The following is a 115343-nucleotide window of genomic DNA, read 5'->3' on the forward strand; positions in this document are numbered from 1 at the left end:
TGTTCGTGCTGCCAGTGAATTTGTTTCTGCAGCTGCACTCTCAGGAGGAAATCAACAAAAAGCAATTATTGCTCGTGAAATTGATCGTGATCCTGATCTCCTTATCGTCAGTCAGCCAACTCGTGGTTTGGATGTCGGTGCCATTGAATATATCCACAAGCGCTTGATTGAAGAGCGTGATAATGGGAAGGCTGTCCTTGTTGTCAGCTTTGAACTAGATGAGATTTTAAACGTCTCAGACCGTATTGCCGTTATCCACGATGGGAAGATTCAAGGTATTGTATCACCAGAAACAACCAATAAACAAGAACTTGGTGTCTTGATGGCTGGTGGAAACTTGGGAAAGGAGAAGAGTGATGTCTAAAAAATTACAACAAATTTCGGTTCCCTTGATTTCTGTATTCCTAGGAATTTTACTTGGAGCCATTGTCATGTGGATCTTCGGTTATGATGCTATTTGGGGCTACGAAGAATTGTTCTACACAGCCTTTGGTAGCCTGCGTGGGATTGGAGAAATCTTCCGTGCTATGGGGCCTTTGGTCTTGATTGGTCTTGGTTTTGCCGTTGCCAGTCGTGCAGGTTTCTTTAACGTCGGACTTCCTGGTCAGGCTTTGGCAGGTTGGATTCTCAGTGGTTGGTTTGCCCTGTCGCATCCAGATATGCCACGTCCCTTGATGATTCTGGCAACTATTGTGATTGCCTTGATTGCTGGTGGAATTGTCGGTGCGATTCCAGGTATTCTGAGAGCCTATCTAGGGACATCAGAGGTTATCGTAACCATCATGATGAACTACATTGTCTTGTATGTAGGGAATGCCTTTATCCATGCCTTTCCTAAAGACTTCATGCAAAGTACAGATTCGACTATTCGTGTTGGGGCTAATGCAACCTACCAGACACCTTGGTTGTCTGAGTTGACTGGTAATTCGCGGATGAATATTGGTATTTTCTTTGCCATCATTGCCGTTGCAGTTATTTGGTTCATGCTCAAGAAAACAACCCTTGGTTTTGAAATCCGTGCGGTTGGTCTTAATCCACATGCTTCAGAATATGCTGGTATTTCTGCCAAACGGACTATTATTCTATCAATGATTATTTCAGGTGCCTTGGCAGGTCTTGGTGGAGCTGTTGAAGGGCTTGGAACCTTCCAGAACGTCTATGTTCAAGGGGCGTCATTGGCTGTTGGATTTAACGGGATGGCAGTTAGTCTGCTTGCAGCCAACTCACCAATCGGTATTCTCTTTGCAGCCTTCCTATTTGGTGTTCTCCAAGTTGGAGCCCCTGGTATGAATGCGGCGCAGGTACCGTCTGAGCTTGTCAGCATTGTAACAGCGTCTATTATCTTCTTTGTCAGTGTTCATTATCTTATCGAACGCTTTGTCAAACCGAAAAAACAAGTTAAAGGAGGTAAGTAAAGATGTCTATTACAACCTTGCTCACCCTCTTAGTGTCTTCTATGCTGATTTACTCAGCACCCCTCATCTTTACAAGTATCGGTGGTGTTTTCTCTGAACGTGGTGGTGTGGTAAATGTCGGCCTTGAAGGAATTATGGTTATGGGTGCCTTTTCTGGAGTTGTCTTTAACCTTGAATTTGCAGAACAATTTGGAGCAGCAACTCCATGGCTATCTTTGCTTGTAGCAGGATTGGTTGGTGGCCTCTTCTCTATTATCCACGCAGCAGCGACGGTTCATTTCCGTGCAGACCATGTTGTCAGCGGTACGGTATTGAACTTGATGGCGCCAGCCTTGGCTGTTTTCTTGGTGAAAGTACTTTATAACAAAGGACAAACCGACAACCTAAGTCAGACTTTTGGACGCTTTGATTTCCCAGTCTTGGCAAATATCCCAGTTATCGGTGATATTTTCTTCAAGTCAACTAGTCTACTTGGTTATCTAGCGATTGCCTTCTCGTTCCTTGCTTGGTTTATCCTCTTCAAGACTCGATTTGGTCTTCGTCTTCGCTCTGTCGGTGAACACCCTCAAGCAGCGGATACCTTGGGAATCAATGTCTACAAGATGAGATATTTAGGGGTTATTATTTCCGGTTTCCTAGGTGGAATTGGCGGAGCGATTTATGCGCAATCCATCTCAGTTAACTTCTCAGTGACAACTATTGTTGGTCCTGGATTTATCGCTCTTGCTGCGATGATTTTCGGAAAATGGAATCCAATCGGAGCCATGCTATCTAGTCTCTTCTTTGGGCTTTCACAAAGTTTGGCTGTTATCGGTTCCCAATTGCCATTCCTACAAGGAGTGCCTGCGGTTTACCTTCAAATCGCACCTTATGTTTTGACCATTCTTGTCTTGGCAGCCTTCTTTGGAAAAGCAGTCGCACCAAAAGCAGATGGTATCAACTATATCAAATCAAAATAAGAATACAAAAAACGTCAGTTCATTCAAAACTGGCGTTTATTTTTTAGAATTTTGATGGGTTAAGTTTAATCCCCAAGGAACAAGATTTTCAGTCTTATTCTGGATGCGTGTGATATTGTCCTTATGGCGAATGATAATCAAGCTAGCAAGAGCCAGGATAATAGCGATGAAGAGAGGGTCATAGTGACTCAGGATAAAACCAAAAAGTGGAAAGAGTAGAACCCCGATAACAGCTGCGATAGATGCTGTGACACTGGAAAGTGAAATCATACTACCAAGATAGAGGGTTCCAAAGAAAACAACTGCTAGGTAGAGACAGAAGACAGGCGCAAATCCAAAAATCACACCTGCACTGGTTGCGACAGCCTTGCCACCCTTAAATCCTGCAAAGATTGGAAAGGTATGGCCAATAACAGCCAAAAGTCCAAAGATGAGAGGCGAAACGCCTTGTAGATGAAACATAATTGGAAGAAGTGTTGCTAGGGTTCCTTTGAAAAAGTCAATCACAAAGGTTGCCATACCAGCTTTCTTGCCTAAAATGCGGAAAGTATTGGTTGTTCCAGTATTTCCAGAACCATGTTCGCGCAGATTGATTTGAAAGAATACTTGTCCAATCCAGAGACCAGACGGAATTGAACCCAGCAGATAGGCTAGGATTAATAAAACTATTGTAATCATACTCCTATTATATCATGAAATGGAAAAGAAAGGCAGAGAATCTCTTCTGAAATTGTCACACCGGAGAAAGAAAAATTTTGCAAAATCCTTGGAAAACCTGTAGAATAGTAAAGATGAACGAATAGGAGGTTCCTTGTGTCAAAAAAGGAAATCAATATTAACAATTATAATGATGATGCCATTCAGGTGCTAGAAGGGTTGGATGCGGTTCGTAAACGTCCAGGGATGTATATCGGATCGACCGATGGCGCTGGTCTCCATCATCTAGTTTGGGAAATCGTTGATAATGCAGTCGATGAGGCCTTGTCTGGATTTGGTGACCGTATTGATGTGACAATCAATAAAGATGGGAGTTTAACGGTTCAAGACCATGGTCGTGGGATGCCGACGGGTATGCACGCTATGGGAATTCCAACTGTTGAGGTTATCTTTACCATTCTTCATGCCGGAGGAAAATTCGGTCAAGGAGGCTACAAGACATCAGGTGGTCTCCATGGGGTGGGTTCTTCCGTTGTTAACGCTCTTTCAAGTTGGCTGGAAGTTGAAATTACCCGTGATGGGGCAATCTATAAGCAACGTTTTGAAAATGGTGGAAAACCTGCCACGACTTTGAAGAAAATCGGTACAGCACCCAAGTCTAAGACAGGTACAAAGGTTACGTTTATGCCTGATGCGACGATCTTCTCTACGACAGACTTCAAGTACAATACTATTTCAGAGCGTCTCAATGAGTCAGCTTTTCTCTTGAAAAATGTAACCTTGTCTCTGACAGATAAGCGAACAGATGAAGCGATTGAATTCCACTATGAGAATGGGGTACAAGACTTTGTTTCTTATCTGAACGAAGACAAGGAGACCTTAACGCCAGTTCTTTACTTTGAAGGGGAAGATAATGGTTTCCAAGTGGAAGTAGCTCTTCAGTATAATGACGGATTTTCAGATAATATTTTGTCCTTTGTCAATAACGTTCGTACCAAGGATGGTGGAACGCATGAGACTGGACTTAAGTCTGCCATTACCAAGGTTATGAACGACTACGCGCGTAAGACGGGGCTTCTCAAGGAAAAAGATAAAAACCTTGAAGGGTCAGACTATCGTGAGGGACTAGCGGCCGTTCTTTCTATCTTGGTTCCTGAAGAACACCTCCAGTTTGAAGGACAGACCAAGGATAAATTAGGAAGTCCTCTGGCTCGTCCCGTTGTGGATGGAATTGTGGCGGATAAGTTGACCTTTTTCCTTATGGAAAATGGTGAATTGGCTTCTAACCTCATCCGCAAGGCTATTAAGGCCCGTGATGCTCGTGAAGCAGCACGTAAGGCGCGTGATGAGAGCCGAAATGGTAAGAAAAATAAAAAAGACAAGAGCTTGCTGTCTGGGAAATTGACCCCAGCCCAGTCTAAAAATCCAGCTAAGAATGAACTCTATCTGGTCGAAGGTGATTCTGCCGGTGGTTCGGCTAAACAAGGTCGTGACCGTAAGTTCCAGGCTATCTTGCCCCTTCGTGGTAAGGTTATCAATACAGCCAAGGCTAAGATGGCGGATATTCTCAAAAATGAAGAAATCAATACCATGATATATACTATCGGTGCGGGTGTCGGAGCAGACTTCTCCCTTGAAGATGCCAACTATGACAAGATTATTATCATGACCGATGCGGATACAGATGGTGCCCATATTCAAACACTTCTTTTAACATTCTTTTATCGCTACATGCGTCCGCTAGTTGAGGCAGGTCATGTCTATATTGCCCTTCCACCTCTTTACAAGATGTCCAAAGGAAAAGGCAAGAAAGAAGAAGTGGCCTATGCTTGGACAGACGGAGAGCTAGAAGAACTCCGTAAGCAGTTTGGTAAAGGCGCTACTCTTCAACGCTACAAAGGTCTTGGTGAGATGAATGCGGATCAGCTCTGGGAAACAACCATGAATCCAGAAACCCGTACCCTTATCCGTGTCACTATCGAAGACCTAGCACGCGCAGAACGCCGCGTCAATATACTCATGGGTGACAAGGTCGAACCACGCCGTAAGTGGATTGAGGATAATGTCAAGTTTACATTGGAAGAAGCGACAGTGTTTTAAGTTAGTTTAAAGAGGAAATAAGAGTGAGAGTTATTGAATTATTTGCAGGTGCAGGTGGTTTGGCACTTGGAATAGAAAAAGCTGGATTCGAAGCCATTGGTTTGATTGAGTTTGATAAAGCAGCAGCGGAAACATTGAAGCACAACAGACCTAGTTGGAATGTCATTCATGATGATATTGCAAATATTTCATCTCTTGATTTGGAGGAATATTTTAATATAAAAAAAGGAGAACTAGAATTGTTGAGCGGAGGTGCTCCCTGTCAAGCTTTTTCTTATGCTGGGAAACGTTTAGGTTTAGAGGATGCTCGAGGTACATTATTCTACCACTATGCAATATTTCTAAATAAACTTCAACCGAAAATGTTTGTTTTTGAAAATGTACGTGGCCTAGTTTCTCATGATCATGGAAAAACATTTCGAACTATTATGGATATTTTTTCGGATGAAGGTTACACGGTTAAATGGAAGGTTTTAAATGCCTGGGATTATGGAGTGGCTCAGAAACGTGAACGTATGATTATGGTTGGGGTTAGAAATGACTTAGCTGATATTATTTCGTTTGATTATCCAGAACCACATGAATATAAGCCAGTATTGAGAGATATATTATTAGATAGTCCGCCTAGTGTTGGTGCACAATATTCTGATTACAAGAGAAAAATTTTTGAATTAGTTCCCCCAGGTGGCTATTGGCGTGATATTCCAGAAGATATTGCAAAAGAGTATATGAAGTCAACTTGGAATATGACTGGGGGCAGGACAGGTATTTTGAGAAGAATGAGTTTAGATGAGCCATCTTTAACAGTTTTAACATCTCCTACCCAAAAACAAACAGAACGTTGCCATCCATTGGAGGCTCGTCCTTTTACAGTTCGTGAAAATGCTCGCATTCAAAGTTTTCCAGATGATTGGATATTCCAAGGGAGCATAGGAAATCAATATAAGCAAGTGGGGAATGCTGTTCCAGTTAACTTGGCTTATGAAGTGGGTATAAAAATAAAAGAAAGTTTGGAGCAACTATGACTTGGGATTTAGATTTTATTAGTGAAGAAGATTTTTTAAAACATGTTCAAGATACTATTTCGAAGTATGGTGAAAAATTGAAATCTTTTGATTTGAAACGATTTAATAAGAATATTGTAGATCCTGTAAAACTAATTTTTGATAAGTCGGTTTATCGTAGTTCTTGGGATGAAATTATTAGTAATGAAATTTTTCGCCAAAGAGATAAGTCAAATAATAATGATATTGGCTATTTCCATCAAACTATTTTCAGATATATGAGGAATTGTCGTGTCCCAGATAATGGAAAAGAAGGTGGCTGGGATGTTATATACGAGAATCCAGGAGGAATTTCTTTACCTGATGGTTCGCGTGTAAGTAGAATTTATGTTGAAATGAAAAATAAGCACAATACTATGAATTCTGCATCATCAGGGAAGACTTTTATCAAGATGCAAAATCAGTTATTGAAGGATGACGATTGTGCCTGTTTCTTGGTCGAAGCGATTTCAAAGCAATCTCAAAATATTAAATGGGAACCTAAAGTTGACGGGGAAAAAGTTGGTCACAAATTTATTCGTAGAGTTAGCCTGGATCAATTTTATTTCATGGTAACGGGTGAAAAAGATGCTTTTTATAAGATGTGTATGAATTTACCGTCAGTAGCTGAGAAGGCAGTAGAAAAAATGGGAACAGAGATCGTGCCAAATGATACTGTTTTTGAAGAAATCATTATGAAAGCAGAAGGAAATATTGAAGATGATAGTGAATTGGCAGTTGCAAGAGTGATCTATCTTCTAGGATTTTCAACTTATTTAGGTTTTGATAGAACATGATTTCATAACAAAATGGCGTTAATAAGGGGAAAATAAGGTATTGGATAATAAACTAGGCACTACAAACTCAGCTCAGCTGGCAGATGCAGAAGAAAAACTGACAAAAAAACAAGCCGCCCTGCTTTTCCAGACAGGAGACTTGTTCAAGATGGAAGTTGGGACATTTGCAGGGCTGTCAGCTATTCACCACTATCTATTTTCCGGTATCTATGATTTCGCTGGAAAAATCCGTGATGTTAATATTGCAAAGGATAATTTTCAATTTGCGCCTCGTATTTTTTTAGAGCAATCCTTACAGTATATTGACAAACTTCCTCATGACAATTTTGATCAAGTGGTTGATAAGTATGCGGATATGAATATTGCCCATCCTTTCCGTGAGGGGAATGGACGCACAATGCGGATTTGGCTAGATTGTATGCTTCGTCAGAAGCTGGGTAAGGTGGTAGATTGGAACGCCATTGATAAGGATGAATACCTGAATGCCATGAGGCGTAGTGCAGTATCGACTGGAGAACTCAAGTATTTACTTCTCAATAACTTGACGGATGACCTCAGTCAGACCAGTTTCTTTAAGGGAGTAGATGCTTCATACTACTACGAAGGATACAGTCTTTACCAGACAGGGGAATTATAGTATAAAAACTATCCAGTAAGAAGAGGCAGACACCTAGTAATCTATAAAACGAAAAGGTACTGACATGAGAGCTGAAACAGAAATGCTAAATCGGATTTTACAAATTGCCAAAACTATACAAGTAGAAGCTGTCGCCATGTCTGGTTCACGGACAAACCAAAATGCTCCAAAAGATGAATTTCAAGACTATGACGTGGTCTATGTCGTGGATGATTTAGATAATCTGACGAAAGACCTTTCTTGGTTGGAGCAATTTGGCAAACGCATTATTGAGCAAGAAGTTGGTCTTGGTCAACGTCGTCTCTATCTCATGCTCTTTGAAGATGGGAATCGAATTGATCTAACCCTCTGTCCTAAGGAACACATGAAAGAATGGGTAGATAGCGAGTCGAAATTCATAGTTTTAGAAGATGAGAAGGGCTTGTTTGAGCCTTATTCTCCCAGTCTAAAGCGTTTCTGGATACATCCAGCTACTGAGACAGATTTTAAAAATTCCTGCAATGAATTTTGGTGGGTGTCAGCCTACGTGGTCAAAGGAATCTGTCGTAAGCAAGTCGTCTATTCCACCGACCATCTCTACGGTATTTGCCAACAATAACTCTTGAAGGTAATGGCTTGGCAAGTGGTAAGTGATAGGGGAAAAGTTGACATCGGTAAGAACTACAAGTATCTCTTTAACTATTTACCTCCTGAGAAAGAAAAGGAATTCTCGAATCTGCTTGATTTTTCAAGTGTAGATAAAATCACTCAGTCTTTGTTTGCTACGATGAAATTTTTCCACCAAGAGGCTCAGTCCCTTGCTAAAAAGCTGGGATTTTACTACGATAAAGAAGTAGCTGAGAAGATGATTCAGTATGCTGAGAAGAGACTTCTTAATCGCTAACTAAAGACCTTAATTTAAAAGATTAAACTACAGAAAGGGTCGTTTGGTTATTTGTAGTAACTGAACACGGGACTAATTTTATTCGGAAAAAAGTCAAATCGTCTTGACTTCATCGAGCCTTACATCGATTTTCTATTTTTCTACAGACATTTTTGGCAAGCCAAATTGTCCCTTTATATCTTAACTGAACACCTTTTCTGTAAAAAACTACTCTATATTCTTTGAAAGGAGTTGAACACGCCCTAAATGCTGTGTGAAAAAGATAAATTCTCTTGTAAGTATCGCTAACTGCAAGAATTTTCTATTTTCACTTGATATTTTACGGGCTCTGTATCCTATATGAGTAACATTCAAAACATGTCCCTGGAGGACATCATGGGAGAGCGTTTTGGTCGCTACTCCAAGTACATTATTCAAGACCGGGCTTTGCCAGATATTCGGGATGGCTTGAAGCCGGTTCAGCGTCGTATTCTTTATTCTATGAATAAGGATGGCAATACCTTTGACAAGAGCTACCGCAAGTCGGCCAAGTCTGTCGGTAACATCATGGGGAATTTCCACCCACACGGGGATTATTCTATCTATGATGCCATGGTCCGTATGTCTCAGGACTGGAAAAATCGTGAGATTCTAGTTGAAATGCACGGTAATAACGGTTCTATGGACGGAGATCCGCCTGCGGCTATGCGTTATACTGAGGCACGTCTGTCTGAAATTGCAGGCTACCTTCTTCAGGATATCGAGAAAAAGACTGTTCCCTTTGCTTGGAACTTTGACGATACGGAGAAAGAGCCGACAGTCTTACCAGCAGCCTTTCCAAACCTCTTAGTCAATGGTTCGACTGGTATTTCGGCTGGATATGCCACAGACATTCCACCGCATAATTTGGCTGAGGTCATTGATGCTGCGGTTTACATGATTGACCATCCAACTGCCAAAGTTGACAAACTCATGGAATTTTTACCTGGACCAGACTTCCCGACAGGAGGGATCATCCAAGGTCGTGATGAAATTAAGAAGGCCTACGAAACTGGGAAAGGGCGCGTGGTTGTTCGTTCCAAGACTGAGATTGAAAAGCTAAAAGGTGGTAAGGAACAAATCGTTATTACTGAGATTCCTTATGAAATCAACAAGGCCAATCTGGTCAAGAAAATCGATGATGTTCGTGTCAATAACAAGGTGGCAGGCATTGCTGAGGTTCGTGATGAGTCTGACCGTGATGGTCTTCGTATTGCGATTGAGCTCAAAAAAGACGCTAATACGGAGCTCGTTCTCAACTATCTCTTCAAATACACAGACCTGCAAATCAACTACAACTTCAACATGGTGGCGATTGACAATTTTACACCTCGTCAGGTTGGGATTGTCCCAATCTTATCTAGCTATATCGCCCACCGTCGTGAAGTGATTTTGGCTCGTTCCCGATTTGACAAGGAAAAGGCTGAGAAGCGTCTCCATATCGTCGAAGGTTTGATTCGCGTGATTTCGATTTTGGACGAGGTTATTGCTCTTATCCGTGCATCTGAGAATAAGGCTGACGCCAAGGAAAATCTCAAGGTCAGCTATGATTTTACAGAGGAGCAGGCTGAGGCTATCGTAACCTTGCAACTGTATCGTTTGACCAATACCGATGTGGTTGTCTTGCAGGAAGAAGAAGCAGAACTTCGTGAGAAGATTGCTATGCTTGCTGCGATTATCGGTGATGAACGGACCATGTACAATCTCATGAAGAAAGAACTTCGTGAGGTCAAGAAGAAATTTGCAACTCCGCGTTTAAGTTCTTTAGAAGACACTGCGAAAGCAATCGAGATTGATACAGCTAGTCTTATCGCCGAGGAAGATACCTATGTCAGCGTGACCAAGGCAGGTTACATCAAGCGTACCAGTCCACGTTCCTTTGCGGCTTCCACTCTGGAAGAAATTGGCAAACGTGATGACGATCGTTTGATCTTTGTACAATCTGTCAAGACCACCCAGCATCTTTTGATGTTCACAAGTCTTGGGAATGTCATTTATCGACCAATCCATGAATTGGCAGATATTCGCTGGAAGGATATCGGAGAGCATCTGAGCCAGACCATTACAAACTTCGAAACGAATGAAGAAATCCTTTATGTGGAAGTAGTGGATCAGTTTGACGATGCGACAACCTACTTTGCAGCCACTCGTCTCGGTCAAATCAAACGGGTAGAGCGCAAAGAATTCACTCCATGGCGGACCTACAAGTCTAAGTCTGTCAAGTATGCTAAGCTCAAAGACGAGGCAGACCAGATTGTAGCAGTGGCTCCGATTAAACTGGATGATGTTCTCTTGATTAGCCAAAATGGTTATGCCCTACGTTTCAATATCGAAGAGGTTCCGGTTGTCGGTGCTAAGGCAGCAGGTGTCAAAGCTATGAACTTGAAAGAAGATGATGTCCTCCAAGCAGCCTTTATCTGTAATACCTCGTCCTTTTACCTCTTGACCCAGCGTGGAAGTTTGAAACGTGTTTCTATTGAGGAAATTCCAGCAACCAGTCGTGCCAAACGCGGACTACAAGTCTTGCGTGAGTTGAAAAACAAACCGCACCGTGTCTTCTTGGCAGGAGCAGTTGCAGAGCAAGGCTTCGTTGGTGACCTCTTTAGTACAGATGTGGAAGAGAACGACCAAACTCTGCTTGTTCAATCCAACAAAGGAACAATCTATGAAAGTCGATTGCAAGACTTGAATTTGTCAGAACGCACAAGTAACGGTAGCTTCATCTCTGACACGATTTCAGATGAAGAAGTTTTTGACGCTTACCTTAAAGAAGTATTTACTGAAGCTAAATAAGTGAAATGAAGAATCAGTTCTAAGAGCTGGTTCTTTTTATTGAAGAAATTTTCTGAAAATTACAAAATATACTTGCTATTTTAGAAAAATAGTGTAGAATATAAGAAATAGGTTTTTAGAATAAGGAGTGGAATATGACAGTAACGATTGATTGGGAAAACCTTGGTTTTTCCTATATGAAATTACCTTATCGCTATATTGCTCATTTTAAAAATGGACAATGGAATCAAGGAGAGCTTACAGAGGATGCAACTTTGCATATTTCAGAGTCTTCTCCAAGTCTCCACTATGGACAACAAGCATTTGAAGGTTTGAAAGCTTATCGTACTAAGGATGGCAGTGTTCAACTGTTCCGTCCTGATGAAAATGCTAAACGCCTGCAACGTACATGTGACCGTCTCTTGATGCCACAAGTTCCGACAGACATGTTTGTAGAAGCTTGTAAAGCAGTTGTCCGTGCGAATGAAGAATACGTACCACCATACGGAACAGGTGGAACCCTCTATCTTCGTCCACTTTTGATTGGTGTCGGAGATATTATCGGGGTAAAACCAGCAGAGGAGTATATTTTTACTATCTTTGCTATGCCAGTTGGAAATTACTTTAAGGGTGGTTTGGTCCCTACCAACTTCTTGATTCAGGATGAATACGACCGTGCCGCTCCAAATGGTACAGGTGCGGCTAAGGTTGGTGGGAATTATGCTGCCAGTCTCTTGCCAGGGAAATTGGCCAAGTCACGTCATTTCTCAGATGTTATTTACCTAGATCCATCAACACATACAAAGATTGAAGAAGTTGGATCAGCTAACTTCTTTGGAATTACAGCTGATAATGAATTTGTAACGCCATTGAGTCCATCTATCTTGCCATCTATTACCAAGTATTCCTTACTTTATTTGGCAGAACATCGCTTGGGCTTAACTCCTATTGAAGGAGATGTTCCAATTGATAACCTTGACCGTTTTGTAGAGGCAGGTGCCTGTGGTACAGCAGCGGTTATTTCTCCAATTGGAGGTATTCAACACGGTGATGATTTCCATGTATTTTATAGTGAAACAGAAGTTGGCCCTGTGACTCGTAAACTCTATGATGAATTGACAGGTATTCAGTTTGGTGATATTGAAGCGCCAGAAGGTTGGATTGTAAAAGTAGATTAAAAATATATTAAAGGAGATTTTTATGAAATCAAAAAAGTGGATTTTAACAACAGGACTTATCCTAAGCACAACAGCTCTTTTAGCAGCCTGTGGGAAAGCTGATAAAGAAGCAGATGCTCCGACAACATTTTCTTATGTCTATGCAGTGGATCCAGCATCCTTGGACTACAGCATAGCAACGCGTACATCCACAACAGATATTATCGGGAATGTTGTTGATGGTTTGATGGAAAATGATAAATATGGTAATGTTATTCCTTCTTTGGCTGAGGATTGGTCTGTCTCAAAAGATGGATTGACTTATACCTATAAACTTCGTAAGGGAGTGAAATGGTACACATCAGAAGGCGAAGAATACGCAGAAGTAACAGCCCATGACTTTGTGACAGGATTAAAACACGTGGCTGATGGTAAGTCAGACGGTGTCTCTCTCATCCAAAATTCAATCAAAGGCTTGGACGCCTATATGACTGGTGAAACCAATGATTTCTCTACAGTTGGTGTTAAAGCTTTGGATGACTACACAGTTGAGTATACATTGAATGCGCCAGAAAGTTTCTGGAATTCAAAAGTTACAACAGCGACGATGTTACCTGTAAATGAAGAGTTTTTAAAGGCATCTGGAAAGAATTACGGAGAGGTTAGCCCAGCAGGTATTCTCTACAATGGCCCTTATTTCTTAAAAACATTGACTTCTAAATCTTTGATTGAATATGAAAAAAATCCAAATTACTGGGATAAAGAAAATGTTAAAATTGAGAAGATTAAATTGACCTACTACGATGGTTCAGATCAGGAGTCTTTGATCCGTAGCTTCTCCTCTGGTGCTTATACGACAGCCCGTCTCTTCCCAAGCAGCTCAAACTTTGCTTCAACTTTGGAACAATACGGAGATAAAATCACTTATAGCCCACAGGACTCAAGTAGTTATTACTTCACCTTTAACGTAAATCGTCAGTCATACAATAAAACTGCGAAAACAAGCGAAGAGCAAAAGACTTCTACAAAAGAAGCTATGCTTAATAAGGACTTCCGTCAGGCTATCAACTTTGCCTTCAACCGTCATTCTTATGCTGCCCAGCTAAATGGTGAAGATGGTGCGGACAAGATTATTCGTAATAGTCTAGTTCCAGATAACTTTGTGCAAGCAGGTGGTAAGAACTTTGGTCAAATCGCTCAAGCAGAGTTGGTGAACTATGGTGACCAATGGAAAGGTGTTGAGCTAGTTGACGGTAAGGATTCTATCTACAACCCTGACAAGGCTAAAGCTGCTTTCGAAAAAGCTAAGAAAGACTTGGAATCTAAAGGGGTAACCTTCCCAATTCACTTGGATGTCCCGGTTGAACAAACAGATACTATCGCCGTTCAACAAAGCAACTCTTTCAAACAGTCTATTGAATCAACTCTTGGTGCTGAAAATGTTATCATCGATGTACTTCAAATGACAGATAATGAAAAAGAAACGATTACATCACAAGCGCGTGTTCCTTCTCAAAAAGACTATGATTTGAACAGTACAGGATGGGCTCCAAGCTATCAAGATCCAGCGTCTTACTTGAATATTATGGATCCAAAATCTGGTTCTGCCATGAAACACCTTGGTATTACGAAAGGAAAAGATAAGGATGTTGTCGCTAAACTTGGTTTGGATCAATATAAGAAATTGTTAGAAGATGCTGTTTCTGAGACCACTGACCTAGAGAAGAGATATGAAAAATATGCCAAAGCTCAAGCTTGGTTGACAGATAGTTCATTATTGATGCCAACAGCTTCATCTGGTGGTTCTCCAGTTGTAAGTAACGTAGTGCCATTCTCAAAACCATACTCACAAGTTGGTATTAAGGGGGATCCATATATCTTTAAAGGAATGAAATTGCAAAAAGATATTGTTACAACAAAAGAATATGACGAAGCTCTTAAAAAATGGCAAAAAGAAAAATTGGAATCCAATAGCAAATACCAAAAAGAACTAGAAAAACATATTAAATAAAGCAGAAAACTCTATATCAGACAAGCCTGATATAGAGTTTTTTCTTGCTAGTTTTAGGATTTTCTTGTAAAATAGAAAAAGTGAAGAGAGGTATGAAATGAGTAAGAAAGATAAAAAAATCGAAATTCAAGTATCAGATGCCAAAGTTAATGTAGGAAAAGACAGTTTTGAAGGCTATACCTTGACCATTGGTAAAAAAGTTATCGGAGAAATTGCCGAATTAGACGGACAATTTGCCATCATAAAGAATGGGAATGTCGATAGTTTTTATAAAAAATTGGAAAAAGCTGTGGAAATTTTGATTGAAAATTATAATTTAGCAAAATAAGTCTTGTTTTTTTGAAATTTTCATGATATAATAGTCCATGTTGATTGTAGGAGAGATAGCGAAGAGGCTAAACGCGGCGGACTGTAAATCCGCTCCTTCGGGTTCGGGGGTTCGAATCCCTCTCTCTCCATTTCATCAATGGGGTATAGCCAAGCGGTAAGGCAAGGGACTTTGACTCCCTCATGCGTTGGTTCGAATCCAGCTACCCCAGTTCTTAGGTAATAATCAAGATAAAAAGCAAAATATCTTAGGGTATTTTATTTTTATAATTGAAAGACGTGAATGATATGAACATGTCCTTGCGGGTGCTTAGGAAAAAAATTATAAGTATGTCAAGTTTAAGAAAAACTTGATTGTTGGAGGATTTTTTAGATGAACGAATTTGAAGATTTGCTAAATAGCGTTAGCCAAGTTGAGACTGGTGATGTTGTTAGTGCTGAAGTATTGACAGTTGATGCGACTCAAGCTAACGTTGCAATCTCTGGAACTGGTGTTGAAGGTGTCTTGACTCTTCGCGAATTGACAAACGATCGCGATGCAGATATCAATGACTTTGTTAAAGTAGGAGAAGTATTGGATGTTCTTGTACTTCGTCAAGTAGTTGGTAAAGATACTGATACAGTTACATACCTTGTATCTAAAAAACGCCTTGAAGCTCGCAAAGCATGGGACAAACTTGTTGGTCGCGAAGAAGAAGTTGTTACTGTTAAAGGAACTCGTGCCGTTAAAGGTGGACTTTCAGTAGAATTTGAAGGTGTTCGTGGATTTATCCCAGCTTCAATGTTGGATACTCGTTTCGTACGTAACACTGAGCGTTTTGTAGGTCAAGAATTTGATGCTAAAATCAAAGAAGTTGACGCTAAAGAAAACCGCTTCATCCTTTCACGTCGTGAAGTTGTTGAAGCAGCTACAGCAGCAGCTCGCGCTGAAGTATTCGGTAAATTGGCTGTTGGTGATGTAGTAACTGGTAAAGTTGCACGTATCACAAGCTTCGGTGCTTTCATCGACCTTGGTGGTGTTGACGGATTGGTTCACTTGACTGAATTGTCACATGAACGTAACGTATCACCAAAATCAGTTGTAACTGTTGGTGAAGAAATTGAAGTGAAAATTCTTGATCTTAACGAAGAAGAAGGACGCGTATCACTTTCACTTAAAGCAACAACACCTGGACCATGGGATGGTGTTGAGCAAAAATTGGCTAAAGGTGATGTAGTAGAAGGAACAGTTAAACGTTTGACTGACTTCGGTGCATTTGTTGAAGTATTGCCAGGTATCGATGGACTTGTTCACGTATCACAAATTTCACACAAACGTATTGAAAATCCAAAAGAAGCTCTTAAAGTTGGTCAAGAAGTTCAAGTTAAAGTTCTTGACGTTAACGCAGATGCAGAGCGCGTATCACTTTCTATCAAAGCTCTTGAAGAGCGTCCAGCTCAAGAAGAAGGACAAAAAGAAGAAAAACGTGCTGCTCGTCCACGTCGTCCAAAACGTCAAGAAAAACGTGATTTCGAACTTCCAGAAACACAAACAGGATTCTCAATGGCTGATTTGTTTGGTGATATCGAACTTTAATCAAATTGAAAATTCACAAAATCCTTTGTTTACTAAACAAGGGATTTTTCTTTTGTCTCTGCTCCTTTTTTTGATATAATAGTTCTATGTTAAAATCAGAAAAACAATCACGTTATCAAATGTTGAATGAAGAATTGTCCTTCCTATTGGAAGGCGAAACCAATGTTTTGGCTAATCTTTCCAACGCCAGTGCTCTTCTAAAATCACGCTTTCCTAATACCGTATTTGCAGGTTTTTATTTGTTCGATGGAAAGGAATTGGTTTTAGGTCCCTTCCAAGGAGGTGTTTCCTGCATCCGTATTGCACTAGGAAAGGGTGTTTGTGGTGAGGCGGCTCACTTTCAGGAAACAGTTCTGGTTGGTGATGTAAGGACCTATCCCAACTATATTTCTTGTGATAGTCTAGCTAAAAGTGAAATTGTGGTGCCGATGATGAAGAATGGTCAGTTACTTGGAGTTCTGGATTTGGATTCTTCAGAGATTGAGGATTACGATGCTATGGATCAAGATTATTTGGAACAATTTGTCGCGATTTTGCTTGAAAAGACAGAGTGGGACTTTACAATGTTTGAGGAAAAATCTTAATGTATCAAGCACTTTATCGAAAATATAGAAGTCAAAACTTCTCCCAGTTAGTTGGTCAAGAAGTTGTGGCTAAGACTCTTAAACAAGCAGTGGAGCAAGAGAAAATAAGTCATGCCTATCTTTTTTCTGGTCCACGTGGAACAGGAAAAACCAGTGTAGCTAAGATTTTTGCTAAGGCTATGAACTGTCCCAATCAAGTGGGTGGTGAACCTTGTAATAACTGCTATATTTGTCAGGCAGTGACGGACGGTAGTTTAGAAGATGTCATTGAAATGGATGCTGCCTCTAATAACGGGGTGGATGAAATCCGTGAAATTCGTGATAAATCTACCTATGCGCCTAGCCTTGCTCGTTATAAGGTTTATATCATAGATGAGGTTCACATGCTGTCTACAGGGGCTTTTAATGCCCTCCTAAAGACGCTGGAAGAGCCCACACAGAATGTAGTCTTTATTTTGGCCACTACTGAATTGCACAAGATTCCTGCGACTATTCTATCCCGTGTGCAACGTTTTGAGTTTAAATCAATTAAGACACAGGATATTAAGGAACATATCCACTATATCTTAGAAAAAGAAAATATCAGTTCTGAACCAGAGGCTGTGGAAATCATTGCCAGACGGGCGGAAGGTGGAATGCGAGACGCCTTGTCTATTTTGGATCAAGCCCTGAGTTTGACACAGGGAAACGAGTTGACGACTGCCATCTCTGAAGAAATTACTGGCACCATTAGCCTATCAGCCTTGGATGATTATGTGGCTGCCTTGTCTCAACAGGATGTTCCCAAGGCTTTGTCTTGCTTAAATCTTCTTTTTGACAATGGTAAGAGCATGACTCGTTTTGTGACCGACCTTTTGCACTATTTAAGAGACTTGTTAATTGTTCAAACAGGTGGAGAAAACACTCATCATAGTCCAGTCTTTGTAGAAAATTTGGCACTTCCTCAAGAAAATCTGTTTGAAATGATTCGCTTAGCGACAGTGAGTTTAGCAGATATTAAGTCTAGTTTGCAGCCAAAGATTTATGCTGAGATGATGACCATCCGTTTGGCGGAGATTAAGCCCGAACCAGCTCTTTCTGGAGCGGTTGAACATGAAATTTCTGCACTGAGACAAGAAGTGACACGCCTTAAACAAGAACTCGCAAATGTGGGAACTGTAGCCAAGCCAACAAGTCCAGTACCTACCCGCCCAGCAGCAGGCAAGACAGTCTATCGTGTGGATCGTAATAAAGTTCAATCTATCTTACAAGAGGCCGTTGAAAATCCTGATTTAGCACGTCAAAACCTGATTCGTTTGCAGAATGCCTGGGGAGAGGTAATTGAAAGTCTAGGAGGCCCTGATAAGGCTTTGCTAGTTGGTTCTCAACCGGTTGCGGCCAATGAACATCATGCTATTCTTGCTTTTGAGTCGAACTTCAATGCTGGTCAAACCATGAAACGAGACAATCTCAACACTATGTTTGGCAACATTCTCAGTCAGGCAGCAGGTTTTTCACCTGAGATTTTAGCTATTTCCATGGAGGAATGGAAAGAAGTTCGCGCAGCCTTTTCAGCCAAAGCCAAATCTTCTCAATCTGAAAAAGAATCAGAAGAAAGCCTGATTCCAGAAGGTTTTGAATTTTTGGCTGATAAAGTGAAGGTAGAGGAAGACTAAAGAAAGATTTCATGATACAATAAGTTTATGAATAAACAACAATTTATTATTATGGCGCTGTTTACAGCTGTTGAGACCTATTTTTTCAATGAAGCCTGGATGACTGGCCGCTATATTATGGCAGCCTTTTGGGCAATTTTACTCTTTAGAAATTTTCGTGTCAGTTATGTGATGGGCAAAATCGTTGATGTCATTGATCAGCATTTTAATAGGAAAGACTAGCCCTCAGCTTCCAGACAAAATCAAAGCCTTTTAGGCTTTTTTTTGTTATACTAGAAAAGTATATTTATAGACCTTTTACTCTATTTCTGGGGAAATCAGACGTTTTTCTAGTAAGTACTGTAAAGGTCTTGAAAAAGAAAGGAACTATCATGTCAGTATTAGAGATCAAAGATCTTCACGTCGAGATTGAAGGAAAAGAAATTTTGAAAGGGGTTAATCTGACCCTGAAAACAGGAGAAATCGCTGCTATCATGGGACCAAATGGTACTGGTAAATCAACTCTTTCTGCCGCTATCATGGGAAATCCAAACTATGAAGTTACCAAAGGTGAAGTTTTGTTTGATGGCGTAAACATCCTTGAGTTAGAAGTGGACGAGCGTGCGCGTATGGGACTTTTCCTTGCTATGCAATACCCATCAGAAATTCCTGGAATTACCAATGCTGAGTTTCTTCGTGCAGCTATGAATGCTGGTAAAGAAGACGATGAGAAGATTTCAGTTCGTGAGTTTATCACTAAATTGGATGAGAAGATGGAATTACTCAACATGAAAGAAGAAATGGCTGAGCGTTACCTCAACGAAGGTTTCTCTGGTGGTGAGAAAAAACGTAATGAGATTCTTCAACTTTTGATGTTGGAACCAACTTTTGCCCTTTTGGATGAGATTGACTCTGGTCTTGATATTGATGCCCTTAAAGTTGTTTCTAAAGGTGTTAATGCCATGCGTGGTGAAGGCTTTGGTGCTATGATTATCACTCACTACCAACGTCTTTTGAACTACATCACACCAGACGTGGTACACGTCATGATGGAAGGTCGTGTTGTCCTTTCTGGTGGTCCAGAATTGGCTGCGCGTTTGGAACGTGAAGGATACGCAAAACTAGCTGAAGAACTTGGCTACGACTACAAGGAAGAATTGTAATTCCCTCGTATCTTTTAGGAGAAGTAAATGACTAAAGAAAATATTAAACTTTTTTCAGAAATGCACGCTGAACCAAGCTGGTTGGCTGATCTCCGTCAAAAAGCTTTTGACAAGATTGAGACTTTGGAATTACCAGTTATTGAGCGTGTCAAATTCCACCGTTGGAATCTGGGGGATGGAACGATTACAGAAAGCGAGCCATCAGCAAATGTTCCAGATTTCACAGCTCTAGATAATCACTTGAAATTGGTTCAAGTAGGGACTCAGACTGTTTTTGAGCAAACTCCAGTTGAGTTAGCTGAACAGGGTGTCGTCTTTACAGACTTCCACTCAGCTTTAGAAGAAATTCCAGAGCTGATCGAAGAATTCTTCATGTCATCTGTTAAGTATGACGATGACAAGTTGGCAGCCTACCATACAGCTTATTTCAACAGTGGTGCTGTTCTCTACATTCCTGATAATGTTGAGATTAAAGAACCAATCGAAGGAATTTTCTATCAAGACAGCGATAGTGATGTGCCGTTTAACAAGCATATTATGATTATCGCTGGTAAAAACTCTAAGATTAGTTATCTGGAACGTTTAGAATCACGCGGTGAAGGAAGTGCCAAAGCAACTGCTAATATCACAGTAGAAGTAATTGCATGTTCTGGTGCGCAAGTGAAGTTTGCTGCGATTGACCGTCTAGGTGAAAACGTCACTGCTTACATTAGCCGTCGTGGTAAATTAGGCAACGATGCAAGCATTGACTGGGCAATCGGTGTCATGAACGAAGGGAACGTCGTTGCGGATTTTGATAGCGACTTGATTGGAAATGGTAGCCATGCAGATCTCAAGGTTGTAGCTCTTTCAAGTGGCCGTCAGGTACAAGGGATTGATACTCGAGTGACTAACTATGGTTGCAATTCAATCGGAAATATCCTCCAACATGGGGTTATCCTTGAAAAAGCAACTTTGACTTTCAATGGTATCGGTCACATTATCAAGGGGGCCAAGGGAGCAGATGCGCAACAAGAAAGTCGTGTTCTCATGCTTTCAGACCAAGCACGTTCAGATGCTAACCCAATTCTTTTGATTGATGAGAATGACGTAACTGCAGGACACGCGGCTTCTATCGGTCAGGTAGATCCAGAAGATATGTACTACCTCATGAGCCGTGGCTTGGATAAGGCAACTGCAGAGCGTTTGGTTGTTCGTGGTTTCCTTGGATCTGTTATCGTGGAGATTCCAGTCAAGGAAGTTCGTGATGAAATGATTGCAACCATCGAAGAAAAATTGTCAAAACGCTAAGGGGTAGCCTATGTTAGATGTAGAAGCGATTCGCAAGGATTTTCCAATTTTAGACCAGATTGTTAATGATGAACCATTGGTTTATTTGGACAATGCTGCGACGACACAAAAACCACTAGCAGTTCTGGAAACGATTAACCGCTACTATGAGAACGACAATGCAAATGTTCATCGTGGGGTTCATACCTTGGCGGAGCGGGCTACTGCTTCCTATGAGGCGGCTCGTGAAACCATTCGTAAGTTTATCAATGCAGGGTCTATAAAGGAAGTTCTCTTTACTAGAGGAACGACAACCAGTCTGAACTGGGTAGCTCGCTTTGCAGAGGAAGTTCTGACTGAAGGAGATCAAGTTTTGATTTCTGTCATGGAACACCATTCCAACATCATTCCTTGGCAGGAAGCCTGCCGTAAGACTGGGGCAGAGCTTGTCTATGTCTATCTCAAGAATGGAGCTCTGGATATGGATGATTTGCGAGCTAAATTGACTGATAAAGTTAAGTTTGTCTCCCTAGCTCACGCCTCAAATGTTCTTGGTGTGGTCAATCCAATCAAAGAAATCACTCAATTGGCCCACCAAGTTGGAGCTATCATGGTGGTGGATGGTGCTCAATCTACGCCTCATATGAAGATTGATGTTCAGGACTTGGATGTGGACTTCTTTGCCTTTTCAGGTCACAAGATGTCTGGTCCGACTGGGATAGGTGTCCTTTACGGCAAAGAAAAGTATCTGGAGCAAATGTCACCAGTCGAATTTGGCGGTGAGATGATTGATTTCGTTTATGAACAATCGGCTAGTTGGAAGGAATTGCCTTGGAAATTCGAGGCTGGAACTCCTAACATGGCTGGTGCAATCGGACTTGCTGCTGCAGTTGATTATCTGGAAACGATTGGTATGGATGCCATTGAAGCCCATGAACAGGAATTGATCGCATACGTCTATCCAAAACTGCAGGAGATTGAAGGACTGACTATTTATGGTTCACAGGACTTGGCTCAACGTTCAGGTGTCATTGCTTTTAACCTAGGCGACCTTCATCCTCACGACCTTGCAACGGCTTTGGATTATGAAGGTGTGGCAGTTCGTGCGGGTCACCACTGTGCGCAACCCTTGCTCCAGTATTTGGATGTTCCAGCAACAGCACGTGCAAGTTTTTATATCTACAATACCAAGGCAGATTGCGACAAGCTAGTTGATGCCTTACAAAAGACAAAGGAGTTTTTCAATGGCACTTTCTAAACTAGATAGCCTCTATATGGCAGTGGTAGCGGACCATTCGAAAAATCCACATCACCAAGGGAAGTTAGAAGACGCTGAACAAATCAGTCTCAACAATCCGACCTGTGGCGATGTTATCAATCTCTCTGTCAAGTTTGATGCAGAAGACCACTTGGAAGATATCGCTTTTCTAAACTCAGGTTGTACTATCTCAACTGCCTCTGCAAGTATGATGACAGATGCAGTTTTGGGAAAGACCAAGAAAGAAATCTTAGAACTTGCGACAATTTTTTCTGAAATGGTTCAAGGACAAAAAGATGACCGCCAAGACCAACTAGGTGATGCAGCCTTCTTGTCAGGTGTTGCAAAATTTCCACAACGGATTAAGTGTGCGACCTTGGCTTGGACTGCCCTTAAGAAAACAATTGAAAATCAAGAAAAACAATAAGACAAGTTTCTTTTGTCTTATGAATCAGTAGAAATGAAGAATGAAAGAAAGGATATTATGGCTGAAGAAAGAGTAGAACCAAAACCAATTGATCTTGGTGAATATAAATTTGGTTTCCATGATGATGTAGAGCCTGTCCTATCGACAGGAAAAGGATTGAATGAAGATGTCATTCGTGAACTATCAGCTGCAAAGGGAGAACCTGAGTGGATGTTAGAGTTCCGTTTGAAGTCTTATGAAACCTTTAAAAAAATGCCCATGCAAACTTGGGGAGCAGACTTGTCAGAGATTGATTTTGATGACTTGATCTACTACCAAAAACCATCTGATAAGCCAGCTCGTTCTTGGGATGATGTGCCTGAAAAAATTAAAGAAACCTTTGAACGTATCGGAATTCCAGAAGCTGAGCGTGCCTATCTAGCCGGTGCCTCTGCCCAGTACGAGTCAGAAGTAGTTTACCATAACATGAAGGAAGAATTTGAGAAGTTAGGTATCATCTTTACAGATACGGATTCTGCTCTCAAAGAGTACCCAGACTTGTTTAAACAATACTTTGCTAAGTTGGTACCGCCGACAGATAATAAGTTGGCTGCTCTCAATTCGGCAGTATGGTCAGGTGGAACCTTTATCTACGTACCAAAAGGGGTCAAGGTAGATATTCCTCTTCAAACTTACTTCCGTATCAACAACGAAAATACTGGTCAGTTTGAACGTACCTTGATTATCGTTGATGAGGGAGCAAGTGTCCATTATGTAGAAGGATGTACAGCGCCAACTTATTCAAGTAACAGCTTGCATGCTGCCATCGTAGAAATTTTTGCCTTGGATGGTGCTTATATGCGTTATACAACCATCCAAAACTGGTCTGATAACGTCTATAACTTGGTAACCAAACGTGCTAAAGCCTTGAAAGATGCGACTGTTGAGTGGATTGATGGAAACTTGGGTGCCAAGACAACTATGAAATACCCATCTGTTTACCTTGATGGAGAAGGTGCGCGTGGTACTATGCTTTCTATTGCCTTTGCTAATGCAGGGCAACACCAAGACACGGGTGCTAAGATGATCCACAATGCTCCACATACAAGCTCGTCTATCGTGTCTAAATCTATCGCTAAAGGTGGAGGAAAGGTTGACTACCGTGGTCAAGTAACCTTTAATAAAAACTCTAAGAAATCTGTCTCTCACATCGAGTGTGATACCATTATCATGGATGACTTGTCAGCATCAGATACCATTCCATTTAATGAAATCCACAACTCGCAAGTTGCTTTGGAACACGAAGCAAAGGTTTCTAAGATTTCAGAAGAGCAACTCTATTACCTCATGAGCCGTGGATTGTCAGAATCTGAGGCAACAGAGATGATTGTCATGGGATTTGTGGAGCCCTTCACAAAAGAACTTCCAATGGAGTATGCTGTTGAGCTGAACCGCTTGATTAGCTATGAAATGGAAGGGTCAGTCGGATAAAATTTGATTTTAGATTTACTAAAAATCAAGGACTGTGAAGATGAACTTGTAATAAAAAATCGCGATTTTAAACCGCGATTTTTTTATAATTTCTCATTAACAAATCGGATAAACTGATTCCACCAAACTTTTAAGAAGAAGGCTTTTTCAATTTTCTTGTCTGCAACCATTTCGAAACTAGGGCGCTCTGTGGTGATGTAACCTTGACCGATCAAGTCCTTGTCTTCGTAAGTCAGATGGCCAACTACTGTTCCGGCTTCAAGTGGTGCTGGGATTGCTTTAGAATCAGGTGTGAATTGAATAGATTGGGAAGATTGGTTCCCAACACGTTCAATTAGATAGATATCCTCTGGGGCCACTGCAGTGACCGTATCTTCTTTTCCATCTTGTACAGGGGCTTTGCTATCTTGATAGGCATCGCCTTTCTGAACGATTTTGCGAAGTGTAAATGTAGAAGAAATATAATCCATTAGGGACGATGTAGCTGTAAACCGAGCGTAGGGATTATTGTCTTGATGGTCTGCATTTAAAACAACTGTGATAACCCTCATCCCTTTTTCGACAGTAGTACCAACAAAAGATTCTCCAGCTTTGTCTGTTGTTCCTGTTTTTAGCCCATCAAAACCACCACGGTAAGCAGGCATACCTTCTAACATGTAGTTGGTTGAAGTAATTGTCATTCCAGCAAAAGTAGAAGAAGGTTTTTTGGTGATTTCCAAGACTTGTGGGTATTTTTTGATGAGGTTGCGGGCAACGATGGCAACATCATAAGCACTGAGCTTATTTTCATCATCTTTATTAGAACCTGGGTAAATGTTATCTCCTAGAGTCTCGTTGTTAAGACCAGTTGTATTGACAACCGTGGCATCTTTGATTCCCCATTCCAAGAGTTTTGCCCTCATCCTATCGACGAAATCTTTTTCTGAGCCAGCAATTTTCTCAGCTAGGGCAATAGCGGCGCTGTTGGCACTAGATACCAGAGTTGCTTCAAGTAACTCTTCGACAGTATAATTACGGGCCTCCATAGGAACATTACTGGCTTCAGAATTTGTCGTCAATTGATAAGGATAATCAGAAATATCTACTGGGGTGGATAGTGTGATACTTCCCTTTTCCAGAGCTTCATAGACTAGATAAACAGTAATCAATTTTGTTATGGAAGCAATTTCGACAGGTTGCGTTGCATCCTTCTCATAGAGAATTTTACCAGTATTTGCCTCAACAGCAATGGCATGTTTAGCGGCAACGGTAAAATCTTGAGCAGCAACAGTAGAAGCACCTCCTAAAAGGGAGACAGTTAATAAAGTTAAAAATATTTTTTTCATAGTAGTCTTATTCTATCATAAAGAAAAAAAATATTCTTGCTTTAATAATTCATCCGTTAAGCTTTTTGAAAATATGGTAAAATAGAGTGAGGGAGGTAACTCATGTTTCGTAGAAATAAATTATTTTTTTGGACCACAGAAATTTTACTCTTAACAATCATCTTTTACCTATGGAGACAGATGGGGTCTTTGATTAACCCTTTTGTTAGCGTGCTTAATACAATTATGATTCCATTTTTATTAGGGGGCTTTCTTTATTACTTGACAAACCCTATTGTTACTTTCTTAAATAAAGTCTGTAAACTCAATCGTTTACTTGGTATTTTAATTACCTTGTGTGCTTTGGTCTGGGGAATGGTCATAGGTGTTGTCTATCTCTTACCTATTTTGATTAATCAGTTATCTAGCTTGATTATATCTAGTCAAACTATTTATAGTCGAGTACAAGACTTAATCATAGACTTATCTAATTACCCTGCGCTCCAGAATTTAGATGTAGAAGCTACAATTCAGCAGTTAAACTTATCCTATGTTGATATTCTTCAAAAGATCCTAAATAGCGTATCAAATAGTGTGGGGAGCGTCTTGTCAGCTCTTATCAGTACTGTTTTGATTTTGATTATGACTCCGGTTTTTTTGGTTTATTTCTTATTAGATGGACATAAATTCTTGCCCATGCTTGAAAGAACGATTCTAAAGAGGGATCGCTTGCATATTGCAGGTCTCTTAAAGAATTTAAATGCGACGATTGCTCGCTATATTAGTGGAGTTTCGATTGACGCAATCATTATAGGTTGTTTGGCTTATATTGGCTATAGTATTATTGGTTTAAAATATGCTTTAGTTTTTGCTATTTTTTCTGGTGTAGCCAATTTAATTCCTTATGTGGGGCCAAGTATTGGCTTGATTCCTATGATCATCGCAAATATATTCACTGATCCACATAGAATGCTGATTGCAGTGATTTATATGCTTGTTGTTCAGCAGGTAGATGGCAATATCTTATATCCTCGAATCGTAGGAAGTGTTATGAAGGTTCATCCAATCACGATTTTGGTTTTACTTTTGTTGTCAAGCAATATCTATGGTGTAGTTGGAATGATTGTCGCAGTGCCAACCTATTCTATCTTGAAAGAAATTTCTAAGTTCTTATCCCGTTTGTATGAAAATCATAAAATCATGAAAGAACGAGAAAGAGAATTAGCTAAGTAAAAGTCAGGAGAACCCTGATTTTTCTTTACTGGAAGTGGCCTTTAGATTAGAAGATTGAAGATAAGTTAAAGTCCTAAACTAATTGTCACAGCTAAAAATAGTAGAAGTTAATCTGATAAAAATCGAAAAAACCAGTGGATTTCGTGTCAGGGTAAGTTCCACTACTTTTCATAGTCTATTAAAGTTCGAATGAAACTTATTTATTTTAGCATAACAAGTGAAAAGTAGTCCGAATAATATAAGGATTGATTTTATAGTTTTTAAACTCAAATGAATTGAAATAAAGAGAGTAGGAAAATTCTCATCTGAAAGTATTTTAGAATAATTTTCTTAGTGAATTTCTTCAAAACAGATAGCTTTATCTTAGGTATGTGTTAATTGGATTTCGTAAGTTCTATTCACAATCGTAAAGTTATGCACTGAGAAAGTTGTAGTTAGTCTCCCAGTTTGCTAAATTTCTCGAATAGTATCTTTTTTAGGTACGTGATTTCCTTTTTGCATTTTTGTGTTAGATAAGGTATAATGGTTTTATTGTCTTTTGGGGTCGTTACGGATTCGACAGGCATTATGAGGCATATTTTGCGACTCGTGTGGCGACGTAAACGCTCAGTTAAATATAACTGCAAAAAATAACACTTCTTACGCTCTAGCTGCCTAAAAAACAGCAGGCGTGACCCGATTTGGATTGCTCGTGTTCAATGACAGGTCTTATTATTAGCGAGATACGATCAAGTCTTGTCTAGCGGCTTGATAAGAGATTGATAGACTCGCAGTTTCTAGGCTTGAGTTATGTGTCGAGGAACTGTTAAACTAATACATAACCTATGGTTGTAGACAAATATGTTGGCAGGTGTTTGGACGTGGGTTCGACTCCCACCGGCTCCATTATTCCTTTGCATTCTTTTGCATTCTTTTGCATTCCTTGGTAAAACGTTGTTAAATCAACGTTTTTTATTTTTATCTTTGGTATTCCTTGGTATTCTTTTGCAAAAAAAGATACAACATTTTGTTGTATCCTAAATATTAAATCAAGTCCTGAATTTTCTTAAGTTTTTATCATATTTTCTGTTATAATTAAGGTGCCTTAAGAAAAATAATGAAAAAACTAAATGTTTTTCATATAGTTTTCATTGTTTTAATAGTTTAAAGTCAATCTTATTTTTCTCTAATAGAAAATAATGAAAAAGTAGGTTTAGAAAGAGGTAAGTATCTATGTCTTCTCATAAAAAAGTGTCACTCTCTGAGATTAATCAATCTATCGATACTCCAAATAACAATCATTTCTGGCAAAATTTAAAGGCCTTTTTAGGTCCGGGTGCTCTTGTCGCAGTTGGTTATATGGATCCAGGAAACTGGATTACCAGTGTAGTCGGTGGTGCTTCCTATAAGTATAGTCTCTTGTTTGTTATCTTGATTTCATCTCTCATTGCCATGCAACTTCAGCAGATGGCAGGAAAGCTTGGTATTGTAACCCAGATGGACCTGGCTCAAGCAACGGCTCATCATTCACCTAAATGGCTTCGTTATAGTCTATGGGTGATTTTAGAATTAGCCTTGATGGCGACAGATCTGGCAGAAGTTCTAGGTTCAGCGATTGCTCTCAATCTTCTCTTTAAGATTCCGATTATGATAGCCATCCTCTTGACCGTGTTGGATGTTTTTCTCTTATTGCTTCTGATGAAATTTGGCTTTAAGAAGATTGAAGCTATTGTGACAACACTGATTTTAACCATTCTAGCAATTTTTACCTATCTTGTAGCCTTGTCACATCCAAGCTTCCAAGGAATCGTTGAGGGTTATCTACCGAATGCAACCTTATTTGAAAGTCCTTTGCCAGGGCATGAAAGTCAATTAACCTTGGCACTAGGGATCGTGGGAGCAACTGTTATGCCTCATAACCTCTATTTGCATTCATCCTTGTCACAGACTCGTAAAATCAATCACAAGGACAAAAATGATGTTCGAAAAGCCGTGCGCTTTATGACCTGGGATTCAAATCTCCAATTATCCTTGGCCTTTGTGGTTAACTCCCTTCTATTAATTCTCGGGGCGGCTCTCTTTTTCGGCCATGCATCTGAGATTTCTGCCTTCTCTCAAATGTATAATGCCTTGCAGGATTCTACTATTGCAGGAGCTATAGCTAGCTCGACCTTATCAACCTTGTTTGCCTTGGCTTTATTAGCCAGTGGTCAAAATTCGACAATTACGGGTACCTTGACTGGACAAATCGTTATGGAAGGTTTCTTGCATATGAGATTACCTCAATGGTTCATTCGTTTGGCAACTCGTCTCTTTGCCTTGTTGCCTGTCATGATTGTAGCGGTTCTGTTTGGTCATCAGGAAAAAACATTAGATCAGTTATTGGTTTATTCACAGGTCTTTCTTTCAATCGCTCTTCCATTTTCAATCTTCCCACTGATTTATCTAACTTCTAAGAAATCACTGATGGGAGAATTTACCAATGCCAAATGGAATACCATCCTTGGTTATATTGTTTCCATTATCTTAACAATTCTCAATGTGAAATTGTTATTTGATATTTTCTAAGAAATTCACCCGAGTTATAAAACAAGCATATAAGAAAAAAGATACCCAAGATTTCTTGGGTATCTTTTTTAAAATAAACGGAAGACATGGGATTCGAACCCACGCACGCTGTTACACGCCTACCGCGTTTCCAACACGGCCTCTTAAGCCTCTTGAGTAATCTTCCAATACTTACTCAAATAGTCTACCATAAAGGCTCTTATCTTGCAATAAAAATTCTGAAAATAAGAAAAATGATAGAATTTGAAAGAAAATGATAAAAAATGCTTGACTTTAAAAGAAAGTGTGATAGAATGAATAGTGTAAACGATAACAGGAGGTGATTCGGTGTTAAAAACAGAGCGGAAACAACTGATTTTAGAGGAGTTAAATCAACATCATGTAGTTTCTCTAGAAAAATTAGTTAGTTTGCTAGAGACCTCAGAATCAACGGTTCGAAGAGACTTGGATGAATTGGAAGCTGAAAACAAGCTTCGTCGTGTGCATGGTGGAGCAGAATTGCCCCATTCCTTGCAGGAAGAAGAAACCATTCAAGAAAAATCTGTCAAAAACCTTCAAGAAAAGAAGTTGCTGGCTCAGAAAGCTGCTTCTCTCATCAAGGAACAAGATGTCATCTTTATCGATGCTGGAACAACAACAGCCTTTTTGATTCATGAATTGGTCAATAAGAATATTACTGTTGTGACAAATTCGATTCACCATGCAGCTCAGTTGGTTGAAAAGCAGATTCCGACTGTCATGGTTGGAGGAAGCGTCAAGACGGCGACAGATGCTAGCATCGGGGGCGTTGCTCTTAACCAGATTAACCAATTGCACTTTGACCGTGCCTTTATCGGGATGAATGGTGTGGACGATGGCTATTATACGACTCCTGATATGGAGGAGGGGGCTGTGAAGCGTGCTATTTTAGAGAATGCCAAACAAACGTACGTCTTGGTGGATTCGTCTAAAATTGGACAAACTTGCTTTGCTAAGGTAGCACCACTCAAACGCGCTATTGTTATCACAAGTCAAGGGCATGAGCTCTTGCAGGTTATTAAGGAGAAAACGGAGGTAATAGAAGTATGATTTATACAGTCACACTCAATCCATCCATTGACTATATTGTCCGTCTGGACCAAGTCCAAGTCGGTAGTGTCAATCGTATGGACAGTGATGATAAGTTTGCTGGTGGGAAAGGAATCAATGTAAGTCGTGTCTTGAAGCGCTTAGATATTCCAAATACAGCGACTGGATTTATCGGAGGCTTTACTGGTGAATTTATCACAGATACTCTGGCAGAGGAAGAAATCGAGACGCGTTTTGTCCAAGTGGCAGAAGATACTCGTATCAATGTTAAAATAAAAGCAGACCAAGAGACAGAAATCAACGGAACGGGTCCAAATGTGGAACCAGCCCAGTTAGAAGAGTTGAAAGCTATCTTATCTAGTTTGACTACAGAAGATACAGTTGTCTTTGCTGGTTCAAGTGCTAAAAATCTAGGCAATGTCATCTACAAGGATTTGATTGCCTTGACGCGCAAGACTGGTGCGCAAGTAGTCTGTGACTTTGAAGGACAGACCTTGATTGATAGTTTGGACTATCAGCCACTTTTGGTCAAACCAAACAATCATGAACTGGGAGCTATTTTTGGGGTTAAACTCGAAAGTTTAGATGAAATCGAGAACTATGCTCGTGAGTTACTGGCTAAAGGTGCTCAAAACGTTATTATCTCAATGGCTGGGGACGGTGCACTTCTTGTCACATCTGAAGGAGCTTACTTTGCTAAACCAATCAAGGGAACAGTGAAAAATTCAGTTGGGGCTGGTGATTCTATGGTCGCTGGATTTACAGGTGAATTTGTCAAATCTAAAGATGCAGTAGAAGCCTTCAAATGGGGAGTGGCTTGCGGAACGGCAACCACCTTCTCAGATGACTTGGCAACAGCAGAATTTATTAAAGAAACATATGAAAAAGTTGAGGTAGAAAAACGATGAAAATTCAAGACCTATTGAGAAAAGATGTTATGTTGCTGGATTTGCAGGCAACTGAAAAAACAGCTGTCATCGAAGAGATGATTAAAAGCTTGACAGACCACGGTTATGTGACAGATTTTGAAACTTTTAAAGAAGGAATTTTGGCGCGTGAAGCTCTGACTTCTACAGGTTTGGGTGACGGAATCGCTATGCCTCATAGCAAAAACGCTGCTGTCAAAGAAGCGACAGTTCTCTTTGCCAAGTCAAACAAGGGTGTTGACTACGAGAGCTTGGATGGACAAGCAACCGACCTCTTCTTTATGATTGCAGCTCCAGAAGGTGCCAATGATACTCACTTGGCTGCCTTGGCAGAATTGTCTCAATACTTGATGAAAGACGGCTTTGCTGATAAACTTCGTCAAGTAACATCAGCTGACCAAGTCATTGAACTTTTTGACCAAGCTTCAGAAAAAACTGAAGAGCCTGTTCAAGTACCTGCTAATGAAACTGGTGACTTTATCGTAGCTGTTACAGCTTGTACGACAGGTATTGCCCACACTTACATGGCCCAAGAAGCCCTTCAAAAAGTGGCTGCTGAAATGGGTGTTGGAATTAAGGTCGAAACCAACGGTGCTAGCGGTGTTGGAAATCAACTAACTGCAGAAGATATCCGTAAGGCTAAAGCTGTTATCATCGCAGCAGACAAGGCCGTTGAAATGGATCGTTTCGATGGCAAACCATTGATCAATCGTCCGGTTGCTGACGGTATACGTAAGACAGAAGAGTTGATTAACTTGGCTCTTTCAGGAGATGCTGAAGTCTACCGTGCCGCTAATGGTGCAAAAGCTGCAACAGCCTCTAACGAAAAACAAAGCCTTGGTGGTGCCTTCTACAAACACTTGATGAGTGGTGTCTCTCAAATGTTGCCATTCGTTATCGGTGGTGGTATCATGATTGCCCTTGCCTTCTTGATTGATGGTGCTTTGGGTGTTCCGAATGAAAACCTTGGTAGTCTTGGTTCCTACCATGAACTAGCTTCTATGTTCATGAAAATTGGTGGAGCTGCCTTTGGTTTGATGCTTCCAGTCTTTGCAGGTTATGTTGCCTACTCTATTGCTGAAAAACCAGGTTTGGTAGCAGGTTTCGTGGCTGGTGCTATTGCTAAAGAAGGTTTTGCCTTTGGTAAAATTCCTTATGCTGCAGGTGGTGAAGCAACTTCAACTCTTGCAGGTGTCTCATCTGGTTTCCTAGGTGCCCTTGTTGGTGGATTTATCGCAGGTGCTTTAGTTCTTGCTATCAAGAAATACGTTAAAGTTCCTCGTTCACTTGAAGGTGCTAAATCAATCCTTCTCTTGCCACTTCTTGGAACAATCTTGACTGGATTTGTCATGCTAGCTGTTAACATCCCAATGGCAGCAATCAACACAGCTATGAATGATTTCCTTGGCGGTCTTGGAGGCGGTTCAGCTGTCCTTCTCGGTATCGTTCTTGGAGGAATGATGGCTGTCGATATGGGTGGACCAGTCAATAAAGCAGCTTATGTCTTTGGTACAGGTACGCTTGCAGCAACTGTTTCTTCAGGTGGTTCTGTGGCTATGGCAGCAGTTATGGCTGGAGGAATGGTGCCACCACTTGCAATCTTTGTCGCAACTCTTCTTTTCAAAGATAAATTTACTAAGGAAGAACGCAACTCTGGTTTGACAAATATCATCATGGGCTTGTCATTTATCACTGAGGGAGCGATTCCATTTGGAGCTGCTGACCCAGCTCGTGCGATCCCAAGCTTCATTCTTGGTTCAGCAGTAGCAGGTGGCCTCGTTGGTCTTACTGGTATCAAACTCATGGCGCCACACGGAGGAATCTTCGTTATCGCGCTTACTTCAAATGCTCTTCTTTACCTCGTTTCTGTCTTGGTAGGAGCAATCGTAAGTGGTGTGGTTTATGGTTACCTACGCAAACCACAAGCATAAAAATTAGATAGAAAATAAAAAGATTGGACCGTTTGGTGCAGTCTTTTTTAAAGAATTTGACAAACAAGTTTTTGAATGATATTCTAAAATAAAACTCATAGAAATGAAAAAACATAATGAGAGTATTTTAAATGAATATAATTGAATTTATTCTGGATTTGGATTGGAAGAAGATAGTAGAATCAATTTTATCAGCTCTATTAGCTTCTGGAATAATCGGTGGTTTTGGTTACTTAGTGACGAAAAAAATTACAAGAGATTTTCGTATTGCAGAAGAAATGAAATCGTATGGATTTAAAGGTGTAGTGGCAAAGAAAAAGCATTCGACTAGAGAGATTAAAAAGTTATGTAAAAATACTAAAAGATTGGATTTACTTTTTATATCAGGTATTGATTTTTTTTCGGAAAATAGAACTGTATTAGAGAATGCTATGAATAATGGAATGAAAATTCGTTTTTTGTGTTCTCAGATCTATACCAATTTTTTATCAGATTTAGAGAAACTTGAGGATAAAGAAGGGTTGCGAAAGTCTGACACAAATATTAGTATCGAAATTGAAGATGTGACTAAAAAATATAGTAAATATATAGAAAGTGGACAAATGGAAATTCGCTATTATTCAACACAATATCGTTTGCCGTTTATGTTGGTTTATAAAAAAAAGAAAAATATGAAGATGACAAAGGCTTTTTTAAGAGTTACTCTGCCTCCATATAATTGGGAGACCAATTTTGTGTTGATAGGTGAACGTAAAACTACTAAAAAAGATGACTTTTTTAAAACTAATAATGATGAAATAGATTTCATTTCTATGATGGAAAAACATTTCGATTGTGTTTGGGAAGTTGCGGATAGGGAAATAGATAGAAAACAAGAAATAAAAAATACAAATTTCGAAGTGAAATCTTAAAAATCTAAACTTTGAGACTTTGCTTATTTAAATATAATAACAATTACTTTGAATATAATCATGATAAAGAAGATTGGACCGTTTGGTGCAGTCTTTTTCTCTTTTCGAAATGCCTGTGAAATATGGTATAATAGAAGAATGGCAAACAAGAATACAAGTAAAACAAGACGGAGACCGTCTAAAGCAGAACTCGAAAGAAAAGAAGCGATTCAACGAATGTTGATTTCGCTAGGAATCGCACTTTTATTGATTTTCGCAGCCTTCAAATTAGGGGCTGCAGGTATCACCCTTTACAATTTAATACGCTTGCTGGTGGGTAGCCTAGCTTATCTGGCCATATTCGGCCTATTAATCTACCTCTTCTTTTTCAAGTGGATACGAAAACAGGAAGGACTCTTATCTGGCTTTTTCACCATATTTGCTGGCTTACTCTTGATTTTTGAGGCCTACTTGGTTTGGAAATATGGTTTGGACAAGTCTGTTCTAAAAGGGACCATGGCTCAGGTTGTGACGGATTTGACTGGTTTTCGAACGACCAGTTTTGCTGGAGGGGGCTTGATTGGGGTCGCTCTTTATATTCCAACCGCCTTTCTCTTTTCAAATATCGGCACTTACTTTATTGGTTCTATCTTGATTTTAGTGGGTGCCCTCCTAGTCAGTCCTTGGTCTGTTTATGATATTGCTGAATTTTTCAGCAGAGGATTTGCCAAATGGCGAGAAGGACATGAGCGTCGAAAAGAGGAACGCTTTGTCAAACAAGAAGAAAAAGCTCGCCAAAAGGCTGAGGAGGAGGCTAGATTAGAACAAGAAGAGGCTGAAAAAGCCTTACTCGATTTGCCTCCTGTTGATATGGAAACGGGTGAAATTCTGACTGATGATGTTGTGCTTGACGCTCCACCTTTTCCAGAAGAAGACTGGGTGGAACCAGAAATCATCCTACCTCAAGCTGAACTTGAATTCGCTGAACAGGAAGATGGCTCTGATGACGAAGATGTTCAGGTCGATTTTTCAGCCAAAGAAGCCCTCGAATACAAACTTCCAAGCTTACAACTCTTTGCCCCAGATAAACCCAAGGATCAGTCTAAAGAGAAGAAAATCGTCCGGGAAAATATCAAAATCCTAGAAGAAACCTTTGCTAGCTTTGGTATCAAGGTAACAGTTGAACGGGCTGAAATTGGGCCATCAGTGACCAAGTATGAAGTCAAGCCAGCAGTAGGTGTACGGGTCAATCGCATTTCCAATCTAGCAGATGACCTCGCTCTAGCCTTAGCTGCCAAGGATGTCCGAATCGAAGCACCTATCCCAGGGAAATCCTTAGTTGGAATCGAAGTACCCAACTCTGAGATTGCGACTGTATCCTTCCGCGAACTATGGGAACAATCTCAAACGAAAGCAGAAAATCTCTTGGAAATTCCTTTAGGGAAGGCTGTTAATGGAACCGCAAGAGCTTTTGACCTTTCTAAAATGCCCCACTTGCTAGTTGCAGGTTCAACGGGTTCAGGGAAGTCAGTAGCTGTTAACGGCATTATCGCTAGCATCCTCATGAAGGCGAGACCTGACCAAGTTAAATTTATGATGGTGGACCCCAAGATGGTTGAGTTGTCTGTTTACAATGACATTCCTCATCTCTTGATTCCAGTTGTGACCAATCCACGCAAGGCTAGCAAGGCCCTGCAAAAGGTTGTGGATGAAATGGAAAATCGTTATGAACTCTTTGCCAAGGTGGGAGTTCGGAATATTGCAGGCTTTAATGCCAAGGTAGAAGAGTTCAATGCCCAGTCTGAGTACAAGCAGGTTCCGTTACCGCTCATTGTCGTGATTGTGGATGAGTTGGCTGACCTCATGATGGTGGCCAGCAAGGAAGTGGAAGATGCTATCATCCGTCTTGGACAGAAGGCGCGTGCTGCAGGTATCCACATGATTCTTGCAACTCAGCGTCCATCCGTTGATGTCATTTCTGGTCTGATCAAGGCCAATGTCCCATCTCGAGTGGCTTTTGCGGTATCATCAGGTACAGATTCCCGTACGATTTTGGATGAAAATGGAGCTGAGAAACTACTTGGTCGAGGAGATATGCTCTTTAAACCAATCGATGAAAATCATCCTGTTCGTCTCCAAGGCTCCTTTATCTCGGATGATGATGTTGAACGCATCGTAAACTTTATCAAAGCTCAGGCAGATGCGGACTACGATGAGAGTTTTGATCCAGGTGAGGTTTCTGAAAATGAAGGTGAATTTTCAGATGGTGAATCTGGTGGAGATCCGCTTTTTGAAGAAGCCAAAGCTTTAGTCATTGAGACCCAGAAAGCCAGCGCATCCATGATTCAGCGTCGTTTGTCAGTTGGATTTAACCGTGCGACCCGCCTCATGGAAGAACTTGAGATGGCAGGTGTCATCGGTCCAGCTGAAGGTACCAAACCAAGAAAAGTATTGCAGCAATAAAAAATAGCTTCTTTCCAAATTTGGAAGGAAGCTATTTTACTGGCTATTGATTACTTTTATACTCTTCGAAAATCTCTTCAAACCACGTCAGCTTCGCCTTGCCGTATATATGTGACTGACTTCGTCAGTCTTATCTACAACCTCAAAACAGTGTTTTGAGCAGCCTATGGCTAGCTTCCTAGTTTGCTCTTTGATTTTCATTGAGTTTTGTTTTCTGAAGTTGGAGTAGTGGACTGTTTTTCATTTTCAGTAGCAGGTTTACTTGGAGTAGGAGTAGAAGAATCCTGAGTTGATGCTTTCTGCTCTTCTTTTTTCTCTTCCTTGACGCTGGATTTTGTCGTTTCTTCTTGTTGTGTTTTTTCTTGACTAGTATTATTTTCCTTATTGGGACTAGTATTTTCCTGAGGGGATTCCTTTTGAATTTCTTTGACAATGGTTGTCGTCTGGTTTGTCGTAGGTTCTTTTTTAGTATTTTTGTTATTATCCAAGGCGTTCATGATCGTGATACTTGCGGTAATCAAGCCAAGGATACTAGCGATAGTAGCAACGGTTTTTTGAAAGACAGTAAATCCTTTTTTGATGTGTTCTGTTTTTGGTTTTGAAGTTCTACGATAATTAGACATGCATTCTCTCCTTTGATTAAAATTTATTATACCTCATTTCTTTAAAAAAATCTTAAAAAAAGAGGAATTGCCCTTTCTTGTCGCAAGCTCCGTTTCATGATACAATAGAAGAAGTGATTTTAGAAAGCGTGAGAAAACATGATTTACTTTGATAATTCGGCGACGACCAAGCCCTATCCTGAAGCACTTGAAACCTATATGCAGGTTGCTTCAAAAATTTTAGGAAATCCATCTAGTCTCCATCGTTTGGGAGACCAAGCAACACGAATTTTAGATGCTTCCCGTCAGCAAATTGCAGATTTAATCGGTAAGAAAAGCGATGAAATCTTCTTTACTTCTGGTGGGACAGAAGGAGATAACTGGGTCATCAAGGGTGTGGCCTTTGAAAAAGCTCGGTTTGGCAAGCACATCATTGTATCAGCCGTTGAACATCCAGCAGTTAAGGAATCAGCCCTCTGGCTGAAAAGTCAAGGATTTGAAGTGGATTTGGCTCCAGTAGATGAGAAAGGATTTGTCGATGTTGAGGCGCTAGCAGATTTGATACGACCAGAGACGACCCTCGTTTCCATCATGGCAGTTAACAATGAAATCGGCTCTGTTCAGCCCATTGAGGCTATTTCAGAACTGTTAGCAGACAAGCCGACTATTTCCTTTCATGTCGATGCGGTTCAGGCACTTGCCAAGATTCCTACTGAAAAATATCTGACAGAACGAGTGGATTTCGCGACCTTCTCTAGTCACAAGTTTCACGGAGTTCGAGGTGTTGGATTTGTCTATATCAAGTCTGGCAAGAAGATTAAGCCTCTTTTAACAGGTGGTGGTCAGGAGCGTGATTATCGCTCGACAACTGAAAATGTGGCAGGGATTGCAGCGACAGCCAAGGCTCTCCGTTTGTCTATGGAAAAGCTAGATTTCTTTACTAGTAAGACAGGACAGATGAAGGCAGTGATTCGCCAAGCTCTTTTAGATTATCCAGATATATTTGTCTTTTCAGATGAGGAAGACTTTGCCCCTCATATCCTGACTTTTGGAATCAAGGGTGTTCGTGGTGAAGTCATCGTTCATGCTTTTGAAGACTATGATATTTTCATCTCAACGACCTCAGCTTGTTCGTCCAAGGCTGGGAAACCTGCAGGCACCTTGATTGCAATGGGAGTGGATAAAGATAAGGCCCAGTCAGCTGTGCGTCTTAGTCTAGACCTTGATAATGATATGAGTCAGGTCGAGCAGTTTTTGACCAAGTTAAAATTAATTTACAACCAAACTAGAAAAGTAAGATAGGAGCATTCATGCAGTATTCAGAAATTATGATTCGCTACGGTGAGCTGTCAACCAAGGGTAAAAATCGTATGCGTTTCATCAATAAACTTCGCAATAATATTTCAGACGTTTTGTCTATCTATCCCCAAGTTAAGGTAACGGCAGATCGCGACCGTGCCCATGCTTACCTCAATGGAGCAGATTACACAGCAGTTGCAGAATCACTTAAGCAAGTCTTTGGAATTCAAAACTTTTCCCCTGTTTATAAGGTTGAAAAATCTGTAGAAGTTTTGAAGTCTTCTGTCCAAGAGATTATGCAGGACATCTACAAGGAAGGTATGACCTTTAAGATTTCTAGCAAGCGTAGCGACCACAACTTTGAACTCGACAGTCGTGAACTCAACCAAACTCTTGGAGGAGCTGTTTTTGAAGCTATTCCAAATGTGCAAGCTCAAATGAAAAGTCCTGACATCAATCTTCAGGTGGAGATTCGTGAAGAAGCTGCTTATATTTCTTATGAAACCGTTCGAGGGGCAGGTGGATTACCAGTGGGAACTTCTGGTAAGGGCATGCTCATGTTGTCAGGGGGAATCGATTCCCCTGTAGCTGGCTATCTAGCGCTTAAACGAGGGGTAGATATAGAGGCAGTTCACTTTGCCAGCCCACCTTACACGAGTCCTGGTGCTCTTAAAAAAGCCCAAGATTTGACCCGTAAATTAACCAAGTTTGGGGGAAATATTCAGTTTATCGAGGTGCCTTTCACTGAGATTCAAGAGGAAATCAAGGCTAAGGCGCCAGAAGCCTATCTCATGACCTTGACGCGTCGCTTTATGATGCGGATTACCGACCGTATTCGTGAGGTACGAAATGGTTTGGTTATTATCAATGGGGAAAGTCTTGGTCAAGTCGCTAGCCAAACTCTTGAAAGCATGCAGGCTATTAACGCTGTGACCAACACTCCAATTATTCGTCCAGTTGTGACAATGGATAAGTTGGAAATCATTGACATTGCTCAGGAAATCGATACCTTTGACATTTCAATTCAACCGTTTGAAGACTGTTGTACGATTTTTGCGCCAGATCGTCCTAAGACCAATCCTAAGATTAAGAATGCAGAGCAGTATGAAGCACGTATGGATGTTGAAGGTTTAGTTGAGCGAGCTGTGGCTGGAATCATGATTACTGAGATTACACCGCAGGCTGAAAAAGATGAAGTGGATGACTTGATTGACAATCTTCTCTAATCAGAAAATCCAGAAGAATTTAGAAAAATAGATGAAAAAGTTAGTTTTTAATTCCAAAAGTGGAAGCAAAACTAACTTTTTTTCTATAATTGTGATATAATAAAATAAAATTTTGAATATAGAGAGTTTTCTGACAATGAATCAATCTTACTTTTATTTAAAAATGAAAGAACACAAACTCAAGGTTCCTTATACAGGTAAGGAACGCCGTGTGCGTGTTCTTCTTCCTAAAGATTATGAGAAAGACACGGATCGTTCCTATCCTGTTGTATACTTTCATGACGGGCAAAATGTTTTTTATAGCAAGGAGTCTTTCATTGGTCATTCATGGAAGATTATTCCAGCTATTAAGCGTAATCCTGATATCAGTCGCATGATTGTCGTTGCTATTGATAATGATGGTATGGGGCGGATGAATGAGTATGCGGCTTGGAAGTTCCAAGAATCTCCTATTCCAGGGCAGCAATTTGGCGGCAAGGGTGTGGAGTATGCCGAGTTTGTCATGGAGGTGGTTAAGCCTTTTATCGATGAAACTTATCGTACAAAAGCAGACCACCAGCATACAGCTATGATTGGTTCCTCACTAGGAGGCAATATTACCCAGTTTATCGGTTTGGAATACCAAGACCAAATTGGTTGCTTGGGCGTCTTTTCATCTGCCAACTGGCTCCACCAAGAAGCCTTTAACCGCTATATCGAGCGTCAGCAACTATCGCCTGACCAGCGCATCTTCATCTATGTGGGAACGGAAGAAGCGGATGATACAGACAAGACCTTGATGGCTGGCAATATCAAACAAGCCTATATCGACTCATCGCTTCGCTATTACCATGATTTGATAGCAGGGGGAGTACACTTGGGCAATCTTGTTTTGAAAGTTCAGTCTGGTGCCATCCATAGTGAAATTCCTTGGTCGGAGAATTTACCAGACTGTCTGAGATTTTTTGCAGAAAACTGGTAAAGTAAGAAAGGAGAAAATATGCATATTGAACATCTTAGCCACTGGAGTGGCAATCTTAACCGTGAAATGTACCTTAACCGTTATGGTCATGCTGGGATTCCAGTTGTGGTCTTTGCTTCATCAGGTGGTAGTCACAATGAATACTATGATTTTGGCATGATTGATGCTTGTGCTTCCTTTATCGAGGAAGGCCGTGTTCAGTTCTTTACCCTATCCAGTGTAGACAGTGAGAGCTGGTTGGCCACTTGGAAAAACGGTCACGACCAAGCGGAGATGCATCGTGCCTATGAGCGCTATGTGATTGAGGAGGCCATTCCTTTTATCAAGCACAAGACAGGTTGGTTTGATGGCATGATGACGACAGGTTGCTCAATGGGTGCCTACCATGCACTCAATTTCTTCCTTCAGCATCCAGATGTATTTACCAAAGTGATTGCTCTCAGTGGTGTTTACGACGCACGTTTCTTTGTCGGCGATTACTATAACGACGATGCTATTTACCAAAACTCGCCAGTAGATTATATCTGGAATCAGAACGACGGCTGGTTTATTGATCGTTACCGTCAGGCAGAGATTGTGCTGTGTACGGGTCTTGGAGCCTGGGAACAAGACGGTTTGCCATCCTTCTACAAGCTTAAAGAAGCCTTTGACCAGAAACAAATTCCAGCCTGGTTTGCTGAATGGGGACACGATGTCGCCCACGACTGGGAATGGTGGCGCAAACAAATGCCTTATTTCCTTGGAAATCTCTATTTATAAAAGGAGTTACCTATGAATTACCTTGTTATTTCTCCCTACTATCCGCAAAATTTTCAACAGTTTACAATTGAGCTAGCTAATAAAGGCATCACAGTATTGGGAATTGGTCAAGAACCATACGAGCAATTGGATGAACCTTTACGCAATAGCCTGACCGAGTATTTCCGTGTAGACAATCTTGAGAACATAGACGAAGTCAAACGTGCAGTTGCTTTTCTCTTTTATAAACATGGCCCGATTGACCGTATTGAATCCCACAATGAATACTGGCTTGAGTTGGATGCAACACTCAGAGAACAATTCAATGTTTTTGGTGCCAAACCAGAGGATCTCAAAAAGACGAAATTTAAGTCTGAAATGAAGAAGCTTTTCAAAAAAGCAGGTATCCCTGTGGTCCCTGGAGCTGTTATCAAGACGGAAGCAGATGTTGATCAAGTAGTGAAAGAAATCGGCCTTCCAATGATTGCCAAACCTGACAATGGAGTGGGAGCAGCCGCAACCTTTAAGCTTGAGACAGAAGATGATATCAATCACTTCAAGACTGAGTGGGATCATTCAACTGTTTATTTCTTTGAGAAATTTGTCACCTCTAGCGAAATTTGTACCTTTGATGGTCTTGTGGACAAGGATGGTAAAATTGTCTTCTCAACAACCTTTGACTACGCCTATACACCGCTTGATCTCATGATTTACAAGATGGACAATTCTTATTACGTTCTCAAGGATATGGATCCTAAATTACGTAAATATGGTGAGGCAATTGTCAAAGAATTTGGTATGAGAGAACGGTTCTTCCATATTGAGTTCTTCCGTGACGGGGACGACTACATTGCCATTGAGTACAATAACCGTCCTGCAGGTGGTTTTACAATTGATGTTTATAATTTTGCCCATTCCTTGGACCTCTATCGTGGCTATGCGGCTATTGTCGCGGGAGAAGAGTTCCCAGTGTCAGAGTTTGAACCGCAGTATTGTTTGGCTACTTCTCGCCGTGCAAATGCTCACTATGTCTATTCTGAGGAGGACTTGCTTGCCAAATATAGCCAGCAGTTCAAGGTTAAAAAAATCATGCCAGCGGCCTTCGCAGAACTTCAAGGAGATTACCTTTATATGCTGACAACTCCTAGTCGACAAGAAATGGAGCAGATGATTAAGGACTTTGGTCAGCGTCAGGCTTGAGAGACTAAAGGATTAAGGAAATTCACTCCCTTAATCCTTTTGTTTTGTCTGATAAAAAATAAGAGCATCCTAACAAGGTAGCTATCATAAAACTTGTTCGATAACTATTTGAAGCAGGATTAGGTGGTCAGAAATTGAATTTTAATACTTCAATTGAGTCATAGTATTGTGCTTTCGTATCCGTAAATCAGCTAAAAGGATCCATGACGACACCTATACGATATAGTTTTCAAGATACTAAACAAGTCTATTAAAATATTCAGGTGAGGCCTAGATATAGTTAATTGAAGCTTTGTTTGAAATCTGATAAAATAATGATATTACTAAGTTTTAAAAACTAAAGAAAAGGGAAGATATGATTACAGGCGAATTAAAAAATAAAATCGATCAGCTGTGGGAAATTCTTTGGACAGAAGGAAATGCAAATCCTTTAACAAATATTGAACAGTTGACTTATCTCTTATTTATGAAAGATTTGGATAGTGTCGAACTTGGACGTGAAAGTGATGCTGAATTTTTAGGGATTCCTTATGAGGGAGTTTTTCCAAAAGATAAACCTGAATACCGTTGGTCAACTTTTAAAAATATAGGAGATGCTCAGGAAGTTTATCGTTTAATGACTCAGGAGATTTTTCCGTTTATTAAAAATCTCAAGGGGGATACAGATGATACAGCCTTTTCACGATATATGCGAGAAGCTATTTTTCAAATAAATAAACCTGCTACGCTTCAAAAGGCAATTTCTATCTTAGATGTTTTTCCAACTAGGGGATTAAATATAGATTTTGATAATGACAAACAAAGTATTACTGATATCGGAGATATCTATGAATATCTGTTATCAAAATTGTCGACCGCAGGTAAAAATGGACAGTTCCGTACACCTCGTCACATCATCGATATGATGGTTGAGTTGATGCAACCGACCATTAAAGATATCATCTCAGATCCCGCTATGGGTTCTGCTGGCTTCTTAGTATCTGCTAGCCGTTACTTAAAGCGTAAGAAAGATGAATGGGAAACCAATACAGATAATATCAATCATTTTCATAATCAGATGTTTCATGGAAATGATACGGATACGACTATGTTGAGACTTGGGGCGATGAACATGATGCTACATGGAGTAGAAAATCCACAAATCAGTTACCTTGACTCGCTGTCTCAAGATAATGAAGAAGCCGATAAATATACTTTGGTTTTAGCAAATCCTCCTTTTAAGGGCTCACTTGACTACAATTCAACCTCTAATGACCTTCTTGCAACCGTAAAAACCAAAAAAACAGAATTACTCTTTCTTTCTCTTTTCTTGCGAACTTTAAAACCAGGTGGACGAGCAGCAGTTATCGTACCTGATGGTGTCCTTTTTGGTTCGTCGAAAGCTCATAAAGGAATTCGTCAGGAAATTGTAGAGAATCATAAGCTTGATGCTGTAATCTCAATGCCTAGTGGTGTTTTCAAGCCTTATGCTGGAGTTTCAACTGCCATTCTCATCTTTACAAAAACTGGCAATGGTGGTACTGACAAGGTCTGGTTTTACGATATGAAAGCGGATGGTTTAAGTTTGGATGATAAGCGACAACCGATTAGCGACAATGATATTCCAGATATTATCGAACGCTTTCATCATCTTGAAAAAGAAGCAGAACGTCAGAGAACGGATCAATCTTTCTTTGTTACAGTTGATGAGATAAAGGAAAATGATTATGATTTGTCTATCAATAAATATAAAGAGATTGAGTATGAAAAAGTTGTGTATGAACCAACAGAGGTCATCTTAAAGAAAATCAATGATTTAGAAAAAGAAATTCAAGCTGGCTTGGCTGAATTAGAAAAATTACTCAAGTAGGGAGGTGGCTGTATGAAAAAAGTGAAGTTGGGGGAAGTCTTATCTCTAAAAAAAGGCAAGAAAGCCACTGTACTTGCTGAACAAACAACTCTAAGCCAACGTTATATTCAAATAGATGATTTAAGAAATAATAATAATTTAAAATTCACTGAAAGTTTAAATATGACTGAAGCACTCCCAGATGATATTCTGATAGCATGGGATGGAGCTAATGCAGGAACAGTTGGTTATGGATTATCGGGAGCTGTTGGTAGTACAATTACGGTCTTAAAAAAGAATGAGCGATACAAAGAAAAAATTATATCAGATTACTTGGGAGTCTTTTTGGAAAGTAAATCGCAGTATTTACGAGATCATTCAACAGGTGCAACAATTCCTCATTTAAACAAGAATATATTACTTGATTTACAACTAGAATTGCTAGGTATCGAAGAACAAGAGAACATTATCTGTATTCTTAATACGATTAAAAGGCTTACTACTAAAAGAAAATTGCAGTTAGATGAACTAAACTTGTTCGTCAAATCCCGATTTAACGAGATGTTTATGCTAAGAAACTTTCCATTAAAAAGACTTGGAGAATTAGTTGAAGAAGTCCGATATGGGACGAGTTTACCGGCTACTCTTAACGGTAAATACGGATATTTAAGAATGAATAATATAACTGAAGGTGGTCAGTTAAACATACAGAATTTAAAACATATAGATATTCCAGAGGAGGACTTAGAAAAGTATGTTGTAAGAAAAGGGGATGTACTATTTAATCGTACAAATAGTCTGGAATTAGTTGGGAAAACATGTATCTATGAATTAGATTATGATATGGTTATTGCAGGTTATATTATTCGTATCAGAACAAAGAATAATATTTTAAATCCTAGATACCTCTCTGAATTTTTAAATTTTCCTAGTACAAAGAAGTTTCTAAGGAACATCGCGAAAGGTGCTGTTAATCAAGCTAATATAAATGCAAAAGAATTACAAAATATTTCCATCCCCCTCCCCCCTCTAGCCCTCCAAAATGAGTTCGCAGACTTTGTAGCCCTGGTCGACAAATCACAATTTGCTTGTGAGATAGCTATAAAAGTGTGGAGAAATAGCTTGAAATTTAGTATAATATAGCTAAACTATTTGTTTAAAGTGAGAAAAAAATGGGAAATTTTAGCTTTCTTTTAAAAAATGACGAATATGAATCTTTTTCAAAACCTTGCATTGAAGCTGAGAATATGATTGCTACATCAACTGTGGCTACTGCCTTTATGGCGCGTCGTGCTTTAGAGCAGGCTGTCCATTGGATATATAGTCACGATTCATATTTAGAAGCTCCCTATCGTGCTACTCTATCTTCTTTAGTATGGGATGATGATTTTAGGGATATCGTAGATTCTGAACTCCACAAGCAGATAGTTCTGTTGATTCGGTGGGGAAACCATGCTGCTCATGGTGGTGAAATTAAGGAACGAGAAGCGATTTTAGCTTTGCATCATTTGTATCAGTTTGTTAATTTTATCGATTATTGTTACAGCAATGAGTTTGTGGAGCGTTATTTTGATGAGAAGTGCTTACCACTTTCAGCAAACATCAAATACCGAGAAACTCCACAATCTATGATAAAGTTACAAGACAGTTTACCAGAACTGCCTGATTTTCATGAACAGATGGCTGCTCAGTCCGTAGAAGTTCAAGAGACTTATACTGAAAAACGTGAGACTGCAGCGCAACGGCAAGATGTGCCTTTCCATATTGATCAATTATCTGAGGCAGAGACAAGAAAGCTCTTTATTGATATCGATCTCCGTTTAGCAGGATGGATATTTGAAGAAAACTGTCGTGTTGAGATAGCCGTTGATGGTCTCAAGCACGGTTCAGGAATTGGTTATTGTGATATGGTAAAAATGGGAAAATTTTAGCGATTGTGGAGGCTAAAAAAGCCTCTGTCAATCCAGAAGTAGGGGAAGTACAGGTCAAAGAATATGCTGAAGCTCTGGAGAAACATATCGGCTATCAGCCAATTTGTTTTATTACAAATGGGTTGAAGCACTATATACTTGATGGTCCGAACCGCCGCCAGATTGCAGGCTTTTACTCTCAAGAAGAGTTGCAATTAGTGATGGATAGACGTCATCTTCAAAAACCACTTGAGGATATTTCTAGTAAAATTAGGGACGATATTTCCGGGCGTCACTACCAAAAACATGCGATTGCAAGCGTTTGTGAAGCTTTCTCTAATCATCGTAGACAGGCACTTTTGGTTATGGCAACTGGGGCTGGGAAAACTCGTACAGCAGTTTCTCTAGTTGATATCTTATCACGTCATAACTGGGTGAAAAACGTTCTCTTCTTAGCCGATAGAACTTCCTTGGTTAAGCAAGCATATGATTCGTTTAGAAAATTACTCCCGGATCTTTCCGTTTGTAACTTCTTAGAAGATAAAGAAGGAGCTCAATCAAGTCGCATGGTCTTTTCAACTTATCCGACCATGATTGGAGCGATTAGTGGTCAAGAAGAAGTAAATCAACGCCCTTTCACTGTTGGGCATTTTGACCTTATCATAATTGACGAATCTCACCGTTCTATTTATCAGAAATACAAGTCCATTTTTGATTATTTTGATGCAAGGATTGTAGGCTTAACAGCTACTCCGCGTCAAGATTTAGATAAAAACACCTATGGATTCTTTAATTTGGAGAATGGGGTTCCAACATATGCATATGATTTGGAAGAGGCTGTTAAAGACGGATATTTAGTAGCCTATCATTCTATCGAAACCAAACTGAAACTACCTACGGATGGTCTACATTATGATGATTTGTCTGAAGAAGAAAAGGAACATTTTGATAGCAAATTTGAAGACGATAGCTGTGAAAAAGATATTGATGGGAGTGTGTTTAATTCCTTTATTTTCAATAAAAGTACAGTAGAAATTGTTTTAAATGAACTCATGACAAGAGGAATTCAGACAGCCTCGGGTGACGAAATTGGTAAAACTATTATTTTTGCTAAAAATCATGATCATGCGGAATATATCAGAGGTATTTTTTACAACCGCTATCCTGAAAAAGGGAGCGATTATGCTCAGGTAATTGATTATAGTATTAAGCATTATCAGACCGTGATTGATGATTTTAAAATTAAGGAGAAGTATCCTCAAATTGCGATTTCTGTCGATATGTTAGATACAGGTATTGATGTACCAGAGGTTGTTAATTTAGTCTTCTTCAAGAAAGTACGCTCTAAAACTAAGTTTTGGCAGATGATTGGTCGAGGAACCCGTCTATGTAAAGATTTATTTGGACCTGAGCAGGATAAGGAAAACTTCTTGGTATTTGATTATGGGGACAATTTTGATTATTTTCGTGCAGATCCAAGAGATGGAGAGGGTCGTCACATTGTTTCGCTGACTCAGCGTTTATTTAATATCAAAGTGGACTTGATTCGAGAACTTCAGGGACTCCAATACCAAGAAGATCAGTTTGCGAGAGCATACCGTCAGGAGCTTGTTTCAGAACTTCAAGGTCGTATAGAGAGCTTAAATGAGTTGGACTTCAGGGTTCGTATGGTTTTAGATACAGTTTATAGCTATAGGAAATTGGAAAGTTGGCAGAATCTAACTGCTGTTACAAGTGAAACCATTCAAAACAATCTCTCTCCGCTTTTATTTGATGAAGATAAAGAAGATGAGATGGCGAGGAGATTTGATTTGTGCTTACTTCATATTCAGTTGGGGCAACTGACAGCTAAATCTTCCACTGTTCATATTTCCCAAGTGATGAAGACGGCTAGAGCTCTTTCTGCTATTGGTAATATTCCGCAGGTTTTTGAGCAGGCTGAAATTATCAGGAAAGTACAGGAGCCTGAATTTTGGAAAGAAGTTAGCTTGTCTGATTTGGAAAAAATTCGTCTTGCTATTCGAGATTTATTACAGTTTTTGGATAAAACAGACCGTAAACCCTACTATGTTAACTTTGAAGATCGTATACTCTCTACTGTTCACGAGACCACAGCATTTTTGCAGGTCAACGATCTTCGATCTTATAATGAAAAAGTTGAGCATTATTTGAAAACTCATCTGGATGAGGAGTCCATTTCTAAGCTATACCATAATAAAAAGTTGACATCTGATGATATGCTTGCACTTGAAAAATTGCTCTGGGAAAAATTAGGTAGCAAAGCAGACTACCAAAATCATTATGAAAATAAGGCAATTCCGAGATTGGTGCGTGAGATTATTGGCTTAGATAGAGAGTCTGCCAATCGTATTTTTTCTAAATTTTTGTCGGATGAGAACCTTAATGCTAGGCAGATTTCATTTGTAAAATTGATTGTAGACTACATTGTAGAAAATGGTTTTTTAGAGACGAAAGTGTTAACGCAAGAGCCGTTTAAATCTTATGGATCTGTTCAACTACTCTTTCAACACCAACTACCAGTACTTCGTAATATTGTTCAAACCATTGAGCTCATCAATGATCGAGCTGAAGAAGTAGCTTAAATTCTAAAGTGATTGCCATGCTGAGACTCATTTAAAATTAAAAAGAGTAGAAATTTATGCTATATATGAGAAGTTTTATTAGGAAGAATGTCATCGTTTTCCTAGAATACAGTATCAGTTGTTAAGTGGCTGATAAATTTCAAAGTAGATACTTGTACTACGATATTTGTTGATTGAGTTATTATAAAAGAGCTATTTTGATTTTAAAGAAATAGAAAACAAAAAGCCGGGCAAGAATTCAATTGCAGGAGAAAATGAAGGAATACTCAATGAAAATCAAAGATCAAACTAGGAAACTAGCTGCAGGCTGCTCAAAACACTGTTTTGAGGTTGTAGATGAAACTGACGAAGTCAGTAACCATACCTACAGCAAGGCGACGTTGACGCGGATTGAAGAGATTTTCGAAGAGTATAAATCTTCCTAGGATAAAGCAAAACGCATAGTATCAAGGGTTTTCAACACTTGATACTATGCGTTTTCTGATGTTAAAGACTTTCTACCAGTTTTTTTTAAAGCATAATTGTTAGTTGTAGTCATTTATTATTCTTCAAAGAAAAATGGTGGGGCGAATTTTTTCAGTTCTTCAAAGCACTTTTGAGCAGCATCTGCATCTTCACAGATGATAAGGCAAACATCATCACCACAAAGGGTTGCGATAATATATTGGAAATCAAGAGCATCAATAATTGTAGCGAACGATTGTGCTAGACCAGGAAGAGTTTTGAGTAGGACTTGGTGCTGAATAGGTCGCAACATGATGAGGGCATCTTCCATATAGTTTTCCAAACGTTTTTCCCATTTTGAGATGGAACCATTATTAAGAACATAATAAGCGTTATCTTCTTCGCGGACTTTTGATAGGTTCATATTTTTGATGTCGCGTGAGAGAGTTGCCTGGGTAACTTGAATGTCGTTATCAGCAAGAAGGGCTTGCAACTCAGCCTGTGTATGAATCTTGTTTTTTGCAACAAGAGCGCGTATGAGTTGGTGGCGGTGTTCTGATTTATTCATAATAATGTAACTCCTTTTAGCAAGGTATGGTAAGCGTGGACTGAGTGAGGTCGACAGTCAAGTGGTAGTCGGTATTGTCACGTATGGTGATTTCAAAGTCAGTCGTATAGAGGACTAAACGAAGAGTATCTCCTTCTTTTAACTTGTAAATAGTAGGTTGTAGTTCAAATTGCACATCCATCCATTCATCTGCTGTAATATCCTCTACTAACAGTAGATCAGTTCTATTTTGTAAATTAAGGTAGCCTTTTGTCACGACTCGTTGTGCATCTGCTCTAAATGGCAGTTCACAGAGATTTTCCAACATGTGGTAGCGTCCATTATCAATGGTTTTAGCACTTAAAATAGCTGGATAAGATTGTAGGTATTTCTTTTGACCAAGTTCCAGTAGTTGGGCTGATAAGAGCCCCTTGTTTGTACTGGATTTGATACGAAGATTAAGCTGAGCGCGACCGTTCAAGTGAAGATCTTTGGTCACAGGAAGGTCAATAGTAATTTGATTTGTTTTCCCTTGATAGAGTTCTGTATTGAAGGTTTGGTAGGTTTTACCATAGCGCTCAAAATCCTTATCTGGGTACTGGTTTTGAATAGCTTGCTCTTCTTGACCAAGTGAGAAGGTTTCAAAGTTATCTTGCTCACCGAAGGTATCAAGTGATAACCAAGTCTGAGGGGCTGTATTGTCCTGCCAGATAAGAGTAGGAAGTTGGAAATCTGTATCTTGTCCCAGTAATTTCTTTGTCAACAAAGCATTCATGGACTCACGGAAGTCAATGGACTGCCAGTTGTTCATGTAAACATGGGCCCCATTATGGAAAAAGAGATGCTTGTGTATATAAGTAGGAAGAGCATGGAACATCTGGTAAACATGAAGTGGTTTAACATTCCAATCCTGAGAACCATGGGTAAAGACAACCTCTGCCTTTACTTTATGAGCATTGAGCAGATAATTGCGGTCATGCCAAAACTGATTGTAGTCCCCAGTCTTGCGATCCAGTTGTTCTTTTACTTTTTCTAAGTCAGCTTGGTGAGCTTCATTGCCACGGATATAGTCGCCAGCCAAGAGATTACGAGAGTAGGTTAGTTCAGCAAGGGAGTCAAAGTCCTCACCTGGATAACCACCTGGGCTAGTTACCAGACCGTTTTCACGATAGTAATTGTACCATGAAGAAATGCCAGCCTCAGCGATGATAACCTCTAAACCATCGACGCCTGTAGTCGCAAGTCCATTGGACATGGTTCCAAGATAGGAAAGTCCAGTTGTGGCTACTTTTCCATTTGACCAGTCAGCCTTGACTTGACGCTGGCGCGTGTGGTCGGTAAAGGCACGGCAACGACCATTGAGCCAGTCGATGACATTTTTATAAGCTTCGATTTGTTGGTAGTCTCCGTTAGTTATGAAACCAGTAGAGTCTTTGGTACCAACACCTGACACATAGAGATTAGCAAAACCTCGTGGAAGGAAGTAGTCGTTGAGTGTATAGCTAGAGTTGATGTGACTTAGCTTTTCCTCAGCTTCAGCCACAAGATCAGCTTGACCTTGAGGTTGGACGAGATTGAGTTGAGGTTCCTCTAGTTCAATCTTATGAGCAGGTTTAACCTCAAGCTCGCCCTCCATCTTGTAGAGAGCCTTGTCACTAGCCTTGTCATTTGTTCCCTGATGATAAGGACTGGCTGTCATGATGGCAGGGATTTGCCCCTCATAACGTGGACGAATAATGCTAACCTTGACTAAGTCTGGTAGCCCTTTTTGGTCAGTATCGACACGAGACTCAACGTAGACCACTTCTCGAATAACATCATGGCTGGAAAAAGTTGCTAAACTCTTGCCGTTAAAGTAGTGGTAGTCATTATCCTCCGGAATAAGACCATCACTAACAAGTTGGTCGATAAGAGTATTTCCCTTTTTGGTGCGAGTATTGAGTAACTGATAAAGATTTTCAATCAAGTCACCATATATAATGGGAAATCCAGTTTCTTTACGAAACGCTTCACTGTCTTCAAAGTCAATCAAATAAGAAAAGCCTAAAAGTTGAAAGGAGACAGTATAAAAAATATCTGCTGTCAAGTCTTTGTCAGATTTGAAAAAAGTTAATATGTTAGTTTCTTTATCTACAGCCAAGCAGAAGAGTGGATAGTCGGTGTTCTCATAAGTGAAAAATAAGCGACGTAAAAAAGTTTCCAGTAATTCCTTGGGATTGGCTGTGTTTTGTAAATCAAAGCCACATTTTTTTAGTTCAGATAAGATATTTTCTTTTGGAAAAGTGATATAACTATATTGATTAAAACGCATAGAACCTCCATATAGAATGATAGTTAAGGTTATTATATCAAAAAAAAAGCAGAAAGGGAATTGTTAACTGCAAAAGGAAATAATCCAATAAAAATGAATAAAGTACTAAATTCAACATAGAGAACAGTGTAACAATAGACATAATAGATATAATATAAAAATTCTAGGAGATTTATATTATATGTTTTCTATTTTATATATAATATAGTATAAATATAAAAAACGATGACAAAAATACAAATGAATAGAAAGTAAATTACTAAGCTGATGAAATTTTTCTCAAGAGCAGCCTTTTATAGGTGAAAATGGTATAATATAGTGAGAAGGATAGAGGAGAAGTGTAAATTGATCGCACAACTAGATACAAAAACAGTCTATAGTTTTATGGAAAGCGTCATTTCGATTGAAAAGTATGTGAGAGCAGCTAAAGAATACGGCTACACTCATCTGGCTATGATGGATATTGATAATCTTTATGGTGCTTTTGACTTTCTAGAGGTTACAAAAAAATATGGCATTCATCCTTTATTAGGGCTTGAAATGACTGTATTTGTGGATGCTCAGGAAGTGAATTTGCGCTTCTTAGCTCTATCTAGTGTAGGCTATCAGCAGTTGATGAAACTTTCAACAGCCAAGATGCAGGGGGAAAAAACTTGGTCAGTCTTGTCCCAGTACCTGGAGGATATCGCGGTAATTGTGCCTTATTTTGAAGAGCTTGAATCACTAAATCTAGGCTGTGATTACTATATAGGGGTTTATCCAGAAACACTGACAAGCGAATTTCATCATCCTATCTTACCACTTTATCGAGTCAATGCCTTTGAAAGTAGGGATAGAGAAGTTCTGCAAGTGCTAACAGCGATTAAAGAAAACCTACCGCTCAGAGAAGTCCCTTTGCGCTCGCGACAAGATGTCTTTATATCAGCAAGTTCTTTAGAGAAATTATTCCTAGAACGTTTTCCGCAAGCCTTGGACAATTTAGAAAAGCTGATTTCAGGCATTTCTTACGACTTGGATACGAGTCTGAAACTGCCTCGTTTTAACCCAGCTAGACCAGCAGTAGAGGAGTTGAGAGAGCGTGCTGAACTGGGGCTTGTTCAGAAGGGGTTGACTAGTAAAGAATATCAAGATCGACTAGACCAAGAATTGGCTGTTATTCATGATATGGGCTTTGATGATTATTTCTTGGTTGTTTGGGATTTGCTGCGTTTTGGACGTTCGAATGGCTATTATATGGGAATGGGACGGGGTTCTGCTGTTGGTAGCTTGGTTTCCTATGCTTTGAATATCACAGGGATTGACCCAGTAGAGAAAAATCTGATTTTTGAACGTTTCCTCAATCGTGAACGCTATACCATGCCTGATATTGATATTGATATTCCTGATATTTATCGTCCAGATTTTATCAGATATGTTGGCAATAAATATGGCAGTAAACATGCGGCTCAAATCGTTACCTTTTCAACCTTTGGGGCCAAGCAAGCTCTACGTGATGTTTTGAAACGCTTTGGTGTTCCAGAATATGAATTATCCGCAATTACCAAGAAAATCAGTTTCCGTGATAATCTCAAGTCAGCCTATGAGGGCAATCTCCAGTTTCGTCAGCAAATCAATAGTAAGTTAGAATACCAAAAAGCCTTTGAGATTGCTTGCAAGATTGAGGGCTATCCAAGACAAACCTCTGTCCATGCGGCTGGTGTTGTAATCAGTGACCAAGATTTGACCAACTACATTCCTCTAAAGCATGGTGATGAAATTCCACTGACTCAGTATGATGCTCATGGAGTTGAAGCTAGTGGGCTTTTGAAAATGGACTTTCTGGGACTACGAAATTTGACCTTTGTCCAGAAGATGCAAGAGTTGCTTGCTGAATCAGAAGGTATTCATCTGAAAATAGAAGAAATTGATTTGGAAGACAAAGAAACGCTAGCTCTTTTTGCTTCTGGCAATACAAAAGGTATCTTTCAATTTGAGCAACCTGGTGCTATTCGCCTGCTCAAACGTGTGCAACCAGTCTGTTTTGAGGATGTCGTAGCGACTACTTCCCTAAATCGACCAGGTGCTAGTGATTATATCAATAATTTTGTGGCAAGAAAGCATGGGCAGGAAGAAGTGACTGTTCTGGATCCAGTACTGGAGGATATTTTGGCTCCAACTTACGGAATTATGCTCTATCAGGAGCAGGTTATGCAGGTTGCCCAGCGATTTGCCGGATTTAGTTTAGGGAAAGCCGATATTTTGCGCCGAGCTATGGGGAAAAAGGATGCCTCTGCCATGCATGAGATGAGGGCTTCTTTTATTCAAGGTTCATTAGAAGCTGGTCATACTGTGGAAAAAGCAGAGCAGGTCTTTGATGTCATGGAGAAGTTTGCAGGTTATGGTTTTAACCGATCTCATGCCTATGCCTACTCAGCCTTGGCCTTCCAGTTGGCTTATTTCAAAACGCATTATCCAGCCATTTTTTATCAGGTCATGTTGAATTCCGCCAACAGTCATTACCTAACAGATGCCTTAGAAGCAGGCTTTGAAGTGGCGCCTCTGTCCATCAACACCATTCCCTATCACGATAAAATTGCGAACAAGTCCATCTATCTGGGATTGAAATCGATTAAGGGAGTCAGCAAGGATCTGGCTCTATGGATTCTTGAAAACAGACCCTATTCTAACATTGAAGATTTTATAGCTAAATTACCTGAAAATTATTTGAAACTTCCTCTGCTAGAACCTTTGGTAAAAGTTGGTCTTTTCGATTTATTTGAAAAAAATCGTCAAAAAGTATTCAATAATTTAGTTAATCTATTTGAATTTGTGAAAGAGTTAGGAAGTTTGTTTGGAGATACTATTTATAGTTGGCAGGAATCGGAAGATTGGACAGAGCAAGAAAAATTCTATATGGAACAAGAGCTTTTAGGGATAGGTGTTAGCAAACATCCCCTACAAACTATCGCAAGTAAAGCTATTTACCCGATTACCCCAATCGGAAATTTATCAGAAAATAGCTACGCTATTATTTTGGTTGAAGTTCAGAAAATAAAAGTAATTCGTACCAAAAAGGGTGAAAACATGGCTTTCTTACAGGTGGATGATAGTAAGAAAAAATTGGATGTCACTCTCTTTTCAGACTTATATCGTCAAGTTGGGCAGGAAATAAAAGAGGGAGCCTTCTACTATATAAAAGGAAAAATCCAGTCACGTGATGGCCGTCTGCAAATGATTGCACAAGAAATAAGAGAAGCAGTTGCTGAACGCTTTTGGATACAGGTGAAGAATCATGATTCGGATCAAGGAATTTCACGTATTTTAGACCAATATAAAGGCCCAATCCCAGTCATCATCAGGTATGAAGAGGAACAGAAAACAATCGTTTCCCCTCATCATTTTGTAGCTAAATCCAATGAATTAGAAGCGGAATTGAATGAAATGGTTATGAAAACGATTTATCGCTAAAAATACGGAAAATAGAAGAATTTTAAAATCAAATGTGGTATAATCAAGAAGAATGTTAAAAGAAAAAGGAGTATAAACCAATATGAAACGTATTGCTGTTTTGACTAGTGGTGGAGACGCCCCTGGTATGAACGCTGCTATCCGTGCAGTTGTTCGTCAAGCAATTTCAGAAGGAATGGAAGTGTTTGGTATCTATGACGGATATGCTGGTATGGTTGCCGGTGAAATTCATCCCTTAAATGCGGCTTCAGTAGGAAACATCATTTCTCGTGGTGGTACCTTCCTTCACTCAGCTCGTTACCCAGAGTTCGCTCAACTTGAAGGGCAACTTAAAGGGATTGAGCAATTGAAAAAACACGGAATTGAAGGTGTAGTTGTTATCGGTGGTGACGGATCTTACCACGGTGCTATGCGTTTGACTGAGCATGGTTTCCCAGCTATCGGTCTTCCAGGTACAATCGATAACGATATCGTTGGTACTGACTTCACAATCGGTTTTGACACAGCGGTTACGACTGCTATGGACGCTATCGATAAGATTCGTGATACATCATTAAGTCACCGTCGTACTTTTGTCATCGAAGTTATGGGGCGTAACGCTGGTGATATCGCTCTTTGGGCTGGTATCGCAACTGGTGCTGATGAAATTATCATCCCTGAAGAAGACTTCAAAATTGAAGATATCGTAGCAAGTATCAAAGCTGGCTATGAATGTGGTAAAAGACACAATATCATCGTTTTGGCAGAGGGTGTGATGTCAGCAGATGAATTTGCTCAAAAACTAAAAGAAGCTGGAGATACGACCGATCTTCGTGTGACAGAACTTGGACATATTCAACGTGGTGGTTCTCCAACTGCGCGTGACCGTGTATTGGCGTCACGTATGGGTGCCCATGCTGTTAAACTTCTTAAAAAAGGTATCGGTGGTGTTGCGGTAGGTATTCGTAACGAAAAAATGGTTGAAAATCCAATTCTTGGTACTGCAGAAGAAGGAGCATTGTTTAGTTTGGCAGCAGACGGTAAGATTATTGTAAATAATCCACACAAAGCTGATCTTGACCTGTCACAATTGAACAATTGCTTGTCATAATTCATAATTTAGTTAATAAGACCAAAAGGTCATATATATAAAGGAGTCACAAAAAATCATGAACAAACGTGTAAAAATCGTTGCAACTTTGGGTCCTGCGGTAGAAATCCGTGGTGGTAAAAAATTCGGTGATGACGGATACTGGGGTGAAAAACTTGATGTTGAAGCTTCAGCTAAAAACATTGCTAAATTGATTGAAGCTGGTGCTAACACATTCCGTTTCAACTTCTCACACGGTGACCACCAAGAACAAGGTGAGCGTATGGCAACTGTTAAACTTGCTGAAAAACTTGCAGGTAAAAAAGTTGGTTTCCTTCTTGATACAAAAGGACCTGAAATCCGTACAGAATTGTTCGAAGGTGAAGCTAAAGAATATTCATACAAAACTGGTGAAAAAATCCGTGTTGCAACTAAACAAGGAATCAAATCAACTCGTGAAGTGATTGCATTGAACGTTGCTGGTGCTCTTGATATCTATGATGATGTTGAAGTTGGTCGTCAAGTGTTGGTTGACGATGGTAAACTTGGTCTTCGTGTGGTTGCTAAAGATGACGCAACTCGTGAGTTTGAAGTTGAAGTTGAAAATGATGGCGTAATTGCTAAACAAAAAGGTGTGAACATTCCTAACACTAAAATTCCTTTCCCAGCTCTTGCTGAACGCGATAATGACGATATCCGTTTCGGTCTTGAACAAGGTATCAACTTCATCGCGATTTCATTCGTACGTACTGCAAAAGACGTGAACGAAGTTCGTGCAATCTGTGAAGAAACTGGAAACGGACACGTTCAATTGTTCGCTAAAATCGAAAACCAACAAGGTATCGATAACTTGGATGAAATCATCGAAGCTGCTGATGGTATCATGATCGCTCGTGGTGACATGGGTATCGAAGTACCATTCGAAATGGTTCCAGTTTACCAAAAAATGATCATCACTAAAGTCAATGCTGCAGGTAAAGTTGTTATCACTGCAACAAACATGCTTGAAACAATGACTGAAAAACCACGTGCAACTCGTTCAGAAGTATCAGACGTATTTAACGCTGTTATCGACGGAACTGACGCAACAATGCTTTCAGGTGAGTCTGCAAACGGTAAATACCCACTCGAGTCAGTAACTACAATGGCTACAATCGACAAGAACGCTCAAACTCTTCTTAATGAATACGGACGTTTGGATTCAGATTCATTTGAGCGTAACTCTAAGACAGAAGTAATGGCTTCAGCTGTTAAAGATGCTACTAACTCAATGGACATTAAATTGGTTGTAACTCTTACTAAGACAGGTCACACTGCACGTTTGATTTCTAAATATCGTCCAAATGCTGACATCTTGGCATTGACATTTGATGAATTGACAGAACGTGGCTTGATGTTGAACTGGGGTGTTATCCCAATGTTGACAGATGCTCCATCTTCAACTGACGATATGTTTGAAATCGCTGAACGTAAAGCGGTAGAAGCAGGTCTCGTTGAGTCAGGCGATGATATCGTTATCGTTGCTGGTGTACCAGTAGGAGAAGCTGTTCGTACAAATACAATGCGTATCCGCACAGTACGTTAAGAAAAATATAAAAACCTATCATATCCAGCTTTAGAGCTTGTGTGATAGGCTTTTTTTGTATAGAGGGTAAGAAAGAGGCAAAACTTTCATAATGGATTGATACTCTTCGAAAATCTCTTCAAACCACGTCAGCGTCGCCTTGCCGTATATATGTGACTGACTTTGTCAGTCTTATCTACAACCTCAAAACAGTATTTTGAGCAGCCTGCGGCTAGCTTCCTAGTTTGCTCTTTGATTTTCATTGAGTATGAAATAAGATATGCACAAATTGATTAGGAAAGTCAAATGAATTTCTACAAATGTTTTAGCAATCGTAATGTACTTGTCTAGATTCGATCTGATATATTTTTGATTTAATGATATGGTATTTAAAACCTCCAAAGCAGCTTGCTCCATTCTTTTACTTACGTGAGTGCAGATATTATTTATTGTTTTAGCGTCTTTGTGTTCCACTCTAACCACTATAGCTAGTGTACTAAGGAGTGTGTGCCTGAAAATATGGGAACTAAGGGGCTGATTTATCGGTTTCGCTAGTTTAGTATTTGCCTTTTGAAAAGTGATCTTAAATGCCTTTCTCTAAATTGACATATCACTATTGTTTCACAAAATCTAATCTGCTTTAGGTCACTTATTCTTTTTTTGAAATGTAGAATGAACTTTTTCAAAGTTTTTCGAATCCTTTAAAATCTGTTTGTTTTATATCGCCATTCTCCCCCTTTTTTAATTCTCCCTATACAGCCTGGCAATTTTTCCGATGGTACGAATATGGTTGCTTTCGTTTAGGTGGATGTCGGGATTGAGTTTTTTTGAGGTAGCCTTGGCGGAGTTTCTTGACATAGTTAGCGCCGTCTACTTGGAAGATGCCGATGGTATTATAGTCAATCTGTGGGGGATTCTTGATAAATAGGTAGTCGCCGTTTCTTATCTTTGGCTCCATGGCCCTGCTGACGACATAAGCGATTGCGTCTTAGTCGTCTGGGATTTCATCCTCATAGAATGGGAATTCCATATCTAAATCGTCGTCCTGCATCAAGCGGCTACCTGCAGAGATAAACTACCTAAAACGAGAGTAAGTAGTCTGTCTGTAGTCGTCCAGTCTGATGATTTTTACGATACTTCGTTTATCTTCGTTTTTCTGCTCATACAGTTGCCTCTCGGCATAGGTCAGGATTTTACCTTGTCTGGATGGTGTCCGTTGGTCGTAGATAGATTGGATATCGCTAGGAGAATCCTTTTGAACTGGAGGAAAGAGGCATCAATCAAGCTACTGAATACTTTAGCTAAGTCAAATATAGTATTTTTCTTAGTAGTCCTAACCCTTTTTTCATAATTTCCAATGGTGTTTTTACTTATACCTATCTTAGTACCCAATTTTTATTGAGTCCAACCATTTACTAGTCTATATTGTTTTATTTTTAGACTGTAACAATCGCAATCTCTTCTTTATCCACAAATGAAATCGCTTTCTATTTTTATAAGTAAAGCATAACACGAAATCCACGAAAATGAAAACTTTGTTGTGTTTTCGTAAAAAATTTGTTGACAGAGCACGAAACGCCTACTATAATTAAATCAAGCTTAAGGAAATAACAAAAAAACAAATCAGAGGGAAAGACGATGAACACACTAAATGAGAAAGTAATCAATATTTGTAAAGCAGTAGTTAAAGAAACTTTAATCCAAGACATTTAGGAGAAAAGATGAAGAAATCAAGAAAATTAGCCACATTAGGACTCTGTTCAGCCTTGTTTTTAGGCTTGGCAGCTTGTCAACAAGATGCTACAATTTCGAATGGGACGAGTCAAAGGCAAAGTAGTTCAACGAAAGTGCCATGGAAAGCTTCATACACCAACCTAAACACCCAGGTAAGTACAGAAGAGGTCAAATCTGTCTTATCAGCTCACTTGGATCCAAATAGTGTTGATGCCTTTTTTAATCTTGTAAATGATTATAATACCATTGTTGGCTCAACTGGTTTATCAGGAGATTTCACTTCCTTTACTCACACCGAATACGATCTTGAGAAAATTAGCCATCTTTGGAATCAAAAGAAGGGCGATTTCGTTGGGACCAACTGCCGTATCAATAGTTATTGTCTTTTGAAAAATTCAGTCACCATTCCAAAGCTTGAAAAGAATGACCAATTGCTTTCCCTAGATAATGATGCGATTGATAAGGGAAAGGTCTTTGATTCACAAGATAAGGAAGAGTTTGATATTCTATTTTCGAGAGTTCCAACTGAGGCAACTACAGATGTCAAGGTTCACGCTGAAAAGATGGAAACATTCTTCTCCCAATTTCAATTCAACGACAAAGCTCGAATGCTGTCTGTAGTTTTGCACGATAATCTGGATGGCGAGTATCTGTTTATTGGACACGTTGGCGTCTTAGTACCTGCTGATGACGGTTTCTTATTTGTAGAGAAATTGACTTTCGAAGAGCCCTACCAAGCGATTAAATTTGCCAGCAAGGAAGATTGTTACAAGTATTTAGGCACCAAGTATGCGGACTATACAGGCGAGGGACTGGCTAAGCCTTTTATCATGGATAATGATAAGTGGGTTAAACTTTAATGGTGGTATGATATGACAGTAATCCTAGAACTTTTATTTCTATTTTTGATGAGTTGGTGGGTTATTTCAATCGTTAATAGCCAGAAACCACGAAAAAATGAAACATTTATTGGTTATATCCAAAGATACGATATTGATGGGAATGGCTATCAATCAGAAGTATGGGAAGTGACTGAGGAGGAAGATTTATAATTAAAGAACAGAATCTTCTTTACAGTATTTCACCTATTTCCAAACAGTCCATTTGTAGTTTTATCCAGATTGGTATATAATTTAACTTAGAGAAAATAGGAGGACTAATCAGATGGAATTAAAAGATTTTACAGAAAAAGAACAGGAAATGATAAAGAATGGGCTGACGACGTCTAAGATTAGTGACAAGGAAACTGCTGAGAAGATTCTTGCGCTTGTCCCACAAGACTTGATTAAGCGAATCCCGTTTTTCGTCAGAAAACATGCGACGACACGTACTATTAAACGCATTTCAATCGAACACCCTGAGCTTTACGCTACAGCTCAAACAAGTGGTGAAATCCCAGAAAAAGAACGAGAAGAACTACGTCAGATTATCACGACGATCTTTGAACAAAAGATGAATAAGCATAGTATTAAGTAGAGAATGAAAATGTATTTGATTTGTGAATTGTTAACTAGTTATATATCATTTTAAAAATCGCAATTTATATTCTACTATACAATACTCAACAAAAACGAACAGGCTCTTTTCTGTTATTCAGAAGAGAACTTGTTCGTTTTTATCTTATTTTCCTTAAAAAGCTCGATACACATAGGGGTTTTCTGGTTTATCGACTTTGGTAAAGCTTTCGATTTCCAAGGTTGGAAGGTTTTGTTTGAGTTCTTTATGGTAGTGATTGACCAGTTTTCCCTTGGCTGTTATCCAAGTATTATTTTCATATTGACGGGTATTTCCCTTGGTCAGTAAGCCATAGACACCTGAATCCGCGATACAGTGGATAATGCCGAAGCGGAACAGAAATTGGCTATTGGCATGACTGGGGTCGTTATAGACAAAGCCTGTAAACTGGATTGTCTTGCCCTCAAACTCATCTGGATAGTCGTAGATAGCTTCCATGACTTCCATATAGTTTTCGTTAGTAATGTTAATGCTATCTTGGGACAAGTATTTATCCGCCGCCGTTCGCATTTCCTTTTCATAGGCTGATTTTGAAAAATAAGAACTGGTATCTGGTTTCAAATATTGACTTGTCGTCCCTTCGCTTGTCTGAATGGCCAGATCCGTTCCTTCCGATAGGGGGAAATGATAGCCTTTTGCTGAAACGGTCTGAGAATCCAAGCTAACAGTTGGAAAAGTTAAGCCGATGACAAGTGGAATAGCCAGAAGAGAAATACTCGTCATCTTGGCTAATCGGCTATTCAGATGACTGTGGGTTTTGACTTGCTTCATCCAGATATACAATTGAACAATAGCCAAGATAAAGGAAAGGACCATGGAAATATAGGCAAGATAGGAATAGTGCATGTTGATGTACTGGTTTAATTTGCCCGACAGATGGAGATAAATAGTCAGTTCAAAATAGCCAGCTAAAACTAAAAATCGAATCATAGGATGACTCCAATCAAGAGAGAATACACTAAGACGACAAGAGTCACAATCATAATGAAGTGACTGATAAATCGTGCTTTCAAGTAATTTTTCATCATGAGAATATTTTTAATATCCAGCATTGGGCCAATAACGAGAAAGGCTAGAACCGGTGCCAATCCGAAACTCGAGAGAAGAGAAGTCCCGATAAAGGCATCCGCCTCACTACAGAGCGAAAGAAGAAAGGCCAAAAGCATCAAGAGCAGGATGGCAAAAAGAGGAGTCGCACTGATAGAGGTCAGAATTCGAGTCGGAACGTAGACCTGTGTCACAGAAGCAAAGAGACAGCCGAATACCAAATAACGTCCCGTATCAAAAAATTCATCAATTGCTTGCACAAAAACCTGAAAAACTTTTTTTGCAGGACTCAAATGAGAAAAATCGTGCTCATGACAGGCCAAACGATTTTCTTTCTGAATCGGTTCTTGCCAGAAGAATCCTAGAAAAATCCCAAGTATCACAGCCACTACAATGGAACCTAGAGCTCGTAACAGAGCGACATGGAAGGAGTTCCCAAAGGCAGAATAGGTCGCAAAGAGAACAATAGGATTGATGACAGGTGCTGTCACAAGAAAGGGAACGGCCGTGTAACTGGGAACCTTTTTTTCCAGAAAACGATTGATAATGGGGACGATTCCACATTCACAAGAAGGGAAAAGTATCCCAACGAAGGTCCCAAAAAAGATTCTCCCCCAACGATTTCGAGGGAGAAAATGATAAACCTTGTCAGGTGTGATATAGACCTCAATCAGCCCTGAGACAATACTTCCTATCAGAACGAAGGGTAGGGCTTCAATGATTATAGAGAGAAAAATAGCCCCAGTCTGAAGCACACTAGATGGGAGTTGTTGGAAAGCAGTCATCTAGTTTTTCTTTTCTGCTTTGGCTTTTTTCTCTTTGTCATCAGGGAAAGTGACTTGTTTCAAATCTGGGAGTTTAGCAAACTCTTCAAACATCTTGTCCAAGTCGTCTCGTTTTGTAAATTTTACAGCCATAGGTGTACCTCGATTCTAAATTCTACCTCTATTATACTATTATTTTGAGGAAAAGGGAGTTTTTTAATTTGTTTTCGATAGTTGATACTCTTCGAAAATCTCTTCAAACCACGTCAGCTTCGTCTTGCCGTATATATCATAGGTATAGGTAACTGACTTCGTCAGTCTTATCCACAACCTCAAAACCGTGTTTTGAGCTGACTTCGTCAGTCTTATCCACAACCTCAAAACGGTGTTTTGAGCAGCCTGCGGCTAGCTTCCTAGTTTGCTTTTTGATTTTCATTGAGTATGAAAAGGATTGGAGAAAGCCTTCCAGCTTATGGTATAATAGTTTCATGGATAAAAAATATGAAAAAATCTCCCAGGATTTGGGAGTGACGCTAAAGCAAATTGATACTGTTCTAAGTTTGACAGCTGAAGGGGCGACTATTCCCTTTATTGCGCGTTATCGCAAGGACATGACTGGTAGTCTGGATGAGGTGGCGATTAAGGCTATTATCGACATGGATAAAAGTCTGACAAATCTCAACGACCGTAAGGAAGCTGTCTTGGCTAAAATTCAAGAACAAGGCAAGCTGACCAAGGAGTTGGAAGAGGCTATCTTAGCAGCCGAAAAATTAGCAGACGTAGAAGAACTCTATCTTCCATACAAGGAAAAGCGTCGAACCAAGGCAACTATTGCCCGTGAAGCCGGACTCTTCCCACTTGCTCGCCTGATTTTGCAGAATGTAGCTGACTTAGAGAAAGAGGCTGAAAAGTTTGTCTGTGAAGGATTTGCGACTGGTAAGGAAACCTTGGCTGGTGCAGTTGATATCTTGGTCGAAGCCTTATCGGAAGATGTGACCTTGCGTTCCATGACTTATCAGGAGGTTCTGAGACACTCTAAACTCACTTCTCAAGTCAAGGATGAAAGTCTTGATGAAAAGCAGGTTTTTCAGATTTATTATGATTTTTCAGAGACGGTTGGAAATATGCAGGGTTATCGTACCTTGGCCCTCAATCGTGGGGAGAAGCTAGGTGTCTTGAAGGTTGGTTTTGAACATGCGACGGACCGCATTCTTGCCTTCTTTGCTGCTCGTTTCAAGGTAAAAAATGCCTATATAGATGAAGTTGTTCAACAGTCAGTTAAGAAAAAAGTCTTACCTGCTATCGAGCGACGCATTCGGACAGAATTAACTGAGAAAGCAGAAGAAGGAGCTATCCAACTCTTTTCTGACAACCTGCGCAATCTCCTCTTGGTTGCTCCATTGAAAGGGCGCGTGGTTCTAGGATTTGACCCTGCCTTTCGTACAGGTGCCAAGCTAGCTGTCGTGGATGCAACAGGGAAAATGCTGACAACTCAGGTCATTTATCCTGTCAAACCAGCGTCAGCTCGTCAAATCGAAGAAGCCAAGAAAGATCTGGCAGATTTGATTGGTCAATACAGTGTAGAAATTATTGCCATAGGAAATGGGACGGCCAGTCGTGAAAGTGAAGCCTTTGTGGCGGAAGTTCTGAAAGATTTTCCTGAGGTTAGTTATGTCATCGTAAACGAAAGTGGTGCTTCGGTCTACTCTGCCAGCGAACTTGCTCGTCAGGAGTTCCCAGACTTGACCGTTGAAAAACGCTCTGCTATTTCTATCGCCCGTCGTTTGCAGGACCCCCTTGCTGAATTGGTCAAAATCGATCCTAAGTCAATCGGTGTCGGTCAATACCAGCATGATGTCAGTCAGAAGAAACTATCTGAGAGTCTGGACTTTGTTGTCGATACAGTGGTAAACCAAGTCGGTGTCAATGTCAATACGGCCAGTCCAGCTCTTCTTTCACACGTAGCTGGACTCAATAAAACCATTTCTGAAAATATTGTCAAATACCGTGAGGAAGAAGGAAAAATCACTTCACGCGCCCAAATCAAGAAAGTTCCGCGTCTGGGGGCCAAGGCTTTTGAACAGGCAGCTGGTTTCCTTCGTATCCCTGAAAGTAGCAATATCCTTGATAATACAGGAGTTCACCCAGAAAACTATTCTGCTGTTAAGGAACTCTTTAAACGTTTAGATATTAAAGACCTAAACGAGGAAGCCCAAAGCAAACTCAAGTCGCTTTCAGTCAAAGATATGGCGGTAGAGCTAGACCTTGGTCCAGAAACCCTTAAAGATATCATTGCAGATCTTCTCAAACCAGGTCGAGATTTCCGTGATTCCTTTGATGCACCTGTACTTCGCCAAGATGTCCTAGATATCAAAGACTTAGTGGTCGGACAGAAGCTGGAAGGTGTGGTGCGTAACGTCGTTGACTTTGGTGCCTTCGTTGACATTGGGATTCATGAGGACGGCCTGATTCATATTTCACATATGAGTCGTAAATTTATCAAACATCCTAGCCAAGTGGTATCCGTTGGTGATTTGGTGACCGTTTGGGTCAAGAAAATCGATACTGAACGTGAAAAAGTCAATCTGTCGCTCCTCGCTCCAAATGAAACTGACTGATTACGTCAAGCAGGTTTCACTAGAAGACTTCGGCAGACCTTTTATCCATCATGTCCAGTGGAATTCTCGTCTACGTTCGACAGGTGGGCGATTTTTCCCCAAAGATGGGCATTTGGATTTCAACCCAAAGGTTTATCAGGAACTGGGTCTGGATGTTTTTAGGAAAATTGTTCGACATGAACTCTGTCATTATCATCTCTATTTTCAAGGGAAGGGCTATCAACACAAGGATCGGGATTTTAAGGACCTTTTGAAAGCAGTGGATGGATTACGCTTTGTGCCCTCCTTGACAAATAGCCACTCTAAACCACTCAAGCTTTATCGTTGTCAATCCTGCCAACAAAGGTATCAGCGCAAGCGTAGGATTGATACCAAACGCTATCGCTGTGGACTTTGTCGAGGTAAATTGCTACTAATAAATCAGCCTGAGGACTGATGAAAGCCGAGCCTACCCGTGATATACTATGTCTAACCTAGCAGAAAGAGGAAATATCATGAACAGTAAATTTTATAAAATGAGACGAAATCGCATGATTTCAGGAGTTCTGGCAGGTCTGTCAGACAAGTGGAACTTTGATGTTACCCTGGTTCGTTTTCTATTTGCTATTTTTACAGTCGCAAACTTTGGACTTGGCGTGATTATCTATATCATCCTAGCTTCTATCATGCCAACCAAGGAAGAAATCGAAGCAGAAATGTATGGAACAGGTCCACGCAAACGCAAAGAAGCCCAAGCTATTGACGACAATGAAGGCTGGTTTTGGTGAGGTTTAACAAAAGATTTTGAATAAGCAAAAAGCTTTAAATCAATAGTCTAAACTGCTTGATTTAAAGCTTTTTTACTTTTAATAATATTTCGCCAGTCTCATCTGTAAACTAAAAATATTATTTTGAACTTAGATTTCTAATCTGATTTTTCATGCTGAGACAATACATTTTTTGATAAATGATAGATACTGATAACAACTGATAGCCAGCAAATAGCATAAGCAGTAGCTGTAAATTGTGTACCGATAAAGTGTGTCTTTTCAACTAAGAGCTGACCGATGAATGGAGAGAGGAGATAGAGAAGTCCGATGAGTATATGTTCTTTGTGTTTCATTAAAGCGCACCTTCTTTCCTTATAGGTTGAACGACTTGCAAGTGTTAAATTTAATGGTATGTTATCTAGGTAAGCTTACTCAAATGTTAGTTTCCGCTTCCTCCTTTCCAAAGTAAGCCTTTTTACACTTATATTTTACAATTTTAAAAATAGAAAATCAAATTATTTTCTAAGTAATTTTGCTTACATTTCCCCCAATCTTACAAAAATGTAAGATTAAAGTCTCTTTTGTAAGGTTAGGTTATGGCAAGCGGTCTTTTTTTGATGTAAACTAGACTCATAAAGAACAAAGGAGTAACATCATGAAACAAATCTTACAGAAGAAAACAAGAAAACCAAGCCACAAAGATATCGAGCGTGTTCAACTGGGATGCGCTATGATGCAAGCAACATTTCATTTGATGGGATATTAAGAAAGGAGATTCTCATGACACTTTTAGATGTAAAACACGTTCAAAAAATTTATAAAACTCGTTTTCAGGGCAACCAAGTAGAAGCCCTCAAGGATATTCACTTTACCGTAGAAAAGGGAGACTACGTTGCCATCATGGGTGAGTCTGGTTCTGGTAAATCAACTCTTCTCAATATTCTAGCTATGCTGGATAAACCAAGTCGTGGTCAGGTTTACCTGAATGGAATTGACACCGCAACCATTAAAAATTCACAGGCTTCTAGCTTCCGTCGTGAAAAATTGGGCTTTGTCTTCCAAGACTTTAACTTGCTAGATACTCTGTCTGTTAAGGACAATATCTTGCTTCCGCTTGTCTTGTCAAGAAGACCCATTACGGAAATGATGAAGAAATTGGTGGTGACAGCTGAGAATCTAGGTATCAACCAATTGCAAGAGAAGTACCCTTACGAGATTTCTGGTGGTCAGAAACAGCGTGTAGCAGTAGCCCGCGCCATCATCACAGAACCTGAAATTCTCCTTGCGGATGAGCCAACAGGGGCCCTTGACTCCAAATCATCTGCAGCCTTACTTGATGTCTTTGATGAAATCAATGAGCGTGGCCAAACCATTCTTATGGTAACCCACTCAACAGCAGCAGCTAGCAGGGCTAAACGTGTACTCTTTATCAAAGACGGCATTCTTTACAATCAAATCTACCGTGGAGAGAAGACAGAACGTCAGATGTTCCAAGAGATCTCTGATACCTTGACTGTCATGGCAAGCGAGGTGAATTAGTATGTTTCGATTAACCAATAAGTTAGCGGTATCGAACTTGATTAAAAACCGCAAACTCTACTATCCTTTTGCGCTGGCTGTTCTCTTGGCAGTCACTGTCACCTATCTCTTTTACTCTCTAACTTTCAATCCTAAGATTGCGGAAATCCGTGGAGGATCAAGCATTCAAGCTACTCTAGGATTTGGTATGTTTGTCGTCACCCTTGCGTCAGCCATTATCGTCCTCTATGCCAATAGTTTTGTTATGAAAAATCGTTCCAAGGAACTAGGAATTTATGGCATGCTGGGTTTGGAGAAGCGTCATCTAATCAGTATGACCTTTAAGGAGTTAGTGCTATTTGGGATTCTAACTGTTGGAGCGGGTATCGGTATTGGAGCCTTGTTTGACAAGTTAATTTTCGCTTTCTTGCTCAAACTGATGAAATTGAAGGTTGAGCTGGTCGCTACCTTCCAGATGAAAGTTGTCATTACAGTACTTGTTGTCTTTGGTTTGATTTTCCTAGGCCTCATGTTCCTGAATGCCCTTCGAATCGCCCGTATGAATGCCCTCCAGCTCTCGCGTGAGAAAGCAAGCGGAGAGAAAAAAGGTCGTTTCCTACCTCTCCAAACGATTCTTGGTTCGATTAGTTTAGGGATTGGCTATTATCTTGCCCTTACGGTAAAAGATCCTCTTACAGCCTTAACAACCTTCTTCATAGCTGTTTTGCTGGTTATCTTTGGTACTTATCTCTTGTTTAATGCAGGAATTACAGTCTTCCTACAAATCTTAAAGAAAAATAAGAAATACTATTACCAACCTAATAACCTGATCTCAGTGTCTAACTTGATTTTCCGTATGAAGAAAAATGCGGTTGGACTAGCAACTATCGCTATCTTGTCAACAATGGTTTTGGTAACCATGTCAGCAGCGACAAGCATTTTCAATTCCGCAGAAAGCTTTAAAAAAGTTCTAAATCCTCATGATTTTGGAGTTTCAGGGCAAAATGTTGAAAAAGAAGACTTGGACAAACTCTTGAGCCAGTTTGCAAGTGACAAAGGTTATAAGATTAAAGAGAAAGAAGTGATTCGTTATACTTACTTTGGTGTTGCAAACCAAGAAGGAAATAAGTTAACACTTTTTGAAAAAGGACAAAATCGTGTCCAACCCACAACAGTTTTTATGGTATTTGACCAAAAAGATTATGAAAACATGACTGGTCAAAAACTGTCTCTATCAGGAAATGAGGTCGGACTCTTTGCCAAGAATGAGGGAGTTAAAGAACAGAAAACTCTAATTCTGAATGATCATCAATTTTCTGTCAAAGAAGAATTTAATAAAGATTTTATTGTCAACCACGTTCCAAATCAGTTTAATATTTTGACTGCTGATTACAATTATCTTGTTGTACCTGATTTACAAGCCTTTTTGGATCAATTCCCAGATTCGGCTATCTATAATCAGTTTTACGGTGGTATGAATGTAAATGCCAGTGAAGAAGAACAACTCAAGGTCGCTGACGAGTATGATAAATACCTCGATCAATTTAATGCTCAATTAAACACGGAAGGTAGCTATGTTTATGGTAGCAATCTATCAGATGCTAGTTCTCAGATGAGTGCCCTCTTTGGTGGTGTCTTCTTTATCGGTATTTTCCTATCCATTATCTTTATGGTCGGAACTGTTCTGGTCATCTACTACAAACAAATTTCTGAAGGCTACGAAGACCGTGAACGCTTTATTATCTTGCAGAAAGTTGGTTTAGATCAAAAGCAAATCAAGCAAACCATCAACAAACAGGTTTTAACTGTTTTCTTCCTCCCTTTGCTTTTTGCCTTCATACATCTAGCCTTTGCCTACCATATGCTTAGTCTGATTCTAAAAGTGATTGGTGTACTGGATACGACTATGATGTTGATTGTAACCTTGTCTATCTGCGCTATCTTCCTCATCGCCTATGTCTTGATTTTCATGATTACTTCTAGAAGCTATCGCAAGATTGTACAAATGTAAAAAAGATACCTCGACTTGAAAATCGAGGTATTTCTTGTCTTCTAAATGCTGAAAAGTTGTCCGAGCAAGAAGGTAACTCCCATAGTCAAGAGACCAATAGTGAGGTTTCGAATCATAGCTGTTTTGGTTGGGGCTTTTCCAAGTTTGGCACTAGTGTAACCAGTGAGAAGAAGGGCCACACCGACGATAAGGACAGTAGCAGGGATGCGGTATTCACTTGGGAAAATGGTCACTGACAGCATTGGTGGTAAGCTACCAAGGAAAAAGGAAATAAAGCTAGAGATGGCAGCATGCCAAGGATTGGTAAACTCTTCATACTCTATCCCATATTTTTCCTCTACCAAAGCCTTGAGAGGATTATTTAAAAAGGCTTTGTTGGTGAGAAGTTGGGCTGATGTTTCACACTCGCCATTTTGAATATAGGCAGCATAGAGGGACTTTTTGGCTAGTTCCATATCTTGGTCTAGCAAGAGTTGCTCACGCGCAACGGCCGCTTCCTCAGTATCTTTTTGAGTTGAAACGGACACATATTCTCCACCAGCCATTGAAAAGGCACCAGCTAAGATAGCCGCAAAACCTGATAAAAAGATAATCCAGATATTGCTCGTAGCACTAGCAACCCCAATAACCACACCAGCAATGGAAATAATTCCATCGTTGGCACCAAGAACACCTGCACGCAGGATATTTAAACGCCCTGCAAAGTTTGAATCAATTTCGTGATTTGTTTCTGACATACTAATCTCCTTTTTATCCAGTATAAAGGAAAAATATAGGGAAATCAATCTTTTAAAAGTATCTGAAAAAAGTTGCACGATTTTAATGATATAAAAATGTCGACATCTTCTCTGATAGATCAAACACCGAAGGTAAAGAGTATAGAATAGCATAAAAAATTTTAAATTAAATACGATAAACATTTTGTTCACTTTATAATCGTTTGCAAGAGAATAATTAGTATTAAATCAAATAAAATCCAAATATTTTACGAACTTTTTTATATTTTTTTCGTAAAAGGCTTTACAAGTTCTTGGAAACATGATATAGTAATAAAGCTTAGAAAATGAGATGATGTTTTCTAGCAAATATAAACCCGAGTAAAAAATGCCTACGGACAGGCAGGGTTGAATGCCGAAGCGTGGTTGAAAAACCACATTATTGATAGGGTTAAAAGCCTACTTTTATAAGTTGATGTTAGGACACTTGTCCTAATTCATAAATTTTTAGTGTGGTGAAAGCACACGTCATCTTGTGAAACGATCAATAAAGTACGTAATATTTGCTACTAGAGAGTTAGGAAACATCGGGAACAGACATACTCAACAGAAACCAAAATAAACACGTCAGAAGATTGCAGAGCAGGTGAAAACCTGCTCTTTTTTCATGAGTCAACCTTTAGTTCCTTAGTTTTCATAAGGTCCTAAAAATATTTAAAGGAGTATGTCTTGAAAGAGTTAGATCAAAATCAAGCCCCAATTTATGAGGCCTTGGTGAAGTTACGCAAGAAAAGGATTGTTCCCTTTGATGTACCAGGTCACAAACGCGGACGAGGAAATCCAGAACTTGTCGAACTCTTAGGTGAAAAATGTGTTGGCATTGATGTCAATTCGATGAAACCCTTGGATAATTTAGGCCATCCTATTTCGATTATTCGTGATGCAGAGGAGCTAGCTGCAGATGCTTTTGGAGCTAGCCATGCTTTTCTAATGATAGGGGGAACAACCTCATCGGTGCAGACTATGATTTTGTCAACCTGCAAGGCAGGAGATAAGATTATTCTGCCAAGAAATGTCCATAAATCTGCCATCAATGCGCTGGTTCTATGTGGTGCCATTCCCATCTATATAGAGATGAGTGTAGACCCTAAGATTGGTATCGCTTTAGGTCTTGAAAATGACCGAGTAGCCCAGGCCATAAAGGACCATCCAGATGCCAAGGCCATTTTGATTAACAATCCCACTTACTACGGCATCTGTTCAGACCTAAGGGGATTGACAGAAATGGCTCATGAAGCTGGCATGATGGTTTTAGTAGATGAGGCCCACGGAGCGCATTTGCATTTTACATATAAATTACCTCTATCTGCTATGGACGCAGGTGCTGATATGGCAGCAATTTCCATGCATAAGTCTGGTGGGAGTTTGACACAGAGTTCGCTTCTTTTAATCGGAGAGCAGATGAATCCTGAGTACGTTCGTCAGATAATCAATCTGACCCAGTCAACATCTGCCTCTTATTTGCTGATGGCTAGTTTGGATATTTCACGTCGTAATCTAGCCCTTCGTGGTAAAGAGTCTTTTGAGAAGGTCATCGAGCTATCAGAGTATGCTCGTCGTGAAATCAATGCCATTGGTGGCTACTATGCCTATTCAAAAGAGTTAATAGATGGTGTGTCGGTATGTGATTTTGATGTGACCAAGCTGTCAGTTTACACTCAAGGTATTGGTTTAACAGGTATCGAGGTTTACGACCTCTTGCGAGACGAATACGACATTCAGATTGAGTTTGGTGATATTGGCAATATCTTGGCCTATATTTCGATTGGTGACCGCATCCAAGACATCGAGCGCTTAGTCGGTGCTTTGGCTGATATCAAGAGACTCTATTCACGAGATGGGAAGGACTTGATAGCTGGAGAATATATCCAGCCCGAGTTGGTGTTATCTCCTCAGGAAGCCTTCTATTCAGAGAGAAAAAGTTTGACCTTGGATGAATCTGTTAGACAGATCTGTGGAGAATTTGTCATGTGCTATCCTCCAGGAATTCCTATCTTGGCTCCTGGAGAACGCATTACACGAGAAATTGTCGACTATATCCAATTTGCCAAGGAACGTGGTTGCTCCCTCCAAGGGACGGAAGATCCTGAGGTCAATCACATCAACGTCATTAAGAGAAAGGAGATCTAGATGGATTTATGGTTTTCTGAAGTTCATACTCCAGATGTCAAATTGTCCCTGAGAACAGCCAAGCAACTCTACGCTGGTAAAAGTGAATGGCAGGATATCGAAGTCTTGGATACCCCAGCTTTTGGAAAGATTTTGATTTTAAATGGGCATGTTTTGTTCTCAGATGCGGATGATTTTGTCTACAATGAAATGACCGTCCACGTTCCCATGGCTGTGCATCCCAATCCAAAGAAAGTCTTGGTTATTGGGGGTGGCGACGGCGGTGTTGCCCAAGTATTAACTCTCTATCCTGAGCTTGAACAAATCGATATTGTGGAACCAGATGAGATGTTGGTTGAAGTCTGTCGTGAGTATTTCCCAGACTTTGCTGCAGGGCTAGATGATCCTCGTGTTACCATTTACTACCAAAATGGGCTACGCTTTTTGCGAAACTGTGAAGATGACTATGATATTATCATCAACGATGCGACAGATCCATTTGGCCATACGGAAGGGCTCTTTACCAAGGAATTTTACGGTAACAGTTACAGAGCCTTGAAAGAAGACGGTATCATGATTTACCAGCATGGGAGTCCTTTCTTTGACGAAGATGAGTCAGCTTGTCGAAGCATGCACCGCAAGGTCAATCAAGCCTTTCCAATCAGTCGGGTCTATCAGGCCCATATCCCAACTAGCCCTGCTGGCTATTGGTTGTTTGGATTTGCATCTAAAAAATACCACCCTGTCAAAGATTTTGACAAGGAAGGCTGGAAAAAACGCCAGCTTTTCACAGAATACTACACTGCAAACTTACATGTAGGGGCCTTTATGTTGCCCAAGTATGTTGAGGACATTTTAGAAGAAGAGGAAGGAAAAAAATGAGTCGTTTACTAGTTATTGGATGTGGGGGCGTTGCCCAAGTTGCTATTTCAAAGATTTGCCAAGATAGCGAAACCTTTACAGAAATTATGATTGCTAGCCGTACTAAGTCAAAATGTGATGACTTGAAAGCTAAACTGGAAGGCAAAACAAGTACAAAGATTGAGACAGCTGCTCTTGATGCTGACAAGGTAGAAGAAGTGATTGCCCTGATTGAAAGCTACAAACCGGAAGCTGTTTTGAACGTAGCTTTACCATATCAAGATTTAACCATTATGGACGCTTGTTTGGCAACAGGTGTTCACTATATCGATACAGCCAACTACGAAGCAGAAGACACAGAAGACCCTGAATGGCGTGCTATTTATGAGAAACGTTGTAAGGAACTTGGTTTTACTGCCTACTTTGACTACTCATGGCAATGGGCTTATCAGGAGAAATTCAAAGAAGCTGGCTTGACCGCTCTTCTTGGTTCTGGTTTTGACCCAGGTGTGACCAGTGTTTTCTCGGCTTATGCTCTCAAACACTATTTTGATGAAATCCACTATATCGACATTTTAGACTGTAATGGTGGTGACCACGGTTATCCGTTTGCGACCAATTTTAATCCAGAAATCAATCTACGCGAGGTTTCTGCACCGGGTTCTTATTGGGAAGATGGAAAATGGGTCGAAGTTGAAGCCATGTCTATCAAGCGTGAGTACGATTTCCCTCAGGTTGGACAAAAAGACATGTATCTCCTTCACCACGAAGAAATTGAATCATTGGCCAAGAACATTCCAGGTGTCAAACGCATTCGCTTCTTTATGACCTTTGGTCAATCTTACTTGACGCACATGAAATGCTTGGAAAACGTTGGACTCCTTCGTACAGATACCATTAACTTCAATGGACAAGAAATCGTTCCAATCCAATTCTTAAAAGCTTTGCTCCCAGATCCAGCCAGCCTTGGACCACGTACTGTAGGTAAAACCAATATCGGCTGTATCTTTACAGGTGTTAAAGATGGTATTGAAAAGACCATCTACATCTACAATGTTTGCGACCATCAGGAATGTTACGCAGAAGTTGGTTCACAAGCTATTTCTTACACAACTGGCGTTCCAGCCATGATTGGGACGAAATTAGTTATGAACGGAACTTGGAAACAACCTGGAGTTTACAACCTTGAAGAGTTGGATCCAGATCCATTTATGGAAGCTCTGAATGAGTATGGCTTACCTTGGGTTGTGGTTGAAAATCCGCAAATGGTGGACTGATGAAGCTAGAACAAGTACCCACACCAGCCTATGTCATTGACTTGGCCAAGCTAGAAGACAATTGCCGGATTCTTCAACGAGTTCAAGAAGAAGCTGGTTGCAAGGTTTTGCTTGCCCAGAAGGCATATTCCCTTTACAAAACCTATCCCTTGATTAGCCAGTATCTATCTGGTACGACAGCTAGTGGACTCTATGAGGCCAAATTGGCAAGGGAAGAATTTCCTGGTGAAGTCCATGTCTTTGCACCTGCTTTCAAGGATGCAGACTTGGAGGAATTACTTGAGATAACAGACCATATCGTCTTTAACTCAGAAAGACAGTTGCGTAAACATGGTCCGCGTTGTCGAGATGCTGGTGTAAGCGTGGGTTTGCGACTTAACCCTCAGTGTTCAACACAGGGTGACCACGCGCTCTATGACCCTTGCGCCCCTGGCTCCCGTTTTGGAGTAACTTCAGACAAGATACCGAGTGATTTGCTGGAATTGGTAGACGGTCTTCATTTTCACACCCTTTGCGAGCAGGGAGCAGATGATTTAGAGACAACTTTGAAAGCAGTAGAAGAGCAGTTTGGTTCTTATTTGCATCAAGTTAAATGGCTCAATATGGGGGGAGGACACCACATCACGAGGGAAGACTACGATATAACTTTGCTGATTTCAGAAATCAAGCGTATCCGAGAAACTTACAATCTTGAAGTCTATATCGAGCCGGGTGAAGCCATTGCACTCAATGCAGGTTATCTAGCAACTGAAGTATTAGATATTGTAGAAAACGGTATGGAAATCTTGGTTTTAGATGCCTCTGCGACCTGCCATATGCCTGATGTACTTGAGATGCCCTATCGTCCACCTTTGAGAAATGGCTTTGAGGCACAGGAAAAAGCCCATACATATAGACTTTCTTCCAATACTTGTCTGACGGGCGATGTGATTGGTGATTATAGCTTTGAAAATCCAGTCCAAATCGGAGACAGACTTTATTTTGAAGATATGGCCATTTATTCCTTTGTCAAAAACAATACCTTCAACGGTATTGGGTTGCCCAGTCTTTATCTCATGGACGATCAGGGTGACTGCAGCTTAGTTAAAGCTTTCGGATATCAAGACTTTAAAGGGAGATTATCATGATGGACAGTCCAAAAAAATTAGGCTATCGTATGCCAGCAGAGTACGAACCCCATCATGGTACCCTCATGATATGGCCGACTCGACCAGGATCGTGGCCTTTTCAAGGAAAAGCTGCTAAAGCAGCATTTAGCCAGATTATCAAAACTATTGCTCAAGGGGAAAGAGTCTATCTTTTGGTGGAGCAGGATTATCTATCTGAAGCCCAAGACTACCTTGGAGATAGCGTTGTTTATTTAGACATTCCCACCAATGATGCCTGGGCGCGTGATACAGGTCCGACTATTCTTGTCAATGATAAAGGCCAGAAATTAGCCGTGGATTGGTCTTTCAATGCTTGGGGTGGTGCTGTTGATGGTCTTTATCAAGATTATGAAGATGATGACCAAGTAGCTAGTCGTTTTGCTGAGGCCTTGGAAATGCCTGTTTACGATGCCAAACCTTTTGTCCTTGAAGGCGGAGCGATACACAGCGATGGTCAAGGAACCATTCTCGTGACTGAAAGTTGCCTTCTCAGTCTTGGTCGCAATCCTCATCTTAGTAAGGAAGAAATCGAAAATACCTTATTAGAGTGCCTTGGAGCTGAAAAAGTTATCTGGCTTCCTTATGGTATTTATCAGGATGAAACCAATGAACACGTTGACAATGTTGCTGCCTTCGTTGGTCCTGCTGAGCTTGTTTTGGCTTGGACAGACGACGAAAGTGATCCTCAATATGCCATGTCAACAGCTGATTTAGCGCTTTTAGAAAAGGAAACAGATGCAAAAGGTCGTCACTTTACTATTCATAAATTACCTATCCCTGCAGTTCGACAAGTTGTGACAGAAGAAGATCTTCCTGGTTATTCCTACGAAGAAGGTGAAGAAGAACGATACGCAGGTGAAAGGCTTGCTGCTTCCTATGTCAATTTCTATATTGCCAACAAGTCTGTTTTAGTGCCACAGTTTCAGGATAAAAACGACCAAGTGGCCCTAGATATCCTCAGTAAATGTTTCCCAGACCGTAAAGTTGTCGGAACTCCAGCGAGAGATATTCTTTTAGGTGGTGGCAATATCCACTGTATCACCCAACAAATCCCAGAATAGGAGAAAAAGATGAGAAATGTAAGAGTTGCAGCCATTCAGATGCAATGCGCTAAGGATGTGTCAACAAATATCCAAACCGCAGAGCGTTTAGTACGTCAGGCTGCAGAACAAGGCGCACAAATTATTCTTTTACCCGAATTGTTTGAACGTCCCTATTTCTGTCAGGAACGTCAGTATGACTACTACCAGTATGCCCAGTCGGTGACAGACAATACAGCTATTCAGCATTTTAAAACCATTGCCAAGGAGCTAAAGGTCGTTTTACCAATCAGTTTCTATGAAAAAGATGGTAATGTCTTGTATAACTCTATTGCCGTTATTGATGCAGATGGGGAAGTGCTGGGCGTTTATCGGAAAACCCACATACCAGACGACCATTATTATCAAGAAAAATTTTATTTCACACCTGGTAATACAGGTTTCAAGGTCTGGGATACTCGCTATGCCAAGATTGGGATCGGTATCTGTTGGGATCAATGGTTCCCTGAAACAGCGCGCTGTCTTGCATTGAATGGTGCTGAATTGCTCTTTTATCCTACAGCCATCGGTTCAGAGCCGATTTTGGATACAGATAGTTGTGGTCACTGGCAACGTACCATGCAAGGACACGCAGCAGCGAATATTGTTCCAGTTATTGCAGCCAATCGTTATGGTTTGGAAGAAGTCACTCCTAGTGAAGAAAATGGTGGGCAGAGTTCTAGCCTTGACTTCTACGGTTCATCCTTTATGACGGATGAAACAGGAGCTATTATCGAGCGAGCTGAAATACAAGGAGAAGCTGTTCTTTTAGCAACTTATGACCTTGACAAGGGAGCAAGCGAACGCCTAAACTGGGGACTCTTTCGTGATAGAAGACCCGAAATGTATCAACGCATCACAGATTAGTGTGGGAAAAATAGCAAATTCATTCTGCTAGACTAACTTCTTATTTACAACTATAAGATACTATGTTGTCTAGCAAGTGGATTTCATAATTTAACACTACAAGGCTTTCTCGCGCTTTGATGCGAGGAGCTTTTCTGTTTAAGCTTTATCAATAAAACATGCTATAATAGTTGCAGAAAGGTTGGTATTTATGGCTAGGATATTGGTTATTGAAGACAATAGTGACATTCAAGAGATTTTGCGAACACTTCTTACTGAGGAGCATGAAGTGATTCAAGCCTTTTCAGGAACTGAAGGCATCATGCGTTTTGACCAAGGTGGGATTGAACTCGTTTTGCTAGATATCATGCTTCCTGGGAAAAATGGTGATCAGGTTTTAAAAGCTATCAGGGAACAAAGTCAAATTCCAGTCATTATGCTAACGGCTTTGAGCGATAAAAAACTTATCAGCCAATACCTTTTAGACGGTGCCAATGATTACATAGTGAAACCTTTTGATTTGGACGAAGTCTTTGCTAGAGTTACTGTTCAACTACGCCAAAGTGCAGAAAAACAGCCTGTGGAAATTGTAAAAACTGAAAATCTGCCACAAAACTTGAAAAATATCCAGTTTGATGCAGAAAGTTTTGAAATCAAAAATAACCAGGAAACGATTCGCCTTGCCAAGAAAGAATGCTTGATTCTCCAAACTCTCCTCAAACATCCTAAGAAAATTTTCACCAAGGAAGAACTTTATGAATTGGTCTGGGAGGATAGCTACCTACCTGGAGATAATACCCTCAATACGCATTTGAGTAATCTTCGTAAAAAATTAAACCAGCTTGACCCAAATCAAGAATATATTGAAACCATTTGGGGAGTTGGGGTAAGATTAAAAGGAGACAAGCAATGACCTACATGATAATCTTTATCCTACTGGTACTCTTAATTATTTTATCGATTGCATTGATTCGCTACCATCTAGCACTTAAAAACCTGAGTCAACAGATTGAAGACAAGATTCTCACGGGTAGTATGAAAAGAGTCGGAGTCAGCATTTTTTCCAAACATTTTTTACATCTCTACCAGCAGATTGAGAATTTATTTCAGGAAGTAGAACAATCTCGGTTGGTGATGAAAAGGGAAAAGCAGACTCTGGATATGGCCATCAGCAATATCGCCCATGATATTCGGACCCCTCTGACTATCGCGTCAGGCTACACCCAACAATTGATAAAAAATCCTGAAGACAAATCAGAAACCTTACAAAAAATAGCCCAGCATCTTGATTTAGTTTCCAAACGTTTGGAGGCTCTTCTAGAATATCGTCGTTTGATGGAAGGAGCTGTCAAACCGAAACTGGAAGAAGTGGATCTTTCAGCTTTTATCACCAAAAAAACTCTGGCTTATTATGATGTTTTTCAAGTGGCAAATATCACGCTTGATTTTAAGGTCGAAGTTGGTCTGAAAATGAGGACTGATGAAGAGTTGCTGGATCGAATTTTACAAAATCTGCTTGGAAATGTCCTCAAGCATGGCAAGGAAGAAGCGCGTCTATCTTTGAAAAAGGAAAAGGAACAACTTGTCTTAGAGATTGCAAATCTTGTCAAACAGCCCATTAAAAAAATAGAAAATCTCAGCAACCGTTTTTATTCTGAAAATCTATCAGACACTGAAGAATCCTCTGGTTTAGGACTTTATATCACTGAGGAATTATGCCATCTTCTCGGTGCAGAGATGAAACTAGGCACAGATGGGCAATGGTTGTCGGTTTTCATTTACTTTTAACGAATAAACCTCCTCTGTAGCTAGAGGAGGTCATTTTTTTATAGACTTTTCTTTTTGAAAACTGTCAGTCCACTTAGATTAAAGATTACAATAACAGCTAAGGTAACTATAAGTGTATAGAAAATGGATTCACTATTAGCAGTCATAGCATAGAAAAACTGCAATGATAAATATGGCAAAATTTTGATACTTGGGAAGATGAGCACTGGCATAGAAAGTAAGATAGAGCTGACCAAATATCCAATAAATACTGCAAGATAAGAATGACTAACATAGAGGATGAAGGAAACAATGGAAAGCCAAGCAAGGAGGCAAAGGAATTGAAGGGAAATGGTTATCAGTAGATTGCCAATAAAGCCATCAGGCATAGTTCCAAATCCATTTAAGATAGTTGCTGGAATAAAGGCAATCACGAGACCGATGATGAGTTGCAAAAGTGCAATACAAGTCAATACAAAGGCTTTGGCAAGGAAAAACTCGGCGCGAGAAACACCCACTGTTAAATTATTTTTATAGAGTTTGCCGATTAAATCAACTCCAAGAACGAGGCAGGCTAGGACGATACAGAGAAAAACGAGGTTTGAACCTTGACTAGATGCGTTAATAAGTGCCTGTACACCGTCCCAACCATGGGTTGGAATTTCTGGTTCTTCTGTATTGATTGCCATCAGATGACCAGTAGCTCCAAAAATAGCCCCCATTAACATGAGTACAAAGAGAATGACCTCTGTAATCCAAAAACCTTTGGATCGGAAAAGACGGTAAAAGTCTGCTTGAATGGTATGTATCATGATTTTCCTCCTATTGGACCAATTGAGTAAAGTATTCTTCTAGGTTTTGACGGGCATAGTAAATCTCGTCAATGGCAACATCTGCCAAGGTTAATTGCTTAAGAATCTGTTTGACATCTTGTTCCTGACCAAAGATGTGAATTTCGTTTTCAGAATTAACAACCTTAAACTGGAGCTGGATTTGTTCTTTCAATACTTGACAAGCTTTCTCTTGATCAGCTGTCTTAAGGACAATATAATCCTCACTTAGTGTTTCAAATTCAGCTTTACTGATTTCACGGATAATCTTGCCTTGATCTAAAATACCAAAACGATTGGCTAGGAGATAGAGTTCTGACAAGATATGGCTAGAGATGAGAATGGTGATCCCTTTTTCTTGATTGAGCCGTTGAATCATCAGACGAAACTCTTTGATACCGATTGGGTCGAGACCATTGATAGGTTCATCTAAGATTAGGAAGTCTGGTTTGGATAGAAGGGCAATGGCGATACCAAGTCTTTGTTTCATTCCTAGCGAGAAATCACGAAAGACTTTCTTACCTGTATCTGACAAACCTACATAGTCCAGCGTTTCTCGAATGACTTGATCAGCATTTGGAATATGACGAATCATACAGTAATATTTCAGATTTTGATAGGCTGTTAAGTGATTATGAGCTACAGGTGATTCGATAACAGAACCTACTCGAGATAGGGCCTTGGTCCACTCATTTTCCGTTTGGCTAGAGAAGAGGGAAACAGTCCCTTTATCCGCAAACAGTAGTTGCGTAATGATTTTTATCAAGGTGGTTTTCCCAGCTCCGTTCTTTCCGATAAGTCCATAAATATCTCCTTCTCTTATCGTTAGATGAAGATCCTGAAGAATAGCTTGTTTGTCAAAGTTTTTGGACAATCCATGAATGTCAAGTACTGTTTTCATGATTCTCTCCTTTTGATTTATTTTGATAATTTTAGTATAAAGCATAGAAATCAAAGAAAGCTCAAGCATTTCTAAAGAGTTTCTAAAGTTTTAGGAATTCTTAAATATCAAAACCCAGTTGACACGAACTGGGCTTCTTAATTATAAAATATATTTCTCAATGGCACGCGCAACACCGTCTTCTTCATTGCTGGCTGTAACGGCATCCGCAAGAGATTTGACATAATCGCTGGCATTTCCCATAGCAATACCAAGGCCTGCAAACTGGAGCATTTCGATATCGTTATTAGCATCGCCCATGGCCATAATTTCTGACGGCTCAATCTTCAAAATATCTGCTAGTCGAGAAAGAGCAGTAGCCTTTGTCGTACCAAGTGGCATAGCTTCATAAATGACAGGCTGCGAACGAACTCCACTAAATCGTTGACAGAGTTCTGTAGCAAAACGCTCTTCAAAATCGTCTGTTTGACTCTCTGTACCCAAAAACATCCCTTGGAACATCCGGTACTTACCACTAGTCGCTTCCTCAAGAGAAATTTCAGTCAGGTCTGAAAAGACTAGTTTAGCATCATTTTGAATGATTTCATTAGGCTTACCACCGAGGACAAAATAATGCTCCTCATCAAAAAGAGTCAACTGAACATCACTTTTTTCAGCTAGGTCATAGAGGTATTCGATGTCTGCTGGACTAAGTTCTTGCCAGTCAACTAATCCCCAGTCACTTGTCTGGTGAGTTGAACAACCGTTGTTAACAATCACATACTCATTCTGAAGGTCAAGATCCAGTTTTTGATAGTAGGGAAGGACACCAAAAAGCGGGCGACCCGTACAGAGAACCAGTTTGACACCTTTTTCAATAGCTTGGTGAATAGCAGTGATGTGAGCTTGTGGAATTTCCTTGGCTTCATTGAGGAGGGTTCCGTCCATATCCAAGGCTAGTAGTTTAATCATAAGACTTCCTTCTTTATCTTTTGGTATTATTATAGCATATTTTGGAGAAGAAATTGATAGAAAGCTTGGGACTAATTGATTTTACAGTTTAGGATGTTTTGATAACAATTCATGATTTGGAGAGGATATTTTGCAAAGATATGCTATACTAAACTTGTTATACAGTTAAGCAAACCATTATATTCAATAGTCTAGTCAAGGAAAACAGAGGATTTAATATGAAAAAACGGATTATTCAGATTTTACTAGCATTGTCCTTAATTTTTTACAACTCAACTTGGTTTTGGAGGCTTTTCAATCATCTCGCAAAGCCTTATCTACCAGCAAGTCGTGAGTTTTTTCAGATTCTACTTTTGCTGGAAAGTGGTGTTCTTTTGTCAGCAGTCATCTATCTACTAGTTTTTGCAGGAAAGAAGACTTTTCATTTCAAGTGGCAGCTGAGGTACTTTATCTACCTTTTACTGGCCTACATCATGTCGTATATGTCGGACTTCTTCTTGTCTTATTTCATACCCTCGACTTCAAATCAAATCTCTTTGAATGAAACGATAGAAATGATGGGGAGACAGGAATTACCCTATTTCTTGCTCATAGCTTGCTTCATCGGCCCTATTGCTGAGGAATTGATTTATCGCGGTGTGCTTATGACAACCTTTTTCAAAAACTCACCTTGGTACGGAGATGTCTTGCTTTCTGCTATTATTTTCGGTTATATTCATATCAATTTCGCTTTAACTCCTCTTGCTTTTTTCATTTATGCTAGCGGAGGGCTTATTTTGGCTCTATTGTATCGCATGACAAAAAATCTCTACTATCCAATACTAGTTCATATTCTCATAAATATCACTGCTTTCTGGAATGTGTGGTTACTCCTATTTTCAGGAAGTTAGCTTACTAAAACAATGTCGGAACTTTCCGGCATTTTCTTTTTTCACAAATAATCAACGTTTTTCTTTTCGATATTGGAGTAGTGTGTATCCAGTTATTTTTTGAATTGATTTTGAAAATAAGATTAGCTTGAGAAAGGCAGATAGTGAAGATAGTTAAGAAGAATAGGATGTTCTTTTTTCCTTTTTGGAAAACTTCTAAAATATGGTATAATGAAAAGATAAAGAAGTTGGGGGTAGAAGATGAATATTCAACAATTACGCTATGTTGTTGCCATCGCGAATAGCGGTACTTTCCGTGAAGCTGCTGAAAAGATGTATGTCAGCCAGCCGAGTCTGTCTATTTCTGTTCGTGATTTGGAAAAAGAGTTGGGCTTTAAGATTTTCCGTCGGACCAGTTCAGGGACTTTCTTGACCCGTCGTGGTATGGAATTCTATGAAAAAGCGCAAGAATTAGTTAAAGGATTTGATATTTTTCAAAATCAGTATGCCAATCCTGAGGAAGAAAAGGATGAATTTTCCATTGCCAGTCAGCACTATGACTTCTTGCCACCAACTATTACAGCCTTTTCAGAGCGCTATCCTGATTATAAGAACTTCCGTATTTTTGAATCAACTACTGTTCAAATCTTAGATGAAGTAGCTCAAGGGCATAGTGAGATTGGGATTATCTACCTCAACAATCAAAATAAAAAGGGGATTATGCAGCGGGTTGAAAAGCTAGGTCTTGAGGTCATTGAATTGATTCCCTTTTATACCCATATTTATCTCCGTGAGGGGCATCCTTTGGCTCAGAAAGAAGAATTGGTCATGGAGGATTTAGCAGATCTACCAACGGTTCGTTTCACTCAAGAGAAAGACGAGTACCTTTATTATTCAGAGAACTTTGTTGATACCAGTGCGAGCTCACAGATGTTTAATGTGACAGACCGTGCTACCTTGAATGGTATTTTGGAGCGGACGGACGCTTATGCAACAGGTTCTGGTTTTTTAGATAGTGACAGTGTGAATGGCATCACAGTTATTCGTCTCAAGGATAACCTAGATAATCGCATGGTCTATGTTAAACGTGAAGAAGTGGAGCTTAGTCAAGCTGGAACTCTTTTCGTAGAAGTCATGCAAGAATATTTTAATCAGAAGAGGAAATCATGAAAAAAAGAGGAATAGTGGCAGTTATTGTACTGCTTTTGATTGCGCTGGATCAGTTGATTAAATCCTATATCGTCCAGCAGATTCCCCTAGGTGAAGTGCGCTCTTGGATTCCCAATTTCGTTAGCTTGACCTACCTGCAAAATAGAGGTGCTGCCTTTTCTATTCTACAAGATCAGCAGTTCTTATTTGCTATCATTACACTTGTCGTTATGGTAGGTGCCATCTGGTATCTACATAAACACATGGAGGACTCACTCTGGATGGTCTTGGGTTTGACCTTGATTATTGCAGGTGGTCTTGGAAACTTTATTGACAGAATTAGTCAGGGCTTTGTTGTGGATATGTTTCATGTGGACTTTATCAATTTTGCAATTTTCAATGTGGCAGATAGCTATCTGACTGTTGGAGTGATTATTTTATTGATTGCAATGCTAAAAGAGGAAATAAATGGAAATTAAAATTGAAACTAGCGGCCTGCGTTTAGATAAGGCTTTGTCGGATTTGACAGAATTATCACGCAGTCTTGCGAATGAACAAATTAAATCAGGGCAGGTCTTGGTCAATGGCCAAGTCAAGAAAGCTAAATACACAGTCCAAGAGGGCGATGTCGTCACTTACCATGTGCCAGAACCAGAGGTATTAGAGTATGTGGCTGAGGATATTCCGCTAGAAATAGTCTACCAAGATGAGGATGTATCTGTCGTTAACAAACCTCAGGGGATGGTTGTGCATCCGAGTGCTGGTCATACCAGTGGGACCCTAGTAAATGCCCTCATGTATCATATTAAGGACTTGTCGGGTATCAATGGGGTTCTGCGTCCGGGAATCGTTCACCGTATTGATAAGGATACGTCAGGCCTTCTTATGATTGCTAAAAATGATGAGGCGCATCTAGGACTTGCTCAAGAACTCAAGGATAAAAAGTCTCTTCGCAAATATTGGGCGATTGTTCATGGAAATCTGCCTAATGATCGTGGTGTGATTGAAGCTCCGATTGGCCGTAGTGAAAAAGACCGTAAGAAACAGGCTGTGACGGCTAAAGGGAAGCCTGCAGTGACTCGTTTCCACGTTTTGGAACGCTTTGGTGATTACAGCTTGGTGGAGTTGCAGCTGGAGACAGGGCGTACCCATCAAATCCGTGTTCACATGGCTTATATTGGTCATCCAGTCGCTGGTGATGAAGTCTATGGTCCTCGTAAGACTTTAAAAGGACATGGCCAATTTCTCCATGCCAAGACGCTAGGATTTACTCATCCGAGAACAGGTGAGACCATGGAATTTACAGCAGATATCCCAGATATTTTTAAGGAAACATTGGAGAGATTGAGGAAGTAAGAATGAAGTGTAAAAAGAAGTCCGGTATAATTATGGTAACTGCAATCTTAATCATAATATATATATATATATATATAACGGGTTAACGCTAGAAAAATATTTTGGCTTTTCCAGTAATAAAATACATTTTGTTAATGTACTGACTGCAGGAAGTGATGCTATTATTTTGGAAAGTAATGGTCATTTTGCCATGATTGATGTAGGAGAAGATTATGATTTTCCTGATGGTAGTAATCCTAAATATCCTTTGAGACCAGGAATCGGTACTTCTTATAAGCATGTAATGACCGATAGAGTATTCCGTCATTTGAAGGAATTGGGTGCCCGAAAACTTGATTTTATTTTGGTAACCCATACCCACAGTGACCATATTGGAAATATGGATGAAATATTAGATAAATACCCTGTTGATCGTATTTATATGAAAAGATATGATGATAGTCGTATAACTGATAAAAATCGTTTGTGGGATAATCTCTACGGATATGATAATGCGATTAAAGCTGCAAATCGTAATGGGGTGAAATTGATTCAAGATATTTCAAATGAAGAATCCCGTTTTACAATGGGAGACATGGATATTCAGCTCTATAATTATGAAAATGAATATGATGAGAATGGAAATCTTAAACCTGTTTGGGACGATAATTCCAATTCCTTGATTAGTGTAGTCAAAGTCAATGGCAAGAAAATTTACCTTGGGGGCGACTTAGATAATGTTCATGGAGCAGAAGACAAGTATGGTCCTCTTATTGGAAAAGTTGATTTGATGAAGTTTAATCATCATAAGGATACCGAAAAATCAAATACAAAAAACTTTATATTAAATCTATCTCCAGAAATCATAGTGCAGACAAGTGATGCTGTTCCAGGTTTTTATGATAGTCCTATTGTAGACAACCCTGAATATATAGCATGGTTAGATAGTTTAGGGATAAAGCGAATAAATGCAGCTAGTACAGAATATGATGCAACTGTTTTTGATATTAGACAAAATGGCATAGTTGATATAAGTAAACAATATAAAAAAATACCATCGTTTGTTTCGGGATGGCATCAGAAATCTAATGGCGATTGGTGGTACCAAGCACCAGATTCTACAGGAAATTATTCTATCGGTTGGAACGAAATTGATGGAAAAAGATATTATTTTAATCAAAAAGGAATTCTAATAGAGCAATAATGAAAAAGAAATTAACTAGTTTAGCACTTGCAGGCGCTTTTTTAGGTTTGTCATGGTATGGAAATGTTCAAGCTCAAGAAAGTTCAGGAAATAAAATCCACTTTATCAATGTTCAAGAAGGTGGCAGTGATGCAATCATTCTTGAAAGTAATGGACATTTTGCCATGGTGGATACAGGAGAAGATTATGATTTCCCAGATGGAAGTGATTCTCGTTACCCATGGAGAGAAGGAATTGAAACGTCTTATAAGCATGTTCTGACAGACCGTGTCTTTCGTCGTTTGAAGGAATTGGGTGTCCAAAAACTTGATTTTATTTTAGTGACCCATACCCACAGTGATCATATTGGAAATGTTGATGAATTACTGTCTACCTACCCAGTTGACCGAGTCTATCTTAAAAAATATAGTGATAATCGTATTACTAATTCTGAACGTCTATGGGATAATCTGTATGGCTATGATAAGGTTTTACAGACTGCCGCTGAAAAAGGTGTTTCAGTTATTCAAAATATCACACAAGGGGATGCTCATTTTCAGTTTGGAGACATGGATATTCAACTCTATAACTATGAAAATGAAACTGATTCATCAGGTGAATTAAAGAAAATTTGGGATGACAATTCTAATTCCTTGATTAGCGTGGTAAAAGTCAATGGTAAGAAAATTTACCTTGGGGGCGACTTAGATAATGTTCATGGAGCAGAAGACAAGTATGGTCCTCTCATTGGAAAAGTTGATTTGATGAAGTTTAATCATCACCATGATACCAACAAATCAAATACCAAGGAATTCATTAAAAATTTGAGTCCGAGTTTGATTGTTCAAACTTCGGATAGTTTACCTTGGAAAAATAGTGTTGATAGTGAGTATGTTAATTGGCTCAAAGAACGAGGAATTGAGAGAATCAACGCAGCCAGCAAAGACTATGATGCAACAGTTTTTGATATTCGACAAGACGGTTTTGTCAATATTTCAACTTCCTACAAGCCGATTCCAAGTTTTCAAGCTGGCTGGCATAAGAGTGCGTATGGGAATTGGTGGTATCAAGCACCTGATTCTACAGGAGAGTATGCTGTCGGTTGGAATGAAATCGAAGGTGAATGGTATTACTTTAACCAAGCGGGTATCTTGTTACAGAATCAATGGAAAAAATGGAACAATCATTGGTTCTATTTGACAGACTCTGGTGCTTCTTCTAAAAATTGGAAGAAAATTGATGGAATCTGGTATTATTTCAACAAAGAAAATCAGATGGAAATTGGTTGGGTAAATACTGGAGGTCAGTCCTATTATTTATCAAACGATGGCTCTATGAAGACAGGTTGGCTTCAATATAAGGGGCAATGGTATTACTTTGCTCAATCAGGAGAAATGAAAACGGGTTGGGTAAAAGATAAAGAAACCTGGTACTATATGGATTCTACTGGTATCATGAAGACAGGCGAGATAGAAGTTGCTGGTCATCATTACTATCTAGAAGATTCAGGAGCTATGAAGCAAGGTTGGCTTAAAAAGGCAAATGATTGGTATTTCTACAAGGAAGATGGTTCACGAGCTGTGGGTTGGATCAAAGACAAGGATAAATGGTACTTCTTGAAAGAAAATGGTCAATTACTTGTGAATGGTAAGACACCAGAAGGCTATACTGTTGATTCAAGTGGTGCCTGGTTAGTGGATGTTCCGGTAGAGAAATCTGCTACAACTAGAGATACAAGTAACTCAGAAATAAAAGAATCGAAAGAAGTAGTGAAAAAAGATCTTGAAAATAAAGAAACGAGTCAACACGAAAGTATTACAAGTTCTTCAACTAGTCAAGATTTGACTTCTTCAACTTCACAAAGCTCTGAAACGAGTGCAATCAAATCGGAATCAGAACAGTAGTAAAAAAGAAGGTTTTAGGGCCTTCTTTTTTCTATCAACTCTTTTCTATTTCCTGCCATTCATGTTATAATGGATAAATATGAAGAATCGGAGTGAGACTATGAAATACAAACGGATTGTCTTTAAGGTGGGTACTTCTTCTCTGACGAATGAAGATGGAAGTTTATCACGTAGTAAGGTAAAGGCTATTACTCAGCAGTTGGCAATGTTGCACGAGGCTGGTCATGAATTGATTTTGGTGTCGTCGGGTGCCATTGCTGCAGGTTTTGAGGCCTTAGGATTTAAAAAGCGTCCGACTAAGATTGCTGATAAACAGGCTTCAGCAGCGGTAGGGCAAGGCCTTTTGTTGGAAGAATACACGACCAATCTTCTCTTGCGCCAAATTGTTTCTGCACAAATCTTGCTGACCCAGGATGATTTTGTGGATAAGCGCCGTTATAAAAATGCCCATCAGGCTTTGTCAGTTCTACTTAGCCGTGGAGCTATTCCTATCATCAATGAGAATGACAGTGTCGTTATTGATGAGCTCAAGGTTGGGGACAATGATACTCTAAGTGCTCAGGTAGCAGCCATGGTCCAAGCAGACCTTTTGGTTCTCTTGACAGACGTAGACGGTCTTTATACTGGAAATCCTAATTCAGACCCAAGAGCCAAACGCTTGGAGCGAATCGAGACCATCAATCGTGAGATTATTGATATGGCCGGTGGAGCCGGTTCGTCTAATGGGACAGGTGGCATGTTGACCAAAATCAAAGCTGCAACTATCGCGACGGAATCAGGAGTTCCTGTTTATATCTGCTCTTCCTTGAAGTCAGATGCCATGATTGAGGCGGCTGAGGAGACCCAGGATGGTTCCTACTTTGTTGCGCAAGAGAAGGGACTTCGTACCCAGAAACAATGGCTGGCCTTTTATGCTCAGAGTCAAGGTTCTATTTGGGTAGATAAAGGGGCTGCAGAAGCTCTCTCTCAACATGGAAAGAGTCTTCTCTTATCTGGTATCGTTGAAGCAGAAGGCGCCTTTTCTTACGGCGATATTGTGACAGTATTTGACAAGGAAAGTGGAAAATCACTTGGAAAAGGGCGTGTGCAATTTGGTGCATCTGCTTTGGAGGATATGTTGCGTTCTCAAAAAGCCAAGGGTGTCTTGATTCACCGTGATGACTGGATTTCCATTACTCCTGAAATCCAACTACTCTTTACAGAATTTTAGAGGTAAACTATGGTAAGTACACAAGAACAATTTGAACAGGTACAGGCTGTTAAAAAATCAATCAACACGGCTAGTGAAGAGGTAAAAAACCAAGCCTTGCTAGCCATGGCTGACCACTTAGTGGCTGCTACAGAGGAGATTTTAGCGGCTAATGCCCTCGATATGGCAGCGGCTAAGGGGAAAATCTCAGATGTGATGTTGGATCGTCTTTATTTGGATGCAGGACGTATAGAAGCGATGGCAAGAGGAATTCGTGAAGTGGTTGCTTTACCAGATCCAATCGGTGAAGTTTTAGAAACCAATCATCTTGAAAATGGTTTGGTTATCACCAAAAAACGTGTGGCTATGGGTGTCATCGGTATTATCTATGAAAGCCGTCCAAATGTGACGTCTGATGCGGCTGCTTTGGCTCTTAAAAGTGGAAATGCAGTTGTTCTTCGTAGTGGTAAGGACGCCTATCAAACAGCCCATGCCATTGTCACAGCCTTGAAGAAGGGCTTGGAAACGACTACTATTCACCCGGATGTGATTCAACTGGTGGAAGATACCAGCCGAGAAAGCAGCTATGCCATGATGAAGGCCAAGGGCTATCTAGACCTTCTCATTCCTCGTGGAGGGGCTGGCTTGATCAATGCCGTGGTTGAGAATGCTATCGTACCTGTTATTGAGACGGGGACTGGGATTGTCCATGTTTATGTCGATAAGGACGCAGATGACGACAAGGCACTGTCTATCATCAACAATGCCAAAACCAGTCGTCCTTCTGTCTGCAATGCCATGGAGGTTTTACTTGTTCATGAAGATAAGGCAGCAAGCTTCCTTCCTCGCTTGGAGCAAGTGCTGGTTGAGAATCGAAAAGAAGATGGGTTGGAACCAATTCAATTCCGACTTGATAGCAGAGCAAGCCAGTTTGTTTCAGGTCACGCAGCTGAAGCACAAGACTTTGACACCGAGTTTTTAGATTATGTCCTAGCTGTTAAAGTAGTTTCTAGTCTTGAGGAAGCTGTCGAGCATATTGAAGCACACAGTACTCATCATTCGGATGCCATTGTGACGGAAAGTGCTGAAGCTGCAGCATACTTTACAGATCAAGTGGACTCTGCAGCAGTTTATGTCAATGCCTCAACTCGTTTCACAGATGGTGGCCAATTTGGTCTGGGTTGTGAAATGGGAATTTCTACTCAGAAACTGCATGCGCGTGGTCCAATGGGATTAAAAGAGTTGACCAGCTACAAGTATGTTGTTACTGGTGATGGGCAGATAAGGGAGTAAGAGATGAAGATTGGATTTATCGGTTTGGGGAATATGGGGGCTAGCTTGGCCAAGGCTGTCTTGCAGGCTAAGACGGGCGATGACCTTCTTCTTGCCAATCGTAGTCAAGCCAAGGTGGATGCTTTCATCGCCAACTTTGGTGGTCAGGCTTCAAGCAACGAAGAAATATTCGCAGAAGCAGATGTGATTTTTCTAGGAGTGAAGCCTGCTCAGTTTTCTGAACTGCTTTCTCAATACCAGACCATTCTTGAAAAACGAGAGAGCCTTCTTTTGATCTCCATGGCAGCTGGATTGACTTTAGAAAAACTAGCAAGTCTTATCCCAAGTCAACACCGAATTATTCGTATGATGCCAAATACCCCTGCTTCTATCGGACAAGGAGTGATTAGTTATGCCTTGTCTCCTAATTGCAGGGTTGAGGACAGTGAGCTCTCTTGTCAGCTTTTAGCCAAGGCTGGTCTCTTGGTTGAACTTGGGGAAGACTTAATCGATGCAGCGACAGGTCTTGCAGGTTGTGGACCAGCCTTTGTCTATCTCTTTATTGAGGCCTTGGCAGATGCGGGTGTTCAGACGGGATTGCCAAGAGAAACGGCATTGAAAATGGCGGCTCAAACTGTGGTAGGAGCTGGACAATTGGTCCTAGAAACCCAAGAGCATCCTGGGGTCTTGAAAGACCAAGTTTGTAGCCCAGGCGGTTCGACTATCGCTGGTGTAGCAAGCCTAGAAGCGCATGCTTTTCGAGGAACGGTCATGGATGCAGTTGGTCAAGCCTACAAACGAACACAAGAACTAGGTAAATAAGAGGTGGATTTGTCTGCCTCTTTTATGGTGGTTGATACTCTTCGAAAATCTCTTCAAACTGTGTCAGCTTCTATCTGCAACCCCAAAACAGTGTTTTGAGCAACCTGCGACTAGCTTCCTAGTTTGCTCTTTGATTTTCATTGAGTATGAAATGAGAAGACAAAAAGATTGTCACAAACCCCTATTTTTTTGATAGAATAGAAGTAGTAAAAAAGAAATGAGTTAGACATGTCAAAAGGATTTTTAGTCTCTCTTGAGGGACCAGAGGGAGCAGGAAAGACCAGTGTTTTAGAGGCTCTGCTACCAATTTTAGAGGAAAAAGGGGTAGAGGTGCTGACGACCCGTGAACCTGGCGGAGTCTTGATTGGGGAGAAGATTAGGGAAGTGATTTTGGACCCAAGTCATACTCAGATGGATGCTAAGACAGAACTCCTTCTCTATATCGCCAGTCGCAGACAGCACTTGGTGGAAAAAGTTCTTCCAGCACTTGAAGATGGCAAGTTGGTCATTATGGACCGCTTCATCGATAGTTCCGTTGCCTATCAGGGATTTGGTCGTGGCTTGGATATTGACGCCATTGATTGGCTCAATCAGTTTGCGACAGATGGCCTTAAACCCGATTTGACACTCTATTTTGATATTGAGGTGGAAGAAGGACTGGCTCGCATTGCTGCTAATAGCAATCGCGAGGTCAATCGTCTGGACTTGGAAGGGTTGGACTTGCATAAAAAAGTCCGTCACGGTTACCTTTCTCTTCTGGATAAAGAGGGAAATCGCATTGTCAAGATTGATGCTAGTCTCCCTTTGGAGCAGGTTGTGGAAACTACCAAGGCTGTCTTGTTTGACAGAATGGGATTAGCTAAATGAAACAAGATCAACTAAAGGCTTGGCAACCAGCCCAGTTTGACCGCTTTGTCCGTATTTTGGAACAAGACCAGCTCAATCATGCCTACCTCTTTTCAGGTTTCTTTGGAAGCTTGGAAATGGCGCACTTTTTGGCTAAGAGTCTCTTTTGTACGGATAAGGTAGGTGTTTTACCATGTGAGAAATGCCGAAATTGTAAGCTGATTGAACAGGGAGAGTTTCCAGATGTTACCTTGATTAAGCCAGTCAATCAGGTCATCAAGACAGAACGGATTCGAGAATTGGTGGGACAGTTTTCTCAAGCAGGGATTGAAAGTCAGCAACAGGTCTTTATTATCGAGCAAGCTGAGAAAATGCATCCCAACGCAGCTAATTCTCTGCTCAAGGTTATCGAAGAACCCCAGAGTGAGGTTTACATTTTCTTCTTGACCAGCGATGAGGAAAAGATTTTGCCGACAATCCGAAGTCGGACTCAGATTTTCCACTTTAAAAAGCAAGAAGAAAAGCTCATCCATCAATTAGAACAAGCAGGTCTGGTCAAGAAAAAAGCAACTCTTTTAGCCCAGTTTAGTCAATCGCGAGCTGAAGCAGAAAAGTTAGCTAATCAGGCAAGTTTTTGGACATTGGTCGATGAAAGTGAACGCCTGCTGACTTGGTTAGTAGCTAATAAAAAAGAAAGTTATTTGCAAGTTGCCAAACTAGCTAGCTTGGCAGATGATAAGGAAAAACAAGATCAGGTTTTACGGATTCTTGAAGTTCTCTGTGGACAAGATATTCTACAAGCAAGAGTAAGAGTGATTTTACAAGATTTGCTAGAAGCTAGAAAAATGTGGCAAGCTAATGTCAGCTTTCAAAATGCCATAGAATATCTTGTCTTGAAAGAAATATAAACTTAAAAATGATTGATAAAGAAAGGAAAGGGCTGGTTTATGGACAAAAAAGAATTATTTGACGCGCTGGATGATTTTTCCCAACAGTTATTGGTAACCTTGGCCGATGTGGAAGCCATCAAGAAAAATCTCAAGAGCCTGGTAGAGGAAAATACAGCTCTTCGTTTGGAAAATAGTAAATTGCGCGAACGCTTGGGTGAGGTGGAAGCAGACGCTCCTGTCAAGGCTAAGCATGTTCGTGAAAGTGTCCGTCGAATTTATAAAGATGGATTTCACGTATGTAATGATTTTTATGGACAACGTCGAGAGCAGGACGAGGAATGTATGTTCTGTGACGAGTTGTTGTACAGGGAGTAGGCATGCAGATTCAAAAAAGTTTTAAGGGGCAGTCTCCCTATGGCAAGCTGTACCTAGTGGCAACGCCGATTGGCAATCTAGATGATATGACCTTTCGTGCTATTCAGACCTTGAAAGAAGTGGACTGGATTGCTGCTGAGGACACGCGCAATACAGGTCTATTGCTCAAGCATTTTGACATTTCTACCAAGCAGATTAGTTTTCATGAGCACAATGCCAAGGAAAAGATTCCTGATTTGATTGGTTTCCTGAAAGCAGGGAAAAGTATTGCTCAAGTATCCGATGCGGGTCTGCCTAGTATCTCAGACCCTGGTCATGATTTGGTTAAGGCAGCCATTGAGGAAGAAATTGCGGTTGTGACTGTTCCGGGTGCCTCTGCAGGAATTTCTGCTTTGATTGCCAGTGGTTTAGCGCCACAGCCACATATCTTTTACGGCTTTTTACCGAGAAAATCAGGCCAGCAAAAGCAATTTTTCGACTCGAAAAAAGATTATCCTGAAACTCAGATTTTCTATGAATCTCCCCATCGTGTGGCATATACGTTGGAAAATATGCTAGAAGTCTATGGTGACCGCTCGGTCGTATTGGTCAGAGAATTGACCAAAATCTATGAAGAATACCAAAGAGGTACCATTTCGGAATTGCTGAAAAGCATAGCTGAAACGTCACTCAAGGGCGAATGCCTTCTCATCGTTGAAGGTGCCAGTCAGGATGTGGAGGAAAAAGACGAGGAGGACTTGTTCTTAGAAATCCAAGCCCGTATCCAGCAAGGCATGAAGAAAAATCAAGCTATCAAGGAAGTCGCTAAGATTTACCAGTGGAATAAAAGCCAGCTCTACGCTGCCTATCACGATTGGGAAGAAAATCAAGAAAATGACTAAACAGGGAAGTTTGCCTTCTTCCCTTTTTTTGTTATACTAGTAGAAGAAAAAATTAGAAAGATTTGTGGGAGTGAAAAAGTCTGGGGGACTTTTTCAGCCTGAGCCAAGAAATTCGAAAACTCTTAAGTTTGATTGGCTTTTTCAATGTGAACCTTGTCTTCACACTCCCAAAGAGGTATTAGTGTCGTGTCTCAATCTTATATCAATGTTATCGGTGCTGGTTTGGCAGGTTCTGAAGCAGCCTACCAAATCGCAGAACGTGGTATTCCAGTTAAACTTTATGAAATGCGTGGTGTCAAGTCAACACCTCAACACAAAACAAACAATTTTGCTGAGTTGGTTTGTTCCAATTCTCTTCGTGGGGATGCTTTGACAAATGCCGTTGGGCTCCTCAAGGAAGAAATGCGTCGCTTGGGTTCAGTTATCTTGGAATCTGCTGAAGCAACCCGTGTTCCTGCAGGAGGTGCTCTTGCGGTGGACCGTGATGGTTTCTCCCAAATGGTAACCGAAAAAGTTGCCAACCATCCCTTGATTGAAGTGGTTCGTGATGAAATTACAGAATTACCGACTGATGTAATCACAGTTGTCGCTACTGGTCCTTTGACTAGCGATGCCTTGGCTGAAAAGATTCATGCTCTTAATGACGGCGATGGTTTCTATTTCTACGATGCGGCAGCGCCTATTATCGATGTCAATACTATCGATATGAGCAAGGTCTATCTAAAATCTCGTTATGATAAGGGAGAAGCAGCCTACCTCAATGCCCCTATGACCAAGCAAGAATTTATGGATTTCCATGAAGCCTTGGTCAATGCGGAAGAAGCACCGCTTAATTCTTTTGAAAAAGAAAAGTACTTTGAAGGCTGTATGCCTATCGAAGTCATGGCCAAACGTGGCATTAAAACCATGCTTTATGGACCTATGAAGCCAGTGGGGCTTGAGTATCCTGACGACTACACAGGACCTCGTGATGGAGAATTCAAAACACCTTATGCGGTGGTTCAGCTGCGTCAGGACAATGCGGCTGGTAGCCTCTACAATATCGTCGGTTTCCAGACCCACCTCAAATGGGGAGAACAAAAGCGTGTCTTCCAAATGATTCCAGGTCTTGAAAATGCTGAGTTTGTTCGTTATGGTGTTATGCACCGCAATTCTTACATGGATTCACCGAATCTTCTTGAACAGACTTATCGTTCTAAGAAACAACCAAATCTCTTCTTTGCTGGTCAGATGACGGGTGTGGAAGGTTATGTTGAGTCAGCAGCGTCAGGCTTAGTTGCGGGAATTAACGCGGCTCGTCTTTTCAAGGGAGAAAGCGAGGCTATTTTCCCAGAGACGACAGCGATTGGAAGCTTAGCTCATTACATCACCCATGCTGACAGCAAACATTTCCAACCAATGAATGTCAATTTCGGTATTATCAAGGAGTTGGAAGGCGAACGTATCCGTGATAAGAAGGCTCGATATGAAAAAATTGCAGAGCGTGCCCTTAGTGACTTAGAGGAATTTTTAACAGTCTAATTTTTTTGAAAGAATTGCTCATGATACTATAAAAATCTTAGAAATTGTGATAAAATAGGTAGGATAAAAGAAGGAGAGTGAAAATGGCGAATCCCAAGTATAAACGTATTTTAATCAAGTTATCAGGTGAAGCCCTTGCCGGTGAACGAGGCGTAGGGATTGATATCCAAACAGTTCAAACAATCGCAAAAGAGATTCAAGAAGTTCATAGCTTAGGTATCGAAATTGCCCTTGTTATCGGTGGAGGAAATCTTTGGCGTGGAGAACCTGCTGCAGAAGCAGGAATGGACCGCGTTCAGGCAGATTACACAGGAATGCTTGGGACTGTTATGAATGCTCTTGTGATGGCAGATTCATTGCAACAAGTTGGTGTCGATACGCGTGTGCAAACTGCCATTGCTATGCAACAAGTGGCTGAGCCTTATGTACGTGGACGTGCCCTTCGTCACCTTGAAAAAGGCCGTATCGTTATCTTTGGTGCCGGAATTGGTTCACCTTACTTCTCAACAGATACAACAGCGGCCCTTCGTGCAGCTGAAATCGAAGCAGATGCTATCCTTATGGCTAAAAATGGCGTAGATGGTGTTTACAATGCCGATCCTAAGAAGGACAAGACAGCTGTTAAATTTGAAGAATTGACTCACCGTGATGTTATTAACAAAGGTCTTCGTATCATGGACTCAACAGCTTCAACCCTCTCAATGGATAACGACATTGACTTGGTTGTCTTCAACATGAACCAACCAGGCAACATCAAACGTGTCGTATTTGGTGAAAATATCGGAACAACTGTTTCAAATAATATTTAAGAAAAGGAATAAGAAAGATTATGGCTAACGCAATTATTGAAAAAGCTAAAGAGAGAATGACCCAGTCTCACCAATCACTTGCTCGTGAATTTGGTGGTATCCGTGCTGGTCGTGCCAATGCAAGCTTGCTTGACCGTGTACATGTAGAATACTATGGAGTAGAAACTCCTCTTAACCAAATCGCTTCCATTACGATTCCAGAAGCGCGTGTTTTGTTGGTAACACCATTTGACAAGTCTTCATTGAAAGACATCGAACGTGCCTTGAACGCTTCTGATCTTGGTATCACACCAGCTAACGATGGTTCTGTGATTCGCTTGGTTATCCCTGCTCTTACAGAAGAAACTCGTCGTGACCTTGCTAAAGAAGTGAAGAAGGTCGGCGAAAATGCTAAAGTGGCTGTCCGCAATATCCGTCGTGATGCTATGGACGAAGCTAAGAAACAAGAAAAAGCAAAAGAAATCACTGAAGACGAATTGAAGACTCTTGAAAAAGATATTCAAAAAGTAACAGACGATGCTGTCAAGCACATCGACGACATGACTGCCAACAAAGAAAAAGAACTTTTGGAAGTCTAAAAATAAACAGAAAAACTCAGTTGGCATTGCTGGCTGAGTTTTATTCGAAAGAAGGAAATATGAATACAAATCTTGCAAGTTTTATCGTTGGACTCATCATCGATGAAAATGACCGTTTTTACTTTGTGCAAAAGGATGGTCAAACCTATGCTCTTGCTAAGGAAGAAGATCAACATACAGTAGGGGATACGGTTAAAGGTTTTGCCTACACGGATATGAAGCAAAAACTCCGTCTGACAACCATAGAAGTGACTGCCACTCAGGACCAATTTGGTTGGGGAACTGTAACGGAAGTTCGTAAAGACTTGGGTGTCTTTGTGGATACAGGCCTGCCTGACAAGGAAATCGTTGTGTCACTCGATATTCTCCCTGAGCTCAAGGAACTCTGGCCTAAGAAGGGCGACCAACTCTACATCCGTCTTGAAGTGGACAAGAAAGACCGTATCTGGGGACTCTTGGCTTATCAAGAAGACTTCCAACGTCTGGCTCGTCCTGCCTACAACAACATGCAGAACCAAAACTGGCCAGCCATTGTTTACCGTCTCAAGCTGTCAGGAACCTTTGTCTACCTACCAGAAAATAACATGCTTGGCTTTATCCATCCTAGCGAGCGCTATGCAGAACCACGTTTGGGGCAAGTATTAGATGCGCGTGTTATTGGTTTCCGTGAAGTGGACCGTACCTTGAACCTTTCCCTTAAACCACGTTCTTTTGAGATGTTGGAAAATGATGCCCAGATGATTTTGACCTATTTGGAAAGCAATGGCGGTTTTATGACCTTGAATGATAAGTCATCCCCTGAGGATATCAAGGCAACCTTTGGTATTTCTAAAGGTCAGTTCAAGAAAACACTTGGTGGCTTGATGAAGGCTGGCAAAATCAAGCAAGACCAGTTTGGGACAGAGTTGATTTAGGGAGACATATGAGAAAATCATTTTACACTTGGCTTATGACTGAGCGCAATCCTAAAAGTAATAGTCCTAAAGCTATCTTGGCAGACCTAGCTTTTGAAGAGTCTTCCTTCCCAAAACACACCGATGATTTTGATGAGGTGAGTCGCTTTTTGGAAGAACATGCCAGTTTCTCTTTTAACCTAGGAGACTTTGACGCTATCTGGCAAGAATACTTAGAACACTAGCATGATTCACTGGGTTTGGGCTAGTAATTTCTCCATCCCTCTGCTATAATAAAAAGAAATAAAAGGATTAGAGAGGTTCTTTATTTGAAGGAACATTCAATAGACATTCAACTGAGTCATCCAGATGACCTGTTTCATCTTTTTGGTTCCAATGAACGCCATCTTCGTTTGATGGAAGAAGAGCTTGATGTGGTGATTCATGCTCGTACGGAGATTGTCCAGGTTTTGGGAGAAGAGTCTGCTTGCGAGGAAGCTCGTCAGGTTATCCAAGCTTTGATGGTCTTGGTGAACCGTGGGATGACCGTTGGTACGCCAGATGTGGTGACTGCAACTAGCATGGTCAAAAACGATGAAATTGATAAGTTTGTCGCCCTTTACGAAGAAGAAATTATCAAGGACAATACAGGGAAGCCTATCCGTGTCAAAACACTGGGTCAAAAACTTTATGTGGATAGTGTTAAACAGCATGATGTGACCTTTGGAATCGGACCAGCAGGGACAGGGAAGACCTTTCTTGCAGTGACCTTGGCAGTGACAGCCCTTAAACGTGGGCAGGTTAAGCGGATTATCCTAACTCGTCCAGCAGTGGAAGCTGGCGAGAGTCTAGGATTTCTTCCGGGTGATCTTAAGGAGAAAGTAGATCCTTACCTTAGACCTGTTTACGATGCCTTGTATCAGATTTTGGGGAAAGACCAAACAACTCGTCTCATGGAGCGTGAAATTATCGAAATCGCGCCCCTTGCCTACATGCGTGGACGAACCTTGGATGATGCCTTTGTCATTCTCGATGAGGCGCAAAATACAACCATCATGCAGATGAAGATGTTTTTGACGCGTTTAGGTTTTAATTCTAAAATGATTGTCAATGGAGATATCAGTCAGATTGACCTGCCGCGTAATGTCAAGTCTGGTTTGATTGATGCTCAAGAAAAACTCAAGAACATCCATCAGATTGACTTTGTTCATTTTTCAGCTAAGGATGTGGTTCGCCATCCAGTTGTCGCTCAGATTATCCGAGCTTATGAACCAGCACCTGTCAAGAATGAAGAGAGTGAAGAAGTCCAAGAAAAAACAGAATAGCAAAAAAGAGCAGTTCAGGTGGAATTGCTCTTTCTTTTATCTGATAATTAGATTTTTTAGATTAGTTCATCAATTGGAGTATGTTTTTTATCGAGACCTTGGGCTACTGGAAGACTGGTTAAGTAACCTTGATAAGTAGTAACACCTTGGCGCAAGCCCTCATCTTCAGAGATTGCTTGTACAAAACCTTTACCAGCCAAAGTTTCGATATAAGGAAGAGTGACATTGGTTAGGGCAATGGTTGAAGTACGAGCAACCGCACCAGGTATATTGGCAACGGCATAGTGGAGCACACCGTGTTTTTCATAGACAGGCTCATCGTGCGTTGTCACACGGTCAGCTGTCTCGATAACACCACCTTGGTCAACAGCAACGTCAACGATGACTGATCCTGGACGCATTTGCTTGACCATCTCATCTGTGACCAGTTTTGGTGCCTTGGCACCTGGGATGAGAACCGCTCCGATCACCACATCCGCATCTCTCACACTGGCTTCGATGTTGAAAGAATTTGACATAAGAGTTTGAATTTGGTGACCAAAGACCTCCTCTAAAACGGAGAGACGTTTAGCACTGATATCAAGGATGGTCACTTGCGCTCCCAATCCTAAAGCGATGCGGGCAGCATGGGTCCCTACGACACCGCCACCGATGATGGTTACTTTCCCTTTAGGTACACCCGGTACACCACCCAGTAGAACGCCAGAACCTCCTGCTTGCTTAGTTAGGAAATGAGCACCGATTTGGACTGCCATACGGCCTGCAACCTCACTCATAGGAACGAGGAGTGGTAATTGACCTTGGGAATCACGGACAGTTTCATAGGCAATCCCAGTTGTTTTTGATTCCAACATAGCATCTGCTAATTCTGGAGCAGCGGCCATGTGCAAGTAGGTGAAGAGAAGCAGGTCGTCACGTAAGTAACCATATTCAGAATCTAGTGGTTCTTTTACTTTCACGACCAACTCTGCAGCCCAGGCTTCACCAGCAGTAGCGACAATTTCAGCTCCTTGCTTTTGATAGTCAGCATCAGTAAAGCCAGAACCGAGACCAGCATTTGTTTCGATAAGGACGCGATGACCACGACCGACTAAACTGTGGACACCAGCAGGTGTGAGGGCAACACGGTTTTCATTATTCTTAATTTCTTTTGGAATTCCGATTAACATAGAGAAAAACTCACTTTCTATTGACGGGTTGTAAATGATTTATCACAATTATCTATAAAATAAGGTGATGATTTTATTCTATATGAAACCGCTTTAAAAAGCAAGAAAAATTTGTTATCACTTCTTTTTTATGCTAGACTGGTAGAAAATACTTTTGAATGGAGGAAACCTATGGAATCAATCTTTTTAAAACTAGCTCAGTATCCAATAGTAGAGACAGAGCGTTTATTGCTTAGACCTGTAACTTTGGACGATGCGGAAGCAATGTTTGACTATGCCTCGGACAAGGATAATACACGTTACACTTTTCTAACCAATCAAAATTTAGAAGAAACCAAAAATAATATTGCTCAGTTCTACTTGGCTAATCCCTTGGGACGTTGGGGAATAGAACTAAAAAGCAATGGTCAGTTTATCGGAACCATTGACTTGCACAAGATTGATTCTGTTCTTAAGAAGGCAGCTATTGGCTACATTATCAATAAAAAGTATTGGAATCAAGGATTGACGACAGAATCCAATCGTGCCGTAATTGAGCTGGCTTTTGAGAAGATTGGAATGAACAAGTTGACCGCCCTTTACGATAAGGCTAATCCCGCGTCAGGAAAGGTCATGGAGAAATCAGGCATGCGTTTTTCACATGCAGAACCATATGCTTGTATGGACCAGCATGAAGAAGGCCGAATCGTGACAAGAGTTCATTATGTCTTGACCAAGGAAGACTATTTTGCAAATAAATAAGCAGTTGAGAAGAAATTTTCAACTGTTTTTTCTTTCTCTTACGAATAATCTAAGAGAGGAGAAAATATGGAAGCAATTATCGAGAAAATTAAAGAGTATAAAATCATTGTTATCTGTACTGGTCTGGGCTTGCTTGTAGGCGGATTTTTCCTGCTAAAGCCAGCTCCACACACACCTGTCAAAGAAACGAATTTGCAGGCAGAAGTTGCAGCTGTTTCCAAGGATTCATCGACCGAAAAGGAAGTGAAGAAGGAGGAACCGGTTGAACAAGATCTAATCACAGTAGATGTAAAAGGCGCTGTTAAAGCACCTGGAATTTATGATTTGCCGGTAGGTAGTCGGGTCAATGATGCTGTTCAGAAGGCAGGTGGCTTGACAGAGCAAGCAGATAGCAAGTCGCTCAATCTAGCTCAGAAAGTTAGTGATGAGGCTCTGGTTTACGTTCCCACTAAGGGAGAAGAAGCAGCTAGTCAACAGACTGGTTCTGGGATGGCTTCTTCAACAAGCAAGGAAAAGAAGGTCAATATTAACAAGGCCAGTCTGGAAGAACTCAAGCAGGTCAAAGGCTTGGGAGGAAAACGAGCCCAGGATATTATCGATCATCGTGAGACGAATGGCAAATTCAAGTCGGTTGATGAACTTAAGAAGGTCTCTGGCATTGGTGCTAAAACGATAGAAAAGCTAAAAGACTATGTTACAGTGGATTAAGAAACTCCCTATTCCCCTAATTTACCTGAGTTTTCTATTGCTCTGGATTTACTACGCCATTTTCTCATCATCTTATCTCGCACTGCTGGGCTTTGTTTTTCTGCTAGTTTGTCTCTTTATTCAATTTCCTTGGAAATCTGCTAGCAAAGTTCTAGTGCTTTGCGGAATCTTTGCCTTCTGGTTTCTGTTTCAAACTTGGCAACAGAGTCAAGCTGGTCAAAACCTAGCGGATTCTGTTGAAAGAGTACGGATTTTGCCCGACACTATTAAGGTCAATGGTGCTAGTTTATCCTTTCGTGGCAAGTCTGATGGACGCATTTTTCAAGTCTATTATAAATTCCAGTCCGAGGAGGAGAAGGAATCCTTTCAAGCCTTAACAGACCTTCATGAGATAGGACTAGAAGGGAAGCTTTCGGAGCCAGAAGGGCAGAGAAATTTTGGTGGCTTTGATTACCAAGCTTATCTGAAGACTCAGGGAGTTTACCAGATTATCAATATCAAAAGAATACAGTCACTTAAACAAGTTCGCAGTTGGGATATAGGTGAAAACCTGTCCAGTTTACGCCGAAAGGCTGTGGTTTGGATTAAGACACATTTTCCAGACCCTATGCGCAATTACATGACAGGTCTCTTGTTAGGGCATCTGGACACAGATTTTGAGGAGATGAATGAACTTTATTCCAGTCTAGGAATTATCCATCTCTTTGCCTTATCGGGTATGCAGGTAGGCTTTTTCATGGATGGATTTAGGAAGCTACTTTTGCGATTAGGCTTGACCCAAGAAAAGTTGAAATGGCTGACTTATCCCTTTTCCCTTCTCTATGCGGGCCTGACTGGATTTTCAGCCTCGGTCATTCGCAGTCTTTTGCAGAAGCTACTGGCTCAACATGGGGTTAAGGGCTTGGATAATTTTGCCTTGACGGTTCTTGTCCTCTTTATCATCATGCCTGACTTTTTCCTGACAGCAGGAGGAGTCTTGTCTTGTGCCTACGCTTTTATCTTGACCATGACCAGCAAAGAAGAGGAGGGGCTCAAGGCTGTTGCCAGAGAAAGTCTAGTCATCTTCTTGGGAATACTGCCCATTCTGTCCTTCTATTTTGCGGAATTTCAACCTTGGTCCATCCTCTTGACCTTTGTCTTTTCCTTTCTTTTTGACTTGGTCTTCTTACCGCTCTTGTCTATCTTATTTGCCCTTTCCTTTCTCTATCCAGTCATTCAGCTGAATTTTATTTTTGAATGGTTGGAGGGAATGATTCGCTTGGTATCACAGGTGGCAAGTAGACCTCTGGTCTTTGGACAACCGAATGCATGGCTGTTGATACTACTATTAATTTCTTTGGCTTTGGTCTATGATTTGAGGAAAAACATTAAAAGGTTAACGGTATTGAGCTTATTGATTACCGGTCTCTTTTTCTTGACAAAGCATCCACTGGAAAATGAAATTACAATGCTGGATGTTGGGCAAGGTGAAAGTATTTTTCTAAGGGATCTAACTGGGAAGAGCATTCTCATAGATGTAGGTGGTAAGGCAGAATCTGATAAGAAAATTGAAAAATGGCAAGAAAAGACGACGACCAGCAATGCCCAGCGAACCTTGATACCCTATCTTAAAAGTCGTGGAGTGGCCAAGATTGACCAGCTAATTTTGACTAACACGGACAAGGAGCATATTGGAGATTTGTTGGAAGTGGCCAAGGCTTTCCATGTAGGCGAAATTTTAGTGTCAAAAGGCAGTCTAAAACAGAAGGAATTTGTGGCAGAACTACAGGCGACTCAAACTAACGTGCGTAGTGTGACAGTAGGGGAGAACTTATCCATTTTTGGAAGTCAGTTAGAAGTTCTATCTCCAAGGAAAATGGGAGATGGCGATCATGAAGATTCCCTGGTTTTGTATGGAAAACTCTTGGATAAGCACTTTCTCTTCACGGGAAATTTGGAGGAGAAAGGAGAGAGGGACTTGCTGAAGCACTATCCTGACCTAGAGGTGGATGTTTTGAAAGCTAGCCAACATGGCTCTAAAAAATCATCAAGTTCAGTCTTTTTAGAACAGCTCAAACCAGAGATGACTCTCATCTCAGTTGGAAAGAGTAATCGAACCAAACTCCCCCATCAGGAAACCTTGACCCGACTGGAGGGTATCAATAGCAAAGTTTATCGAACTGACCAGCAAGGAGCTATACGTTTTAAGGGGTTGGATAGTTGGAAAATCGAAAGTGTTCGATAGGAAGGACAAATATTATATATTAGTAAAATAAAATTAAAATAAATCAAAAAAACTATTGCATAACAGATAAAAAAATGATATAATTAAAGCGCTTTCGAAAGTAAATAAATTAGTGAGGTGAAAACCATGAAAAAATCAGCAAAAGTTGTTTTATTAGCTAGTTTGTTATCTATTGGTCTTTTTCAGTCTAGTGTATCTGCTGAGAGTGTTCTTAAAAGTTATCGGTATGATTGGAATCTCTTCTATAGGTATAGTATGAATTACCATGGACATAGATATAAGGTCATTCCGGAATGGTCTCATTATTATAGCTATGCTGAGTATAAAGTTGGTTATGGCTGGAATTTCGATCGTTATGAGGTCATAAACAACTATACTGGAGGTTATTAATCCTTAAAGAGTGAGAAAAAGGAGGGCTAGATATGTTGCAGCTTACTCATGTTACCCTAAAAACGAGACAAGTCATCTTACAAGATGTTGATTTTACATTTGAAAAGGGTAGGATTTATGGTATTCTTGCTATCAATGGTTCTGGAAAGACGACCCTGTTCCGCGCCATTAGCAATTTAATTCCTATAAGTAGTGGAAATATCGCAGTCCCTCCTTCTTTATTTTATTATGAGAGTATTGAATGGCTGGATGAAAACTTAAGTGGGATGGACTATCTTTGTCTCATAAAAAATATCTGGAAGTCAGACCTAAACTTGAGGGATGAAATCACCTACTGGGAAATGTCTGACTATATCAGCCTTCCCATCCGCAAGTGTTCCTTAGGCATGAAGCAACGCTTGGTGATTGCCATGTATTTCCTGAGTCAAGCGAAATGCTGGCTCATGGATGAGATTACCAATGGTTTAGACGAGTATTATCGACAGAAGTTTTTTGATAGGTTAGCACAAATCAATAGGCAAGAACAGCTGGTTCTTTTGAGTTCCCACTACAAAGAGGAGTTAGTGGAGATTTGCGATAGCATGGTAACCATTCATCAGGGGCAGATAGAAGAGGTTTAGTTTATGAAAGATGTTAGCCTATTTTTGTTAAAGAAAGTTTTCAAAAGTCGTTTAAACTGGATTATCTTACTTTTATTTGCATCTGTACTCGGTGTTACCTTTTATTTCAATAGTCGGACTGCAAACTCATTCAGCTTGGAGAGCAGGTTGGAAACTCGTATTGCAGCCAACGAGAGAGCTATCAATGAAAATGAAGAGAAGCTCTCCCAAATGTCTGACACCAGCTCGGAGGAATACCAGATTGCTAAAAGTGATTTAGACTTGCAAAAAAATCTTTTGACGCGAAAGACAGAAATTCTGACTTTATTAAAAGAAGGGCGCTGGAAAGAAGCCTACTATTTGCAGTGGCAAGATGAAGAGAAGAATTATGAATTTGTATCAAATGACCCGACTTCTAGCTCTGAATTAAAAATGGGGGTTGACCGTGAACGGAAGATTTACCAAGCCCTGTATCCTTTGAACATAAAAGCACATACTTTGGAGTTTCCTACCCACGGGATTGATCAGATTGTCTGGATTTTAGAGGTAATCATCCCAACCTTGTTTGTGGTTGCTATTATTTTTATGCTAACACAACTGTTCGCAGAAAGATATCAAAATCATCTCGATACAGCTCAGTTATATCCTTTTTCAAAAGTGACATTTGCCATGTCCTCTCTTGGAGTTGGAGTGGGCTATGTAACTGTGCTGTTTATCGGAATCTGTGGATTTTCTTTTCTAGCGGGAAGTCTGATAAGTGGTTTTGGACAGTTAGATTATCCCTATCCAATCTATAGCTTAACGAATCAAGAGGTGACTATTGGAAAAATACAAGATGTGTTATTTCCTAGCTTGCTCTTAGCTTTCTTAGCTTTTATCGTCATTGTGGAAGTCGTCTACTTGATTGCTTACTTTTTCAAGCAAAAAATGCCTGTCCTCTTTCTTTCCCTCATTGGGATTGTTGGCTTGTTGTTTGGTATCCAAACCATTCAGCCTCTCCAAGAGATTGCACATCTGATTCCCTTTACTTACTTGCGTTCAGTGGATATTTTGTCTGGAAGATTACCTAAGCTGATTGATAATGTCAATCTGAATTGGAGCATGGGGATGGTCTTACTTCCTTGCCTGATTATCCTTTTGTTAGTGGGGATTCTATTTATCGAAAGATGGGGAAGTTCATGTAAAAAAGAAGTTTTTAAGGCTTAGTTTTCCTATGGGGAAGCTAAAGAAAAACTAATATAGGGAGGGAATCAACTTGATTCTCTCTTTTTGAATCGAAAACCAAGGCAAAATACAAACAGAAACGTTTCAAAAAAATAACTTTTTATCTTGACAAGAACTAGAAAACTTGGTATCATATAAAAGTTGAGAAAAGCAGAAGTGAGAGCTTCTCGCCTTGTGACATTAAGTTGCCTGGCCCTACGGATGAAAAGTTTCTAAGAAACGCTATCATAACGTGCGGGCTTGTATATTTACGAGTCCGCTATTGTTTTTCTCTAATAAAACAAAAGAGGTGAAAACCATAGCAAAGCAAGACTTATTCATCAATGATGAGATTCGTGTACGTGAAGTTCGCTTGATTGGTCTTGAAGGAGAACAGCTAGGCATCAAGCCACTCAGTGAAGCGCAAGCTTTGGCTGATAACGCTAATGTTGACCTAGTATTGATTCAACCCCAAGCCAAACCGCCTGTTGCAAAAATTATGGACTACGGTAAGTTCAAATTTGAGTACCAGAAGAAGCAAAAAGAACAACGTAAAAAACAAAGTGTTGTTACTGTGAAAGAAGTTCGTCTAAGTCCAACGATTGACAAGGGTGACTTTGATACAAAACTTCGCAATGCACGCAAATTCCTTGAAAAAGGAAATAAAGTTAAGGTATCTATTCGCTTTAAGGGTCGTATGATTACCCATAAAGAGATTGGTGCAAAAGTTTTAGCCGAGTTTGCTGAAGCAACTCAAGATATTGCCATCATCGAACAACGTGCTAAAATGGATGGACGTCAAATGTTCATGCAATTGGCGCCAGCGACTGACAAAAAATAATTGTCAGAAAGTTAAATAAAGGAGAAAAAATCATGCCAAAACAAAAAACACACCGCGCATCAGCTAAACGTTTCAAACGTACAGGTTCTGGTGGACTTAAACGTTTCCGTGCTTACACTTCTCACCGTTTCCACGGAAAAACTAAGAAACAACGTCGTCATCTTCGTAAAGCATCTATGGTGCATTCAGGAGATTACAAACGTATCAAAGCAATGCTTACTCGCTTGAAATAATAGCTTGACTGTAAGTAAACAATTCTAGGAAATATTTGGAGGAAATAAAACATGGCACGTGTTAAAGGTGGCGTTGTATCACGCAAACGTCGTAAACGTATTCTTAAATTAGCAAAAGGTTACTATGGAGCTAAACACATCTTGTTCCGTACTGCAAAAGAACAAGTAATGAACTCTTACTACTATGCATACCGTGACCGTCGTCAGAAAAAACGTGACTTCCGCAAATTGTGGATCACTCGTATCAACGCGGCAGCTCGTATGAACGGACTTTCATACTCACAATTGATGCATGGTTTGAAATTGGCTGAGATTGAAGTTAACCGTAAAATGCTTGCTGACTTGGCTGTTAACGATGCAGCAGCTTTCACAGCTCTTGCAGATGCGGCTAAAGCAAAACTTGGTAAATAACAACTGATGAGACTGGAACAGGATTGTCCAGTCTTTTTAAAAATAAAGGAGAAAAATATGGCTTCAAAAATGCTACATACTTGCTTGCGAGTAGAAAATCTTGAAAAATCAATTGCATTCTATCAAGATGCTTTTGGATTTAAAGAATTGCGTCGCAGAGATTTTCCAGACCATGCCTTCACGATTGTCTATCTAGGTCTTGAGGGTGACGACTATGAGTTGGAGTTGACTTATAACTACGATCACGGTCCTTATGTGGTTGGAGATGGGTTTGCCCATATCGCCCTCAGTACACCTGATCTTGAGGCGCTTCATCAAGAGCACAGTGCCAAAGGATATGAAGTGACTGAGCCAAATGGTCTACCAGGAACTGCACCTAACTATTACTTTGTCAAAGACCCTGATGGCTACAAGGTCGAAGTCATTCGTGAAAAATAATCTCGTGAAGTCAAGTAGAATATTCGTTTTCTACTTGACTTTTTTTAGCTGAAAGAGTATACTAGTAAAAATTTAACCTTTAAGGGGAGTCCAGAGAGACTCACAAGGTGTCGGATAAAAGAATAGTACAATTTTCTAGAGGAGACTTTTTGGGTGTGCTCTCTTCTGTTGTACGATTTTAACTGAGGCCTTGCACTAGCAAGGTCTTTTCTTTGTCTGGTCCCCTTAAAATTTAAGGAGGAAAAGTCATGAATCCCACATGTAAGAAACGTTTGGGTGCCATTCGTTTGGAAACCATGAAGGTGGTTGCACAGGAGGAAATCGCGCCAGCAATCTTTGAATTAGTTCTAGAAGGGGAAATGGTTGAAGCCATGCGAGCAGGCCAATTTCTTCATCTGCGTGTTCCCGATGATGCCCATCTCTTGCGCCGTCCTATTTCAATTTCGTCTATCGATAAGGTTAAGAAGCAGTGTCATCTTATTTATCGGATTGAGGGGGCTGGGACAGCTATTTTCTCAACCCTAAGTCAGGGAGATACTCTTGATGTGATGGGGCCTCAGGGAAATGGTTTTGACTTGTCTGACCTTGATGAGCAGAATCAGGTTCTCCTTGTTGGTGGTGGGATTGGTGTTCCACCCTTGCTTGAGGTGGCCAAGGAATTGCATGCGCGTGGTGTGAAAGTAGTGACAGTCCTCGGTTTTGCCACTAAGGATGCTGTTATTTTAGAGACGGAATTAGCTCAATGTGGTCAAGTCTTTGTAACGACAGATGATGGTTCTTATGGCATTAAGGGAAATGTTTCCGTTGTTATCAAGGATTTAGACAGTCAGTTTGATGCTGTTTACTCATGTGGGGCGCCTGGAATGATGAAGTATATCAATCAAACCTTTTATGACCACCCAAGGGCCTATCTATCTCTGGAATCTCGTATGGCTTGTGGAATGGGGGCTTGCTATGCCTGCGTCCTAAAAGTGCCAGAAAGCGAGACGGTCAGCCAACGTGTCTGTGAAGATGGCCCTGTTTTCCGCACAGGAACAGTTGTATTATAAGGAGAAAATTATGACTTCAAATCGTTTACAAGTTTCTCTACCAGGCTTGGATTTGAAAAATCCAATTATTCCAGCATCAGGCTGTTTTGGTTTTGGCCAAGAGTATGCCAAGTACTATGATTTAGACCTTTTGGGTTCTATTATGATCAAGGCGACAACCCTTGAAGCCCGTTTTGGCAATCCAACTCCAAGGGTGGCAGAAACACCTGCTGGCATGCTCAATGCAATCGGTTTGCAAAATCCTGGTTTGGAAGTTGTTTTGGCTGAAAAACTACCGTGGTTGGAAAGAGAATATCCAAATCTTCCCATCATTGCCAATGTAGCTGGTTTTTCAAAACAAGAGTATGCGGCTGTTTCTCATGGTATTTCCAAGGCAGCTAATGTAAAGGCTATCGAGCTCAATATTTCTTGCCCCAATGTTGACCACTGTAATCACGGACTTTTGATTGGTCAAGATCCAGATTTGGCTTATGATGTGGTGAAAGCAGCTGTGGAAGCCTCCGAAGTGCCAGTTTATGTCAAATTAACCCCGAGTGTGACCGATATCGTTACTGTCGCAAAAGCTACAGAAGATGCGGGAGCAAGTGGCTTGACCATGATCAATACTCTAGTTGGAATGCGCTTTGACCTCAAAACCAGAAAACCAATCTTGGCCAATGGAACAGGTGGAATGTCTGGTCCAGCAGTCTTTCCAGTAGCCCTCAAACTCATCCGCCAAGTCGCCCAAACTACAGACCTGCCCATCATTGGAATGGGGGGAGTGGATTCGGCAGAAGCAGCCCTAGAAATGTATCTGGCTGGAGCATCTGCAATCGGAGTTGGAACAGCCAACTTTACTAATCCATATGCCTGTCCTGATATCATCGAAAATTTACCAAAAGTTATGGACAAATACGGCATTAGCAGTCTGGAAAATCTCCGCAAGGAAGTAAAAGAGTCTCTGAGGTAAATTGCAATCAATCTGTTCTTGATTTTTTATTAGTTTGTAATATGAATTTAGGAGAATTTTGGTACAATAAAATAAATAAGAACAGAGGAAGAAGGTTAATGAAGAAAGTAAGATTTATTTTTTTAGCTCTGCTATTTTTCTTAGCTAGTCCAGAGGGTGTAATGGCCAGTGATGGTACTTGGCAAGGAAAACAATACCTGAAAGCAGACGGCAGTCAAGCAGCCAATGAGTGGGTTTTTGATGCTCATTATCAATCTTGGTTTTATATAAAAGCAGATGCTAACTATGCTGAAAATGAATGGCTGAAGCAAGGTGATGATTATTTTTACCTAAAATCTGGTGGCTATATGGCCAAGTCAGAATGGGTAGAAGACAAGGGAGTCCTCTATTATCTTGACCAAGATGGAAAGATGAAAAGAAATGCTTGGCTAGGAACTTCCTATGTTGGTGCAACAGGTGCCAAAATAATAGAAGACTGGGTCTATGATTCTCAATACGACGCTTGGTTTTATATAAAAGCAGATGGGCAACACGCAGAGAAAGAATGGCTCCAAATCAAGGGTAAGGACTATTATTTCAAATCTGGTGGTTATCTACTGACAAGTCAGTGGATTGAGCAGGCTTATGTGAATGCCAGTGGTGCCAAAGTACAGCAAGGTTGGCTTTTTGACAAACAATACCAATCTTGGTTTTATATCAAAGAAAATGGAAATCATGCTGATAAAGAATGGATTTTCGAGCATGGTCACTATTATTATCTAAAATCAGGTGGCTATATGGCAGCCAATGAATGGATTTGGGATAAGGAATCTTGGTTTTATCTCAAATCTGATGGTAAAATGGCTGAGAAAGAATGGCTATACGATTCTAAAAGTCAAGCCTGGTACTACTTCAAATCTGGTGGCTATATGGCGAAAAATGAGACAGTAGATGGTTATCAGCTTGGAAGCGACGGTAAATGGCTTGGAGAAAAAGCTACAAATGAAAATGCTGCTTATTATCAAGTAGTACCTGTCACAGCAAATGTTTATGATGCAGATGGTGAAAAGCTCTCCTATATATCGCAAGGTAGTGTTGTTTGGCTGGATAAGGATAGAAAAAGTGATGACAAGCGCCTGGCTATTACTATTTCTGGTTTGTCAGGCTATATGAAAACAGAAGATTTACAAGCACTAGATGCCAGCAAGGATTTTATCCCTTATTATGAGAGTGATGGACACCGTTTTTATCACTATGTGGCTCAGAATGCTAGTATCCCAGTAGCTGCTCATCTTTCTGATATGGAAGTAGGCAAGAAATATTATTCGGCAGATGGCCTGCATTTTGATGGTTTTAAGCTTGAAAATCCCTTCCTTTTTAAAGAATTGACAGAGGTTACAAACTATAGTGCTGAAGACTTGGATAAGGTATTTAGTCTGCTAAATATTAATAATAGCCTCTTAGAAAATAAGGGAGCTACCTTTAAGGAAGCCGAAGAACATTATCGTATCAATGCCCTCTATCTCCTTGCCCATAGTGCCTTAGAAAGCGACTGGGGACGTAGCAAGATTGCCAAAGATAAGAATAATTTCTTTGGAATTACAGCCTATGATACGACACCTTACCTTTCTGCCAAGACATTTGATGATGTGGATAAGGGAATTTTAGGTGCAAGCAAGTGGATTAAGGAAAATTATATCGATAGGGGCAGAACTTTCCTTGGAAATAAGGCGTCTGGTATGAATGTTGAATATGCCTCAGACCCTTATTGGGGCGAAAAAATTGCTAGTGTGATGATGAAAATCAATGAGAAACTAGGTGGTAAAGATTAGTCTTATTATTGGATATGATTTGAGTGAATAGTATGTTAAAAATCCTGATTTCAAGTAAAATCAGGATTTTTTCATGGATGCGATTTTTTCTGGGTCTGGTGTAACACGGAGGGTCTTTTGTCCTGTGTAAGTGACAAAGCCGGGTTTTCCACCAGTTGGTTTGTTGAGTTTCTTGACTTCAATCATATCTACCTGAACCAGATTTGACAGGCGACCTTGAGAGAAGTAGGCTGCAAGTTCTGCTGCGTCTGTCTTGACTTCATCAGATGGGTCTAGGTTGCCTGAGATGACAACGTGGCTTCCAGGAATGTCCTTGGCATGGAACCAAAGTTCCTCCTTGCGGGCCATTTTAAAGGTTAGTTCCTCATTTTGCAGATTGTTTCGACCGACATAGATGATGGTTTTACCATCACTGGCCAGATATTGTTCTGGTTTTTTGCGTTTCTGGATTTTCTCCCGTTGTCTTCTGCGGATAAAACCTGTTTGAATCAATTCTTCACGGATTTCAGCGATTTCTTCCAGTCCAGCTTGGTTGAGGACGGTTTCTACACTTTCCAGATAGAGAATGGTTGCCTTGGTTTCCTCAATCAGATCAGTCAAGTATTTGACAGCTTCTTTGAGTTTCTGATACCGTTTAAAGTAGCGTTGGGCATTCTGGTTGGGAGTCAGAGCCTTATCAAGTGCAATCGTGATAGGTTGGTTGGTGTAGTAGTTGTCTAGGATAACCTGGTCTTGGTCGTTAGGCACTTGGTGGAGGAAGGTTGTCAGCAATTCTCCTTTTTGACGAAATTCTTCAGCGTTGTCTGTCGCCAGTAACTCTCTTTCTTGTTTTTTAAGCTTATGACGATTTTTTTGAAGTTCATTTTCAACACGACGAATGAGTTCACTGGCTTGTTGTTTGACGCGGTCTCGCTCAGCCTTGTCCTTATAGTAGGTGTCCAGCAAATCAGAAAGACTGGCAAAAGGCTCTCCCACCTGATTTGCAAAAGGAACTGTACTGAAGGAAGTCTCAGTCAAGCAGGGTTTGGTTTCTTGATTGAAAAAGTTACGGAAAGTAGATAGTTTATCACTAACCAGTATCCTTTCCAATTCATTTGCCGTATCACGTCCCAGCCCTTGAAAGAGGCTTTGAAGGTTTTTAGCTGTCGTTTCCTGAGTTTGCAGGATTTCAAATAGTTTTTCATCCTTGATAGTAAAAGGATTGAGTGATTCCGTACTCGGAGGAGCAATATAGGTCGATCCAGGCAGCAAGGTACGGTAGCTATTTTGTGAAAAGCCGACGTGTTTAATGACTTCGAGGATTTTATGACTGCTTTTATCAACCAGTAGAATATTACTGTGTTTACCCATGATTTCGATAATCAAGGTAGCCTGAATATGATCCCCAATCTCGTTTTTATTGGAAACTGTCATTTCCACAATACGGTCATTTTCAATCTGCTCGATCGATTCAATCAGGGCCCCCTGCAAATACTTTCTCAAAACCATGATAAAGGTAGAAGGCTGGGCTGGGTTTTCAAAAGTTGTTTGGGTAAGCTGAATGCGTCCAAAAACAGGATGGGCAGAAAGGAGCAGACGATGGCTTTGGCGATTGCTGCGGATTTGCAAGACCAACTCTTGTTCAAAAGGTTGATTGATTTTCTGAATGCGCCCATTCACTAACTCTCTTCGCAATTCCTTAACCATGTGGTGTAAAAAAAATCCGTCAAATGACATCGTTCTCTCCTTGTGATTGTATTCCATAGTATTATATCAAAAAGGTAGAATAAAATCATGGAAATGTGGTATAATAAAGCCAAGTAAAGAGAAACGAGAAGCACATGTATATTGAAATGGTAGATGAAACTGGTCAAGTTTCAAAAGAAATGTTGCAACAAACCCAAGAAATTTTGGAATTTGCAGCCCAAAAATTAGGCAAAGAAGACAAGGAAATGGCAGTTACCTTTGTGACCAATGAGCGTAGTCAT

General features: G+C 40.3%; 103 protein-coding genes, 3 tRNA genes, 1 other RNA gene, 4 pseudogenes and 1 other annotated feature (2 of these 112 running past the window's edge). Of the genes and pseudogenes, 92 read left to right on the forward strand and 19 right to left on the reverse strand.

Annotated features, from left to right (window positions below; all coding sequences use genetic code 11):
- The 3 genes in view from DSY56_RS00865 to DSY56_RS00875 are tightly spaced (at most 2 nt apart) and all read left to right on the forward strand, a layout consistent with a single transcriptional unit that may run on beyond the window.
- Positions 1 to 364, forward strand: partial view of an ABC transporter ATP-binding protein gene (locus DSY56_RS00865; RefSeq protein WP_112443534.1) — the final stretch only. The gene continues 1172 nt to the left of window position 1, outside the view; 364 of the gene's 1536 nt are visible here — the last part of the coding sequence; its start codon lies off the left edge, out of view; its stop codon occupies positions 362 to 364.
- Positions 357 to 1415, forward strand: a complete 1059-nt coding sequence (locus tag DSY56_RS00870) for an ABC transporter permease (protein WP_000038670.1) — start codon at positions 357 to 359, stop codon at positions 1413 to 1415. Before DSY56_RS00865 ends, DSY56_RS00870 begins: the two co-directional genes overlap by 8 nt.
- Before the next feature lie 2 nt (positions 1416 to 1417).
- Positions 1418 to 2374: an ABC transporter permease gene (locus DSY56_RS00875; RefSeq protein ID WP_000029124.1), complete on the forward strand. Its 957-nt coding sequence runs from the start codon at positions 1418 to 1420 to the stop codon at positions 2372 to 2374.
- Positions 2375 to 2410: 36 nt separating this feature from the next.
- Here DSY56_RS00875 and plsY read toward each other — a convergent pair whose 3' ends face one another.
- On the reverse strand, positions 2411 to 3052 hold the full coding sequence (gene plsY, locus DSY56_RS00880) for a glycerol-3-phosphate 1-O-acyltransferase PlsY (protein WP_112443535.1): 642 nt from the start codon (positions 3050 to 3052) through the stop codon (positions 2411 to 2413).
- A 135-nt stretch (positions 3053 to 3187) separates the two neighbouring features.
- Here plsY and parE point away from each other — a divergent pair, with 135 nt between their 5' ends.
- The 20 genes and pseudogenes from parE (at position 3188) to sufB (ending at position 24157) form a co-directional block, all read left to right on the forward strand.
- On the forward strand, positions 3188 to 5131 hold the full coding sequence (gene parE / locus DSY56_RS00885) for a DNA topoisomerase IV subunit B (protein WP_112443536.1): 1944 nt from the start codon (positions 3188 to 3190) through the stop codon (positions 5129 to 5131).
- 23 nt (positions 5132 to 5154) lie between these two features.
- Entirely contained in the window at positions 5155 to 6156 is a 1002-nt protein-coding gene (locus DSY56_RS00890; RefSeq protein WP_112443537.1) for a DNA cytosine methyltransferase, read from the forward strand.
- Complete coding sequence (locus DSY56_RS00895; RefSeq protein ID WP_112443538.1) at positions 6153 to 6971, forward strand: Eco47II family restriction endonuclease; 819 nt, start codon at positions 6153 to 6155, stop codon at positions 6969 to 6971. Before DSY56_RS00890 ends, DSY56_RS00895 begins: the two co-directional genes overlap by 4 nt.
- Positions 6972 to 7011: 40 nt before the next feature.
- Complete coding sequence (gene fic, locus DSY56_RS00900) at positions 7012 to 7608, forward strand: protein adenylyltransferase Fic (protein WP_112443539.1); 597 nt, start codon at positions 7012 to 7014, stop codon at positions 7606 to 7608.
- Positions 7609 to 7672: 64 nt separating this feature from the next.
- Positions 7673 to 8491 (forward strand): annotated as a pseudogene (locus DSY56_RS00905) (aminoglycoside 6-adenylyltransferase).
- 339 nt (positions 8492 to 8830) lie between these two features.
- Positions 8831 to 11302 carry a DNA topoisomerase IV subunit A gene (gene parC / locus DSY56_RS00910; RefSeq protein ID WP_112443540.1) on the forward strand — a complete coding sequence of 824 codons (2472 nt, stop codon included), beginning with the start codon at positions 8831 to 8833 and terminating at the stop codon, positions 11300 to 11302.
- 134 nt (positions 11303 to 11436) lie between these two features.
- Complete coding sequence (locus tag DSY56_RS00915) at positions 11437 to 12459, forward strand: branched-chain amino acid aminotransferase (RefSeq protein ID WP_033676924.1); 1023 nt, start codon at positions 11437 to 11439, stop codon at positions 12457 to 12459.
- 22 nt (positions 12460 to 12481) lie between these two features.
- A complete protein-coding gene (locus DSY56_RS00920; RefSeq protein WP_112443541.1) occupies positions 12482 to 14449 on the forward strand; it encodes a peptide ABC transporter substrate-binding protein in 1968 nt (655 codons plus the stop codon).
- 97 nt (positions 14450 to 14546) lie between these two features.
- Positions 14547 to 14777, forward strand: coding sequence for a DUF2969 domain-containing protein (locus DSY56_RS00925; protein WP_112443542.1), 231 nt, complete (start codon positions 14547 to 14549; stop codon positions 14775 to 14777).
- A 49-nt stretch (positions 14778 to 14826) separates the two neighbouring features.
- A tRNA-Tyr gene (locus DSY56_RS00930) sits at positions 14827 to 14907 on the forward strand.
- 9 nt (positions 14908 to 14916) lie between these two features.
- Positions 14917 to 14988 (forward strand) — tRNA-Gln (locus DSY56_RS00935).
- 161 nt (positions 14989 to 15149) lie between these two features.
- Positions 15150 to 16352: a 30S ribosomal protein S1 gene (gene rpsA, locus DSY56_RS00940; RefSeq protein WP_112443543.1), complete on the forward strand. Its 1203-nt coding sequence runs from the start codon at positions 15150 to 15152 to the stop codon at positions 16350 to 16352.
- An 86-nt stretch (positions 16353 to 16438) separates the two neighbouring features.
- Positions 16439 to 16936: a GAF domain-containing protein gene (locus DSY56_RS00945; protein ID WP_112443544.1), complete on the forward strand. Its 498-nt coding sequence runs from the start codon at positions 16439 to 16441 to the stop codon at positions 16934 to 16936.
- A complete protein-coding gene (gene dnaX / locus DSY56_RS00950) occupies positions 16936 to 18591 on the forward strand; it encodes a DNA polymerase III subunit gamma/tau (protein WP_112443545.1) in 1656 nt (551 codons plus the stop codon). The genes DSY56_RS00945 and dnaX overlap by 1 nt, the downstream gene beginning before the upstream one ends.
- A gap of 27 nt (positions 18592 to 18618) precedes the next feature.
- A complete protein-coding gene (locus tag DSY56_RS00955; RefSeq protein WP_112443546.1) occupies positions 18619 to 18813 on the forward strand; it encodes a DUF3272 domain-containing protein in 195 nt (64 codons plus the stop codon).
- Positions 18814 to 18962: 149 nt separating this feature from the next.
- Complete coding sequence (gene sufC / locus DSY56_RS00960) at positions 18963 to 19733, forward strand: Fe-S cluster assembly ATPase SufC (protein WP_000114489.1); 771 nt, start codon at positions 18963 to 18965, stop codon at positions 19731 to 19733.
- A gap of 27 nt (positions 19734 to 19760) precedes the next feature.
- Positions 19761 to 21023 carry a Fe-S cluster assembly protein SufD gene (sufD, locus tag DSY56_RS00965; RefSeq protein WP_112443547.1) on the forward strand — a complete coding sequence of 421 codons (1263 nt, stop codon included), beginning with the start codon at positions 19761 to 19763 and terminating at the stop codon, positions 21021 to 21023.
- 10 nt (positions 21024 to 21033) lie between these two features.
- A complete protein-coding gene (locus DSY56_RS00970) occupies positions 21034 to 22260 on the forward strand; it encodes a cysteine desulfurase (RefSeq protein WP_112443548.1) in 1227 nt (408 codons plus the stop codon).
- Complete coding sequence (gene sufU, locus DSY56_RS00975; protein ID WP_112443549.1) at positions 22247 to 22687, forward strand: Fe-S cluster assembly sulfur transfer protein SufU; 441 nt, start codon at positions 22247 to 22249, stop codon at positions 22685 to 22687. Before DSY56_RS00970 ends, sufU begins: the two co-directional genes overlap by 14 nt.
- Positions 22688 to 22744: 57 nt before the next feature.
- Positions 22745 to 24157: a Fe-S cluster assembly protein SufB gene (gene sufB / locus DSY56_RS00980; protein ID WP_000797046.1), complete on the forward strand. Its 1413-nt coding sequence runs from the start codon at positions 22745 to 22747 to the stop codon at positions 24155 to 24157.
- An 83-nt stretch (positions 24158 to 24240) separates the two neighbouring features.
- Here the strand turns inward: sufB and pbp3 are convergent, their stop codons facing one another.
- On the reverse strand, positions 24241 to 25482 hold the full coding sequence (gene pbp3 / locus DSY56_RS00985) for a D-alanyl-D-alanine carboxypeptidase PBP3 (RefSeq protein WP_112443550.1): 1242 nt from the start codon (positions 25480 to 25482) through the stop codon (positions 24241 to 24243).
- Between the two features lie 102 nt (positions 25483 to 25584).
- Here pbp3 and cozE point away from each other — a divergent pair, with 102 nt between their 5' ends.
- The 3 genes from cozE (at position 25585) to DSY56_RS01000 (ending at position 29241) form a co-directional block, all read left to right on the forward strand.
- Positions 25585 to 26694 carry a cell elongation protein CozE gene (cozE, locus tag DSY56_RS00990; RefSeq protein WP_050219086.1) on the forward strand — a complete coding sequence of 370 codons (1110 nt, stop codon included), beginning with the start codon at positions 25585 to 25587 and terminating at the stop codon, positions 26692 to 26694.
- Between the two features lie 540 nt (positions 26695 to 27234).
- Positions 27235 to 27582, forward strand: a transfer-messenger RNA (tmRNA) gene (gene ssrA / locus DSY56_RS00995).
- Positions 27583 to 27906: 324 nt separating this feature from the next.
- A complete protein-coding gene (locus DSY56_RS01000; protein ID WP_004260041.1) occupies positions 27907 to 29241 on the forward strand; it encodes an Nramp family divalent metal transporter in 1335 nt (444 codons plus the stop codon).
- A 78-nt stretch (positions 29242 to 29319) separates the two neighbouring features.
- Here the strand turns inward: DSY56_RS01000 and DSY56_RS01005 are convergent.
- A tRNA-Ser gene (locus tag DSY56_RS01005) sits at positions 29320 to 29407 on the reverse strand.
- Between the two features lie 161 nt (positions 29408 to 29568).
- Between DSY56_RS01005 and DSY56_RS01010 the strand changes: the two genes are divergently transcribed.
- The 5 genes from DSY56_RS01010 to DSY56_RS01030 all read left to right on the forward strand — a co-directional run bounded on the left by DSY56_RS01010 (position 29569) and on the right by DSY56_RS01030 (position 36519).
- Positions 29569 to 30309 carry a DeoR family transcriptional regulator gene (locus tag DSY56_RS01010; protein WP_112443551.1) on the forward strand — a complete coding sequence of 247 codons (741 nt, stop codon included), beginning with the start codon at positions 29569 to 29571 and terminating at the stop codon, positions 30307 to 30309.
- Positions 30306 to 31217: a 1-phosphofructokinase gene (gene pfkB, locus DSY56_RS01015; protein WP_112443552.1), complete on the forward strand. Its 912-nt coding sequence runs from the start codon at positions 30306 to 30308 to the stop codon at positions 31215 to 31217. The genes DSY56_RS01010 and pfkB overlap by 4 nt, the downstream gene beginning before the upstream one ends.
- Positions 31214 to 33166 (forward strand): fructose-specific PTS transporter subunit EIIC, encoded by a 1953-nt coding sequence (locus DSY56_RS01020; protein WP_112443553.1) that lies wholly within the window; start codon positions 31214 to 31216, stop codon positions 33164 to 33166. Before pfkB ends, DSY56_RS01020 begins: the two co-directional genes overlap by 4 nt.
- Before the next feature lie 131 nt (positions 33167 to 33297).
- Positions 33298 to 34077: a hypothetical protein gene (locus tag DSY56_RS01025; protein WP_112443554.1), complete on the forward strand. Its 780-nt coding sequence runs from the start codon at positions 33298 to 33300 to the stop codon at positions 34075 to 34077.
- 138 nt (positions 34078 to 34215) lie between these two features.
- The gene (locus DSY56_RS01030; RefSeq protein ID WP_112443555.1) at positions 34216 to 36519 is read left to right on the forward strand and encodes a DNA translocase FtsK; all 2304 of its coding nucleotides are present in this window, start codon (positions 34216 to 34218) and stop codon (positions 36517 to 36519) included.
- A 197-nt stretch (positions 36520 to 36716) separates the two neighbouring features.
- Here the strand turns inward: DSY56_RS01030 and DSY56_RS01035 are convergent, their stop codons facing one another.
- Positions 36717 to 37142: a DUF6556 family protein gene (locus DSY56_RS01035; RefSeq protein WP_112443556.1), complete on the reverse strand. Its 426-nt coding sequence runs from the start codon at positions 37140 to 37142 to the stop codon at positions 36717 to 36719.
- 138 nt (positions 37143 to 37280) lie between these two features.
- Here DSY56_RS01035 and DSY56_RS01040 point away from each other — a divergent pair, with 138 nt between their 5' ends.
- The 9 genes and pseudogenes from DSY56_RS01040 to DSY56_RS11760 all read left to right on the forward strand — a co-directional run bounded on the left by DSY56_RS01040 (position 37281) and on the right by DSY56_RS11760 (position 49311).
- Positions 37281 to 38423 (forward strand): cysteine desulfurase family protein, encoded by a 1143-nt coding sequence (locus DSY56_RS01040; RefSeq protein WP_112443557.1) that lies wholly within the window; start codon positions 37281 to 37283, stop codon positions 38421 to 38423.
- An 8-nt stretch (positions 38424 to 38431) separates the two neighbouring features.
- Positions 38432 to 39646, forward strand: coding sequence for a tRNA uracil 4-sulfurtransferase ThiI (thiI, locus tag DSY56_RS01045; RefSeq protein WP_112443558.1), 1215 nt, complete (start codon positions 38432 to 38434; stop codon positions 39644 to 39646).
- A 136-nt stretch (positions 39647 to 39782) separates the two neighbouring features.
- Positions 39783 to 40607: an alpha/beta hydrolase gene (locus tag DSY56_RS01050; protein ID WP_112443559.1), complete on the forward strand. Its 825-nt coding sequence runs from the start codon at positions 39783 to 39785 to the stop codon at positions 40605 to 40607.
- Positions 40608 to 40625: 18 nt separating this feature from the next.
- The gene (locus DSY56_RS01055) at positions 40626 to 41366 is read left to right on the forward strand and encodes an esterase family protein (RefSeq protein ID WP_033683867.1); all 741 of its coding nucleotides are present in this window, start codon (positions 40626 to 40628) and stop codon (positions 41364 to 41366) included.
- Between the two features lie 12 nt (positions 41367 to 41378).
- Positions 41379 to 42545, forward strand: coding sequence for an ATP-grasp domain-containing protein (locus DSY56_RS01060; RefSeq protein WP_112443560.1), 1167 nt, complete (start codon positions 41379 to 41381; stop codon positions 42543 to 42545).
- Between the two features lie 355 nt (positions 42546 to 42900).
- Complete coding sequence (locus tag DSY56_RS01065; RefSeq protein ID WP_112443561.1) at positions 42901 to 44394, forward strand: type I restriction-modification system subunit M; 1494 nt, start codon at positions 42901 to 42903, stop codon at positions 44392 to 44394.
- Between the two features lie 12 nt (positions 44395 to 44406).
- Entirely contained in the window at positions 44407 to 45516 is a 1110-nt protein-coding gene (locus DSY56_RS01070; RefSeq protein ID WP_112443562.1) for a restriction endonuclease subunit S, read from the forward strand.
- 29 nt (positions 45517 to 45545) lie between these two features.
- A pseudogene (locus tag DSY56_RS01075) lies at positions 45546 to 48886 on the forward strand (DEAD/DEAH box helicase family protein).
- A gap of 269 nt (positions 48887 to 49155) precedes the next feature.
- On the forward strand, positions 49156 to 49311 hold the full coding sequence (locus DSY56_RS11760; protein ID WP_160109903.1) for a hypothetical protein: 156 nt from the start codon (positions 49156 to 49158) through the stop codon (positions 49309 to 49311).
- Between the two features lie 116 nt (positions 49312 to 49427).
- Here DSY56_RS11760 and DSY56_RS01085 read toward each other — a convergent pair whose 3' ends face one another.
- The gene (locus tag DSY56_RS01085) at positions 49428 to 49898 is read right to left on the reverse strand and encodes an arginine repressor (protein ID WP_112443563.1); all 471 of its coding nucleotides are present in this window, start codon (positions 49896 to 49898) and stop codon (positions 49428 to 49430) included.
- Positions 49899 to 49914: 16 nt separating this feature from the next.
- On the reverse strand, positions 49915 to 52188 hold the full coding sequence (locus DSY56_RS01090) for a Xaa-Pro dipeptidyl-peptidase (RefSeq protein WP_112443564.1): 2274 nt from the start codon (positions 52186 to 52188) through the stop codon (positions 49915 to 49917).
- A gap of 345 nt (positions 52189 to 52533) precedes the next feature.
- Here DSY56_RS01090 and DSY56_RS01095 point away from each other — a divergent pair, with 345 nt between their 5' ends.
- From DSY56_RS01095 to pyk, 3 genes are all read left to right on the forward strand, one after another.
- Positions 52534 to 55635, forward strand: coding sequence for a DNA polymerase III subunit alpha (locus tag DSY56_RS01095; protein ID WP_200832313.1), 3102 nt, complete (start codon positions 52534 to 52536; stop codon positions 55633 to 55635).
- 82 nt (positions 55636 to 55717) lie between these two features.
- On the forward strand, positions 55718 to 56725 hold the full coding sequence (pfkA, locus tag DSY56_RS01100; protein WP_000820871.1) for a 6-phosphofructokinase: 1008 nt from the start codon (positions 55718 to 55720) through the stop codon (positions 56723 to 56725).
- Between the two features lie 58 nt (positions 56726 to 56783).
- Positions 56784 to 58289 (forward strand): pyruvate kinase, encoded by a 1506-nt coding sequence (gene pyk / locus DSY56_RS01105; RefSeq protein ID WP_112443566.1) that lies wholly within the window; start codon positions 56784 to 56786, stop codon positions 58287 to 58289.
- 730 nt (positions 58290 to 59019) lie between these two features.
- Here the strand turns inward: pyk and DSY56_RS11765 are convergent.
- On the reverse strand, positions 59020 to 59226 hold the full coding sequence (locus tag DSY56_RS11765) for a S24 family peptidase (protein WP_173212270.1): 207 nt from the start codon (positions 59224 to 59226) through the stop codon (positions 59020 to 59022).
- Between the two features lie 763 nt (positions 59227 to 59989).
- Between DSY56_RS11765 and DSY56_RS01125 the strand changes: the two genes are divergently transcribed.
- The 3 genes from DSY56_RS01125 (at position 59990) to DSY56_RS01135 (ending at position 61478) form a co-directional block, all read left to right on the forward strand.
- Positions 59990 to 60862 (forward strand): DUF4300 family protein, encoded by an 873-nt coding sequence (locus DSY56_RS01125; protein WP_112443568.1) that lies wholly within the window; start codon positions 59990 to 59992, stop codon positions 60860 to 60862.
- A gap of 12 nt (positions 60863 to 60874) precedes the next feature.
- Positions 60875 to 61054, forward strand: coding sequence for a hypothetical protein (locus DSY56_RS01130; RefSeq protein WP_112443569.1), 180 nt, complete (start codon positions 60875 to 60877; stop codon positions 61052 to 61054).
- 112 nt (positions 61055 to 61166) lie between these two features.
- Positions 61167 to 61478 carry a hypothetical protein gene (locus tag DSY56_RS01135; protein ID WP_112443570.1) on the forward strand — a complete coding sequence of 104 codons (312 nt, stop codon included), beginning with the start codon at positions 61167 to 61169 and terminating at the stop codon, positions 61476 to 61478.
- Positions 61479 to 61631: 153 nt separating this feature from the next.
- Here DSY56_RS01135 and DSY56_RS01140 read toward each other — a convergent pair whose 3' ends face one another.
- The 4 genes from DSY56_RS01140 to DSY56_RS12185 all read right to left on the reverse strand — a co-directional run bounded on the left by DSY56_RS01140 (position 61632) and on the right by DSY56_RS12185 (position 63764).
- Entirely contained in the window at positions 61632 to 62447 is an 816-nt protein-coding gene (locus tag DSY56_RS01140) for a TIGR03943 family putative permease subunit (protein WP_112443571.1), read from the reverse strand.
- Complete coding sequence (locus DSY56_RS01145) at positions 62444 to 63349, reverse strand: permease (RefSeq protein ID WP_112443572.1); 906 nt, start codon at positions 63347 to 63349, stop codon at positions 62444 to 62446. Before DSY56_RS01145 ends, DSY56_RS01140 begins: the two co-directional genes overlap by 4 nt.
- Positions 63350 to 63481 carry an SPJ_0845 family protein gene (locus DSY56_RS12550; RefSeq protein WP_000268685.1) on the reverse strand — a complete coding sequence of 44 codons (132 nt, stop codon included), beginning with the start codon at positions 63479 to 63481 and terminating at the stop codon, positions 63350 to 63352. It lies immediately after the preceding gene.
- 136 nt (positions 63482 to 63617) lie between these two features.
- Positions 63618 to 63764 (reverse strand): hypothetical protein, encoded by a 147-nt coding sequence (locus DSY56_RS12185; RefSeq protein WP_234990538.1) that lies wholly within the window; start codon positions 63762 to 63764, stop codon positions 63618 to 63620.
- Positions 63765 to 63816: 52 nt separating this feature from the next.
- Between DSY56_RS12185 and DSY56_RS01160 the strand changes: the two genes are divergently transcribed.
- Genes DSY56_RS01160 through DSY56_RS01170 form a run of 3 tightly spaced genes read left to right on the forward strand, consistent with a single transcriptional unit; the run spans position 63817 to position 66713 of the window.
- Positions 63817 to 65946: a Tex family protein gene (locus DSY56_RS01160; protein WP_112443573.1), complete on the forward strand. Its 2130-nt coding sequence runs from the start codon at positions 63817 to 63819 to the stop codon at positions 65944 to 65946.
- Positions 65933 to 66382, forward strand: coding sequence for a SprT family protein (locus DSY56_RS01165; protein ID WP_112443574.1), 450 nt, complete (start codon positions 65933 to 65935; stop codon positions 66380 to 66382). The genes DSY56_RS01160 and DSY56_RS01165 overlap by 14 nt, the downstream gene beginning before the upstream one ends.
- Before the next feature lie 58 nt (positions 66383 to 66440).
- Positions 66441 to 66713, forward strand: coding sequence for a PspC domain-containing protein (locus DSY56_RS01170; RefSeq protein ID WP_001085044.1), 273 nt, complete (start codon positions 66441 to 66443; stop codon positions 66711 to 66713).
- Positions 66714 to 66850: 137 nt separating this feature from the next.
- Here DSY56_RS01170 and DSY56_RS01175 read toward each other — a convergent pair whose 3' ends face one another.
- Positions 66851 to 67048, reverse strand: a complete 198-nt coding sequence (locus DSY56_RS01175) for a hypothetical protein (RefSeq protein WP_112443575.1) — start codon at positions 67046 to 67048, stop codon at positions 66851 to 66853.
- Positions 67049 to 67475: 427 nt separating this feature from the next.
- On the opposite strand from DSY56_RS01175, the gene DSY56_RS01180 reads away from it, so the two are divergent.
- Entirely contained in the window at positions 67476 to 68234 is a 759-nt protein-coding gene (locus tag DSY56_RS01180; protein ID WP_112443576.1) for an ABC transporter ATP-binding protein, read from the forward strand.
- A gap of 1 nt (position 68235) precedes the next feature.
- Complete coding sequence (locus DSY56_RS01185) at positions 68236 to 70224, forward strand: ABC transporter permease (protein WP_112443577.1); 1989 nt, start codon at positions 68236 to 68238, stop codon at positions 70222 to 70224.
- Positions 70225 to 70265: 41 nt separating this feature from the next.
- On the opposite strand, the gene DSY56_RS01190 is transcribed toward DSY56_RS01185, so the two are convergent.
- Entirely contained in the window at positions 70266 to 70961 is a 696-nt protein-coding gene (locus tag DSY56_RS01190) for a VIT1/CCC1 transporter family protein (protein ID WP_112443578.1), read from the reverse strand.
- Positions 70962 to 71669: 708 nt separating this feature from the next.
- Here DSY56_RS01190 and DSY56_RS01200 point away from each other — a divergent pair.
- From DSY56_RS01200 to DSY56_RS01235, 8 genes are all read left to right on the forward strand, one after another.
- Positions 71670 to 73130: an aminotransferase class I/II-fold pyridoxal phosphate-dependent enzyme gene (locus DSY56_RS01200; protein ID WP_112443580.1), complete on the forward strand. Its 1461-nt coding sequence runs from the start codon at positions 71670 to 71672 to the stop codon at positions 73128 to 73130.
- Complete coding sequence (gene speE / locus DSY56_RS01205) at positions 73131 to 73991, forward strand: polyamine aminopropyltransferase (RefSeq protein WP_000366713.1); 861 nt, start codon at positions 73131 to 73133, stop codon at positions 73989 to 73991.
- On the forward strand, positions 73988 to 75247 hold the full coding sequence (locus DSY56_RS01210) for a saccharopine dehydrogenase family protein (RefSeq protein ID WP_112443581.1): 1260 nt from the start codon (positions 73988 to 73990) through the stop codon (positions 75245 to 75247). Before speE ends, DSY56_RS01210 begins: the two co-directional genes overlap by 4 nt.
- A complete protein-coding gene (gene nspC / locus DSY56_RS01215) occupies positions 75247 to 76374 on the forward strand; it encodes a carboxynorspermidine decarboxylase (RefSeq protein ID WP_112443582.1) in 1128 nt (375 codons plus the stop codon). Before DSY56_RS01210 ends, nspC begins: the two co-directional genes overlap by 1 nt.
- Positions 76371 to 77456 carry an agmatine deiminase gene (gene aguA, locus DSY56_RS01220; RefSeq protein ID WP_112443583.1) on the forward strand — a complete coding sequence of 362 codons (1086 nt, stop codon included), beginning with the start codon at positions 76371 to 76373 and terminating at the stop codon, positions 77454 to 77456. Before nspC ends, aguA begins: the two co-directional genes overlap by 4 nt.
- A 9-nt stretch (positions 77457 to 77465) precedes the next feature.
- Complete coding sequence (gene aguB / locus DSY56_RS01225) at positions 77466 to 78341, forward strand: N-carbamoylputrescine amidase (protein WP_112443584.1); 876 nt, start codon at positions 77466 to 77468, stop codon at positions 78339 to 78341.
- 190 nt (positions 78342 to 78531) lie between these two features.
- Positions 78532 to 79233 carry a response regulator transcription factor gene (locus DSY56_RS01230; protein WP_112443585.1) on the forward strand — a complete coding sequence of 234 codons (702 nt, stop codon included), beginning with the start codon at positions 78532 to 78534 and terminating at the stop codon, positions 79231 to 79233.
- Complete coding sequence (locus tag DSY56_RS01235; RefSeq protein ID WP_112443586.1) at positions 79230 to 80108, forward strand: sensor histidine kinase; 879 nt, start codon at positions 79230 to 79232, stop codon at positions 80106 to 80108. Before DSY56_RS01230 ends, DSY56_RS01235 begins: the two co-directional genes overlap by 4 nt.
- 38 nt (positions 80109 to 80146) lie before the next feature.
- Here the strand turns inward: DSY56_RS01235 and DSY56_RS01240 are convergent, their stop codons facing one another.
- The 3 genes from DSY56_RS01240 to DSY56_RS01250 all read right to left on the reverse strand — a co-directional run bounded on the left by DSY56_RS01240 (position 80147) and on the right by DSY56_RS01250 (position 82769).
- On the reverse strand, positions 80147 to 80899 hold the full coding sequence (locus DSY56_RS01240) for an ABC transporter permease (protein ID WP_112443587.1): 753 nt from the start codon (positions 80897 to 80899) through the stop codon (positions 80147 to 80149).
- 10 nt (positions 80900 to 80909) lie between these two features.
- Positions 80910 to 81818: an ABC transporter ATP-binding protein gene (locus tag DSY56_RS01245; RefSeq protein ID WP_112443588.1), complete on the reverse strand. Its 909-nt coding sequence runs from the start codon at positions 81816 to 81818 to the stop codon at positions 80910 to 80912.
- 141 nt (positions 81819 to 81959) lie between these two features.
- The gene (locus DSY56_RS01250) at positions 81960 to 82769 is read right to left on the reverse strand and encodes a Cof-type HAD-IIB family hydrolase (RefSeq protein WP_112443589.1); all 810 of its coding nucleotides are present in this window, start codon (positions 82767 to 82769) and stop codon (positions 81960 to 81962) included.
- Positions 82770 to 82987: 218 nt separating this feature from the next.
- Between DSY56_RS01250 and DSY56_RS01255 the strand changes: the two genes are divergently transcribed.
- Positions 82988 to 83659, forward strand: a complete 672-nt coding sequence (locus DSY56_RS01255; protein ID WP_112443590.1) for a CPBP family intramembrane glutamic endopeptidase — start codon at positions 82988 to 82990, stop codon at positions 83657 to 83659.
- A 51-nt stretch (positions 83660 to 83710) separates the two neighbouring features.
- On the opposite strand, the pseudogene DSY56_RS12190 reads toward DSY56_RS01255, so the two are convergent.
- Positions 83711 to 83907 (reverse strand): annotated as a pseudogene (locus DSY56_RS12190) (AraC family transcriptional regulator).
- On the opposite strand from DSY56_RS12190, the gene DSY56_RS01265 reads away from it, so the two are divergent.
- The 18 genes and pseudogenes from DSY56_RS01265 to DSY56_RS01350 all read left to right on the forward strand — a co-directional run bounded on the left by DSY56_RS01265 (position 83900) and on the right by DSY56_RS01350 (position 100610).
- On the forward strand, positions 83900 to 84808 hold the full coding sequence (locus tag DSY56_RS01265; RefSeq protein WP_112443591.1) for a LysR family transcriptional regulator: 909 nt from the start codon (positions 83900 to 83902) through the stop codon (positions 84806 to 84808). The pseudogene DSY56_RS12190 and the gene DSY56_RS01265 overlap by 8 nt on opposite strands.
- Positions 84805 to 85266: a signal peptidase II gene (lspA, locus tag DSY56_RS01270; RefSeq protein ID WP_112443592.1), complete on the forward strand. Its 462-nt coding sequence runs from the start codon at positions 84805 to 84807 to the stop codon at positions 85264 to 85266. The genes DSY56_RS01265 and lspA overlap by 4 nt, the downstream gene beginning before the upstream one ends.
- Positions 85256 to 86143: an RluA family pseudouridine synthase gene (locus DSY56_RS01275; RefSeq protein ID WP_112443593.1), complete on the forward strand. Its 888-nt coding sequence runs from the start codon at positions 85256 to 85258 to the stop codon at positions 86141 to 86143. The genes lspA and DSY56_RS01275 overlap by 11 nt, the downstream gene beginning before the upstream one ends.
- Positions 86144 to 86252: 109 nt before the next feature.
- Positions 86253 to 87320: pseudogene (locus DSY56_RS01280) on the forward strand (MBL fold metallo-hydrolase); the annotation flags it as partial.
- A 5-nt stretch (positions 87321 to 87325) separates the two neighbouring features.
- Positions 87326 to 89209 carry a phosphorylcholine esterase CbpE gene (gene cbpE, locus DSY56_RS01285; protein WP_112443594.1) on the forward strand — a complete coding sequence of 628 codons (1884 nt, stop codon included), beginning with the start codon at positions 87326 to 87328 and terminating at the stop codon, positions 89207 to 89209.
- Positions 89210 to 89309: 100 nt separating this feature from the next.
- Positions 89310 to 90419: a glutamate 5-kinase gene (gene proB / locus DSY56_RS01290; protein ID WP_234990539.1), complete on the forward strand. Its 1110-nt coding sequence runs from the start codon at positions 89310 to 89312 to the stop codon at positions 90417 to 90419.
- 9 nt (positions 90420 to 90428) lie between these two features.
- Positions 90429 to 91691 (forward strand): glutamate-5-semialdehyde dehydrogenase, encoded by a 1263-nt coding sequence (locus DSY56_RS01295; RefSeq protein ID WP_112443596.1) that lies wholly within the window; start codon positions 90429 to 90431, stop codon positions 91689 to 91691.
- A gap of 3 nt (positions 91692 to 91694) precedes the next feature.
- Entirely contained in the window at positions 91695 to 92492 is a 798-nt protein-coding gene (gene proC / locus DSY56_RS01300) for a pyrroline-5-carboxylate reductase (RefSeq protein WP_112443597.1), read from the forward strand.
- Between the two features lie 228 nt (positions 92493 to 92720).
- The gene (tmk, locus tag DSY56_RS01305) at positions 92721 to 93359 is read left to right on the forward strand and encodes a dTMP kinase (RefSeq protein WP_112443598.1); all 639 of its coding nucleotides are present in this window, start codon (positions 92721 to 92723) and stop codon (positions 93357 to 93359) included.
- Entirely contained in the window at positions 93356 to 94246 is an 891-nt protein-coding gene (locus DSY56_RS01310) for a DNA polymerase III subunit delta' (protein WP_112443599.1), read from the forward strand. Before tmk ends, DSY56_RS01310 begins: the two co-directional genes overlap by 4 nt.
- A 39-nt stretch (positions 94247 to 94285) precedes the next feature.
- Complete coding sequence (gene yabA / locus DSY56_RS01315) at positions 94286 to 94603, forward strand: DNA replication initiation control protein YabA (protein ID WP_000358227.1); 318 nt, start codon at positions 94286 to 94288, stop codon at positions 94601 to 94603.
- A 2-nt stretch (positions 94604 to 94605) separates the two neighbouring features.
- A complete protein-coding gene (gene rsmI / locus DSY56_RS01320) occupies positions 94606 to 95484 on the forward strand; it encodes a 16S rRNA (cytidine(1402)-2'-O)-methyltransferase (RefSeq protein ID WP_112443600.1) in 879 nt (292 codons plus the stop codon).
- A 186-nt stretch (positions 95485 to 95670) separates the two neighbouring features.
- Positions 95671 to 97005, forward strand: a complete 1335-nt coding sequence (gene trmFO / locus DSY56_RS01325) for a methylenetetrahydrofolate--tRNA-(uracil(54)-C(5))-methyltransferase (FADH(2)-oxidizing) TrmFO (protein WP_112443601.1) — start codon at positions 95671 to 95673, stop codon at positions 97003 to 97005.
- 83 nt (positions 97006 to 97088) lie between these two features.
- Complete coding sequence (gene pyrH, locus DSY56_RS01330) at positions 97089 to 97814, forward strand: UMP kinase (protein ID WP_000002995.1); 726 nt, start codon at positions 97089 to 97091, stop codon at positions 97812 to 97814.
- 20 nt (positions 97815 to 97834) lie between these two features.
- A complete protein-coding gene (frr, locus tag DSY56_RS01335) occupies positions 97835 to 98392 on the forward strand; it encodes a ribosome recycling factor (RefSeq protein WP_001262225.1) in 558 nt (185 codons plus the stop codon).
- A 59-nt stretch (positions 98393 to 98451) separates the two neighbouring features.
- Positions 98452 to 99306 (forward strand): RNA-binding virulence regulatory protein CvfB, encoded by an 855-nt coding sequence (gene cvfB / locus DSY56_RS01340; RefSeq protein WP_112443602.1) that lies wholly within the window; start codon positions 98452 to 98454, stop codon positions 99304 to 99306.
- Between the two features lie 8 nt (positions 99307 to 99314).
- Complete coding sequence (locus DSY56_RS01345; RefSeq protein WP_001232089.1) at positions 99315 to 99530, forward strand: YozE family protein; 216 nt, start codon at positions 99315 to 99317, stop codon at positions 99528 to 99530.
- An 84-nt stretch (positions 99531 to 99614) separates the two neighbouring features.
- Entirely contained in the window at positions 99615 to 100610 is a 996-nt protein-coding gene (locus DSY56_RS01350) for a PhoH family protein (protein ID WP_112443603.1), read from the forward strand.
- 56 nt (positions 100611 to 100666) lie between these two features.
- Here the strand turns inward: DSY56_RS01350 and ald are convergent, their stop codons facing one another.
- The gene (gene ald, locus DSY56_RS01355) at positions 100667 to 101779 is read right to left on the reverse strand and encodes an alanine dehydrogenase (protein WP_112443604.1); all 1113 of its coding nucleotides are present in this window, start codon (positions 101777 to 101779) and stop codon (positions 100667 to 100669) included.
- A 171-nt stretch (positions 101780 to 101950) separates the two neighbouring features.
- On the opposite strand from ald, the gene DSY56_RS01360 reads away from it, so the two are divergent.
- The 13 genes from DSY56_RS01360 (at position 101951) to DSY56_RS01420 (ending at position 113376) form a co-directional block, all read left to right on the forward strand.
- Positions 101951 to 102520 (forward strand): GNAT family N-acetyltransferase, encoded by a 570-nt coding sequence (locus tag DSY56_RS01360; protein WP_112443605.1) that lies wholly within the window; start codon positions 101951 to 101953, stop codon positions 102518 to 102520.
- Positions 102521 to 102586: 66 nt separating this feature from the next.
- Complete coding sequence (locus DSY56_RS01365) at positions 102587 to 103228, forward strand: helix-hairpin-helix domain-containing protein (protein ID WP_112443606.1); 642 nt, start codon at positions 102587 to 102589, stop codon at positions 103226 to 103228.
- Complete coding sequence (locus DSY56_RS01370) at positions 103212 to 105452, forward strand: DNA internalization-related competence protein ComEC/Rec2 (RefSeq protein WP_112443607.1); 2241 nt, start codon at positions 103212 to 103214, stop codon at positions 105450 to 105452. The genes DSY56_RS01365 and DSY56_RS01370 overlap by 17 nt, the downstream gene beginning before the upstream one ends.
- Before the next feature lie 126 nt (positions 105453 to 105578).
- Positions 105579 to 105842, forward strand: coding sequence for a hypothetical protein (locus DSY56_RS01375; RefSeq protein WP_112443608.1), 264 nt, complete (start codon positions 105579 to 105581; stop codon positions 105840 to 105842).
- Between the two features lie 32 nt (positions 105843 to 105874).
- Positions 105875 to 106462, forward strand: a complete 588-nt coding sequence (locus DSY56_RS01380; RefSeq protein WP_112443609.1) for an ABC transporter ATP-binding protein — start codon at positions 105875 to 105877, stop codon at positions 106460 to 106462.
- Between the two features lie 3 nt (positions 106463 to 106465).
- A complete protein-coding gene (locus DSY56_RS01385) occupies positions 106466 to 107647 on the forward strand; it encodes a hypothetical protein (RefSeq protein WP_112443610.1) in 1182 nt (393 codons plus the stop codon).
- Between the two features lie 160 nt (positions 107648 to 107807).
- Positions 107808 to 107939, forward strand: a sequence feature (ribosomal protein L20 leader region).
- Positions 107940 to 107954: 15 nt separating this feature from the next.
- Positions 107955 to 108485: a translation initiation factor IF-3 gene (gene infC / locus DSY56_RS01390; RefSeq protein ID WP_000848180.1), complete on the forward strand. Its 531-nt coding sequence runs from the start codon at positions 107955 to 107957 to the stop codon at positions 108483 to 108485.
- A gap of 32 nt (positions 108486 to 108517) precedes the next feature.
- Positions 108518 to 108718 carry a 50S ribosomal protein L35 gene (gene rpmI, locus DSY56_RS01395; protein WP_001125943.1) on the forward strand — a complete coding sequence of 67 codons (201 nt, stop codon included), beginning with the start codon at positions 108518 to 108520 and terminating at the stop codon, positions 108716 to 108718.
- Positions 108719 to 108769: 51 nt separating this feature from the next.
- Complete coding sequence (gene rplT, locus DSY56_RS01400; RefSeq protein ID WP_000124834.1) at positions 108770 to 109129, forward strand: 50S ribosomal protein L20; 360 nt, start codon at positions 108770 to 108772, stop codon at positions 109127 to 109129.
- Between the two features lie 57 nt (positions 109130 to 109186).
- A complete protein-coding gene (gene gloA / locus DSY56_RS01405; RefSeq protein ID WP_000157153.1) occupies positions 109187 to 109567 on the forward strand; it encodes a lactoylglutathione lyase in 381 nt (126 codons plus the stop codon).
- A gap of 248 nt (positions 109568 to 109815) precedes the next feature.
- Complete coding sequence (locus tag DSY56_RS01410; RefSeq protein ID WP_112443611.1) at positions 109816 to 110616, forward strand: dihydroorotate dehydrogenase electron transfer subunit; 801 nt, start codon at positions 109816 to 109818, stop codon at positions 110614 to 110616.
- Positions 110579 to 111565 carry a dihydroorotate dehydrogenase gene (locus DSY56_RS01415; RefSeq protein ID WP_200832323.1) on the forward strand — a complete coding sequence of 329 codons (987 nt, stop codon included), beginning with the start codon at positions 110579 to 110581 and terminating at the stop codon, positions 111563 to 111565. Before DSY56_RS01410 ends, DSY56_RS01415 begins: the two co-directional genes overlap by 38 nt.
- Positions 111566 to 111606: 41 nt before the next feature.
- A complete protein-coding gene (locus tag DSY56_RS01420; RefSeq protein WP_112443613.1) occupies positions 111607 to 113376 on the forward strand; it encodes a glucosaminidase domain-containing protein in 1770 nt (589 codons plus the stop codon).
- A 60-nt stretch (positions 113377 to 113436) separates the two neighbouring features.
- On the opposite strand, the gene pavA is transcribed toward DSY56_RS01420, so the two are convergent.
- Positions 113437 to 115092, reverse strand: coding sequence for an Rqc2 family fibronectin-binding protein PavA (gene pavA / locus DSY56_RS01425; RefSeq protein ID WP_112443614.1), 1656 nt, complete (start codon positions 115090 to 115092; stop codon positions 113437 to 113439).
- A gap of 104 nt (positions 115093 to 115196) precedes the next feature.
- Here pavA and ybeY point away from each other — a divergent pair, with 104 nt between their 5' ends.
- Positions 115197 to 115343: the 5' portion of an rRNA maturation RNase YbeY gene (ybeY, locus tag DSY56_RS01430; protein WP_000275156.1), read on the forward strand. Its footprint extends 351 nt past the window's final position; the window shows 147 of its 498 coding nt (coding positions 1–147); its start codon is at positions 115197 to 115199; its stop codon lies beyond the right edge, outside the window.

It is taken from the genome of Streptococcus sp. 596553 (assembly GCF_900411395.1).
In the GTDB taxonomy this organism is placed as follows: Bacteria; Bacillota; Bacilli; order Lactobacillales; family Streptococcaceae; genus Streptococcus; species Streptococcus mitis_BA.

Bases quoted from the DNA above. Each gene is read 5' to 3' on its own strand.
- DSY56_RS00870 (WP_000038670.1), top strand. From the start codon at position 357: ATGTCTAAAAAATTACAACAAATTTCGGTTCCCTTGATTTCTGTATTC.
- DSY56_RS00875 (WP_000029124.1), top strand. From the start codon at position 1,418: ATGTCTATTACAACCTTGCTCACCCTCTTAGTGTCTTCTATGCTGATT.
- plsY (WP_112443535.1), bottom strand. From the start codon at position 3,052: ATGATTACAATAGTTTTATTAATCCTAGCCTATCTGCTGGGTTCAATT.
- DSY56_RS00895 (WP_112443538.1), top strand. From the start codon at position 6,153: ATGACTTGGGATTTAGATTTTATTAGTGAAGAAGATTTTTTAAAACAT.
- parC (WP_112443540.1), top strand. From the start codon at position 8,831: ATGAGTAACATTCAAAACATGTCCCTGGAGGACATCATGGGAGAGCGT.
- DSY56_RS00915 (WP_033676924.1), top strand. From the start codon at position 11,437: ATGACAGTAACGATTGATTGGGAAAACCTTGGTTTTTCCTATATGAAA.
- DSY56_RS00920 (WP_112443541.1), top strand. From the start codon at position 12,482: ATGAAATCAAAAAAGTGGATTTTAACAACAGGACTTATCCTAAGCACA.
- DSY56_RS00925 (WP_112443542.1), top strand. From the start codon at position 14,547: ATGAGTAAGAAAGATAAAAAAATCGAAATTCAAGTATCAGATGCCAAA.
- rpsA (WP_112443543.1), top strand. From the start codon at position 15,150: ATGAACGAATTTGAAGATTTGCTAAATAGCGTTAGCCAAGTTGAGACT.
- DSY56_RS00945 (WP_112443544.1), top strand. From the start codon at position 16,439: ATGTTAAAATCAGAAAAACAATCACGTTATCAAATGTTGAATGAAGAA.
- dnaX (WP_112443545.1), top strand. From the start codon at position 16,936: ATGTATCAAGCACTTTATCGAAAATATAGAAGTCAAAACTTCTCCCAG.
- DSY56_RS00955 (WP_112443546.1), top strand. From the start codon at position 18,619: ATGAATAAACAACAATTTATTATTATGGCGCTGTTTACAGCTGTTGAG.
- sufC (WP_000114489.1), top strand. From the start codon at position 18,963: ATGTCAGTATTAGAGATCAAAGATCTTCACGTCGAGATTGAAGGAAAA.
- sufD (WP_112443547.1), top strand. From the start codon at position 19,761: ATGACTAAAGAAAATATTAAACTTTTTTCAGAAATGCACGCTGAACCA.
- DSY56_RS00970 (WP_112443548.1), top strand. From the start codon at position 21,034: ATGTTAGATGTAGAAGCGATTCGCAAGGATTTTCCAATTTTAGACCAG.
- sufU (WP_112443549.1), top strand. From the start codon at position 22,247: ATGGCACTTTCTAAACTAGATAGCCTCTATATGGCAGTGGTAGCGGAC.
- sufB (WP_000797046.1), top strand. From the start codon at position 22,745: ATGGCTGAAGAAAGAGTAGAACCAAAACCAATTGATCTTGGTGAATAT.
- pbp3 (WP_112443550.1), bottom strand. From the start codon at position 25,482: ATGAAAAAAATATTTTTAACTTTATTAACTGTCTCCCTTTTAGGAGGT.
- cozE (WP_050219086.1), top strand. From the start codon at position 25,585: ATGTTTCGTAGAAATAAATTATTTTTTTGGACCACAGAAATTTTACTC.
- DSY56_RS01000 (WP_004260041.1), top strand. From the start codon at position 27,907: ATGTCTTCTCATAAAAAAGTGTCACTCTCTGAGATTAATCAATCTATC.
- pfkB (WP_112443552.1), top strand. From the start codon at position 30,306: ATGATTTATACAGTCACACTCAATCCATCCATTGACTATATTGTCCGT.
- DSY56_RS01020 (WP_112443553.1), top strand. From the start codon at position 31,214: ATGAAAATTCAAGACCTATTGAGAAAAGATGTTATGTTGCTGGATTTG.
- DSY56_RS01025 (WP_112443554.1), top strand. From the start codon at position 33,298: ATGAATATAATTGAATTTATTCTGGATTTGGATTGGAAGAAGATAGTA.
- DSY56_RS01030 (WP_112443555.1), top strand. From the start codon at position 34,216: ATGGCAAACAAGAATACAAGTAAAACAAGACGGAGACCGTCTAAAGCA.
- DSY56_RS01035 (WP_112443556.1), bottom strand. From the start codon at position 37,142: ATGTCTAATTATCGTAGAACTTCAAAACCAAAAACAGAACACATCAAA.
- DSY56_RS01040 (WP_112443557.1), top strand. From the start codon at position 37,281: ATGATTTACTTTGATAATTCGGCGACGACCAAGCCCTATCCTGAAGCA.
- thiI (WP_112443558.1), top strand. From the start codon at position 38,432: ATGCAGTATTCAGAAATTATGATTCGCTACGGTGAGCTGTCAACCAAG.
- DSY56_RS01050 (WP_112443559.1), top strand. From the start codon at position 39,783: ATGAATCAATCTTACTTTTATTTAAAAATGAAAGAACACAAACTCAAG.
- DSY56_RS01055 (WP_033683867.1), top strand. From the start codon at position 40,626: ATGCATATTGAACATCTTAGCCACTGGAGTGGCAATCTTAACCGTGAA.
- DSY56_RS01060 (WP_112443560.1), top strand. From the start codon at position 41,379: ATGAATTACCTTGTTATTTCTCCCTACTATCCGCAAAATTTTCAACAG.
- DSY56_RS01065 (WP_112443561.1), top strand. From the start codon at position 42,901: ATGATTACAGGCGAATTAAAAAATAAAATCGATCAGCTGTGGGAAATT.
- DSY56_RS01070 (WP_112443562.1), top strand. From the start codon at position 44,407: ATGAAAAAAGTGAAGTTGGGGGAAGTCTTATCTCTAAAAAAAGGCAAG.
- DSY56_RS11760 (WP_160109903.1), top strand. From the start codon at position 49,156: ATGAAAATCAAAGATCAAACTAGGAAACTAGCTGCAGGCTGCTCAAAA.
- DSY56_RS01085 (WP_112443563.1), bottom strand. From the start codon at position 49,898: ATGAATAAATCAGAACACCGCCACCAACTCATACGCGCTCTTGTTGCA.
- DSY56_RS01090 (WP_112443564.1), bottom strand. From the start codon at position 52,188: ATGCGTTTTAATCAATATAGTTATATCACTTTTCCAAAAGAAAATATC.
- pfkA (WP_000820871.1), top strand. From the start codon at position 55,718: ATGAAACGTATTGCTGTTTTGACTAGTGGTGGAGACGCCCCTGGTATG.
- pyk (WP_112443566.1), top strand. From the start codon at position 56,784: ATGAACAAACGTGTAAAAATCGTTGCAACTTTGGGTCCTGCGGTAGAA.
- DSY56_RS11765 (WP_173212270.1), bottom strand. From the start codon at position 59,226: ATGGAGCCAAAGATAAGAAACGGCGACTACCTATTTATCAAGAATCCC.
- DSY56_RS01125 (WP_112443568.1), top strand. From the start codon at position 59,990: ATGAAGAAATCAAGAAAATTAGCCACATTAGGACTCTGTTCAGCCTTG.
- DSY56_RS01130 (WP_112443569.1), top strand. From the start codon at position 60,875: ATGACAGTAATCCTAGAACTTTTATTTCTATTTTTGATGAGTTGGTGG.
- DSY56_RS01135 (WP_112443570.1), top strand. From the start codon at position 61,167: ATGGAATTAAAAGATTTTACAGAAAAAGAACAGGAAATGATAAAGAAT.
- DSY56_RS01140 (WP_112443571.1), bottom strand. From the start codon at position 62,447: ATGATTCGATTTTTAGTTTTAGCTGGCTATTTTGAACTGACTATTTAT.
- DSY56_RS01145 (WP_112443572.1), bottom strand. From the start codon at position 63,349: ATGACTGCTTTCCAACAACTCCCATCTAGTGTGCTTCAGACTGGGGCT.
- DSY56_RS12550 (WP_000268685.1), bottom strand. From the start codon at position 63,481: ATGGCTGTAAAATTTACAAAACGAGACGACTTGGACAAGATGTTTGAA.
- DSY56_RS12185 (WP_234990538.1), bottom strand. From the start codon at position 63,764: ATGAAAATCAAAAAGCAAACTAGGAAGCTAGCCGCAGGCTGCTCAAAA.
- DSY56_RS01160 (WP_112443573.1), top strand. From the start codon at position 63,817: ATGGATAAAAAATATGAAAAAATCTCCCAGGATTTGGGAGTGACGCTA.
- DSY56_RS01165 (WP_112443574.1), top strand. From the start codon at position 65,933: ATGAAACTGACTGATTACGTCAAGCAGGTTTCACTAGAAGACTTCGGC.
- DSY56_RS01170 (WP_001085044.1), top strand. From the start codon at position 66,441: ATGAACAGTAAATTTTATAAAATGAGACGAAATCGCATGATTTCAGGA.
- DSY56_RS01175 (WP_112443575.1), bottom strand. From the start codon at position 67,048: ATGAAACACAAAGAACATATACTCATCGGACTTCTCTATCTCCTCTCT.
- DSY56_RS01180 (WP_112443576.1), top strand. From the start codon at position 67,476: ATGACACTTTTAGATGTAAAACACGTTCAAAAAATTTATAAAACTCGT.
- DSY56_RS01185 (WP_112443577.1), top strand. From the start codon at position 68,236: ATGTTTCGATTAACCAATAAGTTAGCGGTATCGAACTTGATTAAAAAC.
- DSY56_RS01190 (WP_112443578.1), bottom strand. From the start codon at position 70,961: ATGTCAGAAACAAATCACGAAATTGATTCAAACTTTGCAGGGCGTTTA.
- speE (WP_000366713.1), top strand. From the start codon at position 73,131: ATGGATTTATGGTTTTCTGAAGTTCATACTCCAGATGTCAAATTGTCC.
- DSY56_RS01210 (WP_112443581.1), top strand. From the start codon at position 73,988: ATGAGTCGTTTACTAGTTATTGGATGTGGGGGCGTTGCCCAAGTTGCT.
- nspC (WP_112443582.1), top strand. From the start codon at position 75,247: ATGAAGCTAGAACAAGTACCCACACCAGCCTATGTCATTGACTTGGCC.
- aguA (WP_112443583.1), top strand. From the start codon at position 76,371: ATGATGGACAGTCCAAAAAAATTAGGCTATCGTATGCCAGCAGAGTAC.
- aguB (WP_112443584.1), top strand. From the start codon at position 77,466: ATGAGAAATGTAAGAGTTGCAGCCATTCAGATGCAATGCGCTAAGGAT.
- DSY56_RS01230 (WP_112443585.1), top strand. From the start codon at position 78,532: ATGGCTAGGATATTGGTTATTGAAGACAATAGTGACATTCAAGAGATT.
- DSY56_RS01235 (WP_112443586.1), top strand. From the start codon at position 79,230: ATGACCTACATGATAATCTTTATCCTACTGGTACTCTTAATTATTTTA.
- DSY56_RS01240 (WP_112443587.1), bottom strand. From the start codon at position 80,899: ATGATACATACCATTCAAGCAGACTTTTACCGTCTTTTCCGATCCAAA.
- DSY56_RS01245 (WP_112443588.1), bottom strand. From the start codon at position 81,818: ATGAAAACAGTACTTGACATTCATGGATTGTCCAAAAACTTTGACAAA.
- DSY56_RS01250 (WP_112443589.1), bottom strand. From the start codon at position 82,769: ATGATTAAACTACTAGCCTTGGATATGGACGGAACCCTCCTCAATGAA.
- DSY56_RS01255 (WP_112443590.1), top strand. From the start codon at position 82,988: ATGAAAAAACGGATTATTCAGATTTTACTAGCATTGTCCTTAATTTTT.
- DSY56_RS01265 (WP_112443591.1), top strand. From the start codon at position 83,900: ATGAATATTCAACAATTACGCTATGTTGTTGCCATCGCGAATAGCGGT.
- lspA (WP_112443592.1), top strand. From the start codon at position 84,805: ATGAAAAAAAGAGGAATAGTGGCAGTTATTGTACTGCTTTTGATTGCG.
- DSY56_RS01275 (WP_112443593.1), top strand. From the start codon at position 85,256: ATGGAAATTAAAATTGAAACTAGCGGCCTGCGTTTAGATAAGGCTTTG.
- cbpE (WP_112443594.1), top strand. From the start codon at position 87,326: ATGAAAAAGAAATTAACTAGTTTAGCACTTGCAGGCGCTTTTTTAGGT.
- proB (WP_234990539.1), top strand. From the start codon at position 89,310: ATGAAATACAAACGGATTGTCTTTAAGGTGGGTACTTCTTCTCTGACG.
- DSY56_RS01295 (WP_112443596.1), top strand. From the start codon at position 90,429: ATGGTAAGTACACAAGAACAATTTGAACAGGTACAGGCTGTTAAAAAA.
- proC (WP_112443597.1), top strand. From the start codon at position 91,695: ATGAAGATTGGATTTATCGGTTTGGGGAATATGGGGGCTAGCTTGGCC.
- tmk (WP_112443598.1), top strand. From the start codon at position 92,721: ATGTCAAAAGGATTTTTAGTCTCTCTTGAGGGACCAGAGGGAGCAGGA.
- DSY56_RS01310 (WP_112443599.1), top strand. From the start codon at position 93,356: ATGAAACAAGATCAACTAAAGGCTTGGCAACCAGCCCAGTTTGACCGC.
- yabA (WP_000358227.1), top strand. From the start codon at position 94,286: ATGGACAAAAAAGAATTATTTGACGCGCTGGATGATTTTTCCCAACAG.
- rsmI (WP_112443600.1), top strand. From the start codon at position 94,606: ATGCAGATTCAAAAAAGTTTTAAGGGGCAGTCTCCCTATGGCAAGCTG.
- pyrH (WP_000002995.1), top strand. From the start codon at position 97,089: ATGGCGAATCCCAAGTATAAACGTATTTTAATCAAGTTATCAGGTGAA.
- frr (WP_001262225.1), top strand. From the start codon at position 97,835: ATGGCTAACGCAATTATTGAAAAAGCTAAAGAGAGAATGACCCAGTCT.
- cvfB (WP_112443602.1), top strand. From the start codon at position 98,452: ATGAATACAAATCTTGCAAGTTTTATCGTTGGACTCATCATCGATGAA.
- DSY56_RS01345 (WP_001232089.1), top strand. From the start codon at position 99,315: ATGAGAAAATCATTTTACACTTGGCTTATGACTGAGCGCAATCCTAAA.
- ald (WP_112443604.1), bottom strand. From the start codon at position 101,779: ATGTTAATCGGAATTCCAAAAGAAATTAAGAATAATGAAAACCGTGTT.
- DSY56_RS01360 (WP_112443605.1), top strand. From the start codon at position 101,951: ATGGAATCAATCTTTTTAAAACTAGCTCAGTATCCAATAGTAGAGACA.
- DSY56_RS01365 (WP_112443606.1), top strand. From the start codon at position 102,587: ATGGAAGCAATTATCGAGAAAATTAAAGAGTATAAAATCATTGTTATC.
- DSY56_RS01370 (WP_112443607.1), top strand. From the start codon at position 103,212: ATGTTACAGTGGATTAAGAAACTCCCTATTCCCCTAATTTACCTGAGT.
- DSY56_RS01375 (WP_112443608.1), top strand. From the start codon at position 105,579: ATGAAAAAATCAGCAAAAGTTGTTTTATTAGCTAGTTTGTTATCTATT.
- DSY56_RS01380 (WP_112443609.1), top strand. From the start codon at position 105,875: ATGTTGCAGCTTACTCATGTTACCCTAAAAACGAGACAAGTCATCTTA.
- DSY56_RS01385 (WP_112443610.1), top strand. From the start codon at position 106,466: ATGAAAGATGTTAGCCTATTTTTGTTAAAGAAAGTTTTCAAAAGTCGT.
- rpmI (WP_001125943.1), top strand. From the start codon at position 108,518: ATGCCAAAACAAAAAACACACCGCGCATCAGCTAAACGTTTCAAACGT.
- rplT (WP_000124834.1), top strand. From the start codon at position 108,770: ATGGCACGTGTTAAAGGTGGCGTTGTATCACGCAAACGTCGTAAACGT.
- gloA (WP_000157153.1), top strand. From the start codon at position 109,187: ATGGCTTCAAAAATGCTACATACTTGCTTGCGAGTAGAAAATCTTGAA.
- DSY56_RS01410 (WP_112443611.1), top strand. From the start codon at position 109,816: ATGAATCCCACATGTAAGAAACGTTTGGGTGCCATTCGTTTGGAAACC.
- DSY56_RS01415 (WP_200832323.1), top strand. From the start codon at position 110,579: ATGGCCCTGTTTTCCGCACAGGAACAGTTGTATTATAAGGAGAAAATT.
- DSY56_RS01420 (WP_112443613.1), top strand. From the start codon at position 111,607: ATGAATTTAGGAGAATTTTGGTACAATAAAATAAATAAGAACAGAGGA.
- pavA (WP_112443614.1), bottom strand. From the start codon at position 115,092: ATGTCATTTGACGGATTTTTTTTACACCACATGGTTAAGGAATTGCGA.